The organism is Vibrio sp. TRT 17S01 (assembly GCF_050113695.1).
GTDB lineage: Bacteria > Pseudomonadota > Gammaproteobacteria > Enterobacterales > Vibrionaceae > Vibrio.
In genome coordinates, this window is record NZ_JBNJOG010000015.1 from 1 (window position 1) to 87,762 (window position 87,762).

The 87,762-nt window shown below is 44.0% G+C and carries 83 protein-coding genes and 1 tRNA gene; 40 read left to right on the forward strand and 44 right to left on the reverse strand.

What is annotated here, in order from left to right:
* The first annotated feature begins 327 nt into the window (after window positions 1–327).
* Window positions 328–1,404, forward strand: coding sequence for an efflux RND transporter periplasmic adaptor subunit (locus ACQEXS_RS18345; RefSeq protein WP_427014784.1), 1,077 nt, complete (start codon window positions 328–330; stop codon window positions 1,402–1,404).
* Complete coding sequence (gene vexH, locus ACQEXS_RS18350) at window positions 1,404–4,514, forward strand: vibriobactin export RND transporter permease subunit VexH (RefSeq protein WP_427014785.1); 3,111 nt, start codon at window positions 1,404–1,406, stop codon at window positions 4,512–4,514. Before ACQEXS_RS18345 ends, vexH begins: the two co-directional genes overlap by 1 nt.
* Before the next feature lie 56 nt (window positions 4,515–4,570).
* Here the strand turns inward: vexH and ACQEXS_RS18355 are convergent, their stop codons facing one another.
* Window positions 4,571–5,170 (reverse strand): YitT family protein, encoded by a 600-nt coding sequence (locus ACQEXS_RS18355; protein ID WP_367988387.1) that lies wholly within the window; start codon window positions 5,168–5,170, stop codon window positions 4,571–4,573.
* Between the two features lie 368 nt (window positions 5,171–5,538).
* Here ACQEXS_RS18355 and glyA point away from each other — a divergent pair, with 368 nt between their 5' ends.
* A complete protein-coding gene (gene glyA, locus ACQEXS_RS18360; RefSeq protein ID WP_367988388.1) occupies window positions 5,539–6,789 on the forward strand; it encodes a serine hydroxymethyltransferase in 1,251 nt (416 codons plus the stop codon).
* A 209-nt stretch (window positions 6,790–6,998) separates the two neighbouring features.
* Here the strand turns inward: glyA and ACQEXS_RS18365 are convergent, their stop codons facing one another.
* From ACQEXS_RS18365 to leuS, 13 genes are all read right to left on the reverse strand, one after another.
* Window positions 6,999–7,325, reverse strand: a complete 327-nt coding sequence (locus tag ACQEXS_RS18365) for a hypothetical protein (protein WP_367988389.1) — start codon at window positions 7,323–7,325, stop codon at window positions 6,999–7,001.
* A gap of 150 nt (window positions 7,326–7,475) precedes the next feature.
* The gene (lipA, locus tag ACQEXS_RS18370) at window positions 7,476–8,441 is read right to left on the reverse strand and encodes a lipoyl synthase (RefSeq protein WP_367988390.1); all 966 of its coding nucleotides are present in this window, start codon (window positions 8,439–8,441) and stop codon (window positions 7,476–7,478) included.
* Window positions 8,438–9,100 carry a lipoyl(octanoyl) transferase LipB gene (gene lipB, locus ACQEXS_RS18375; RefSeq protein ID WP_427011708.1) on the reverse strand — a complete coding sequence of 221 codons (663 nt, stop codon included), beginning with the start codon at window positions 9,098–9,100 and terminating at the stop codon, window positions 8,438–8,440. Before lipB ends, lipA begins: the two co-directional genes overlap by 4 nt.
* A gap of 176 nt (window positions 9,101–9,276) precedes the next feature.
* Window positions 9,277–9,555, reverse strand: a complete 279-nt coding sequence (gene ybeD, locus ACQEXS_RS18380; RefSeq protein WP_367988392.1) for a DUF493 family protein YbeD — start codon at window positions 9,553–9,555, stop codon at window positions 9,277–9,279.
* A gap of 141 nt (window positions 9,556–9,696) precedes the next feature.
* A complete protein-coding gene (locus tag ACQEXS_RS18385; protein ID WP_367988393.1) occupies window positions 9,697–10,875 on the reverse strand; it encodes a serine hydrolase in 1,179 nt (392 codons plus the stop codon).
* 90 nt (window positions 10,876–10,965) lie between these two features.
* On the reverse strand, window positions 10,966–11,796 hold the full coding sequence (locus ACQEXS_RS18390) for a septal ring lytic transglycosylase RlpA family protein (RefSeq protein ID WP_427014786.1): 831 nt from the start codon (window positions 11,794–11,796) through the stop codon (window positions 10,966–10,968).
* A gap of 3 nt (window positions 11,797–11,799) precedes the next feature.
* Window positions 11,800–12,921 (reverse strand): rod shape-determining protein RodA, encoded by a 1,122-nt coding sequence (rodA, locus tag ACQEXS_RS18395; protein WP_367988395.1) that lies wholly within the window; start codon window positions 12,919–12,921, stop codon window positions 11,800–11,802.
* On the reverse strand, window positions 12,921–14,816 hold the full coding sequence (gene mrdA, locus ACQEXS_RS18400) for a penicillin-binding protein 2 (RefSeq protein WP_367988396.1): 1,896 nt from the start codon (window positions 14,814–14,816) through the stop codon (window positions 12,921–12,923). Before mrdA ends, rodA begins: the two co-directional genes overlap by 1 nt.
* A gap of 6 nt (window positions 14,817–14,822) precedes the next feature.
* On the reverse strand, window positions 14,823–15,293 hold the full coding sequence (rlmH, locus tag ACQEXS_RS18405; RefSeq protein ID WP_427014787.1) for a 23S rRNA (pseudouridine(1915)-N(3))-methyltransferase RlmH: 471 nt from the start codon (window positions 15,291–15,293) through the stop codon (window positions 14,823–14,825).
* Window positions 15,294–15,296: 3 nt separating this feature from the next.
* Window positions 15,297–15,614, reverse strand: a complete 318-nt coding sequence (gene rsfS, locus ACQEXS_RS18410) for a ribosome silencing factor (RefSeq protein ID WP_367988398.1) — start codon at window positions 15,612–15,614, stop codon at window positions 15,297–15,299.
* 49 nt (window positions 15,615–15,663) lie between these two features.
* Complete coding sequence (gene holA / locus ACQEXS_RS18415) at window positions 15,664–16,680, reverse strand: DNA polymerase III subunit delta (protein ID WP_427014788.1); 1,017 nt, start codon at window positions 16,678–16,680, stop codon at window positions 15,664–15,666.
* Window positions 16,681–16,692: 12 nt separating this feature from the next.
* Window positions 16,693–17,343 (reverse strand): LPS assembly lipoprotein LptE, encoded by a 651-nt coding sequence (lptE, locus tag ACQEXS_RS18420; protein WP_367988400.1) that lies wholly within the window; start codon window positions 17,341–17,343, stop codon window positions 16,693–16,695.
* 114 nt (window positions 17,344–17,457) lie between these two features.
* Window positions 17,458–20,031: a leucine--tRNA ligase gene (leuS, locus tag ACQEXS_RS18425; RefSeq protein ID WP_427014789.1), complete on the reverse strand. Its 2,574-nt coding sequence runs from the start codon at window positions 20,029–20,031 to the stop codon at window positions 17,458–17,460.
* Window positions 20,032–20,175: 144 nt separating this feature from the next.
* On the opposite strand from leuS, the gene ACQEXS_RS18430 reads away from it, so the two are divergent.
* The gene (locus ACQEXS_RS18430) at window positions 20,176–20,646 is read left to right on the forward strand and encodes a zinc ribbon-containing protein (RefSeq protein ID WP_427011714.1); all 471 of its coding nucleotides are present in this window, start codon (window positions 20,176–20,178) and stop codon (window positions 20,644–20,646) included.
* 88 nt (window positions 20,647–20,734) lie between these two features.
* On the opposite strand, the gene lnt is transcribed toward ACQEXS_RS18430, so the two are convergent.
* The 5 genes from lnt to miaB all read right to left on the reverse strand — a co-directional run bounded on the left by lnt (window position 20,735) and on the right by miaB (window position 26,304).
* The gene (gene lnt / locus ACQEXS_RS18435) at window positions 20,735–22,249 is read right to left on the reverse strand and encodes an apolipoprotein N-acyltransferase (protein ID WP_367989142.1); all 1,515 of its coding nucleotides are present in this window, start codon (window positions 22,247–22,249) and stop codon (window positions 20,735–20,737) included.
* Window positions 22,250–22,279: 30 nt separating this feature from the next.
* Window positions 22,280–23,155: a CNNM family magnesium/cobalt transport protein CorC gene (corC, locus tag ACQEXS_RS18440; protein ID WP_367988403.1), complete on the reverse strand. Its 876-nt coding sequence runs from the start codon at window positions 23,153–23,155 to the stop codon at window positions 22,280–22,282.
* Window positions 23,156–23,234: 79 nt separating this feature from the next.
* Window positions 23,235–23,699 (reverse strand): rRNA maturation RNase YbeY, encoded by a 465-nt coding sequence (ybeY, locus tag ACQEXS_RS18445; protein ID WP_427014790.1) that lies wholly within the window; start codon window positions 23,697–23,699, stop codon window positions 23,235–23,237.
* Window positions 23,700–23,701: 2 nt separating this feature from the next.
* Entirely contained in the window at window positions 23,702–24,781 is a 1,080-nt protein-coding gene (locus tag ACQEXS_RS18450) for a PhoH family protein (RefSeq protein ID WP_427014791.1), read from the reverse strand.
* Window positions 24,782–24,879: 98 nt separating this feature from the next.
* Window positions 24,880–26,304: a tRNA (N6-isopentenyl adenosine(37)-C2)-methylthiotransferase MiaB gene (gene miaB, locus ACQEXS_RS18455; protein ID WP_367988406.1), complete on the reverse strand. Its 1,425-nt coding sequence runs from the start codon at window positions 26,302–26,304 to the stop codon at window positions 24,880–24,882.
* Between the two features lie 290 nt (window positions 26,305–26,594).
* On the opposite strand from miaB, the gene ACQEXS_RS18460 reads away from it, so the two are divergent.
* On the forward strand, window positions 26,595–27,749 hold the full coding sequence (locus tag ACQEXS_RS18460; protein ID WP_427014792.1) for a 2-octaprenyl-3-methyl-6-methoxy-1,4-benzoquinol hydroxylase: 1,155 nt from the start codon (window positions 26,595–26,597) through the stop codon (window positions 27,747–27,749).
* A gap of 71 nt (window positions 27,750–27,820) precedes the next feature.
* On the opposite strand, the gene crr is transcribed toward ACQEXS_RS18460, so the two are convergent.
* The 5 genes from crr to cysZ all read right to left on the reverse strand — a co-directional run bounded on the left by crr (window position 27,821) and on the right by cysZ (window position 32,723).
* Window positions 27,821–28,330, reverse strand: a complete 510-nt coding sequence (crr, locus tag ACQEXS_RS18465) for a PTS glucose transporter subunit IIA (protein WP_334555155.1) — start codon at window positions 28,328–28,330, stop codon at window positions 27,821–27,823.
* A 106-nt stretch (window positions 28,331–28,436) separates the two neighbouring features.
* Complete coding sequence (ptsI, locus tag ACQEXS_RS18470; protein ID WP_427014793.1) at window positions 28,437–30,161, reverse strand: phosphoenolpyruvate-protein phosphotransferase PtsI; 1,725 nt, start codon at window positions 30,159–30,161, stop codon at window positions 28,437–28,439.
* A gap of 137 nt (window positions 30,162–30,298) precedes the next feature.
* Window positions 30,299–30,556, reverse strand: a complete 258-nt coding sequence (locus ACQEXS_RS18475) for an HPr family phosphocarrier protein (protein WP_005436894.1) — start codon at window positions 30,554–30,556, stop codon at window positions 30,299–30,301.
* A gap of 301 nt (window positions 30,557–30,857) precedes the next feature.
* On the reverse strand, window positions 30,858–31,826 hold the full coding sequence (gene cysK / locus ACQEXS_RS18480) for a cysteine synthase A (protein ID WP_427014794.1): 969 nt from the start codon (window positions 31,824–31,826) through the stop codon (window positions 30,858–30,860).
* A gap of 150 nt (window positions 31,827–31,976) precedes the next feature.
* Window positions 31,977–32,723 (reverse strand): sulfate transporter CysZ, encoded by a 747-nt coding sequence (cysZ, locus tag ACQEXS_RS18485; RefSeq protein WP_427011717.1) that lies wholly within the window; start codon window positions 32,721–32,723, stop codon window positions 31,977–31,979.
* 213 nt (window positions 32,724–32,936) lie between these two features.
* Here cysZ and zipA point away from each other — a divergent pair, with 213 nt between their 5' ends.
* The 3 genes from zipA (at window position 32,937) to ACQEXS_RS18500 (ending at window position 37,866) form a co-directional block, all read left to right on the forward strand.
* Entirely contained in the window at window positions 32,937–33,815 is an 879-nt protein-coding gene (zipA, locus tag ACQEXS_RS18490) for a cell division protein ZipA (protein WP_427014795.1), read from the forward strand.
* 131 nt (window positions 33,816–33,946) lie between these two features.
* Window positions 33,947–35,956, forward strand: a complete 2,010-nt coding sequence (ligA, locus tag ACQEXS_RS18495) for an NAD-dependent DNA ligase LigA (RefSeq protein ID WP_427014796.1) — start codon at window positions 33,947–33,949, stop codon at window positions 35,954–35,956.
* Window positions 35,957–36,477: 521 nt separating this feature from the next.
* Window positions 36,478–37,866, forward strand: a complete 1,389-nt coding sequence (locus ACQEXS_RS18500; RefSeq protein ID WP_367988414.1) for a porin — start codon at window positions 36,478–36,480, stop codon at window positions 37,864–37,866.
* A gap of 40 nt (window positions 37,867–37,906) precedes the next feature.
* On the opposite strand, the gene ACQEXS_RS18505 is transcribed toward ACQEXS_RS18500, so the two are convergent.
* From ACQEXS_RS18505 to ACQEXS_RS18530, 6 genes are all read right to left on the reverse strand, one after another.
* Window positions 37,907–38,080, reverse strand: a complete 174-nt coding sequence (locus tag ACQEXS_RS18505) for a hypothetical protein (protein ID WP_367988415.1) — start codon at window positions 38,078–38,080, stop codon at window positions 37,907–37,909.
* Between the two features lie 354 nt (window positions 38,081–38,434).
* Window positions 38,435–38,890 (reverse strand): NfeD family protein, encoded by a 456-nt coding sequence (locus ACQEXS_RS18510; protein ID WP_367988416.1) that lies wholly within the window; start codon window positions 38,888–38,890, stop codon window positions 38,435–38,437.
* A 9-nt stretch (window positions 38,891–38,899) separates the two neighbouring features.
* The gene (locus ACQEXS_RS18515; RefSeq protein ID WP_427014797.1) at window positions 38,900–39,757 is read right to left on the reverse strand and encodes an SPFH domain-containing protein; all 858 of its coding nucleotides are present in this window, start codon (window positions 39,755–39,757) and stop codon (window positions 38,900–38,902) included.
* 138 nt (window positions 39,758–39,895) lie between these two features.
* Window positions 39,896–40,750 (reverse strand): co-chaperone YbbN, encoded by an 855-nt coding sequence (locus ACQEXS_RS18520; protein ID WP_427014798.1) that lies wholly within the window; start codon window positions 40,748–40,750, stop codon window positions 39,896–39,898.
* 308 nt (window positions 40,751–41,058) lie between these two features.
* Window positions 41,059–41,886 (reverse strand): SDR family oxidoreductase, encoded by an 828-nt coding sequence (locus ACQEXS_RS18525; protein ID WP_427014799.1) that lies wholly within the window; start codon window positions 41,884–41,886, stop codon window positions 41,059–41,061.
* Window positions 41,887–42,078: 192 nt separating this feature from the next.
* Window positions 42,079–42,993 carry a TIGR01777 family oxidoreductase gene (locus tag ACQEXS_RS18530; protein ID WP_427014800.1) on the reverse strand — a complete coding sequence of 305 codons (915 nt, stop codon included), beginning with the start codon at window positions 42,991–42,993 and terminating at the stop codon, window positions 42,079–42,081.
* 239 nt (window positions 42,994–43,232) lie between these two features.
* Here ACQEXS_RS18530 and ACQEXS_RS18535 point away from each other — a divergent pair, with 239 nt between their 5' ends.
* The 5 genes from ACQEXS_RS18535 to yfcE are packed head-to-tail and all read left to right on the forward strand — an operon-like array spanning window position 43,233 to window position 46,105.
* The gene (locus ACQEXS_RS18535) at window positions 43,233–43,967 is read left to right on the forward strand and encodes a DUF1538 family protein (RefSeq protein ID WP_367988421.1); all 735 of its coding nucleotides are present in this window, start codon (window positions 43,233–43,235) and stop codon (window positions 43,965–43,967) included.
* On the forward strand, window positions 43,964–44,761 hold the full coding sequence (locus ACQEXS_RS18540; protein WP_427014801.1) for a DUF1538 domain-containing protein: 798 nt from the start codon (window positions 43,964–43,966) through the stop codon (window positions 44,759–44,761). Before ACQEXS_RS18535 ends, ACQEXS_RS18540 begins: the two co-directional genes overlap by 4 nt.
* On the forward strand, window positions 44,751–45,101 hold the full coding sequence (locus tag ACQEXS_RS18545) for a P-II family nitrogen regulator (RefSeq protein ID WP_367988423.1): 351 nt from the start codon (window positions 44,751–44,753) through the stop codon (window positions 45,099–45,101). Before ACQEXS_RS18540 ends, ACQEXS_RS18545 begins: the two co-directional genes overlap by 11 nt.
* Window positions 45,098–45,505, forward strand: coding sequence for a CBS domain-containing protein (locus ACQEXS_RS18550; protein WP_427014802.1), 408 nt, complete (start codon window positions 45,098–45,100; stop codon window positions 45,503–45,505). The genes ACQEXS_RS18545 and ACQEXS_RS18550 overlap by 4 nt, the downstream gene beginning before the upstream one ends.
* Before the next feature lie 48 nt (window positions 45,506–45,553).
* Window positions 45,554–46,105: a phosphodiesterase gene (gene yfcE / locus ACQEXS_RS18555; protein WP_427014803.1), complete on the forward strand. Its 552-nt coding sequence runs from the start codon at window positions 45,554–45,556 to the stop codon at window positions 46,103–46,105.
* Window positions 46,106–46,153: 48 nt separating this feature from the next.
* Here yfcE and ACQEXS_RS18560 read toward each other — a convergent pair whose 3' ends face one another.
* The 4 genes from ACQEXS_RS18560 to ACQEXS_RS18575 are packed head-to-tail and all read right to left on the reverse strand — an operon-like array spanning window position 46,154 to window position 48,670.
* Window positions 46,154–46,438, reverse strand: a complete 285-nt coding sequence (locus tag ACQEXS_RS18560) for a SelT/SelW/SelH family protein (RefSeq protein WP_427014804.1) — start codon at window positions 46,436–46,438, stop codon at window positions 46,154–46,156.
* Window positions 46,439–46,446: 8 nt separating this feature from the next.
* Complete coding sequence (locus tag ACQEXS_RS18565; RefSeq protein WP_427014805.1) at window positions 46,447–47,202, reverse strand: sulfite exporter TauE/SafE family protein; 756 nt, start codon at window positions 47,200–47,202, stop codon at window positions 46,447–46,449.
* A 44-nt stretch (window positions 47,203–47,246) separates the two neighbouring features.
* Entirely contained in the window at window positions 47,247–47,762 is a 516-nt protein-coding gene (locus tag ACQEXS_RS18570) for a regulatory protein ToxS (protein WP_367988428.1), read from the reverse strand.
* A gap of 17 nt (window positions 47,763–47,779) precedes the next feature.
* Window positions 47,780–48,670, reverse strand: a complete 891-nt coding sequence (locus tag ACQEXS_RS18575) for a winged helix-turn-helix domain-containing protein (protein ID WP_367988429.1) — start codon at window positions 48,668–48,670, stop codon at window positions 47,780–47,782.
* 262 nt (window positions 48,671–48,932) lie between these two features.
* On the opposite strand from ACQEXS_RS18575, the gene htpG reads away from it, so the two are divergent.
* From htpG to ACQEXS_RS18595, 4 genes are all read left to right on the forward strand, one after another.
* Window positions 48,933–50,837 carry a molecular chaperone HtpG gene (gene htpG / locus ACQEXS_RS18580; protein WP_427014806.1) on the forward strand — a complete coding sequence of 635 codons (1,905 nt, stop codon included), beginning with the start codon at window positions 48,933–48,935 and terminating at the stop codon, window positions 50,835–50,837.
* Window positions 50,838–51,135: 298 nt separating this feature from the next.
* A complete protein-coding gene (gene adk, locus ACQEXS_RS18585; protein WP_252029835.1) occupies window positions 51,136–51,780 on the forward strand; it encodes an adenylate kinase in 645 nt (214 codons plus the stop codon).
* 133 nt (window positions 51,781–51,913) lie between these two features.
* Window positions 51,914–52,879 carry a ferrochelatase gene (gene hemH, locus ACQEXS_RS18590; protein ID WP_427014807.1) on the forward strand — a complete coding sequence of 322 codons (966 nt, stop codon included), beginning with the start codon at window positions 51,914–51,916 and terminating at the stop codon, window positions 52,877–52,879.
* A 463-nt stretch (window positions 52,880–53,342) separates the two neighbouring features.
* Window positions 53,343–54,023, forward strand: a complete 681-nt coding sequence (locus tag ACQEXS_RS18595) for an oligogalacturonate-specific porin KdgM family protein (protein WP_367988432.1) — start codon at window positions 53,343–53,345, stop codon at window positions 54,021–54,023.
* Window positions 54,024–54,082: 59 nt separating this feature from the next.
* Here ACQEXS_RS18595 and ACQEXS_RS18600 read toward each other — a convergent pair whose 3' ends face one another.
* Window positions 54,083–54,532, reverse strand: coding sequence for a DUF411 domain-containing protein (locus ACQEXS_RS18600; RefSeq protein ID WP_427014808.1), 450 nt, complete (start codon window positions 54,530–54,532; stop codon window positions 54,083–54,085).
* A gap of 8 nt (window positions 54,533–54,540) precedes the next feature.
* Window positions 54,541–57,240 carry a copper-translocating P-type ATPase gene (locus ACQEXS_RS18605; protein WP_427014809.1) on the reverse strand — a complete coding sequence of 900 codons (2,700 nt, stop codon included), beginning with the start codon at window positions 57,238–57,240 and terminating at the stop codon, window positions 54,541–54,543.
* Window positions 57,241–57,724: 484 nt separating this feature from the next.
* Between ACQEXS_RS18605 and ACQEXS_RS18610 the strand changes: the two genes are divergently transcribed.
* From ACQEXS_RS18610 to ACQEXS_RS18625, 4 genes are all read left to right on the forward strand, one after another.
* Complete coding sequence (locus ACQEXS_RS18610) at window positions 57,725–59,122, forward strand: multidrug transporter (protein WP_374144799.1); 1,398 nt, start codon at window positions 57,725–57,727, stop codon at window positions 59,120–59,122.
* A 59-nt stretch (window positions 59,123–59,181) separates the two neighbouring features.
* Window positions 59,182–59,553, forward strand: a complete 372-nt coding sequence (locus tag ACQEXS_RS18615; RefSeq protein ID WP_427014810.1) for a DUF2799 domain-containing protein — start codon at window positions 59,182–59,184, stop codon at window positions 59,551–59,553.
* 99 nt (window positions 59,554–59,652) lie between these two features.
* Window positions 59,653–61,077 (forward strand): glutamate--tRNA ligase, encoded by a 1,425-nt coding sequence (gltX, locus tag ACQEXS_RS18620; protein ID WP_367988436.1) that lies wholly within the window; start codon window positions 59,653–59,655, stop codon window positions 61,075–61,077.
* A 475-nt stretch (window positions 61,078–61,552) separates the two neighbouring features.
* Window positions 61,553–62,515, forward strand: coding sequence for an OmpA family protein (locus ACQEXS_RS18625; RefSeq protein WP_367988437.1), 963 nt, complete (start codon window positions 61,553–61,555; stop codon window positions 62,513–62,515).
* A gap of 177 nt (window positions 62,516–62,692) precedes the next feature.
* Here the strand turns inward: ACQEXS_RS18625 and ACQEXS_RS18630 are convergent, their stop codons facing one another.
* A complete protein-coding gene (locus ACQEXS_RS18630; RefSeq protein ID WP_367988438.1) occupies window positions 62,693–63,199 on the reverse strand; it encodes a Fe3+-citrate ABC transporter substrate-binding protein in 507 nt (168 codons plus the stop codon).
* A gap of 384 nt (window positions 63,200–63,583) precedes the next feature.
* On the opposite strand from ACQEXS_RS18630, the gene nagE reads away from it, so the two are divergent.
* Window positions 63,584–65,062 (forward strand): N-acetylglucosamine-specific PTS transporter subunit IIBC, encoded by a 1,479-nt coding sequence (gene nagE / locus ACQEXS_RS18635; RefSeq protein WP_427014811.1) that lies wholly within the window; start codon window positions 63,584–63,586, stop codon window positions 65,060–65,062.
* A gap of 41 nt (window positions 65,063–65,103) precedes the next feature.
* Here nagE and ACQEXS_RS18640 read toward each other — a convergent pair whose 3' ends face one another.
* From ACQEXS_RS18640 to ACQEXS_RS18655, 4 genes are all read right to left on the reverse strand, one after another.
* Window positions 65,104–66,387 carry an ATP-binding protein gene (locus ACQEXS_RS18640; protein WP_427014812.1) on the reverse strand — a complete coding sequence of 428 codons (1,284 nt, stop codon included), beginning with the start codon at window positions 66,385–66,387 and terminating at the stop codon, window positions 65,104–65,106.
* On the reverse strand, window positions 66,371–67,045 hold the full coding sequence (locus tag ACQEXS_RS18645; RefSeq protein WP_367988441.1) for a response regulator transcription factor: 675 nt from the start codon (window positions 67,043–67,045) through the stop codon (window positions 66,371–66,373). The genes ACQEXS_RS18640 and ACQEXS_RS18645 overlap by 17 nt, the downstream gene beginning before the upstream one ends.
* A 271-nt stretch (window positions 67,046–67,316) precedes the next feature.
* Window positions 67,317–67,393: transfer RNA gene (locus ACQEXS_RS18650), tRNA-Arg, on the reverse strand.
* Window positions 67,394–67,446: 53 nt separating this feature from the next.
* The gene (locus ACQEXS_RS18655; protein ID WP_427014813.1) at window positions 67,447–68,574 is read right to left on the reverse strand and encodes a flagellar assembly protein FlgT; all 1,128 of its coding nucleotides are present in this window, start codon (window positions 68,572–68,574) and stop codon (window positions 67,447–67,449) included.
* A 167-nt stretch (window positions 68,575–68,741) separates the two neighbouring features.
* On the opposite strand from ACQEXS_RS18655, the gene ACQEXS_RS18660 reads away from it, so the two are divergent.
* A complete protein-coding gene (locus tag ACQEXS_RS18660; RefSeq protein ID WP_367988443.1) occupies window positions 68,742–69,377 on the forward strand; it encodes a FlgO family outer membrane protein in 636 nt (211 codons plus the stop codon).
* 8 nt (window positions 69,378–69,385) lie between these two features.
* A complete protein-coding gene (gene flgP, locus ACQEXS_RS18665; RefSeq protein WP_367988444.1) occupies window positions 69,386–69,817 on the forward strand; it encodes a flagellar assembly lipoprotein FlgP in 432 nt (143 codons plus the stop codon).
* Window positions 69,818–69,882: 65 nt separating this feature from the next.
* Here flgP and ACQEXS_RS18670 read toward each other — a convergent pair whose 3' ends face one another.
* From ACQEXS_RS18670 to flgA, 3 genes are all read right to left on the reverse strand, one after another.
* Window positions 69,883–70,308, reverse strand: a complete 426-nt coding sequence (locus ACQEXS_RS18670; protein ID WP_367988445.1) for a flagella synthesis protein FlgN — start codon at window positions 70,306–70,308, stop codon at window positions 69,883–69,885.
* Window positions 70,309–70,341: 33 nt separating this feature from the next.
* The gene (flgM, locus tag ACQEXS_RS18675; RefSeq protein WP_427011743.1) at window positions 70,342–70,656 is read right to left on the reverse strand and encodes a flagellar biosynthesis anti-sigma factor FlgM; all 315 of its coding nucleotides are present in this window, start codon (window positions 70,654–70,656) and stop codon (window positions 70,342–70,344) included.
* Between the two features lie 105 nt (window positions 70,657–70,761).
* The gene (gene flgA / locus ACQEXS_RS18680) at window positions 70,762–71,508 is read right to left on the reverse strand and encodes a flagellar basal body P-ring formation chaperone FlgA (protein ID WP_427014814.1); all 747 of its coding nucleotides are present in this window, start codon (window positions 71,506–71,508) and stop codon (window positions 70,762–70,764) included.
* 77 nt (window positions 71,509–71,585) lie between these two features.
* On the opposite strand from flgA, the gene ACQEXS_RS18685 reads away from it, so the two are divergent.
* The 16 genes from ACQEXS_RS18685 to ACQEXS_RS18760 all read left to right on the forward strand — a co-directional run bounded on the left by ACQEXS_RS18685 (window position 71,586) and on the right by ACQEXS_RS18760 (window position 87,488).
* Window positions 71,586–72,512: a chemotaxis protein gene (locus ACQEXS_RS18685; protein WP_367988448.1), complete on the forward strand. Its 927-nt coding sequence runs from the start codon at window positions 71,586–71,588 to the stop codon at window positions 72,510–72,512.
* A 10-nt stretch (window positions 72,513–72,522) separates the two neighbouring features.
* Window positions 72,523–73,350: a protein-glutamate O-methyltransferase gene (locus ACQEXS_RS18690; protein WP_367988449.1), complete on the forward strand. Its 828-nt coding sequence runs from the start codon at window positions 72,523–72,525 to the stop codon at window positions 73,348–73,350.
* Window positions 73,351–73,599: 249 nt separating this feature from the next.
* A complete protein-coding gene (gene flgB / locus ACQEXS_RS18695; protein WP_367988450.1) occupies window positions 73,600–73,995 on the forward strand; it encodes a flagellar basal body rod protein FlgB in 396 nt (131 codons plus the stop codon).
* A 4-nt stretch (window positions 73,996–73,999) separates the two neighbouring features.
* On the forward strand, window positions 74,000–74,416 hold the full coding sequence (gene flgC, locus ACQEXS_RS18700) for a flagellar basal body rod protein FlgC (protein WP_367988451.1): 417 nt from the start codon (window positions 74,000–74,002) through the stop codon (window positions 74,414–74,416).
* Window positions 74,417–74,433: 17 nt separating this feature from the next.
* Complete coding sequence (gene flgD, locus ACQEXS_RS18705) at window positions 74,434–75,144, forward strand: flagellar hook assembly protein FlgD (RefSeq protein ID WP_367988452.1); 711 nt, start codon at window positions 74,434–74,436, stop codon at window positions 75,142–75,144.
* A 29-nt stretch (window positions 75,145–75,173) separates the two neighbouring features.
* Window positions 75,174–76,478 carry a flagellar hook protein FlgE gene (gene flgE, locus ACQEXS_RS18710; protein ID WP_367988453.1) on the forward strand — a complete coding sequence of 435 codons (1,305 nt, stop codon included), beginning with the start codon at window positions 75,174–75,176 and terminating at the stop codon, window positions 76,476–76,478.
* A gap of 194 nt (window positions 76,479–76,672) precedes the next feature.
* Window positions 76,673–77,422: a flagellar basal body rod protein FlgF gene (locus tag ACQEXS_RS18715; RefSeq protein WP_367988454.1), complete on the forward strand. Its 750-nt coding sequence runs from the start codon at window positions 76,673–76,675 to the stop codon at window positions 77,420–77,422.
* 20 nt (window positions 77,423–77,442) lie between these two features.
* Window positions 77,443–78,231: a flagellar basal-body rod protein FlgG gene (flgG, locus tag ACQEXS_RS18720; RefSeq protein WP_367988455.1), complete on the forward strand. Its 789-nt coding sequence runs from the start codon at window positions 77,443–77,445 to the stop codon at window positions 78,229–78,231.
* A gap of 23 nt (window positions 78,232–78,254) precedes the next feature.
* Entirely contained in the window at window positions 78,255–79,034 is a 780-nt protein-coding gene (flgH, locus tag ACQEXS_RS18725; RefSeq protein WP_367988456.1) for a flagellar basal body L-ring protein FlgH, read from the forward strand.
* Window positions 79,035–79,086: 52 nt separating this feature from the next.
* Window positions 79,087–80,178: a flagellar basal body P-ring protein FlgI gene (locus tag ACQEXS_RS18730; protein ID WP_367988457.1), complete on the forward strand. Its 1,092-nt coding sequence runs from the start codon at window positions 79,087–79,089 to the stop codon at window positions 80,176–80,178.
* Between the two features lie 10 nt (window positions 80,179–80,188).
* Window positions 80,189–81,100 (forward strand): flagellar assembly peptidoglycan hydrolase FlgJ, encoded by a 912-nt coding sequence (flgJ, locus tag ACQEXS_RS18735; RefSeq protein ID WP_427014815.1) that lies wholly within the window; start codon window positions 80,189–80,191, stop codon window positions 81,098–81,100.
* Between the two features lie 141 nt (window positions 81,101–81,241).
* A complete protein-coding gene (gene flgK, locus ACQEXS_RS18740) occupies window positions 81,242–83,116 on the forward strand; it encodes a flagellar hook-associated protein FlgK (RefSeq protein ID WP_427014816.1) in 1,875 nt (624 codons plus the stop codon).
* Window positions 83,117–83,128: 12 nt separating this feature from the next.
* On the forward strand, window positions 83,129–84,322 hold the full coding sequence (flgL, locus tag ACQEXS_RS18745; RefSeq protein ID WP_367988462.1) for a flagellar hook-associated protein FlgL: 1,194 nt from the start codon (window positions 83,129–83,131) through the stop codon (window positions 84,320–84,322).
* Window positions 84,323–84,327: 5 nt separating this feature from the next.
* Window positions 84,328–84,453 (forward strand): hypothetical protein, encoded by a 126-nt coding sequence (locus tag ACQEXS_RS18750; RefSeq protein ID WP_367988463.1) that lies wholly within the window; start codon window positions 84,328–84,330, stop codon window positions 84,451–84,453.
* Window positions 84,454–84,702: 249 nt separating this feature from the next.
* The gene (locus tag ACQEXS_RS18755) at window positions 84,703–85,842 is read left to right on the forward strand and encodes a flagellin (protein ID WP_427014817.1); all 1,140 of its coding nucleotides are present in this window, start codon (window positions 84,703–84,705) and stop codon (window positions 85,840–85,842) included.
* Window positions 85,843–86,354: 512 nt separating this feature from the next.
* Window positions 86,355–87,488, forward strand: coding sequence for a flagellin (locus ACQEXS_RS18760; protein ID WP_367988465.1), 1,134 nt, complete (start codon window positions 86,355–86,357; stop codon window positions 87,486–87,488).
* Window positions 87,489–87,762: the final 274 nt, after the last annotated feature.

The following is an 87,762-nucleotide window of genomic DNA, read 5'->3' on the forward strand; positions in this document are numbered from 1 at the left end:
CGAAGGCAGTGCCGGCAGATTTACAGTCTGCTCCCTTTGGCCACTCGGGAACCCCTCCAGGGTGTTTTTATACTTAACGAATGTTTTCCCAACACATCAATCAAGTGCGGAGCGCATCATAGCAAACTCGTCTCCGCTGTAAAGCGTTTTCTTGGCATTTTGAATCAAATGCTGCCTTTTTGGACAAAGATGTCAGGAAGTAACCATTTTATATTGTCGAATTGCTAATTACACTTACAGTTTATTGCTCGGTCTTTACATTCCTTGACGTTATTTAGACCAATTAGCGAATACAATACGAATAGTATTTCATGCCAGATAATCATTATGAAACAGACTTTTACATTAGGTGTACTGCTTTTCTCTCTTTTTTCCGTGGCACCAAGTGCTTATGCGGCAAGACCGGGTGGAAATACCGCTATTACTGTCGTCACTGAACAAGTACAAACTCATCAGGTTTCTCAATCTTTAACTTTGGTTGGGAAGCTGGAAGCAGAGCAATCCGTCATGATTGCTCCGGAAGTTGCAGGTAAAGTGGAAAAAATTGCAGTCAAAGCAAACCAAGACGTGCAAAAAGGGCAGCTTTTAATTCAATTAGATGATGATAAAGCAAAGGCAGCAGTGGCTGAAGCGAAAGCCTATCTCAGTGATGAGCAGCGTAAGCTGAAAGAGTTTCAGCGCTTAGTGAAACGCAACGCAATTACGCAAACGGAAATCGATGCGCAAAAAGCGAGTGTTGCGATTGCACAAGCGCGATTGGATGCGGCAAACGCAAATTTGAACGATCTCCATATCAGAGCACCGTTTTCGGGCACAGTCGGTTTCATTGATTTCAGTCGCGGCACTTTAGTCAGCGTTGGTTCGGATTTGCTCACACTGGATGATCTTTCGGTGATGCAGCTTGACCTACAAGTACCTGAGCGTTATTTGTCGATGCTTTCAAAAGGCATGGCCGTTGTCGCTACCAGCAGCGCTTGGGGTGAGCAGATTTTTATGGGAAAAGTTGTGGGTGTCGATTCACGCATCAATCGTGAGACGCTTAACCTGCGTGTACGAATCCATTTCCCTAATGATGAGGGGCTGTTAAAACCGGGAATGTTAGTCTCATCAACCTTAGCTTTTCCTCCTATTGAAGCGCCAATTATTCCGGTTCAAGCTCTCGAGTACTCCGGGACTAAGCGTTATGTCTATGTCGTTAATGCCGAAGGGGTTGCCAAGCGCAGCGAAGTACTCCTTGGGGCCCGTATCGATAACCAAGTGGTGATCAACCAAGGTTTGGAAATTGGTGACAAAATTGTCGTGCAGGGAATCGTTAATATGCGTGATGGCGCGAAAGTCACTGAGTTAGGCAAAGACGGTCGCCCTGTGCAGTCCAAAGCTTCTGAACAAGAAGGGGTGAACTGATGTGGTTATCTGACGTATCCGTCAAACGACCTGTTGCCGCAGTCGTATTGAGCTTGCTGCTGTGCGTGTTTGGTTTTGTCTCGTTCACCAAACTGGCTGTACGTGAAATGCCAGATATTGAAAATCCCGTCGTTTCGATCAGTACGCGTTATCAAGGGGCGTCGGCGACCATTATTGAAAGTCAGATCACCTCGGTTCTGGAAGAACAGCTTTCTGGCATCAGTGGCATTGATGAGATCACCTCCACGACGCGTAATAGCATGTCGCGAATTATGATCACTTTCGAACTTGGGTATGATTTAAACACCGGAGTTAGTGATGTACGTGATGCAGTTGCACGTGCTCAGCGCTCCTTGCCTGATGAAGCGGACGATCCCATCGTCTATAAAAATAATGGTTCAGGTGAGGCCTCGCTCTATATCAACCTTAGTTCGTCTGAGATGGACCGAACGCAGCTAACCGACTACGCTGAGCGTGTATTGATGGACAGGTTCAGTTTATTAACTGGGGTGAGCTCGGTTGATATTTCTGGTGGCCTATACAAAGTTATGTACGTTAAGTTGAAGCCAGAGTTAATGGCAGGGCGGGGCGTGACGGCATCTGATATTACTTCAGCACTACGCAACGAAAATATTGAAAGCCCAGGCGGTGAAGTGCGTAACGACCAAATCGTGATGTCTGTTCGTACTGCTCGTAGCTACAATCAACCAGAAGATTTTGATTATTTAGTGGTGAAACGTGCCAGTGATGGTTCGCCAATCTATTTAAAGGATGTCGCTGATGTCTACATCGGTGCAAAAAACGAAAACTCGACCTTTAAGAGTGATGGTGTCGTGAACGTAAGCTTGGGCGTTGTACCGCAATCAGATGCAAATCCACTTGAGGTTGCGTCTCTGGTTCATGCTGAAGTGGATAAAATTCAGAAGTTCTTACCTGAGGGAACGCGTCTCGCCATCGATTATGACTCAACTGTGTTTATTGAGCGGTCGATTGCAGAAGTCTACAGCACCTTATTTATTACTGGTGGTTTGGTGATTCTGGTTCTGTATATTTTCATTGGCCAAGCACGAGCAACGTTGATCCCGGCAGTAACGGTGCCTGTTTCTTTGATTTCTTCATTCATTGCCGCTTACTACTTTGGTTTTTCTATCAACCTGATCACCTTGATGGCGCTGATTCTATCGATTGGCTTAGTGGTTGATGATGCTATTGTTGTGGTCGAGAACATTTTCCACCACATCGAACAAGGCGAAAAGCCATTATTAGCCGCTTATAAAGGCGCTCGTGAGGTTGGTTTTGCGGTTATCGCAACCACACTTGTTTTGGTGATGGTGTTTCTACCTATCTCGTTTATGGATGGCATGGTTGGGCTGCTATTTACGGAGTTTTCTGTTTTGTTGGCGATGTCAGTGATTTTCTCATCGCTGATCGCGCTGACATTGACCCCTGTACTGGGCAGTAAAATTCTAAAAGCGAATGTAAAGCCAAACCGCTTTAATCAGTTTGTCGATAAACTCTTTTCTAAGCTTGAAACGGGTTATCGTCAGGTTTTGAAGTTGGCGCTACGTGCCAAGTGGTTAGCTCCGTTGATCATTTTGGCTTGTATTGGTGGTAGTTATGGGCTGATGCAACAGGTTCCGGCTCAGTTAACCCCTTCAGAAGACCGCGGTGTGATTTTTGCCTTTGTTCGTGGGGCCGACGCCACCAGTTACAATCGAATGTCAGCAAACATGGATATTGTTGAAGATCGCTTAATGCCGCTATTAGGGCAAGGTTTCCTTAAGTCATTCAGTATTCAGTCACCTGCTTTTGGTGGTAATGCGGGAGACCAGACCGGATTTGTCATCATGATCCTAGATGACTGGAATGAACGCGATGTAACAGCACAGCAAGCTTTAGGTGAGGTGCGTAAGGCGCTAGCTGGCATACCTGATGTTCGTGTCTTCCCATTTATGCCCGGATTCCGTGGTGGTTCAAGCGAGCCAGTTCAGTTTGTTCTCGGTGGCTCAGATTACGATGAACTGAAAACTTGGGCGGAGAAACTCGAAACTCTGGCTGAAGCTTCTCCTTATATGGAAGGTGCAGACATCAACTATTCTGAGAAAACACCTGAATTGGTTGTTTCTGTCGACAAACAGCGCGCTGCAGAGCTTGGTATTAGTGTTGCTGATATTTCGGATACGCTAGAGATCATGCTCGGCGGTAAGAGTGAAACCACGTATGTGGAACGTGGTGAAGAATACGATGTCTATCTGCGTGGGGATGAAAACCATTTCAATAATGCGGCGGATTTGAGCCAGATCTACATGCGCACCACTTCGGGAGAATTGGTCACGCTGGATGCGGTGACCAAAATTGAGGAAGTCGCCTCATCGATTCGTCTCTCGCACTACAATAAACAGAAGTCGATTACCGTAACCGCAAACTTGTCGGATGGTTACACCCTTGGTGAGGCTTTAGACTACTTAGATGAACAAGCGATCGAGTTGCTGCCGGGGGATATTTCGGTGAGTTACTCTGGTGAATCGAAAGATTTTAAAGAAAATCAATCAAGTGTTGCGGTTGTGTTTGCTTTAGCTTTGCTGGTGGCATACTTAGTGCTCGCGGCGCAATTTGAGAGTTTTGTGAACCCATTAGTGGTGATGTTCACTGTTCCGATGGGAGTCTTTGGTGGCTTCTTAGGGTTATTTGTGATGAGCCAAGGCCTCAACATCTATAGCCAAATCGGTATGATCATGCTGATTGGTATGGTAACTAAAAATGGCATCCTTATTGTCGAGTTTGCCAACCAGCTGCGTGACCGAGGATTTGAGTTTGAAACTGCTATTGTAAATGCTTCTGCACGTCGCTTGCGTCCAATTCTGATGACGGCGTTTACAACGCTTGCAGGTTCGATTCCGCTAATCCTCTCAACTGGGGCAGGCTACGAGAGTCGCGTCGCGGTAGGTACTGTGATTTTCTTTGGGATGGGCTTTGCTACTTTGGTGACTTTGTTTGTGATACCAGCGATGTACCGTTTGATTTCATCAGGTACTCGTTCACCAGGCCATGTTGAAGCTGAGTTGAATGAAGAGCTAAGTCATGATGTGAAAGCGCGAATTTCACACTAAACCACAAATAATAAAGCCCGCTTTCAAGCGGGCTTTTTACATCGAGTTATTCGGTATTAGCCGTAGTTGACCGTGTAGCGGGTTGGCTTGTGGTTCATGGCTAATACGAGGTTGAGCAAGATGGCACCCAATACCGATAATCCAATAATCATAGGGGAAACAAAGAAGAACGAAGCGGCTAAGATACAGCAATCAATAACAAGCTGAGATTTTCCGACAGAAATCCCCGTTTTGTCTTGTATGAATAGACAGAGTACATTGAATCCACCAAGGCTTGAGCGGTGGCGAAATAAGATCAACATTCCCAGCCCCATAAGTAGGCCACCGGCGAGTGCGCAGTAGATCTCGTTGACAGTTTCCAGTTTGATCACTAAATAAAGGTGATCGGCAAAAATGGAAACTAATGCACCAGAAATCGCGCTATTGAAGGCAAAACGTGCACCAAAGCGTTTCCACGCGAGTAAATAGAATGGGCTGTTAATGAGAAAATAGAGTAAACCAAACGATAAAACGCCGGATTGACTGACCAAAAGTGCCAATCCTGCGGTGCCTCCAGTCAACAGCTCTGCGGATTGCAGGAAAAAAACACCTTGTGCGACCAAAAATGTCCCTGTCAGTATTGCGATCCAATCTTCTTTTCTTGAGTGCTTTTCCATCAAATAAAAATAAACTAATCAATAATTGCCTGCATAGTAGGGAAAAGATGACATTTTCGGTAGCTTGAGAGGTCAAATTAAGGTAAACCTATGTAATTATCGATTTACAGGGTGTAAAGGATGAAGTTGACACTTGTGGTGCCTGCTTTCCACAAACAAAAGTGTCATCATGAAAGCCCTTGTTGTTTAATATGAAGAAACTGCATAGAGAAATGTGCAATTTTCTCTTTATGACCTAGATCAAATTATGTAGAATGCGCGTCATTAGCTTGATGCAAACGTTTGCGTGGATGGTTTTGCGTAGATTAATGGGTCATAAGCCAGTTTTTTTTGCAACTTTCAGTACAAATCTGAGTCAGGAGATACAGATGCTTAAGCGTGATATGAACATCGCAGATTACGATGCGGAACTGTTCGCAGCAATCCAAGAAGAAACTCTTCGCCAGGAAGAACACATCGAACTTATCGCTTCTGAAAACTACACAAGCCCACGTGTAATGGAAGCGCAAGGTTCTCAGCTAACCAACAAATACGCTGAAGGTTACCCAGGCAAGCGTTACTACGGTGGTTGTGAGTACGTTGATAAAGCAGAAGCTCTTGCAATTGACCGCGCATGTAAACTGTTTGGCTGTGAATACGCTAACGTACAGCCACACTCAGGTTCTCAAGCAAATAGCGCAGTTTACATGGCGTTGCTAAATCCTGGCGATACCGTGTTAGGTATGAGCCTAGCGCACGGTGGTCACTTGACACATGGTTCTCCAGTGAACTTCTCAGGTAAGCACTACAACGTTATTCCTTACGGCATCGATGAAGCTGGCCAAATCAACTACGACGAGATGGAAGCATTAGCGCTTGAGCACAAGCCTAAAATGATCATCGGTGGTTTCTCTGCTTACTCTCAAATCGTCGATTGGGCTCGCATGCGCGAAATCGCAGACAAAGCGGGCGCTTACCTGTTTGTCGATATGGCACACGTAGCGGGTTTGATTGCGGCAGGTGAATACCCAACACCAGTTCCACATGCTCACATTGTGACAACCACAACGCACAAAACGCTAGCGGGACCACGTGGTGGCCTGATCCTGTCTAATGCTGGCGAAGAGATGTACAAAAAATTGAACTCAGCGGTATTCCCTGGCGGCCAAGGTGGCCCGCTAATGCACGTTATCGCAGGTAAAGCTGTGGCGTTCAAAGAAGCAATGGAGCCTGAATTCAAAGCGTACCAAGCACGCGTAGTGAAAAATGCGAAAGCAATGGTTGGTCAATTCCAAGAGCGTGGTTATAAAATCGTTTCTAACGGTACTGAGAACCACTTGTTCCTTGTTGACCTAATCGACAAAGATATTACAGGTAAAGATGCTGACGCAGCACTAGGTGCAGCAAACATCACAGTAAACAAAAACTCTGTACCAAATGATCCACGTAGCCCGTTTGTTACTTCTGGTATCCGTGTTGGCACACCAGCAATCACGCGCCGCGGTTTCACTGAAGAAGATGCGAAAGCGTTAGCAAACTGGATGTGTGATGTGCTAGATAACATCGGCAACGAGGAAGTTATCGAAGCAACGAAAGCAAAAGTGCTTGAGATCTGTAAACGTCTACCAGTTTACGCATAATTTATCTTGGTAGAGTGAAGCGAACTTCGGCGTCGAATATACTCATTTGCTCACGCAAACTTCGTGTATTCTTCTTGAAATTCACTCATCTACTTTGAAAATTGTTAAAAGCTCCATCATTTGATGGAGCTTTATTTTTATTCGAATCTAGCCTAGTAAAACAAAAAGGTTGATGTTTTCACATCAACCTTTTTATTGTGGTATTCAGCTTACTTTGAAATGCTGAGGAGCGTGCCTGACTTACACTGGAATTGGTAGTATTTGCGGCTTTCGTTGAACTTGCCTAGGCCCTCACCATCGCAGTAATCAATGTTGATATCACGCATGATCTCTAGCGTCTTTTCTGTAGTCAGAGCAAATTTAGAGCCGTCGGCACATACGATGCGCACACGACCATCATCGCTAACAGAGTAGATATTCACTTCCGTATTACACAGTTCAAAAGAGGCTTCGCGATAGTTGTCTTGCTGTGTATTTGAAGAACACCCTGCCATTAACGCTGCAGTGGCAATAGCCAGAAAAGCGAGTTTTTTCATATTATTATTCCTTAATTGTCAGCATTCATCCTGAACGGATACCTGCATATAACCGTTAGCCTATAAAATCCGGCTCATCCAAGCAAGTGTTTCACTTAAAACAAAAGGGCTAATCAAAGATCAGCCCTTTTAGTTACGATATTAAGCAGATTACTTCACTTCGATACCTTGTGCTTGCATATCAGCATGGTAAGAAGAACGGACAAATGGTCCACATGCTGCGTGGGTGAAACCAAGTTCTAATGCAATGTCTTTCAGCTCATCGAATTCAGAAGGTGGAACGTAGCGTTCTACTGGTAAATGGTGACGGCTTGGTGCGAGGTATTGGCCTAGGGTCAGCATGGTTACGCCATGTGCACGAAGATCTTTCAGTACTTCGACGATTTCTTCTTTTGTTTCACCAAGACCCATCATCAGACCTGACTTAGTCGGTACATTTGGATGCTGTTCTTTGAATTTTTGCAGCAATTGTAGTGACCACTTGTAGTTCGCACCAGGGCGAGCTTTCCGGTACAGACGAGGTGCTGTTTCTAGGTTGTGGTTGAAAACATCTGGCGGATTGTCTTTCATCAGATCAAGTGCCACATCCATACGACCACGGAAGTCAGGAACCAAAGTTTCAATCTTGATGTGAGGATTGAGTTCGCGGATTTCGCGGTTACAGTTAGCGAAGTGCTCTGCACCGCCATCACGTAAGTCATCACGGTCAACGGAAGTGATGACTACATACTTAAGTTTCATGTCTGCGATGGTTTTCGCTAGCTTTTTCGGTTCTTCAGCTTCAACAGGAAGCGGACGACCATGAGCAACGTCACAGAACGGGCAACGGCGAGTACAGATCGCGCCAAGGATCATGAAAGTAGCCGTACCGTGGTTAAAACACTCAGCAAGGTTAGGGCAAGATGCTTCCTCACAAACCGAATGCAGTTGGTTCTTGCGCATGGCGGATTTGATGTCTTGAATACGCTGGCTATCTGCTGGCAACTTAATTTTCATCCAGTCAGGCTTGCGCAGGACTTCTTTTTGCTCTGTTGGCATATTCTTTACGGGAATTAGTGCCATTTTATCAGCGTCACGATATTTAACGCCTTTTTCCATTTGGATTGGTTTGCTCATGCTTCTTTACCTACAACAGGTGCTTCAGTGCTGTATTCAATATGCTCGTAACTAAGTAGTGCAACGAGTTCTTTGATTAATTGTTGTTCTACGATATCTACGCTATCAGGGCCGCCAAGTTGGCTGACTTGAACCATTTCCATTCCTGCGTAGCCGCAAGGGTTTATACGCAGAAAAGGGGAGAGATCCATATTTACATTCAAGGCCAGTCCGTGGAAAGAACAGCCTTTACGGATCCTTAACCCAAGAGAACAGATTTTTTTACCATCGACATAGACACCGGGTGCATCAGGGCGTGCTGCTGAGTCGATGTTGTACGTTTTCAGAGTATTGATCACTAGGTTTTCAATATGAGTAACCAGATCCCTTACTCCAAGTTTTTTCCGACGGAGATTAATCAAAAAGTAGGCAACTAACTGGCCAGGGCCATGGTATGTGACTTGGCCACCACGATCACTCTGAACCACCGGGATATCTCCGGTATTTAATAGGTGCTCAGCTTTACCGGCCTGGCCTTGAGTGAAAACTGGGTTGTGTTCTACAAGCCAGACTTCATCGCTGGTTTCTTCTGTACGATGGTCAGTAAAGTCGTGCATCGCTTGCCAAACAGGTAGGTAATCTTGTCTTCCTAACCTTTTGACAACAAGCTGGTTTGGCATTCTTTATCTCTACGTCGCTTAATAAAGTTTTCAGATTATAAACTGCTTCGTGATAATGAACTATATACGGGTAACACATTTTTAACCCTTCAGTTCACAAGTGTTTTTTATCTGTTTGATAAATAAAAAGAAAGCAGCTTTCGCTGCTTTCAAAAAAATTTTAATAATTAAATTTTTTATAGAACCATACGAACGATATCGATCTCACCCAGTTCTTTGTAAAGGGTTTCTACTTGCTCGATTGACGTTGCGGTAATGTTAATTGATACCGAGTGGTAATTCCCTTTTGCACTTGGTTTCACTGTAGGGCTGTAATCACCAGGTGCATGGCGTTGAATTACTTCAAGCACTTTCTCTGGTAGCTCAGGTTTTGCATAACCCATTACCTTGTAGGTAAACGAACAAGGGAACTCAAGCAGGTCTTTAAGCTTTGCATCTGAGTTAATAGTCAGCATATTGAAAACTCCAAGTTGGAAAATCTGTTTAGCAGCGCGGAATAGTACTGCCTATCGAGTTGGATCTCAAGAGCAGGCTCTTTGCGCTAGAAGTAAAAAAAGCCGCATAATACGCGGCTTTTTGAAAGAGAGGGTTCAGAATTAAAAGAAGCTTTTGAATAGAAGCTTGATGTAATCCCATAGGCGGCTAAATAGGCTGCCTTCTTCAACATCTTCCAGTGCAAGTAGTGGGTATTCTGCTACGTCTTCACCGTCTAATTGATAGTATAGCTTACCAACTACATCGCCTTTCTTCAGCGGAGCTTCTAGTTCTTTCTCAAGTACGAAGCTGGCTTTCAATTTCTTCGCTTGACCACGAGGCAAGGTAACGTAAGTGTCCTGATCTAAACCTAGCGCAACAGTGTCTTTGTCACCCATCCAGATTTTTTCATCCACAAAGGTTTGACCTGCTTTGTGTGGTGCAACGGTTTCGAAGAAGCGGAAACCGTAGCTCAGAAGCTTTTTACTTTCCGATTTACGAGCGTTTGCACTCTTCGTTCCCATCACGACAGCAACAAGACGCATTTGGCCTTCAGTTGCTGAGCTAACTAAGCTGTAACCAGCGTTGCTAGTGTGACCGGTTTTGATACCATCAACGTTCATGCTCTTATCCCAAAGCAAGCCGTTACGGTTGTATTGAGTAATGCCGTTGTAGGTAAACTTCTTCTCGGAATAGATACGGTACTCTTCAGGAACATCGCGGATGAGTGCTGCACCCAGCTTCGCCATATCATATGGTGTTGAGTATAGATTTGGGTTATCTAAACCATGTACGTTGGCAAAATGCGTGTTTGTCATACCAATGGTATCAGCCCACGCATTCATGAGATCAACAAACGCATCTTCAGAACCAGCGATGTGTTCAGCCATCGCTACACAAGCATCGTTACCTGATTGGATGATGATGCCGCGGTTAAGATCTTTGACTTTAACTGTTGTTCCCACTTCCACAAACATTTTTGAAGAGTCAGGGAAGTTCTTCGCCCAAGCGTTACGGCTGATAGTAACATCATCTTCAGAAGTAATGTTGCCGCGAGCAAGCTCTTGGCCAATGACGTAACTGGTCATCATTTTGGTTAAACTTGCAGGAGAAAGCTTAGTATTAGCTTCCTTTTCAGCAAGAATTTTCCCTGAATGGTAGTCGATTAGCACATAGCCTTTCGCTGCGATCTGTGGAGGATCTGGCACAACGGTCGGGGAAGCGAATGCGGATGAAGCGAACGTCGCAGAAATAGCGATAGAGGACGCGAAAATATTTTTAAGAAGCGTTGTTTTTTTCATGTTGAATACAAGTTTTTCGTTAACTGCCCATATCTTAACAGAAACAATCGCTCAAACCAGTAGGGGAGTACTCCCACACTGGATTGAGGACTACTGCGTTTTAATAAATGCGCTGGAGTAACCCAGAACTTTAACCTGTTCTAACGTCTTTTGCGTCAGCATATAGTCATCAAATGGCCCTAAGAACACTCGATGAGCTTTTTTATTGCTGTTGACGTAGCTTTGCACAGATAGCTTCTGACCAAGATTTTGCGCTAAAGTTCGCACACGGTCTTCATATTGTGAAGAAACTACCTGAATAACATATTTAGGAATGGCTTTCTTTTTGTGTGCCGCGGTGGGCTTATTGACGGTAATCACCTCAATTTCAACGTTGGCAGTTCCCGTCTTTAGTACATCAAGCTTGGTTGCGGCAGCATAGCTCAAGTCTATAATACGACCAGGGTGGAATGGGCCACGGTCGTTAACACGAACCACTGTGCTTTTGCCGTTATCTAAATTTGTCACCTTTACAAAGCTTGGTAACGGCAGCGTTTTATGCGCAGCAGTCATCGAGTACATGTCGTAAACTTCGCCGTTTGACGTCAGGTGGCCATGAAACTTTTTACCATACCAAGACGCTTTACCACGCTCTTTGTAGCCTTTTGCATCAGAGACTATTTTGTAATGTGAGCCTCGCAAGGTGTAGTTTTTGTTTCCGCCACGACTATAAGGTTCAAACTGTGGTGATACCTCTTCAATGTGTTCGACGGAAATCGGTTTTTCAGGGGCAACGTCTTGAGCCAGTTTATAGCGGCTTTTAGGCTCAGAAGGCTGAGTTACAGTGGTGCTTTTTTCAGTCTCTTTTTCCTCCGGTGTGGAGGAACATCCAGCCAAAATACCAGTAATAAAAGAAGCTAGGATGAAGTGTTTTACGTTCATGAATTAAGTTGCCTTTGAAAACGCTTTTCGGTGAGTGTGAATCGACATCAAGATGCCAAAGCCAGCCATCAAGGTGACCATTGAAGTGCCACCATAACTGATTAATGGTAGCGGTACGCCAACAACAGGTAAAATCCCACTCACCATGCCGATATTTACAAATACGTAGACGAAAAAGCTTAATACGATACTGCCAGCCATCATTCGGCCAAATGCAGTTTGGGCTTTACTCGCCAAATAGAGACCGCGACCAATAATAAACAGGTACAGACTAAGTAGCAGCAAGATACCAATGAGTCCCCATTCTTCTGCGATGACCGCAAAAATAAAGTCAGTATGGCGCTCTGGAAGAAATTCGAGCTGTGACTGAGTGCCTTGCATCCAGCCTTTACCTGAAATCCCCCCAGATCCAATAGCGATTTTACTTTGAATGATATGGTATCCAGCTCCGAGAGGATCGGACTCAGGGTTAAACAGGGTTCGAACACGAACTTTCTGATATTCGCGCATGAGGAAGAACCATAGGATTGGCAAAAATGCTCCGAGAGCACACGCGGCACTGAAGATGATTTTCCAGCTGATACCTGCAAGAAAAATAACAAAGATACCAGACGCTGCAATCAGGATTGAGGTACCTAAGTCAGGTTGTTTTGCGATCAAAATAGTGGGTACAAAGACCAATACTAGCGAGATCACTAAAGTTTGAAATGTGGGAGGAAGTGAACGCTTACCAATAAAACGAGCGACCATTAAAGGCACGGCAAGTTTGAGTAACTCTGAGGGTTGGAATCGTACAAAACCAAGATTGAGCCAGCGTTGAGCACCTTTTGAGGCTTCACCAAAAAAGAGCACGCCCAGTAATAAGAGTACCCCTGCGAAGAACATGAGCGGTGCAAGCGTTTCATACGTTCTTGGGGGAACTTGCGCCAGAATGACCATGACGCCAAGCGCCATTCCCATGCGTAATGCTTGTCTATCCATCATTGCGAAGTTTTGACCACTGGCACTATACATGACCATTAAGCCAAACCCCATTAACACCAAAATGCCAAGTAGCATCGGTAAATCAATATGAAAGCGCTCAAACAGAGCGCGATTCTGGCCAGTTGCTGGATCGAAGTCCATTATTTGCTCGCCTCTTGTTGTTCTGTCGATTCATCTAATAAATAGTGATCGAACACTTTTCTTACCACTGGGGCACCATGACTAGAACCACCACCAGCGTTTTCAAGTACGATGGTTACTACTAACTTCGGATCTTTTAGTGGGGCAAAGCCAGTAAACAACGCATGATCGCGTAGGTGTTCTGCGAGTTCGTCGGCATTGTATTCCTCATCTTCACCGAGGCCAAAGACCTGTGCCGTTCCCGATTTGCCGCCACTGACGTACTTCGTATCTTTAAACGAGCGCCGTGCAGTGCCTTTTTTACCGTGGTTAACTAAGCGCATCCCATCGATGGCAATATCCCAGTAGCGTTCAGGTACGCCAGTAATAGGTGGATAGGTTTCAACGTCAGACAGTTGCTGCTTTTCAAATAACTCGCCATTTTTGATCGTTGCACGCAACAAGTGAGGAGCAACCACTTCACCTCGGTTGACTAAAACTGAGGTCGCTTTTGCAATTTGCATTGGCGTAGCTGTCCAATAACCTTGACCGATACCAACCGGAATCGTATCACCTTGATACCAAGGAACGCGGTGGCGCGCCATTTTCCACTCTCGAGTTGGCATATTGGCTTTGCTTTCTTCAAAGATATCAATGCCGGTGTAGTCACCAAAACCAAACATCATCATCCAGCGAGAGATGCGGTCAATCCCCATGTCATAAGCGACTTGATAGAAGAAGGTATCAACAGACTCTTCAATGGATTTTGTGATATTCACTTTACCGTGTCCCCAGCGGAGCCAGTCTCGGAATGGTTTGGTTTTCGAATTTGGTATCTTCCAGTAACCGGGATCATTTCGAGTGGTGTACGGTGTGATCACGCCTTCTTGCAATGCAGCAACAGCCATAAAAGGTTTAATCGTGGATGCTGGTGGATAGATTCCTAATGTGGCGCGGTTGACGAGGGGACGGTCTTTGTTATTAAGAAGAGCGCTGTATGCCTTGCCAGAAATTCCATGAACGAAGGCGTTTGGATCATAGCTTGGGCTCGATACCATCGCCAATACACCATTGTCTTTTGGATCGAGAACAACGGCGCTGCCTCTGCGGTTATCAAGCAATTTATGGACATAAAGCTGCAACTCGATGTCTAAATTAAGCACAATATCTTTGCCCGGGATCGGTGGGACATATTTTAGTGTGCGGATAATGCGCCCACGGCTGTTGACTTCGACTTCTTGATAGCCTGCAGTGCCGTGTAGTAGATCTTCGTAATAACGTTCAATACCAAGTTTGCCGATATCACGAGTCGCTTGGTAGTTCGCGTCTTTTTCTTCACGGATCAGTCGCTGCATGTCACGATCATTAATTCTTGATACGTAACCAATCACGTGAGTCAGCACTTCACCATATGGGTAGTAGCGCTTTAAGGCTGCGCCAACAGACACACCGGTAAAGCGGTGTTGATTAACGGAAAACTTAGCAACTTGCTCTTGTGTAAGCTGAGTTAAAATCGGGACAGATTTGAATCGACGAGTTTGACGACGCTCTTTTTGAAAGCGTTCAACTTGCTCCGGAGTGATTTCTAAGATTTTTTGTAGCTCGGCAATGGTTTCATCCATGTTTTTGATTTTTTCTGGGATGATTTCCAAGCTAAATACTGGGCGGTTTTCCGCAAGCAACACGCCGTTTCGGTCATAGATCAGACCGCGGTTAGGGGCCAATGGTACGACTTTAATTCGGTTGTCGTTAGAGCGAGTTTTATAATCTTGATACTGATTGATTTGAATGTTGTACAGGTTAGCAATCAGTACGCCCATCATGGCAATAATACCGAGGAAAGCGACAACAGCACGACTGCGAAACAGTCGTGCTTCTTCTTGGTAGTCCCTTATTTGGCTACGCTTTCTTAACATCTACGTTTATTCTCGATGGTACGGGTGGTTAGCAGTGATGCTCCACGCACGGTACAAGCTTTCTGCCATCACAATACGAACCAGTGGGTGAGGCAATGTTAATGGGGAAAGCGACCAACTTTGATCAGCAGCAGCTTTACATGCGGGGGCCAAGCCTTCCGGTCCGCCAATTAAAATCGAAACATCTCGGCCATCTAATTTCCATGACTCCAGTTGTTGCGCTAATTGAGGGGTATCCCATTTGCGACCTGGGATATCGAGAGTAACAATTCGGTTGCCTTTTGGCACCGCTGCCAACATCGCTTCGCCTTCTTTTTGCAGTATTCTTGCAATATCAGCGTTTTTTCCGCGTTTCCCCGCGGTGATTTCAATCAGCTCAAGGGGCATGTCGTGAGGAAAACGGCGGCGATACTCTTGGAATCCTTCTTCGACCCATTTCGGCATTTTCGTGCCAACCGCGATAAGCTGGATTTTCATCACTTAGCTCCACAGTTTCTCGAGCTGGTACATTTCACGATGTTCTTCTTGCATCACATGTACTATGGTTGTCCCCATATCAACAACAACCCATTCACCTTCCGTTTCACCATCGATCGCAAGTGGTGCCATACCCGCGCCCTTCGCTTCTCTGGCTACATGATCCGCAATGGAGGCAACGTGGCGTTTAGATGTTCCTGTACAGACAATCATGTAATCAGTGATGCTGGATTTTCCCTGAACATCGAGAGTGACAATATCTTGGGCTTTCATATCGTCTACTTTGTCTGCCAAAAAGTCATTTAATTCTTCACGTAGCAAGGTGAGTTCCTCTATTCGGTTTATTTAGGGCGGCGCAGTATAGCATGCATTAATGTAATTGCACTTCAGGCATACAGAGTTCAAGGCTGAGTTGGTGTAATTGTGGCCAACTGCTTTGCTCATATTGTGTTTTCGCTTGTAGCTCGATCTGTGTAAGCAAGCGAATAAGCGTTTGTAATTTCTTCAAGTTTAAGCGATTTAATGCAGCAGAATATAAAGGCCGTTTGGATTGCCAGATCCGGTGACTTTCAAAGATCTGAGCAAGAGAGCTTTGCTGACTCTGTTGCTTCATCTGGATAAGAAGGAGCAGCTCTTTTTGTATGGTACGAATGAGTATGACATCTTCCGTACCTTCCGCTTCCAGTTGTCGCAGTATTCGTTGAGAACGCTTTGCTTTGCCAGCCAATAATGCATCACTCCAATGAAAAGGTGTGTAGTGGTTATGGCGGCTTAACGATTCTTCAAGACGAACTAGTGTTAATTGACCATCGGGGTACAGTAAGGCGAGCTTTTCTAAGCTTTGGGATAAGGCAAATAGGTTACCCTCATGCCATTGCGCTAACATTTGTACGGCTTCGTTATCTGGTTGCAGGTTTAGGGCTCGGCAACGTGCCTGTACAAATTGGGGCAGGCGGTGTAATTCCGGGGTTAAACAGCTTACCCAAGTCCCTTTAGCACTCAGCGCTTTAAACCATTTGCTGTTTTCTTGTGCTTTGGTCAATTTAGTACCAATTAACACAAAGAGGATATCGTCATGCAACACATCTGCCAGATTAACAAGTTCTTTAGCGATGGCAGCATTAACACCAGACTCTGGCAACTCCAGTTCGATTAACTGCCGAGAAGAGAATAAGCTTAACGCTTGGCAGCAATCGTAAACCTCATTCCAATCAAAGCTAGCATCAATACCAAATCGGTGTCTTTCTTCGAAACCTTGGCTTAAAGCTTGTTGTTGAATAGCCTGACGAGACTCTTGTATCAGCAATGGTTCATTGCCAAACAGCAGGTAAACACCGTGTAACTGTTTGGCAAGTTGTTCATTCAGACGGTCAGCGTAAACTCGCATTGATACCTCTTATTACTGGCCGTTTGCCGTCTCTGAGCTTACTGCTTGAGGATTCGAGACTTGCGGAAGCTCTCCCTCAACGGTTTTGATGCGGTATTGTTCTTCTGCGCCTTGAATTTGTTGCTGTTCCAGTTCTGCTTGCTGCATTTCGTTTGCCGTAATATCTGCTTTTAAGCGCGCCATTTGACGAATGATCTGCGTTGCAGCCAGCTTACGCATCTCGTCTTCGATCATGTCACGTTCTACCGATTTCGCTAATGCAGTTAATGGGTTATCTAGATAGCTACGGGTAACGCTGGTTGAGAAGGTTTTTGTTCCTAGTTCTGGAATAGTGACTCGATAAGATGCTCGGAATGTCAGCTCTTTCTCCGCTGCTCGTGTATTTTGATAAAGAGATAGTGTGCGTTCACCCACGCCTTCACCTAATAGGTGTAAGCTCGGCGTATTCGAAGATGGTGGCACAATGTTGATATCGTTAATGCGCAGTTGAGCTTTGACCATACGTGTAAAATCACTGTATTGGTCATAACTGGTGACAGACAAATTATCGAGCTCTTCCGGAATAGAGTAGTCCCCGCGTAAATGGAAACCACATGCCGTTAGCATACTTGCTGCAAGTACTACGCTAGCAAGTTTAAGGGAAGAAATAGAAAATAAACGCATTGTCTGAGGACTCTCTGTTTTCGAAATACTTATCTTATGGCTCTATCGCAGGCATAAAATCATAAGATAAGTAAAGCAGGGCATAGGCCCTGCTTAAGACCAAGTATGTAACGATTAGTTCGCTACGATATTCAGAAGTTTGCCCGGTACGTAAATCACTTTACGGATGGTTTTATCTTCTGTGAATTTGGTGACGTTTTCATCGTTTAGACCGAGTGCTTCGATATCTTCTTTAGAAATATCAGCTGGTACTGTTAGCTTCGCACGTAGCTTACCGTTAACTTGAACTACGATAGTTTTCTCGTCTTCAACAAGCGCTTTCTCGTCGAATGTTGGCCATGTTGCATTATCAATGTCTGATTCACCAAGCACAGTCCACAGTTCGTAAGAGATATGCGGAGTGATTGGGTAAAGCATTGCAACGACCGCTTTTAGTGCTTCATCAAGGATTGCACGATCTTGCGCAGAGTCTTGAGGCGCTTTCGCTAGCTTGTTCATCAGTTCCATGATTGCAGCAATTGCAGTGTTGAACGTTTGACGGCGAGCGATATCGTCAGTCACTTTGGCGATAGTCTTGTGAACGTCACGGCGAAGAGCTTTTTGGTCGCTAGACAGTGCTGAAGTGTCTACAGCTTCTGCTGCGCCCTTTGATGCGTGCTCGTTCACTAGCTTCCACACACGTTTCAGGAAGCGGTTTGCACCTTCAACGCCAGACTCTTGCCACTCAAGTGTCATGTCTGCAGGAGATGCAAACATCATGAATAGACGTACTGTATCAGCACCGTATTTGTCTACCATTTCTTGCGGGTCGATACCGTTGTTCTTCGACTTAGACATCTTGATCATGCCTGAGTGTGTTACGTCACGGCCTTCGTTGTCTTTCGCAGAAGTGATGCGGCCTTTACCGTCACGTTCTACAGCAACGTCAGTCGGAGCAACCCACTCTTTACCGCCTTTGTCGTTCTCGAAGTAGAACGCATCCGCCAGAACCATGCCTTGACATAGAAGCTGCTTGAACGGCTCGTCAGACGTTACGTAACCTGCGTCACGTAGTAATTTGTGGAAGAAACGAGAGTACAGTAGGTGCATACAAGCGTGCTCGATACCACCAATGTACTGGTCTACTGGTAGCCAGTAGTTTGCTTTTTCTGGATCTAGAATGTCGTCAGCTTGTGGTGAACAGTAACGAGCGTAGTACCAAGAAGACTCCATGAACGTATCGAATGTATCTGTTTCACGTAGAGCAGGTTCGCCGTTGAATGTTGTCTTCGCCCATTCTTTATCTGCTTTGATTGGGCTAGTAACGCCATCCATTACCACGTCTTCTGGAAGGATTACTGGTAGTTGGTCAGCTGGTACTGGGTGAACTTCACCGTCTTCAGTCGTTACCATAGGGATTGGCGCACCCCAGTAACGCTGACGAGATACACCCCAGTCACGTAGACGGAAGTTAACTGTCTTAGTACCTTTGCCTTCAGCTTCTAGTTTCGCCGCGATTGCATCGAACGCTGCTTGGAATTCAAGACCATCGAACTCACCTGAATCGAACAGTACACCTTTCTCGGTGTATGCTTCTTCAGCAACGTTTAGCTCGCTGCCGTCAGCTGGCTTGATCACAGGGATGATGTCTAGGCCGTACTTAGTTGCAAACTCAAAGTCACGTTGATCGTGTGCAGGTACTGCCATTACAGCGCCTGTTCCGTAGTCCATCAGTACGAAGTTAGCGACAAATACTGGTACTTCACGACCATTCAATGGGTGAATAGCAGTAAGGCCAGTCGCCATACCTTTCTTCTCCATTGTCGCAAGCTCAGCTTCCGCTACTTTGTTGTTCTTACACTCGTCGATGAACGCTGCAAGCTCTGGGTTGTTCTTTGCTGCTACTGCTGCTAGAGGGTGACCTGCTGCGATACCTACGTAAGTCACACCCATTAGCGTGTCTGGACGTGTTGTGTAAACTTCTAGGTCTTGTTGACCTTTAACTTCGAACTTAAGCTCAACACCTTCAGAGCGACCGATCCAGTTGCGCTGCATGGTCTTAACCATTTCAGGCCAACCGTCTAGGTTATCTAGATCGTCTAGTAGCTCTTGAGCGTATTCAGTGATCTTAATGAACCACTGTGGAATTTCTTTTTGCTCTACAGGTGTGTCACAGCGCCAGCAGCAGCCGTCTTCAACCTGTTCGTTTGCCAGAACAGTTTGGTCATTTGGACACCAGTTAACTGAAGAGGTCTTCTTGTACACTAGGCCTTTGTTGTAAAGCTTAGTGAAGAATTCTTGTTCCCAACGGTAATATTCAGGTGTACAAGTTGCGAACTCACGGTTCCAGTCGTAACCAAAACCTAGCAATTTCAGCTGGTTTTTCATGTACTCGATGTTTTCGTATGTCCAAGGTGCAGGTGCTGTGTTGTTTTTCACCGCTGCGTTTTCTGCAGGTAGGCCAAATGCATCCCAACCAATTGGTTGCATTACATTTTTACCTTGTAGACGTTGGAAACGAGAGACTACATCACCGATGGTGTAGTTGCGCACGTGACCCATGTGCAGTCGACCACTTGGGTATGGGAACATGGATAGACAGTAGAATTTTTCTTTATTTGGGTCTTCACTTACAGCAAAGGTCTTGCTGTTGTCCCAGTGCTGTTGAACTTTCTGTTCAATATCTTGCGGGTTGTATTGCTCTTGCATCGATGATATCCGGTTATCTTGGAAATTGTGAGTTCAGTTAGAACAGACATTAATAGATCGTCATAGAATACCTAAAGGAGAGGAGCACAACAATAGGCTCAGCCAGATAATCAAATCCTAATACATCAGGTTATGGAGGTGGGTATGCCAAAACGCAAAGCAGGTTATGAGGAAGTTTTTGACGATGTTGTTGAAGCACTAAAACACAGCCCGGATGAAGTAAACCATGTTTTGGAAACATCAGGTAAGGTTGTGGAAGCGGCCAATGATATGACGAAAGACGAACTGTCTTTAATTTCCGCCTATGTTAAATCAGACTTGAAAGAGTTTGCGGATAGTTATGAAGAGTCCAAAAGTGGGCCTTTCTATTTGATGGTTGCGGATTCTATCTGGCAAGGATTATTGGAGATCACCGACAGAACCAAAGTGGAGTGGGTTGAATTGTTTTCAGATTTGGAACATCAAGGTTTGTATGAAGCGGGAGAAGTGATTGGTTTAGGGACGTTGGTGTGTGATGAGTGTGGCCACAAGACACAATATAATCATCCAACCGTGATCATTCCATGCACCAAGTGTGGTCATAAAGGCTTTAGCCGCGTTGCTCTTAAACCTTAAATCAGATGTGCCGATAGATTATCAGAGACGAATATGCCTTTGTTGCATTAAGAAAAGGGTTGGTTTAATCACCAACCCTTTTGGTTTTTTAGCTTATCTTCCTTAAACGCCAACCTATCAGTAGGCTCAGAACTACCCAGATATATAGTGGCCAAGTGCCATATCTGTAATATGGTGTTTGACCATCCGTTGAGACAACGTTCACTCTAAGCACTTCCGTTTCAAACTGTGGAACCTGTTTAATTACGTGGCCTTGATAGTCGGTTACTGCGGTGACGCCATTATTTGTAGAACGGATCACTGGCTTTCCTAACTCAAGCGCACGCATTCTGGCAATTTCCATATGTTGTAATGGTCCAATTGAACGGCCAAACCATGCGTCGTTAGATAACGTCAGAATAAAATCGGTATCTTCTGTGAGATTTCTTCTCAGTTGCTCATTAAAAATAATTTCATAACAAAGTGCAGGAGCCATATGGCGTCCGCTTGCAACGATGTTTGGTTGCACAAAGTCACCGCTACTGAATGAAGACATAGGCAAATTAAAGAACGGAGCAATTGGACGCAGAATTGATTCAAACGGTACAAATTCACCAAAAGGGAGAAGGTGATGTTTGTGGTAGCGTTGATTCATATCATACTGGTAATCCCCATAAGGCGTCTGACCAAGCGTTAGAATGCTATTGTAGAACTTGCGATCTTCGCCTTGGTTGACGACTCCAGTAATAACAGTACTACCATTCATTTTGGCGGCTGAATCGAGGTTCTTTAAGTATGCTGACAACTCATATTCAAAAGCAGGTATGGCGGCTTCTGGCCAAATGATGACATCGGCATCCCAGTTTTCCCGGGTGAGATCAGTGTATTTCATGATGGTTGGCCAGCGTTCGCTCGGTAACCATTTCTTCGCTTGGTCAATATTGCCTTGGATTAAGGCAATGGAGGTGGTGCTTTCAGGGTTTGGTTGAACCCAACTGACGGCTCTTAAGCCAAAGCCCGTAGCAAGGATCACTGCGGGAATGAGTAAGTTAATCCACTGCTTGTTTAGTATGGTGTAAGCCAGAGCAGCATTAATGATGATGACAAAGAGTGTTAGAAGTTCAACACCGCCAATAGGGGCAAAATTAGCAAGAGGGCTATCTATTTGGCTATAACCGAGCCAAAGCCAAGGGAAGCCTGTCATTACCCAACCGCGCAACCAGTCTGCGATTAACCAAAGTGCTGGTGCCGCTAAGAAAAAGCGAGTTTTGTGGTTGGATGGAAAAAATCGATTGAGTGTCCAGCTAAATAAGGCGCTATAAATGGCTAGGTAGCCAATCAACAGAGCCATTAAAAAAACGCTGGCAATTTTTGGCATACCACCGAAATTATCGATACTAACGTGTACCCAACTGACTCCGGTAGCAAATTGGCCAATACCCCAAGCATAACCAATCCATAGTGCTTGTTTAGCAGATTGCTTATGCAGTAACAGAAGCAGCAAAGCGGGAGAAAAAAGTGCAATTGGCCAGAGTTGAAAAGGGGCAAATGCTAAAGTGGTTAAAGCGCCAACAAAAGCGGCCGCTAAGGGCCGCTTGAGGCGATGAACTAAGTTATTTTTCATCATTATTTTTATTATGTCCCTAGATAGGGGTTACTCTTCAGCTGTTTGTGGAAGAGGCTCCTCATCGGGGATAGTCACTTGCAATTGAAGTACGCGTCGGTTATCAGCTGAGGCAACCTTGAAGCTGTAGTTTTCTATTTCTACCACTTCACCACGAGAAGGCAGATGCCCAAACGCGGTCATTACCATGCCGCCAACTGTGTCGACTTCTTCATTGCTGAATGAAGTACTAAAGGTTTCGTTAAACTCTTCAATGGTTGTTAGTGCTTTCACGGCATACGTATGCTTACTTAGCTTACGAATATCAGCATCTTCATCTTCATCAAATTCATCTTCGATTTCACCAACGATTTCCTCGAGAATGTCTTCGATGGTGACTAAGCCTGAAACACCACCAAACTCATCAACCACAATCGCCATATGGTAGCGTTCTTCTCGGAACTCTTTGAGCAAACGGTCAACCCTTTTACTCTCAGGAACCACTACAGCTGGGCGGATGACTTGTTCGATATCAAATGGAGCACTGCCTGAACCTAGGTATTTAAGTAAGTCCTTCGCTAGTAGAATGCCTTCCACATGGTCTTTATCTTCACTTATTACCGGGTAGCGAGAGTGCTGAGCATCGGTGATAAGTGCAACAAGTGCATCGAGATCATCTGTTCTTTCTGCGGTGACCATTTGCGAGCGTGGGATCATGATATCGCGAACTCGCATTTCGGAGATTTCCATAACCCCTTCCAACATATCGCGGGTGTCATGGTCAATTAGGTCGTTTACTTCAGAGTCTCGGATCACATCCACAAGCTCTTGGCGATCTTTAGGTTCGCCTTGAAATAGTTGACCTAGGCGTTCAAAGAAGGACTTTCTACTCGGACCTTCAGAGTTTTGCGAATTTTCTTCGTTCATTGCTTCTCAATTATGTAACGCTATCAGAAGTGTGATAGCACACGTAGTAGCTCTCGATATAATGCAAAACGGAGGAGAGCTACTGTTTCTCAGCGAAATATGGGTCTTTAAACCCCATACCTTGCATGATTTCAGTTTCGAGGGACTCCATTTCTTCAGCTTCATCGTCCTCGATATGATCATAACCTAGCAGATGCAGACTGCCATGTACAACCATATGCGCCCAGTGGGCTAATACTGGCTTATCTTGTTCTTTGGCTTCTCTTTCAACCACTTGACGACAGATTATTAAATCGCCTAGTAAATCTAACTCCATACCCGGAGGGGCTTCAAACGGAAAAGAAAGTACATTGGTTGGTTTGTCTTTGCCACGGTAATCTAGATTAAGTTGATGACTCTCTTGTTCATCCACTATACGCACAGTTACTTCAGCTTGTGGCTGAAATTGTGTAATCGTTTGTGTCAACCAATGCTGGACGTCTTGCTCTGTAGGAAGCCCTTGTTCCTGTTCGACTGCGAGTTGAAGATCAAGTTCAATCGACATGATTATTCCTTATTCGCTTCTACTTTCTCTGCTTCGAGCAATTTAGCTTCACGTTCTTCGCGTCGGCGTTTCTCATATTCTTTGCGCTCTTTTTGATCTTGTGCTTCCCACTTTTCATAAGCGTTTACGATGCGTGCAACGACAGGGTGGCGCACCACATCATCAGCTTGGAAGAAGTTAAAGCTGATCTCATCAACTTCACTGAGAACTTCTATCGCATGACGAAGACCAGATTTCGCACCACGTGGTAAATCGATTTGTGTAACGTCACCAGTGATCACGGCACGTGAATTAAAGCCAATACGTGTTAAGAACATTTTCATTTGCTCAACCGTCGTATTCTGACTTTCATCGAGAATGATAAAAGCATCGTTCAGCGTACGGCCACGCATATAAGCCAGAGGGGCTACCTCGATGACGTTACGCTCAATGAGTTTTTCAACTCGTTCAAAACCGAGCATCTCAAATAACGCGTCGTATAGTGGGCGCAGATATGGGTCGACTTTCTGGCTTAGATCACCAGGTAGGAAGCCTAATTTTTCACCCGCTTCAACTGCAGGGCGCGTTAGAAGAATACGGCGGATTTCTTGGCGTTCTAGTGCATCGACGGCAGCGGCAACAGCAAGGTAGGTTTTACCTGTACCAGCAGGCCCAATACCAAAAGAAATGTCGTGGGTGACCATATTAACCAAGTACTGAGCCTGATTAGGTGTACGCGGTTTGATCACGCCTTTCTTCGTTTTAACGAATACTTCTTTACCGTGTTCAATATTTGATTCTGTACTTTGCTCTAATACACCTGTTTCTTTGATGGCGAGATGGATCTCTTCAGGCTCTATATCTGGAATATTGCCACGAACAGGGGCGGTATTGACGTAAAGTGTCTTGATGATCTCAAGTGCTGCAGCAGACGTATGCGGTTTACCAACAATAGTAAAGAAGTTACTGCGATAGTTGATTTCAACGCCGAGTCGACGTTCTAAGTGTTTGATATTGTCATCGAATGGGCCGCAAAGGCTGGCCAAGCGGCGGTTGTCTGAAGGTTCTAGATTGATTTCTAGAGTAACAATTTTATTGCTCAAAGTTGCCTCTCATTTGTGGAAGCCCGATTCAGACCGGGCTTCCAATGATATATATACCCTTTATTCTAAGATGGTTGCTTAGACAGGTATTTTCAAGCTTATGGTGTAAAAGTCGCCACACCCAGCTCATCTTCTCGTTTTGTCTTCGCCATCATCTGCATTGGAGAAATGATTGAGCGAAGATCCATGTCTTTTTCTGTACGAACTAATTCACCGCGAAGAGAGTTAGCAAAGACATCGGTGATTTTAACATCGACAAACTGGCCAATAAGGTCTGCACTGCCTTCAAAGTTAACCACGCGGTTGTTTTCTGTACGAGCTCGAAGCTCCATTAAGTTCTTCTTCGATGGCCCTTCAACTAAAACGCGTTGCTCTGTGTCAAGCATGAGGCGTGAGTAACGCATTGCTTGAGTATTCACGGTTTGTTGCAGTTCGTATAGGCGTTCTTTTTTCTCTTGCTCTGGCACATCACATGGGTAATCCGCAGCTGGTGTGCCTGGGCGAGGTGAGAAGATAAAGCTGAAACTCATATCAAAGTCTACGTCTTTGATAAGCTTCATTGTGTCTTGGAAGTCTTTATCTGTTTCACCTGGGAAACCAACAATAAAGTCTGAGCTTATCTGAATGTCAGGACGCGCTTTACGTAGTTTACGAATAATAGACTTGTATTCGATAGCCGTATGCGGGCGCTTCATCATCGTTAAAATACGGTCACTACCGCTCTGCACGGGTAAGTGAAGGAAACTAACAAGCTCAGGAGTATCTTCGTAAACCGCGATAATATCGTCGGTAAACTCGAGCGGGTGGCTAGTTGTAAAGCGAATGCGATCAATACCATCGATAGACGCGACTAAACGAAGCAGTTCGGCAAAACTACAGATTTCACCGTCATGAGTCGGGCCGCGGTAAGCATTCACGTTTTGACCTAGTAGGTTTACTTCACGTACACCTTGCTCTGCAAGCTGAGCAATTTCAAATAGCACGTCATCCATAGGGCGACTTACTTCTTCACCACGAGTGTATGGTACCACGCAGTAAGTACAGTACTTTGAACAGCCTTCCATAATTGAAACGAATGCGGTTGCACCTTCAGCTCGTGGCTCAGGAAGACGGTCAAACTTCTCAATCTCTGGGAAAGAGATGTCCATCACTGGCGCTTCATTTGTTTGAGATTGCTTGATCATCTCTGGAAGACGATGCAGCGTTTGTGGGCCAAAAATAACGTCAACAAAAGGTGCACGTTCACGGATGTGATCACCTTCTTGTGTTGCTACACAACCACCAACGCCAATCACGACGCCTGGTTTCTTGTCTTTTAATGTTTTCCAACGACCTAGCTGGTGGAATACTTTTTCCTGTGCTTTTTCGCGAATAGAACAGGTATTAAGAAGTAATACATCTGCTTCATCTGGTTCTTCTGTTAGCTCGTAGCCATTAGCTGCATTCAGTAGATCCGCCATTTTTGATGAATCATATTCGTTCATCTGGCAGCCCCAGGTTTTAATTAGCAGTTTTTTACTCATGTTGTTCGCTCGATCGTTAGTTTAAATTAAGGGAGCAAATCGCCCAGTGTGTTCTTAATTGTTTCGCACAAATAATATTGGCGATGACTATATTTTAGCCGCCCTCTCGGCGGTAAGCGGCGTATTGTACTGCTTTAAAAACCAACTGACCAGTGATCTCATAAAATCTGTTCTAGCCTTTACAGTACAAGGGCTTTGACCTCGTTCATGTTAAGGTTTTTGGTTACATTTTGGTTATGAAATCGTACAATCAAAAGCAAGTTAAAATTCAATTGAATGAAGAACATATTATGACCAGATTTGATATTGCGGTTATCGGTGGTGGCATGGTTGGGGCGGCAGTTGCTTTGGGGTTTGCGAAACAAGGGCGCAGTGTCGTTCTTGTTGAAGGAAATACGCCAGAACCTTTTTCAGCCGAGCAGGCTATGGATATTCGCGTATCGGCGATCTCGCATAATTCGGTTGCTTTGTTACAGGAACTAGGGGCATGGAATGCGATTGAAGCGATGCGTACTTGCCCATATCGTCGATTGGAAACTTGGGAGCATCCGGAATGTCGGACCCGGTTCGATTCAGAAGCTTTAGGGCTGGATCAGTTAGGTTATATTGTCGAAAACCGTATTATTCAACTTGGCTTGTGGCAACAGTTTGAACGCTATAGTAATTTGAAAGTGTATTGTTCAGACTCTTTGGCAACAATACACTTTGATGACATTGCCAAAGTAACCTTGAGTTCTGGTGAACAGTTTGAAGCACTTTGGATCGTTGGGGCTGATGGAGCAAACTCGAAAGTACGTCAAGTCGCTGGTATTGGCGTGACCGCGTGGGATTATCGTCAGCATTGCATGTTAATCAATGTGAAAACAGCGCTACCTCAGCAAGATATCACGTGGCAGCAGTTCACACCTTCAGGGCCTCGCTCATTTTTACCTTTGTGTGGTAATCAAGCATCATTAGTTTGGTATGACTCGCCAAAACGCATCAAACAATTGTGTGGGATGAGCTCAGAACAGTTAAGAAGTGAAGTTTTACATCATTTTCCAGCGGAACTTGGTGATATTGAGGTTCTGCAATTCGGATCTTTTCCATTAACTCGACGACATGCCCAGACTTACCAGAAGAACAATTGCATTCTTGTTGGAGATTCTGCTCATACCATTAATCCATTGGCAGGGCAGGGAGTTAATTTAGGTTTTAAAGATGTATCTGCACTGCTTTCTGTTGCTGAAGGACAAGACGCATTGAGCCAATCACTGGCTAAACGTTATGAAATGATGAGAAAACCAGATAACTTACTCATGCAGACAGGAATGGATTTGTTTTATAAAGGCTTTAGCAATGATATTGCTCCGTTGAAAGTTTTGCGCAATGCCGCACTAAAAATTGCGGAAAACTCAGGACCTATGAAAGAGCAGGTATTAAAATATGCGCTTGGTCTAAAATAACAATCACTAACAAATAGACAATAAAAAACGCAGCCAATGGCTGCGTTTTTTTACGTTTAACTGAGTAAAGATTACTTAGTTACACGTAGAACTGGAGTTTCGCCAACAGTTACAGAACCAGAAAGCTTGTTCAGCTCTTTGATTTCGTCCATGTTAGAGATAACAACTGGAGTCAGTGTTGATTTCGCTTTCTCTTCTAGAAGAGCTAGATCGAATTCAATGATTGTGTCGCCAGCTTTAACAGTTTGGCCTTCTTCAGCGATACGCTTGAAGCCTTCGCCTTTCAGTTCAACAGTATCGATACCGAAGTGAACGAATAGCTCAACACCATCGTCAGACTCGATAGAGAAAGCGTGGTTAGTTTCGAAGATCTTACCGATAGTACCGTTTACAGGAGCAACCATTTTGTCGCCCGCTGGTTTAATTGCAATACCGTCGCCAACGATTTTCTCTGCGAAAACTACATCTGGCACATCTTCAATGTTTACGATTTCACCAGATAGAGGTGCGATAATCTCGATTGCACCTGCATCAGCGCTATCGTCAGATACTAGCTTCTTAAGTTTGTCAAACAGACCCATTGTGTCATGCTCCTAACGTTTAGTTTTATTCTTTCGAAATATAGTATACCAATCCAAAGCAATAGACGACTACTTTTAGCCGTCTATATGGACTGGTCTTCGCAGATTATTGTGTTTTTGCTGCAATGAACTTTTCAACAACTGCTTCAATTTCAGCGGCTGTTGGTAGTGATAGTGCTTCTTCAGCCATCGCTTTTACTTCAGCGAAGTTAGAGTTACGAATCACTTTCTTCACTTTAGGAATAGAGATGCCGCTCATTGAGAACTCATCTAGACCCATACCCAGAAGTAGAAGTGTTGCGCGCTCATCGCCCGCTAGCTCACCACACATACCAGTCCACTTACCTTCAGCGTGAGAAGCATCGATAACTTGCTTGATCACTGTTAGTACCGCTGGTGATAGTGGGTTGTATAGGTGAGAAATCATTTCGTTACCACGGTCAACTGCTAGTGTGTACTGAGTTAAATCGTTAGTACCGATAGAGAAGAAAGCAACTTCTTTCGCTAGGTGATGTGCGATAGCTGCAGCTGCTGGTGTTTCAACCATAACACCGATTTCGATGTTTTCGTCGAATGCTAGGCCTTCTGCACGTAGCTCTGCTTTGTACTCTTCGATTGCTTTCTTAAGCTCACGGATTTCTTCAACAGAGATGATCATTGGGAACATGATGCGAAGCTTACCGTGTGCCGATGCACGTAGGATGCCGCGTAGCTGATCACGAAGGATTTCACGACGGTCTAAGCTGATACGTACTGCGCGCCAGCCTAGGAATGGGTTCATCTCTTGTGGAAGATCCATGTAAGGAAGATCTTTATCACCACCGATGTCCATAGTACGGATGATTACTGACTCGCCATTCATTGCTTCAGCAACTTCTTTGTACGCTTGGTACTGTTCTTCTTCAGTAGGAAGTGCATCACGGTCCATGAATAGGAATTCAGTACGGTACAGACCAACGCCTTCACCACCGTTACGGATGATGCCGTCGCAATCTTTAACAGTACCGATGTTACCGCAAACTTCAACGCGGTGACCGTCTAAAGTTTCTGCGTGTAGGTCTTTAAGCTTAGCCAGTTCTTCTTTCTCAGCAACGAATGCCGCTTTTACTGCTTGCGCTTCTTCTAGCTCTGCTTCAGATGGGTTGATAACGATCTTGTTGTTCATCGCATCAAGAATCAGCATGTCGCCGTTCTTCACTTGCTTAGTGATGTCGTTAGTACCAACGATAGCAGGAAGTTCAAGTGAACGAGCCATGATTGAAGTGTGAGATGTACGACCGCCGATGTCACAAGCAAAACCAAGAACGTAGTCTAGGTTGATTTGTGCAGTTTCAGATGGCGTTAGGTCGTAAGCCACTAGGATTACTTCTTCGTCGATATCGCTTAGAGAAACGATATTGATGCCTAGTGCATTTTTAACAAAACGTGTACCGATATCGCGGATATCTGTTGCACGTTCCTTTAGGTATTCGTCGTCTAGAGACTCTAGAGCAGATGCTTGTTCTTCGATAACAGTGTAAATCGCGTTATCAGCGTGCATCTTGTCTTTTTTGATCAGTGCTAGGATTTCTTCCTCTAGCTCTTCATCTTCAAGAAGCATGATGTGACCTTCGAAGATGGCTTCTTTTTCTTCGCCAAAGGTCTCTAGTGCTTTCTGCTTGACAGTTTCCAATTGAGCTGAAGATTTGTCACGAGCTTCAAAGAAACGCGCAACTTCAGCTTCAACTTGATCGTCTGAGATAGTGTTTGTGTTTAGGACAATTTCATCTTCTTGAAGTAGTAGTGCTTTACCAATAGCAATACCAGGAGATGCTAGGATGCCTGAAATCATAGCCTTACCTTAAATTGGTCAACTTTAAAACGGGAGATTAAATGGATGCGCTAACGATAATTTTTAGCTTAAATTTGGACCTATTTCCAACAAAGCCATTTTGTTTTCACAAAATGGCTTTGAAATAGGAGACCGGATTAGTGTAGTTGATCCATTAGAGCAACTAGGTGGTCTACAGCTTGTTGAGCTTGTGGGCCCTCAGCTGAGATAGTAACTAGTGTACCTTTTACTAGGCCAAGAGTTTGTAGTTTGAACAGGCTCTTCGCGCTAGCGCTTTTGCCATTAGAAGTCACAGTGATGTCCGCGTCGAATGCTTTAGCTTCTTTTACGAACTGTGCAGCTGGACGAGTGTGAAGACCGTTTTCTGCAGTGATTTCTACTTGCTTCTCGTACATGTTATATACCCCAATTGATTTATATTTTGACAGATTCTTAACCAGAACTAGCTTAACCGCTAATACGTGTTTCTGCTAGCAGAGTAACGTTGATCGCGTGTCATAACTGATACAGGTTATTAATTTACAACTGCGATTTCAATCTATGTTGTCTTTCGCCGCTGCGTAAAATCCTGATTCTCACTTCTTTATTTTGAAGCGAAAAATAAAACTGTGTTGATATTACCAAAGGTGGGGCAGGGATCAACAAAAAAGCCCCTAAATGGGGCTTTTTTGGACGAAAAATTGATTTGACCACATATTACTGTTGGTTCTCTTTTTCAGTAAAGATACCTGCAAATAGTGCGGTGCTGAGGTAACGTTCACCAGAGCTTGGAAGTACAGTGACAATGGTTTTTCCTTCAAATTCAGGTAGTTCAGCAATTCGGTTTGCAGCCACCACAGCAGCACCTGATGAAATACCAGCTAGAATGCCTTCTTCTTCCATTAGGCGGCGAGCCATCTCGATAGCCTCTTCAGAAGTAACGGCTTCAACACGGTCAAGTAGCTCTAAATCGAGGTTGCCAGGGATGAAACCAGCGCCAATACCTTGGATCTTGTGTGGTGCAGGTTGGATTTCATCGCCAGCAAGCGCTTGTGCAATCACTGGTGATTCTGCTGGTTCTACCGCTACTGAAATAATATTTTTGCCTTTTTCGCCCTTAATATAACGGCTTGTACCTGTGATAGTGCCGCCAGTACCAACACCTGCGACGAATACATCGATTTCGCCATCAGTGGCATCCCAAATTTCTGGACCAGTGGTCTTTTCGTGAATTTCTGGGTTAGCAGGGTTGTTGAACTGTTGTAGAAGAAGGTATTTCTCAGGGTTGCTAGCTACAATTTCTTCTGCTTTTGCAATTGCACCTTTCATACCTTTCGCCGCTTCTGTTAACTCTAGATTTGCACCTAGTGCTTTAAGAAGCTTACGACGCTCAAGGCTCATAGATTCTGGCATAGTCAGTGTGAGCTTATAACCACGAGCGGCTGCTACGAATGCAAGTGCGATACCTGTATTACCACTGGTTGGCTCAACTAGTTCAACACCAGCTTTTAGTGTGCCTGCTTTTTCTGCTTCCCAAATCATGTTGGCGCCGATACGGCATTTAACACTGAAGCTTGGGTTACGCGCTTCTATTTTGGCTAAAACTTTGCCCTTGCTTACTTTATTTAGGCGAACTAGAGGTGTATTACCGATGGTAAGTGAGTTGTCTTCGTAGATCTTGCTCATAGTGATGTTCCTTCATTACACGTTTTGTGAATACGAATAGAAGAATATTAGCTGATAAAAAAAGGGAAAAGGATTAAAAAGTTATATCTTATTAGAGGAAAGTGCTAAATGCGGTTAGCCTCTCTTATTGTGAGCTAACCGCATCCGATGTTAGCGCTGGTGTTGCTTAAATTCTGCTACCCACATTGCAGTTGCCCCACATACGGCAACTGGCATCACAAATAGGTTGAGAATTGGGATTGTGGTGAAAATAGAAACCAAGGCACCGAAAGAATAAGCTTTCCCTTGTTTTTGTTTCAAATTGTTTCTCATTTCGTTAAAGCCGATCTTATGGTTATCGAAAGGATAGTCACAGTATTGAATCGCAAGTATCCATGCGGTAAAGGCAAACCATAAGAATGGTCCAAGTGTCTGACCTAGTGCAGGGATCAACAACAAGATAAAGAGCCCTATGGCTTTAGGAAGAACATAAACCAGTTTGCGCCATTCTCTACCTAAGATGCGAGGTGTATCTTTTAGGATATCCAGCAAACCATCATCATTAATTGAACGGCCTGTTAGTTTTATTTCTACCTTTTCAGCGAGTAGCCCATTAAAAGGAGCGGCAATAAAATTAGCCAATGTGCTAAAGAAGTATGAAAATGTCGCAAGAATAGTCAATACCAATAAAGGCCACAGTACATAACTGAGCCAAGACAGAAACTCAGGGATTTGACCAATGAGTTGCTCAATCCATCCGTTTAGGTGTGAAAAAAGGTAAAAGAGCGCCCCACCAACCAATACGATATTAGTTAACAGCGGCATCATAACAAATCGGCGAATGCCCGGTGAAAGAGCGAGTTCGATGCCTTGGAAGAAATAACCAAACCCCGAACGTCGGTAAACGGATGTATTCATATTGCTAAATCTATGTGTGAATTTGGGTTGATTTCTATCTTACAAGAAAAAAAGCGTGTTCAAAATCACAACATACTAGGAACTTCTAACATTAAGTTGTTCTAATTACGTACTTAGTTTTGGTAAAGTAACTTAATCGTCGGCTAAACAAGTTCACTTATTAACAGCTGAAGTTTTGCCATTACATCATATTTGAGCAACTGAGAGCATAAAATGCAGGAATTGCGATTCGTACTCATCATCGTTGGTGCATTAGCTATTGCAGCACTGCTATTCCATGGACTATGGACAAGCAAAAAAGAAGGAAAAGCCAAGTTTGGTGATAAACCACTCGGAAAGCTAAATTCCGAAAGTGAAGGTGAGCAAGACAGTGCGCCCGAACGTAGTTTCGCACCAGAAGATGATTTCGAAATCATTCGTAAAGAGCGAAAAGAGCCGGAATTTGTCGCAAACCATGATCCTCTGGATCCATTGGCTGACAATTATCAAGAAGAAGCCGAGTCATCAGAGAAAGAACTGTCGGTTTCAGTCAGTGATGAAAAAGAAGAAATCCCTTCGATTGAAGCGAGTCGTGATGAAGATGTCTTTGCTGAGCCAATAGAAACACCTGCGGTGAGCAAGACTGCTTCAGCAGAGCCTGAAGAAGTGAGTGAGCCGGAACCAGAACCTCAAATGGACGTTATCGTACTAAATGTACATTGCTCTGGTGAAGATGCATTTGTCGGTACTAAGCTATTTGATAGTATGCAACAAAATGGTTTGCTCTATGGTGAAATGGACATCTTCCACCGTCATGCAGATATGTCTGGAACGGGTAAAATCTTATTCAGCGTGGCCAATATGATGCAGCCGGGGACACTCAAACATGATGATCCTGCTGATTTTACAACCAAAGGCATTTCCTTCTTCATGACGTTGCCTTGTTTCGGTGACCCAGAACAAAACTTTAAGTTAATGCTAAAAACCGCCCAGCAAATTGCAGATGATATGGGGGCGAATGTTTTGGATGATGCCCGTAACCTGATGACTCCAAACCGTCTTGATGCATACCGAACTCAAATTCAAAAATTTAAGGCGGCGCAGAAAGCCTAAATCACAAACTCGAAAAATAGGCTCCTTTTAAAGGAGCCTATTTGTTATTTGAGGCTGGCTATTGCGGATAAGCGCCCAGCTGTTCATACTCCTCCAAATAAGCTAGATAGATCAATTTTTCAGAGCTACTCATGTCGATAGAAATTCAAAACAAACTACACCAACTTCGTGAAACGTTGCACTACCACGCAGTGCGTTACTATGTTGAAGACAGCCCAGAAATTCCCGATAGCGAATATGACCGTTTAATGCGCGATCTATTGGATATTGAAGCTGAGTATCCTGAGCTAGTGACGATTGATTCGCCAAGTCAGCGCGTGGGTGGAAATCCTCTCGATGGGTTTGACTCTGTGACCCACGAAATCCCAATGTTGTCACTGGATAATGCGTTTAATGACGAAGAGTTAGATAGTTTTCAAAAGCGGATGGTAGATCGTCTCGCAGGGATCTCTGTAGGGCAGTTTTGCTGTGAGCCAAAGTTAGATGGTTTAGCCGTCAGTCTGTTATATGAAAACGGCGTATTAGTTCAGGCTGCTACGCGTGGTGACGGTGCAACTGGGGAAAATATTACTGAAAACGTAAGAACTATTAGTGCAATACCATTGAAACTCCAAGGTAAGGGCTGGCCTGAAAGGCTTGAAGTCCGTGGTGAAGTCTTTATGCCACTCGCGGGTTTTGAGCGCTTAAATGAACAAGCCCTTAAAAAAGGTGAGAAAGTCTTTGTGAACCCACGTAATGCAGCCGCCGGTAGCCTACGTCAGCTAGACTCGCGTATTACAGCGACACGCCCTCTGAGTTTCTACGCGTACAGTGTTGGTGTTGTAGAAGGTGCAACCTTGTCTTCAAGCCATTATGAGCGATTCCTTCAGTTGAAAAACTGGGGACTGCCTATGTGCCCAGAAACAAAGCGTGTCGAATCGCTTGATGACGTTAAAGCGTATTATCAAAATATCTTAGAACGTCGAAGTGAATTAGCTTATGAAATCGATGGTGTCGTTATTAAGGTTGATGATATCGCTAATCAGGAGCTATTAGGCTTTGTGGCACGAGCACCTCGTTGGGCTATTGCTTATAAATTCCCGGCTCAAGAAGAGCTAACCATATTAAACGATGTAGAGTTTCAAGTTGGTCGTACAGGGGCAATTACTCCTGTGGCAAAACTAGAACCAGTGTTTGTTGGTGGTGTCACAGTCAGCAACGCGACACTTCACAATGCCGATGAGATAGAGCGGCTTGGTGTCATGGTCGGTGATTGTGTGGTGATCCGTCGTGCTGGTGATGTGATCCCGCAGATTGTTTCTGTCGTGAAGGAGCGTCGTCCAGAGACTGCAAAATCAATCGTTTTTCCGACTCAATGTCCGGTTTGTTCATCACTGATTGAGCGTGTTGAAGGGGAAGCCGTTGCTCGCTGCTCAGGTGGTTTGGTTTGCCAAGCTCAACGTAAAGAAGCTCTGAAGCATTTTGTATCACGTAAAGCGTTGGATGTAGATGGATTAGGGGAGAAGGTTGTTGAGCAGTTAGTTGACCGAGAAATGGTTGAGACCCCTGCTGATTTATTCAAACTCTCTGCTGGTGTTATTACGGTACTAGACCGTATGGGACCAAAGTCTGCTCAGAATGTCGTGAATGCGTTAAATAAAGCCAAAGAAACCACATTGCCACGTTTTTTATACTCGCTTGGAATCCGTGAAGTTGGAGAGGCAACAGCAGCAAACTTAGCGCATCACTTCAAAACGCTTGATGCCGTTAAGTCAGCGACTCATGAGCAGCTAATTACTGTTCAAGATATTGGTGAAATAGTTGCAAGTCATATTACTGCATTTTTTGCTCAAGAGAGTAATCAATGTGTGATTGATGATTTGCTTGAGCAGGGTATCCATTGGCCTTGTATTGAAGATCAATCTGATGATGCACCGCAGCCGTTAGCTGGAAAAACAGTGGTTTTAACTGGGTCATTATCGAAACTATCTCGAACTGATGCCAAAGCTGCCCTACAAAATTTAGGGGCGAAAGTAACAGGTAGCGTTTCTAAGAAAACGGATATCTTATTTGCTGGTGAAAATGCCGGCTCAAAGTTAGCAAAAGCTCAAGAATTAGGTATTGAAATCCGTACTGAAGATGATTTAGTCGCTTTGCTATAAAAAAACTTCTAAATATCGTTCATAAAAAATAATAAAACCCCGATATCGTAAGGTATTGGGGTTTTATTTTTGAGAAAAATAAAGTGTCACAAATTTAACTATTAAAGAGAATTACTAGTTTCAGTGACTCTGATCTCTAATTTAAATAATCGATTGCATTGAAAGGTTAAATGCGACCCGGTTCAATATTATCGTGGATATTAATTTTTTAAGTTATTGTTTTTAATGTTATTTAGCTTAACTCTGCCAAGTTCAGTAGATAAATAAGATCTTGATCACTAACTTGATAAAAATTTGTAGCAGCTCATATTTTTTTATTTAGAAATTAAGTTCTCATTGATGTTTTTTGATGCAAAGTTAGTCTAATACCCATGGATACACGGTGTGTATGCAGGAAATAGAAAGTCGAAAATTAAATGACTAATTGAGATTTTCAACATAGGAAATGCGTTCTCCCTTCGGCGGCCAACTAAAGGCGAGAAACAAATAAAACAGCTATATCCATTTTTAGGAGTTTTTCCATGGACAAATTTTTTAAAGTATCTGCTCTGACTGCAGCGATGGTAGGTGCTCTAGCGGCAATGCCAGCAACTGCTTCTACTGAGTCAGCAGCAGGTGATCAATATGTTGAGAAAGTTAATGAGTTTATGCAAGGTTCATCTCTGAACGCGATGGCTGTTGTTGATACTCGTTCTCGTACTCGTAACCGTGGTAAAGACGGTGACGAAGTATGGAGCCGCTTAAACTATTCAAGCTACAACCTAATTGTTGATTTCACGTCTGGTTATCACGATGATTGGTTAGGTGCAGATCTTGCGGGTTACTACTCAGGTGACCTATACAATGACAGCCAACAAGATGGTGACGGTCGTTACTTATGTAATGAAATTTCTACTTGTGTTGAGCAAGATTGGGGTGCTGGTGATGCTCAACAGCTAAAAATGTACAAGGCAGCTCTTAAGTTTAAGTTAGGTGAAAAAGTTGATGCTCGTTTGGGTATGCTTCAGTCTAACGGTAATGGCGCATTGGGTAACGTATGGAGCTTTGTACCTGGAACATACCGTGGTTTAGAAGTTAATGCTGACCTATCTGGCCACAAATTTACGTACTTTGCAGCTGACCAATTTACAGCACCATGGTTATTGCATGAAGATGATTATGCACCTTCACTATGGTCTGATACATCTTGGAGCTCAATTCATTCTATTGGCTTGAATGGTGGTTTCGGACAACTAAATTACCAAGTAGGCCTGTCTACCGCATTGGATGTAAGCTACGCATCTGATATTGACTGGGGCGCTGGTCAAGTAAATGCATACACTGACAAAGATGACAACACTTCGTACAAGGTTTATGCGAAGTATGCGTTTAATGACACAACTTCTTTAGCATTTGATTTCTATGGTACGGATGATGATGCGAAATACGATGGCCTTGGTTACCTAACTGGTCTAGCTTTTGCTAAATCTTTTGGTAAGGTGTCTTGGAACTCTGAATTACGTTATGCTGACTCAGACAATGGAACTGAAGTTGTTCCTCGTACTATTTACACTTACGGCATGACGAATGGTAACTGGTCTCAGTGGTGGGATGCCCTATCTGATTGGAACCAAGCAGGCGAGCTTTCTTGGTACAACCGAGTGTCTTTCAATCAAGGCAATGGTTGGAATTACTACGTAGGTGTCGGTTACGGTACTGGTGCTGATGAAGATAACTCAGCATACGAGAGTGAATTTGCTGTAAATGGTACCGTCTCTTACTCTCTACAATCTGGCTCTCTAAAAGGCGCAACAGTTCGACTACACGGTACTTACCTAGTTCGTGATGAATTTGTAGACCAATCTACAGCTGGTGGATTTGATGAGACAGACCTACGTCTACAAGTGATTATTCCTTATAGCTTTCACTAAGTAGTTATTAAAAAGCCCATGCATTGTGCATGGGCTTTTTTTATTTTTCTTTACCGCTTAAAATCATACAGTAGTCCTTTGGTATCATCTGCACATTACCATTCGGTAATTCACATTTAACCTCCGGTCCCATGCTTCTACCACCTTGAGCGCTAGCAAAAACCGCACTTGCAGTAGTCAACCCCAGTATTAATATGAAAAATAGTTTTTTCATAAAGCTCTCCTTAGAAGCCTTTCTATTTATAAATGATTATTAAAATCCAGACTGGTATACAACTTTAAGTATGTTTACAGCTAGAGAAAGATCAAAAAAAAAATAGTACTTTTAAAATTTTTGTATAAAAATAAGTAGGTAAATATACAAAGCTTGATCAGTAAGGCATTGAATTTATCTATAGACTTGTTCGATATTTATAATCGAGATGATGGTCTGAAGAGGATCTCGGTTACTTAATTCTAGAACCTAAGTATTTATCTATTTGAAAAAGATTAAGTTGTACAGTATGACGTGTAGAATCAGGATGTGAAGGAGGGATATAAGCACTTTCCCTCCTTATTATTTTTATATTTATTTTTTATATTGCTCTATTTTTAATACGATCCCTTCCACATCTACAACCTTTATTGTGCTGTGCGCAGCGATCTCTTCCTCAGAAACAGCTGACCAAGTCGTATCTCCCACCTTTATGCGATTTGTACCGATAGTAATATCGTGCTCGACAGTGATGATCTTTCCTATTAGCTGCTTGTGTTTTTGATTTAGCGTTCGATTATCATCACTTTGTTTGTCTGATTGACTTTGCTTTCGCCACCATAACCAAGTGGTAATAAGGGAAAATGTAGCAAAACTTACCCATTGCAACTGCCAGCTAATGGGTAAGACGGTTAGGAGTAAACCGACAAGTATTGCTGAGATCCCTAACCATAATAAATAGCCAGCGGTCCCTAATAACTCACTGGCTAACAATATTAAACCGAATGCTAGCCAATGCCAGTGGTTGAGTGAATTGAGTAGCTCTATCAAAGTGGATCCTTACGATTTATCAGAAGGTTGATGTTTAAACATTTCAGCAATACCTGCCACAGAACCCATGAGACCAGACGCCTCTAAAGGTAGCATGATGATTTTCCCATTTTCAGCTTGTCCAATAGTCTTGAGCGCTTCAGTATACCCTTGGGCGATAAAGTAGTTTACTGCCTGCATGTCGCCTTTCGCGATGGCTTCCGATACCATGGTGGTGGCTTTCGCTTCTGCTTCCGCTGCTCGTTCACGAGCTTCGGCTTGGAGAATTTCCGCTTGGCGTATCCCCTCTGCTTCTAGCACTTCAGCACGTTTATTACGTTCTGCTTTCATTTGAGCATTCATCGCTGCAGTTAAGTCTGAAGGTGGTTGAACATCCTTAATTTCGATACGTGTGACTTTAACACCCCAAGGGTTGGTTGCTTCATCGACAATGGACAGCAATTTAGTGTTGATCATATCTCGCTGGCTGAGCATTTCATCAAGTTCCATTGAGCCCAAAACTGTTCGAATATTGGTCAGTGTTAGATTACGAATCGCATGCTCAAGATCATTTACTTCATACGCGGCTTGAGCGGCATCAATGACTTGTACAAAACAAACAGCATCAATGGTGACATTCGCATTATCTTTTGAAATGACTTCTTGAGCGGGAATATCAAGGACTCGCTCCATCATATTGATTTTAAGGCCAATACGATCGATGAAAGGAATGATTAGGTTGAGGCCCGGTTTTAAAGTATGGGTGTAACGACCAAAGCGTTCTACAGTCCAATTGTTGCCTTGGGGAACGGTTTTGATTCCTGCAATTACCACTGCAATTGCCACAAAAACTAAGACACCTATGGTGATCAGCGAGTCAATAGCCATGACGATATGTCCTTATTTAATTTATTTATATCAATTGGTTAATTAAGACACATCTTAGGTAACAAAACTGGGAGCAGACAGAAAATTTGGACAAAATATAAGCCGGTTAACCGGCTTATATTTGTATACATAGAGATGTTAGTACAACAAGGAGTAAAGCTGTCGGCGATAGCTTGCCGCTATTGAGTTACCTTGTCCGAGTGCAGAAAGGATATCCATAAAGGCTTTTTTTACATCCCCTTCTTGTGCATTAAGATCGGTTTTCAAAAAGCGCCACAGCAGCTCTAGAGCGTCTTCATCACGTTTTACACTATGGTAATTTAATGCCAGTTCAAGGGCTATTTGAACGTCATTTGGGGTTGCAGTAAGAGCTTGTTCGAGCGATTGGATCTCTGGGCTATCGGCAGCTTGCTTATGAAGTTCTAGCTTGGCAATGAGACCTTTATAATAATTATCTTGATACTCAAGAGGAATATGTTCTAAAAGCGTTTCTGCATTATCGAATTGCATTGTTTCCAAATAACAATCAGCAAGGGCCAGTTTTACTTCTGCTTTGTCTTTAAGCGTTTGAGGCAAACCTTCAAGTTGTGTTAGTGCTTGTTGATGGTTGCCTTGCTGTATTTGTGATAATGCTTCGTTCAGGGTTAACTCATCTTGGCTCGGCAAATGCTTAGCAAGCATTTCCTTGATTGCATCAAGTGACTGCGGTCCACCTAAACCATCAACGGGTTGACCATTTACAAATAACGCAATCGTCGGCAAGGCTTGTACGCCAAATTGTGCCGCTATCATCTGTTCTTGTTCGCAATTCAGAAGCGCTAAGGTAAAAGCCCCATTAAATTGTTGAGCGAGCATTTGTAGCTCTGGAATGATTTGCGTGCTTTCTTGACTCATTGATGCCCAAAAATGAATGAGCACAGGGGTCTGCATTGATCCTTCCAATACTTGACGGAAGTTTTGTTCGTTTAACTCGACAATAAATGGTGACTGCATTGAGTTATTCCTTGAAATTAGAAGCCGTTAGTATGAGAGGTATGGGCAGAGAGAGCAAAATTCAAGGCAGAAAAGAATAAAGCCACTGCATCGCAGTGGCTTTTGGTGGTGCAAGCAAAGGTGTGTCTAAATCATAAATAGTATTGTCAGCGCAACACCTACACTAAGCCAGTTCAACTGATTTAACGTCATGTGTGTTTCCAATGTAACGCTTAAAACAGGGATAATTAGCAATCTAACTATCGGAAGTTTCTAGAGTTGATTAATTTATCATCGATATGTTACGGAAAAATGACAGTTGCGCCTCTTTATGCCGCTTTGTAGAGAATTTTGTCCAATAGACGCGTTGGTAATAAGCGTTTAAGTACGGCAAATACTTTTGTTGGCGTTGTTACACGATAGCGAATCTTTGGACGTTTTGCTTCTAGCGCATGAATAACAGGCATTACACATGATGAGGCTGGCAGTACAAAGGCGTTGTTTGACTCTTCTTTTGCCAATCGTTGTATCTGAAGTTGGTACTCATGACGATGTACGCTGTTTTCCATATTTATCCAGTGTTTAAAGGCGGATAACGCGTTGGCACGAAATTGAGTTTCGATGGGGCCGGGTTCGAGTAAGCTAATGTGAATATTGCTGCCTTGAAGCTCCAATCTGAGTGTGTCAGTCCAGCCTTCTAATGCAAACTTAGAAGCATTGTATGCGCCGCGATATTTCATTGCTGCAAAGCCTAACACAGAGCTGTTTTGGATAATTCGTCCTTCCCCTTGCTTACGCATGACAGGGAGAAGTTCGCACACTAGCTGATGCCAGCCAAAAAAATTTGTTTCAAACTGGTTTCTTAATGCGATGGTAGGAAGGTCTTCGATCGCTCCTGGTTGTCCATAGGCCCCGTTATTAAATAGTCCATAGAGCTTGCCTTGCGTTATTGATAGTGTTTCTTGAACCGCTTGTGAGATGCTTGTTGCATCGTTTAGGTCGAGCTGGATGCAAGTTAAACCTTCTTCGCGCAGGCGCTGCACATCTTCTGGCTTACGGCATGAGGCAATGACTTGATATCCTCGCTGTTGTAGATCATGCGCGCAGCGATAACCAATACCGCTCGAACAGCCTGTGATAAGAATGGCTTTTTCCATATATTCCTAAATAACCTCAGATGCTTGAATTACCTAAAAGACGTTGAGACTAAGATGGCAGACATTCCCATTACGCGTCAAATAACCTTTGGTAACACCTTATCTTTCTAATCTTTTATTCAGATTAAGTGGGTGTTTTGCGCTATTTGTTGGCAGTTAACAAAATTAAAGAGTGATGCGCTGGGTAGTGAATCATTGATGATGTTGCAATAGGTTTTTCAGTGCAGGCTCAAGTCGAGAGTAACTAAAGTGAAAACCTAGCTCTGTCAGCTTCTTTGGTTTGGCTCGTATACTATTGAATAATAGCTGTGAGCTTTCGCCCATGGCGAGTTTTAGCAACCACTTTGGTGTCATCAACATATGCGGGCGCTTTAATGTTTTTGCCAATGTTTTACTGAACTCTTTATTGGTGACAGGGTGGGGGGCGCAAAGATTAAATTCACCGTGTGCGTGTTCAGTTTTGAGTAGATAGACGATACTCCTAACCATATCGAGCATATGGATCCACGGCATATATTGCTTACCTTTACCAATGGTACCGCCGACCCCAAACTTATACGGCGGAAGCATTTTTTTTAGTGCCCCACCTCTTGGGTCAAGCACAATCCCAGTTCGAAGGATGCAGACTCGGGTTTGCTCTGAACGAGCACGATTAGCAATGCTTTCCCATTCCTTGCAAACATGATGAGGGAATCCTGAATGATGAACATGTAAGCTTTCATCGAATGGGTGATCTTGTTGATCGCCATAGTAACCGACGGCTGAACCACTGATAAATACTGCAGGAGGGGTTGTGCTCGCATGGATAAGTTCTACGAGTTTTTCTGTGATTTTCCATCGGCTTTGGCAAATTTCGTCCTTTTGCTCCTTGTGCCAACGCTTATCTGCGATAGGTTCGCCCGCCAAGTTGATCACAGCGTCAAAATCGTTGAGATCGTGTAGATGTTCAAGTGAGGAAATATAAGAGACATTACCTAAATCGGCGTGGCTGAGCGTATTTTTGGCCTTGCCGGGTTCTCGTGTCAGTAGTACCACGTCGTCCATAGTGAACTGTTTTAACAATTCACGTCCGATGAAGCCTGTACCACCCGTCAGTAATATTTTCATATCTCCTCCTCATATCTTATTAATTATATACCGAATTTTTGGAAATTATTCTCACGATGACTTTCATGAGTGTATATACGAAGTTCAAGGTATTGAGAGCTATTATTATTGATATTTAGTCATTCATAATGTCACATTTTTTACAATTTGTTACGTATTGTTAGCGAGACAGAACGAGTATCACACTAAATAACACCATGATTTGCCATAGTAAAAATGAAACCTAATGGGGAGAATGAATGGACGCGATCACGGCTCTCTTTAAAGCGCTGGGTAATAGTTTGAGAGATTTATTACCTATCATTTTAGTTATTGCTTTTTTCCAGCTCGTCGTACTTCAAGAGCCGCTACCCAACTTACTCTCTATTTTATTTGGGTTGTTTTTGGTTGTGCTTGGACTGACCTTCTTTATTTTTGGCTTGGAGATGGGGTTATTTCCTATCGGCGAAACTATGGCGCAGGCTTTTGCTCGTAAAGGGAGTGTTTTTTGGTTGCTCTTGTTCGCCTTTTGCCTTGGTTTTGGCACCACGGTTGCTGAGCCCGCTCTAACAGCCGTTGCCGCAGAAGCCGCAGAAGTTGCTGCAGAAGGTGGAATGATCCCCCACCATGAACAGAGTATGGATGATTATGCAAATGGGCTTCGCTACACCGTTGCTTTGTCTGTTGGTGTGGCGATTCTTCTCGGGGTATTAAGAATACTAAAAGGCTGGCCAATCCAATACATGATTATTGGCGGCTACATTGGTGTTGTCGTGCTGACCACATTTGCGCCCGAAAGTATCATTGGCATTGCATACGATTCTGGTGGTGTGACAACGTCGACGATAACGGTTCCATTAGTCACTGCTTTAGGTGTCGGCTTGGCATCGGCGATCAAAGGCCGTAACCCTATGATTGATGGCTTTGGTTTGATTGCGTTTGCTTCGTTACTGCCGATGATGTTCGTGATGGTATACGGCATGGTGGTGGCATGATTGGAATTTCTGATTTTACTGACACACTGCTCGGCACCATTGGTGATGTAATGCCAATAGCCAGTATTATCTTTGGCTTTCAATTTGTTGTTCTACGGCGCCCTGTTGCAAACCTGCCCAAGGTTTTACTCGGCTTTGTTTATGTCATTGTTGGCTTATCCCTTTTCTTATTAGGTTTAGAATTGGCATTATTTCCTTTAGGGGAAACCATGGCTAAGCAGTTAACCGCTCCCGACTTCCTCATCAAACATCGTTTTGACTCCCACCAAACGCTGAATTGGGCAGACTACTACTGGGTCTATTTGTTTGCATTTTGTATCGGTTTTAGTACCACTATTGCTGAGCCCTCATTGATAGCCGTTGCAATAAAAGCGAACCAAGTTTCAGGGGGAAGTATCAGTGTTAATGGGCTCAGAGTCGCTGTTGCGCTCGGCGTTGCTGTCGGAATTGCTCTAGGGAGCTATCGGATTGTTGTGGGCGATCCTATCCATTATTACATCATCGCTGGGTATATCATTGTGGTGATACAAACCTTCTATGCTCCTTCGTTGATTGTGCCACTGGCTTATGATTCAGGTGGTGTGACAACATCCACGGTGACGGTTCCACTCGTTGCTGCCTTGGGGTTAGGGCTTGCATCCACGGTTCCGGGGCGTAACCCCATGATCGATGGTTTCGGTTTGATTGCATTTGCAAGTCTATTCCCAATGATTTCCGTGATGGGGTATGCCCAGATTACTCAATGGTTAAATAAGCATTCACAGCCTGAAAAGGAGGATGAAAATGCGCTTTAAACTGATATTGGCATTCGTTGAAGATACGAAAACGGATGTCGTGCTTGATGCAGCGAGAAATGCAGGCGCAACGGGCGCAACGGTAATTAATAATGCGCGTGGGGAAGGGTTAAACAAAAAGCGAACGTTTTTTGGGTTAACGTTGGATGTTCAAAAAGATGTGTTGTTGTTTGTCGTAGAAGAGCATCTCTCACGCCATATTCTGGAGACGATCAGTGATGTTGGTGAGTTTGACCAAGAATCCGGTCAAGGCATCGCGATTCAGATTGATATTGAAGATGCTGTCGGAGTGGCACATCAGGTAGAGAAATTGACCAAAGTGGTTGAGGACGAGTTATGAGTAATCATGAAATAATTCAAGTCAGGGACGTGATGGCCAATACTTACGTTGTGATTGATGGCCTGACCACAGTTCATGAAGGCATTGAGTTAGCAAGGGAACACGATGTAAAAGCGTTGGTGGTTAATAAGCGTCACGATGGTGATGAATACGGCTTGGTATTGATGAATGACATTGCTAAAAAAGTCCTAGCACAAAACCGTTCTCCTAAGCGCACCAATATCTATGAAATCATGACCAAGCCAGCACTCGCTGTTAACCCTGACATGAACGTTAAGTATTGCGCGCGACTATTTGAGCGATTTGGGATTAGTCGAGCTCCCGTGATTGAGAATGGAAAAATCATTGGTATGGTCAGTTATAATAATATCGTTATTAATGGTATGGCTCGGGATGACGATTAACGTGTAAAGCCGTAAAATACGCTCAAATATGTTGAGGAGAAGATTACGGTGAAATGCTTTTTTGCGTCCGACTTACACGGTTCATTACCTGCAACAGAACAAATGTTGGTGGAATACAAACGTTCCGGTGCTAAAACGTTGATTTTGCTTGGTGATATTCTTAACCACGGCCCTAGAAACCCCGTACCAGAAGGGTATAACCCACCAGAAGTAGCTGCTGCCTTAAATGAGTTTGCATCTGAGATTATTGCAGTTCGTGGTAACTGCGACAGTGAAGTGGATCAGATGCTACTGTCGTTTCCAATGATGATGGATTATGCCTGGTTGCTACTGGAAACGGGTCAGCGTTTATTTCTGACTCATGGTCATTTATACAACAGTGCAAAGCGTCCGGCATTACGAGAAGGGGACGTGATAGTTCATGGTCATAGCCATATCCCAGTGGCAGAACTAGATGGTGAGCAGTTTATCTTTAACCCCGGCTCAGTTACCTTTCCGCGTGATGGATTTAAAGCCAGCTTTGGATTTTATGATGATGGCCAATTGAGTGTGATGAGTTTTGATGGCGATGTCATTGCACAAACTAGGCTCAAGAATTAAAAAAACCGGCGAAAGCCGGTTTTTTTATTTGCTTGATGAGGGCTGATACTAAGCGCTTGTTTTATCAATGTGCCCAAGATCTCGGTCAGGAGCGATAACGTCGCGAATTTTCTGTTTGAGAACTTTAGCTTCAGGGAAGCCTCCATCGCGTTTTCTTTCCCAAATCAAAGTGCCATTACATACGATTTCAAATCTTCCACCGGTATCAGGGTGTAATGAAAGGCTGTCAATTTCTTCACTGAATGTGTGGAGTAATTCCTGGCTCATCCAAGTTGCTCTAAGCATCCAGTTACACTGGCGACAGTAATATATATCGATGTTTGCTTTATTCATTATCTTTCCTAAATCAATAACTTGATGCCGACAGCAAAGGTCAATATTTCAAAACAGAGCTTGATGGTCTGATTGCTGTAACGGATTGCAAGATAAGCGCCAATGCTGCCACCGGCAAATGAGCCTAATAGGAGGATGGGCAGCCAAGGCCAATAGATAGGGGCGCCAGCTTGAGCAATTGCGATGCCTCCCATACTATTCCAAAATAGGCCAACGCATATCATGGTTAATGCGACTGCTTGTTTATAGCTATAGCCAAACCAGCGGACTAAGAATAATGTGACCAGCAGCCCTGAGCCAGCCGTGAGTGAGCCATTTATGACCCCGATTAACGCGAGCCCAAGACCGCCAATGGCCCAACCTTTAAAATCTCGATTTATCGCTTGCTCTTGCTGCCCTAGCTGTTTTTTGAGTCTCGAATAGATACCAAGGGCAAGGATCATCACTCCCAGCAAACGCTGAGCAATAACCTCTGGGATCTGCAATACAACGTTTGCACCAATAATCACACCGATGCAGCCAACTAGGATCAAATAAACAGCAACGCGACCATCAATGGTTTTCTGTTTGATATGAGTAAAAGCGGCTCCAAGACCTAAAGCAACGCTTGCAACTTTATGGGTCGCAAGTGCTGAAGCGAAAGGTAAACCAAGGAAAATAAGCAGCGGAAATTGCAATAAGCCAGCGCCACCACCAGAGAGTGAGGCAAGGGTATTGGCAATGAAAGAGCCGGTAAATAAGCCGAGTGTGTTTATCCAGTCCATAAGAAATGTAAAAGGGGGCTTCTTGCCCCCTTAAATAGAGTCAGTTAGTTGCTAAAAAGTACAGTAGAACCGTGGCTTAAGCTCGTCAATAACAAAGTCTTTTCGTTGACGATATCAATACGACGACTTTGCTGAGCATCCATCTTAAAGATTTGTGTGATCAACTGCAGCTGATCCTGAGTGAAATCTTTTGATTGTGGTGAGGATACGTCTTTAAACTCGGTTGGAGAAACCAGCAGGTAATTATCACTGATATCCCAGTCACCGGTTTCAGAAATGTTGATCATGCTTTCATTATCAGCATTTTCAGCGTACAAACGAACTGTAGCGACTCGAATGTAAGTGCCATTTGGCAAGTATTTTACATTAGATTGAACGTCAACACGGCGAAGTGGGCCAACGGACGCTTCTTGTAGATCTTCAGTGATCAGCGTGACCATCTTAGATTGCCATTCTTTCGAGGTCAGAACCTGTTCAATTTTTAGATCACTTCCCCAGTACAACCAGCTACTAACCAGAGCTGAAACCACAAAAATAGCGGCGGCGATTTTTTGATTCATTGACTGCATTCTCCTCGTTAGTTGCACACTTTATCTAGATCATCTTGCTCTGCCACAATACGTAGTGTGACGTTTTCACCAGAGTGATTGAGAGAGTGAATATAGTTTAAAATCAGTTGGTTGTTCTGTCCGCCAGTGGCAATGATTTCAATTGGCTTCATTTCACCGCTATGGCTTTCGTTGTATTTCTTCACGCATCGTTCAATTGATGGCATCCAACCTTGTAAATCCGGATGGTTAATTGGTGTTCTAATTGGTACTTCGTCATAGACTGCGAGCTCTCGAAAGTTTGATTCACTCGGGCCCGAAATCAACACTACGATGAGTGGGATAAGTAGCGCAAGTGTGAGTAAAATTCTCACAACCCAAGGGTTAGAAGCTGGTGGTGTTGATGGTGCTGGCGTGATCACATCAGTAGTTTTGTCTGATTTAACGGCATCGTCTTCAGCGATTGATTCGTCAGTAGCATGCCCATCAAATGGCTCTACCACATCGGTTGTTGTAATGGTGATGTCATCGATAGAAGGTTCTTCTTTTCCCTCAGCTTCCCCAGCAAGCAAAGGTGTTGAGCGCTCAACACTACAGATAAGTTGATAGCCTCGTTTGGGTACGGTTTTGACAAACTGAGGCGATTTGGTGGAGTCTTTCAGCATTTTGCGTAAGGTGGAAATGGCTTGAGTGAGACTGGAGTCGTCAACTTCAAAACCTTGCTCACGCCAAACAAAATCATGTAGATCGTTTCGAGAGATGATCTCACTAGGTTTTTCACACAAAAGTAGCAGGATTCGACTCTCATTGCTGCCTAGGCGAATGATTTCGTTATCGTTTGCTTTATCGACTAAAGAATTCGTATTGGGGTCAAAGGTAAAGCGATTAGCGAGGTTAAACTTAGTGCCTATGTTGCTCATTTGAATTGGCCATCGTTATATTGTTAACGGAATTATTAAAGCGTGCTTATTCACAAAGTAGCTGTGCACGTAATAGGCTACTTTATGTTTTTTGATTTTTTGAGAGCCAAGGATAGTCAAATTTCATACAAAAAAACACTGTTTTTATGATTTTTGACCTTGAATTTACAATTATGACCCTCATGTTTTACTCACAAATCATCGTAACTCATGCTACGCGATTGGTTGCGTAGTCAAAGAACGTTGAAGATATGGAGTAAACATGAGCGAAACCGCAACAACTAATAAAGAAACTCGTGGCTTTCAGTCTGAAGTAAAACAACTACTTCACCTAATGATCCACTCTTTGTACTCAAACAAAGAGATCTTTTTACGCGAGTTGATTTCTAACGCATCGGATGCAGCAGATAAGCTGCGTTTTCAGGCACTATCTAATTCTGAATTGTATCAGGGTGATGCGGAACTGGGTGTAAAACTGTCGTTTGACGAAAAAGCGAACACGTTGACTATTTCAGATAACGGCATTGGTATGAGCCGTAATGATGTGATTGAGCACCTTGGTACGATTGCGAAATCTGGCACGGCTGAATTTTTCTCAAAACTATCGGAAGACCAATCCAAAGACTCTCAATTGATTGGTCAATTTGGTGTGGGTTTCTATTCTGCGTTTATTGTCGCTGATGCTGTGACGGTAAGAACACGTGGAGCTGGCCTTGCGGTTGATGAGGCTGTTCAATGGCACTCTCAAGGTGAGGGTGAATACACCATCGAAAGTATTAGTAAGGAAACTCGCGGTACCGACATCGTGCTCCATATGCGTGATGACGGCAAAGAGTTTTTGAATGAATGGCGTCTTCGTGATGTGATCAGTAAATACTCAGATCACATTGGTATTCCTGTTTCAATTTTAAGTAAAGTTCGTGATGAAGAAGGCAACGAAACTGACGAAACGAAATGGGAGCAGATCAACAAAGCGCAAGCACTATGGACGCGCAATAAGTCTGACGTTAGCGACGAAGAGTACCAAGAGTTTTATAAGCATGTTTCGCATGATTTTGCCGATCCTTTAGTTTGGAGCCACAACCGAGTTGAAGGTAAAAACGATTACACCAGCTTGTTGTATATTCCGGCAAAAGCTCCGTGGGATATGATGAACCGTGACCACAAATCAGGTTTGAAACTGTATGTGCAACGTGTGTTCATCATGGATGACGCTGAGCAATTTATGCCGTCATATCTACGCTTTGTTCGTGGTTTGATTGATTCGAACGATTTACCATTGAACGTTTCTCGCGAAATCCTTCAAGACAACAAGGTGACTCAGTCGCTGCGTAACGCATGTACCAAACGTGTTTTGACTATGCTTGAACGCATGGCGAAGAATGACGAAGAGAAATATCAGTCATTCTGGAAAGAGTTTGGCCTTGTTATGAAAGAAGGCCCAGCAGAAGACATGAGCAATAAAGAAAAAGTGGCGGGTCTACTGCGCTTTGCCTCGACAGAAGTTGACTCTGCCGATCAAACGGTTGCGTTGGCTTCTTACGTTGAGCGTATGAAAGAAGGTCAGGATAAGATCTACTACCTAACCGCAGATAGCTACAGTGCGGCGAAGAACAGCCCTCACTTAGAGCAGTTCAAAGCAAAAGGCATTGAAGTTATTCTGATGTACGACCGCATTGATGAGTGGTTGATGAACTACTTGACTGAGTTTGATGGCAAGCAGTTCCAATCGATCACGAAGGCAGGTCTGGATCTTAGCAAGTTTGAAGACGAGCAAGAGAAAGAGAAGCAAAAAGAGACAGAAGAAGAGTTCAAGTCTGTTGTTGAGCGTACCAAAACGTATTTGGGCGAGCGCGTGAAAGAGGTCCGTACCACATTTAAGCTTGCCAATACGCCTGCGGTTGTTGTAACTGACGACTTTGAAATGGGGACGCAAATGGCCAAATTGCTAGAGGCAGCAGGTCAAGCGGTTCCTGAAGTTAAGTACATCTTCGAGATTAACCCAAACCACGCGCTGGTTAAACGTATGGCGGATGAAGCAGATGAAGAAGCCTTCGGACGCTGGGTTGAAGTGCTGCTTGGACAAGCAATGCTAGCAGAACGTGGTTCGATGGAAGACCCATCTCATTTCTTAGGGGCAATCAATACACTTTTGACTAAGGTGTAATAGCTAAAAAGACTCAAAAAGCTCGCAAACTGCGAGCTTTTTATTTGAACTTCTGCGAAATTGTCGGAACTTTACAATTGAATGTGTAGTGCGCTTAAGTTTTGAGCGTCGAAGCATTCTTTAGTCTTAATTCAGCACTTGAACATGGAAAGTGTGGTAGAATTTCGGACTTGAATGTGATTCTGAAGGCGTGTATTTTGACCCGCCAATTTTTAGTAAACGTTATACCGAAACTTATCGTCGTTAACATTCTACTGTGAGCTTCGGTATAAATCATCATTTTTAAAGAGGATAAATCATGCGCATCATTCTTCTAGGTGCTCCAGGTGCAGGTAAAGGCACACAAGCTAATTTCATCATGGAAAAATACGGTGTTCCGCAAATCTCTACTGGTGACATGCTACGTGCTGCTATCAAAGCAGGTACAGAGCTTGGCAAACAAGCTAAAGCTGTTATCGATGCTGGTCAGCTAGTTTCTGATGAAATCATCCTTGGCCTAATCAAAGAGCGTATTGCTCAAGATGACTGTGAGAAAGGCTTCCTACTTGATGGTTTCCCTCGCACTATTCCTCAGGCTGATGGCCTAAAAGAAATGGGTGTTAACGTAGATTACGTGATTGAATTCGACGTGGCTGATGATGTGATTGTTGAGCGTATGGCTGGTCGCCGTGCTCACCTTGCCTCAGGCCGTACTTACCACGTTGTTTACAACCCGCCAAAAGTGGAAGGTAAAGATGACGTAACAGGTGAAGACCTTGTTGTTCGTGACGACGACAAAGAAGAAACTGTTCGTGCTCGCCTAGGTGTTTACCATGATCAAACAGCACCGCTAATCTCTTACTATGGTAAAGAAGCTGAAGCGGGTAACACTAAGTACCTTAAGTTTGATGGTACTAAGCAAGTTGCTGAAGTTAGTGCAGATATTGAGAAAGCACTGGCATAATTAACTGTCGAGAGAATCTGATAGTTTGCTATAGTGAAAGCGACCCAAATAGGGTCGCTTTTTTGATCTGTAGAAGTAAACTATTTTAAGCGATGTTACGTACATATGCTTTTGTCAGACAATTTAGGAAGTTATGCAAAATAATAAAAATAGAACCGGTGTGTTATTGGTGAACCTTGGAACACCAGATCAACCCACTTCGTCTGCCGTAAAACGTTTTTTGAGCCAATTTCTTCATGACAAGCGTGTTGTTGACATGTCTCGATGGTTATGGTGTCCGATCTTGCATGGCATCATCTTACCGATTCGTTCGCCTAAAGTGGCAAAGTTGTATCAAACGGTATGGATGGAGGAAGGCTCTCCACTTTTACATTATTCCCGATTACAGCAACGCAAGTTGCAGGAGTTATTGCAACTCCCTGTTGAACTAGGGATGACCTATGGCAACCCAAGTTTGGAGCATGGTGTGGCTGAGCTTCAGAAGCAAGGTGTGGAAGACGTTATCGTACTGCCTCTATATCCTCAATACTCCGGGACGACCACGGCCGCAGCATCTGACGGATTAACCAAAGCATTTAAACAATTACCTGTCATGCCGGGCTTTCGTTTTATCCGTGATTATCATGATCATCCACTTTATATAAAAGCACTGGCTGAAAGTGTACGAAAATCATGGCAAGAACATGGGCAAGGGGATTATTTACTCTGCTCTTATCATGGTATTCCTAAACGCTATGCAGATAACGGCGATGTTTATCCGAAGCATTGTGAACAAACAACTCGACTCTTGGCACAAGAGTTAGGGTTAAATGATGATCAAATCGGTTTAACGTATCAATCTCGATTTGGGCGTGAAGAGTGGCTTCAACCTTATACCGACAAAACACTGGAGCAATTGCCAAATCGAGGCATTAAAAAGCTCGATATCATGGCGCCAGCATTTTCAGTTGATTGCTTAGAAACGTTAGAAGAGTTGGCAGAGCAGTGTCGTGATATTTTCACCGAAGCGGGTGGGGAGCGTTTTACGTATATCCCATGCCTTAACGACTCTGAGACGCACCTTGCAATGATGCAAGCTATTATTCAACTAAGCTCATAGATTTGGTCGCCGTCCTCGTGGCGGCCAAGCCTCTCTCTTATATTCTTAACTGACATACCATTTCCAGAATAACTTCTACTTTAACTCATTTATCTGATCTATTGTTTGTGATCCAGATCGCCTTATGCACAGCCAAAAGTATTAACCGTAAAAAAGAACCTAAATCTGCTGTGATCTTCGTATTGTTCATGATGCGATCTTGCTTGGTTATTTGTGATCTCAAGCAACTGCTTATGGTTTTATTTATTTTTATAACTTTATAACTTGTTGTTTTTAAAGTTTAAAATAACTTTCTCTTTATTGTGGGTGCGCAAGATCTCACTCTATGGGAATTTATTTTTCTCAGTGAATTAATTTGTCCAAGATGAAAGTCAAGCCATGGAGGCAAACCTCACTTTGCGGTCAGGGTGAAGAAACACCAGACAAGAAACCGCGGCTAACTTTTAAATTAAGGCAGATTATTATGAAAAACGTATTAACTCTAAGTGCACTTTCTCTTGTTTTCGCTTCAAGCGCTTTTGCGGGCTCTTCTTATGTGACAGGTAATGTTCAGTTCCATGATGATGGACGTATCCATGGCTCAAAAGCAACGTCTACTTTGGAAGCGGGCCATACGTTTGACAACCAGTTTGGTGGCTTAACGGTATACACAGAGTTTGATGGTATTCAACTGGGGGATTTAACTGGCGCTGAGGCTTCTGGCCCGTATGTGACGCTAGGGGGTGAACAATCTTTCAATATCACAGAAAACTTCTGGGTTGCGGCGGGTTACCATCATTTGATTAACGAAGGTGACAGTATTCAATATCGTCCGCTAGTGAAGATTGGTTACAACTTCGATAACGGCATTGCACTAAGCAACCGTACACGTGCTCATATTGACGCGACTGACGCTGATGCAAAAACAGATTACCGCATGGATAACCGAATTGGTTACACACTCAATGATGATGTGTTGCTGAGCTACAACAACGTATACATGATTGAAGCGGAAACAATGGACCATGAGCTTCGTGCGACATGGACACGTCAAGGTGTTCAGCCATATTTCGAGTTCCGTTCACAAGCACACGGTGCAAAAGATGAGATGGGTGATAGCCTGGTGAATAATGCATTTGTCTTTGGTGCGTCATACGGTTTTTAACGCTTTGTTGTCCTAAGTCCTAAATGAAAAAGCCCGGTAAATACCGGGCTTTTTAACTTTTATTTGTCCGTATTGCCTTCGTGTCGGCGGTACTCAAAAACCTGTCCTTTTTCATTGAATGCATAAACCGAATAGGTGTCTTTTTTATCGCCATACTCCATACCCGGTGAGCCCATTGGCATCCCCGGAACCGCTAAACCTTTTGCATTTTTAGGTGGGTTTTCTAGAAACGCTTTAATATCTTCAGAAGGGATATGGCCTTCGAAGACGTAACCGTCAATTACCGCGGTATGACATGAAGCCAGTTTTGGCGTAATGCCAAACTTTTCTTTGATTGGATTCATGTTCTCATGTAGCTCTTCCTTGATATCAAAGCCAGCTTCTGTCATGTGTTTTGTCCATTCACCGCAACAGCCACAGTAAGGTGATTTGTAGTTAATGGCGTCAGCCGCCAATGCGTTGGCAGATGCCATCGCGAATAGAGCAAGAGTTAAGGTTTTAAGTTTCATAGACGCCTCTAAGAATCAATAGTGGTTTTAAATAATCGTAATCGGTTTGCATTGCTGACAACGGTAATTGAGGACAATGCCATTGCAGCTCCCGCAACAACTGGACTCAGTAAAATGCCAAGTATTGGGTATAAAGCCCCTGCCGCAATCGGAATGCCAAGTGAGTTATAAACAAAGGCCCCGAACAAGTTTTGTTTCATGTTTTTCACGGTTGCACGCGAGAGTTCAATGGATTTTGCCACGGCAACTGGAGATGAGTTCAATAGGGTCATTTGAGCGCTTTCAATTGCGACATCACTGCCGCTACCCATTGCAATGCCGATATCGGCAAGAGCGAGCGCTGGAGCATCGTTGATACCATCTCCGACCATGGCTACTCGTCGGTTTTCATCTTTTAGCTTTTGGATGTGTTTTGCTTTTTGATCAGGCAGAACTTGAGCAATGACCATATCAATACCAAGTTGGTGAGCAATCGCATCAGCAACTGCTTGGTTGTCCCCGGTAAGCATCACGGTTTGAATATGATTGGTTTTGAGTAGTTCGATGGCTTGTTTTGCATCACTTTTGATAGCGTCAGCCAATGCAATGGTGCCAAGTAGCTGGTTATTTAGGCAGATCCCGATCGTGGTCCATGCATTTTCTTTAGCACGTTCAAGCATGGTGTTAGCAGAGCTCATATCAATGCCTGAAGCCGCCAAGTAATTTGTCGAAGCAACCTGAAGTGGTTGATCATCTACTATGGCAGCGACGCCTTTCCCTTGAAGGTTTTGAAATTGCGTGACTTTGAGTGCTTTTCCGTGGTGCTGCTCGGTATAGTGGCAGATAGCTTTGGCTAATGGATGCTCTGAATGACGTTCGATACTGAACAGAAGGTCAATCAGGTGCTCTGTGCTGGTGGTATAAGCTTCGAGCGCTTGTACCACCGGTTTTCCTTGCGTCAACGTGCCAGTTTTATCAAAGACGACGGTGTTTATTTTACTTGCTGATTGCAGCACGTCCGCGTCTTTAATCAATATGCCCATTTCTGCGGCTTTACCGATACCAACTGTGACAGAAAGTGGTGTGGCAAGCCCAAGCGCACAAGGGCAAGCAATGATTAATACCGTAGTCGCAACCACAAGCATGTAACTGGCTTTTGGATCCGGCCCAATAAAGAACCAAACCAATGCAGAAAAAATAGCGATCATGACGACCACAGGCACAAAAACCGCTGAGATTTGATCCGCCAATTTGGCAATGGCGGGTTTGCTGCTCTGAGCCTGACGAACCATCTGAATAATTCGGGCCAGCATGGTGTCATTGCCAATACTGGTTGCTTCAATAACCAGTGAACCATCTTGGTTTAATGTTCCTGTAGAGACTTTTGTTCCAATGGATTTAAACAGTGGAATAGGCTCTCCGGTTAACATGGATTCATCAATGAATGATTCTCCGTCTAGCACTTTTCCATCTACCGGGATTTGTTCTCCGGGCTTGATACGCAGCTTCATACCCAGTTGAATCGCTTCTACCGGAATGGTGATGTCGCCATTCTCCGTTAACTGAGTTGCGAATTTTGGTTGTAAATCAAGCAATGCTTTTAATGCATGGGTGGTTTTGGCTTTGGCTTTGGATTCAATGTAGTGGCCAAGGGATATAAGCCCAACAATCATTGCGCTGGCTTCAAAATAAACGTGGCGAGATGGTAATGGGAACAACTCTGGGTAAACGACCACTAACATTGAAAATAACCAAGCGGCACCAGTGCCAAGTGCAACCAATGTATCCATGGTAGCGCGCCGGTGAGTAAAGGCTTGCCATGCATTTACAAAGAAACTTCTCCCAGCAGTGGCTAACAGCGCGAAACAGACGATACCAACGATGCCCCAAGCAATCTGATCGCTTGAGTTTCGGATCATCATATTACCACCTAATATGCCCCATAGCATGAGTGGTGCACCAATCGCCATGCCAGCGATGGCACTTTTTTGAAAGTGCTTCTGTTCTCTTTGTTGCTGCAAAGCCTGCTTTTCATGCTGAGTCGCTAAGTCATCAATGAACTCTGCCTGATACCCGGCCTGTTTAATGGCATCTAACAGCGCACTTTCAAAGGATTCTTGAATTGAAGAGTGATAGATGGTGGCACTTTGTTCAGCGAGATTCACTTGTGCCGCCATTACGCCTGGTACTGAAAGCAATGCTTTCTCTACAGAAGAAACGCAGCTGGCACACGTCATCCCTTGGATTAACAGAGAAAGTGGTGGGTGAGTACTAACTTGTTCAGGTTGAATCGAAACGGTAGCGGCCTCAATCTCTGGTGTTTCATGCTTGATAGCAGGTTCTATTGTTTGACTGAAGGCTTGATAGCCTGCTTCTGATACCAAATCCAAGATTTGCTGTTCACAGAGCAGTGACGTTAGAGTGAGCGACTCCTTACTTACTTCGGCTTCAGCAATCAGCGGATGCGCTAATAAAGCATCGTGCAGTTTGTTAACGCAACGTCCACAGTTCAATCCTGCCAAATGATAATGTTGCGTTGTACCTGCATCATAACCTAGCAATTTGATACTGCGGTGGATGGTGGAAAAGCGTTCTTCTGTTTCCAAAACAATGTGTGTGGGAGATAGGTCTAGAATTGTGACTTGGTTGTTTTCAGTCAGTGCTTTCTCTACCTTGCGAGCGCATCCCATACAATTTAACCCAGACAACGGGATCTCAAAATGCTGCATGGTAATACCTCATTATTACTGTAGTTGTTGCTGAGCTTAAACCTTACCTCAAGGGAAAGGTCAAGACGTATTTCAACAAAGAAAAAACGTCAAAATTGACTATGTCTGGTACTGAGCAAGCTATAAATAATGCGAGAGAATTCAAAAAATAAGCTCCAATAAAGTCAAGCTGGCTAAAAGTTCCTGAAACTGTCGTGACACAAGTCATCAATATCGACCTATTTATGTGAAAAAAGCTATCGCTGGAATGTTTTTGACGTTTTTGTATCTTTAGTGTTTCTAGTTAAGTTCTTGTTTTTAATGTATTTATGTTTATTTTTCTTTCTTTACTTTGAGGGGGGTCAGATAAAAAATGCCATTCAATTCTCGCTCCAAAAAAAGTTTGCCACCATGCCCCTGTCCATAAATAGCCCACCGATTCATTGGTCTTTAAGTTGAGCTGGTGGCTAAACAAATAATTCTCCTAAGGAAAAGGGTTAATAATATGAAAAGCGTATTCAAACGTTCATTAGTAGGTGCAGCGGTGTCTTCTATGCTATTTGGTACGGCAGCATTTGCTGCAGATCCAGTAGGACCAGAATACTCATCTGCAGCTTCTGCATTTTTCGAAGAATCCACTGTAACGGGTGCGATTAACTTCTGGATGCGTGATCGTACACGTGCGGATTTTGATGTGGCGACAGGTGAGCAAACAGGCAAAACACCAAACTTAGATCACGGCTCGGTATATGTATCATTAGGCTTCCATTCTGGTTATGTTGCAGACACGGTTGGTCTGGATCTAAACGTCTACTCAACGTTTGATATGTGGAATAACGCTTCTCCTGACCATGAAATGAACTTCTGGGGTGTCGATAATCCATATGACATGAATCCAACTCAATCTAGTGGTTGTACTGGTGAATGGGATTCAGGTTGTACTGACAACGGCGCAGCAATCCAAACGGCGGCAGTTAAGTTTAAATTCGGTGATTCAATCACAGCTAAAGCAGGTTACTTCCAACCAAGCGTACCAACAGCGATGGGTGTGAACTGGTCTTATGCAGCAGGTACTTACACTGGTGGTGAAATTGGCGGTACATTCGGTGATTTGGCTGTTGGTCTAGTATATGCAGACGAATACCGCGCACCATGGTTCCAAGACAGCTATGGCTTCCGTGACGGTCAGAATGAAGATGCTGGTGATGCGTACTCTATTGGTGCACGTTACAACTTCTCTGATGCAACATCGCTTGATTTCGCTTATGCGGGCCTAACAAAAGGCGACCGTCAAAATGCGCACATCAAACTCAAACACAACACAGATAATGGTTGGTACCTATCGCCACAACTTTACGTAATTGATGATAACGACCAATACGATAGCACTGCATTCCAGCTTGCATTCCTATCATCTAAATCTGTTGGTCAGTACAACTTCCGCCTAGAAAGTACTTATACCTCTGCTGACTCTTCAGACACACGTGGTAACACAGGTAACTTCGCTTACCGTTTGACTGAGAAATACGGCGGTTCTAACGGTGCATACGATATTTGGTGGAACAACCGTTCAGATTTCAACCACGATGGTGAAATTGGCTTCTTTGGTCAAATGAGCCGTGACTTCTCTGACCTAGGTGCTCCTGGCTTTAGCGCAGGTATCAACGGCGTTTACGCTTTTGGTGCTGAAGCAGAAGGCTTTGATGAGCTGGTTGAATACTCTGGTAGTGTGTTTGCCAACTACGCTATCCAAGGTGGTGCGTTGAAAGGTGCGCATGTGGGCATGTACTACACGCGTTACGTGAACGATGCGAATACACCAAACTGGACTGGTTATTCAAACGCATTCCAAGACGAGAACGACTTGAAAGTGACATTAGTGATTCCATTCACAATCAAGTAATGACTTAAATACGAAGGCCCCACATGTTGGGGCCTTTTTCTATTTATAAGGAGAGGTTAATGCAACGCAGTTGGATATTGGTACCTTTTATATTAGTCAGTGGTTGTATGGCAACCTCAATGCATCTTGATCCTGAGCAATGGGGAGAGCGCAGTGCCACAAGAGGGGAGTTGATGGTGCAGCATCCAGAAGCTCTGAAAGATGCACTTAAAGCGGATGATATTAGTGCTGAGGATTTTGCGCGTTATCAACAAGGCTTTTTGAGAGGAAAAAAAGTCTTTTGTGATGTCAACAAAGCGTTTACTTGGGGGGCTAACGGCAACAAATACCAAGGGCAATGCGATGGTTTTTCCACAGAACCGCAATTTCGTTATGAAGCCGAACGTGGATTTGAGCGTTTTGTTTACCCTGAGAATAAAAGTTTTCCTTAGCTTGAATTGTCGTATGAGTGAGTGCAGTGCTAGAATACCGCCCAAAATTTAGCTCATGCTGATTAAATTGGCTGATCTTTCATATAAGGTAAATGACACATGACGGTTAAAACTCGTTTTGCTCCTAGCCCTACTGGCTATCTTCACGTTGGTGGTGCACGTACAGCACTGTACTCTTGGCTTTTCGCAAAAAGCCAAGGCGGCGAATTTGTACTTCGTATTGAAGATACTGACCTAGAACGTAACTCTCAGGAAGCGGTGGATGCCATCCTTGAAGGGATGCAGTGGATGGGATTGGAATGGGATGAAGGCCCATACTTCCAGTCAAAGCGTTTTGATCGTTATAACGAGATGATTGATAAGCTGCTTGCTGAAGATAAAGCTTACAAATGCTATGCGTCAAAAGAGCTGTTAGACGAAATTCGTGCTGAGCAAGAAGCAAATAAAGAGATGCCTCGTTACGATGCGAACCATCCTAAAGTTGTTGCGGCGAATGAAGCTGCAAAAGAGGGGGATGCATTTGTTGTTCGTTTCCGTAACCCAAAATCAGGTAGCGTTGTATTTGAAGATCAAATTCGTGGCCGTATTGAAATTGGTAATGATCAGCTAGATGACCTAATTATCCGCCGTACTGACGGTGCACCAACTTACAACTTCGTTGTGGTTGTGGATGACTGGGATATGGGTATTACACACGTTGTACGTGGCGAAGATCATATCAATAACACTCCTCGTCAAATTAACATCTACGAAGCGCTAGGTGCGCCAGTACCGACCTTTGCACACTGTGCAATGATTCTGGGTGATGACGGAGCAAAACTGTCGAAACGTCATGGTGCAGTTTCTGTGATGCAATATCGTGATGAAGGTTACCTGCCAAATGCATTGAACAACTATCTTGTGCGTTTAGGTTGGTCTCACGGTGACCAAGAAATCTTCTCTCGCGAAGAAATGATTAATCTATTTACGTTAGATGCCATCTCTAAATCCGCATCGGCATTCAACACAGATAAGTTGCTTTGGTTGAATAACCACTATATTAAGACGTCTGAGCCAGAATACGTTGCTGAGCACCTGCAATGGCATCTAGATAACCAAAAACTTGATATTACAAATGGCCCAGCGATTACAGAAGTGATCAAGCTCGTTGGTGAGCGTTGCAATACATTGATTGAGCTTGCAGAGCAAATTCGCTACTTCTACGAAGACTTTGCTGAGTTTGAAGCTGGCGCTGCGAAGAAGCATTTGCGTGGCGTAGCGAAGCAACCATTAGAGCTAGCACTTGCGAAAGTTGAAGCACTAACGGATTGGTCGACTGAAAATCTTCACAATGTCATTAAAGAAGTGTGTGAAGAACTTGAAATTGGTATGGGCAAAATTGGTATGCCATTGCGTGTTGCTGTGACAGGTGGTGGTCAATCTCCTTCTGTAGACGCGGTTATGCAATTAATTGGCAAAGAACGTGTCGTGAGTCGTATCAAAATGGCTTTGGCGTTTATTGCTGAGCGCGAAGCTAACGCATAAGTCAGTTTTTATCGAAAAACCGCGGTTTTATCCGCGGTTTTTTTGTATCTCAAACCGTGAAAATCATGATCTTTCAGGAAAAATGGCCGTATTTATGTCTCATTTTTAAGAAATGACAACGCCATTGTATAAAAGTTCACCGATTGAATTGAAGGGTGTGATCTATGTCCAACCTTTACCGGATAAGGGTTTGCGAGCCATGCCTCAACTTTTTGATGAAATTTGATGACAAAATATTGACATTTGACCCCTTCAATCTTGTCAAAAATTCATTATAGTTCTCCCCGTCAGTTACTCTTTGTTACCAATAGTAACGGCTAGGACAGGAAGCAAAAACAAACGGAACTGCAATAAAAACAAAGGTGTTCTTTCACCAGTCGACCAGGTTGTTGAGTGTCGGGGTAGAGTTGAGCACCAAAGCTATAGATAACTTAAAACTGCACCAAGCAGTAAACCGATTTCAGAGGAATCAATAATGAAAAAATTAGCAGCGGTAATCTCAGCATCACTTCTTCTTGCATCAGCATCAGCAAGCGCTGAACTATACGTAGGTGCTAAAGCTGGTAAAGCTTGGCTAGACGATGCATGTGAAGCAACAGCAAACTGCGACAAAGATGACTCAACACTGGGTGCGTTTGTTGGTTACGAAATGTGGGACTTCCTATCTATCGAAGCTGGTTACGATTACCTAGGTAAATTCACTGCTGACGGTCTAAACGACGAGAAAGTAGAAGCTTACACTCTTGCTCCTAAAGTAAACCTACCACTTACTGACGATATCTCTCTATACGGTAAGTTCGGTGGTGCGTTCGTAAACTACGGCAACGCTGACGATTGGTCATACCTAGGTGCTGCAGGTGTTGAATTCGATTCACACGAGAACGTAACTGTACGTGTTGAATACCAAACAATCACTGACGCGAACAACGACATCGTTCGTGCAATGGGTAACTCTGCTACTCTAGGTGTTGTATACAAATTCGGTGGCAGCGAAGAAGTTGCTCCAGTAGTAGTTGAAGAAGAGCCAGTAGTTGAAGTTGTTGAAGAGCCACAACCAACTGTAGTAACTAAGACTTTCGAAACACAACGTCTTGGCGCTGGTAACTTCGAACTAAACAGCACTGAACTAAAAGCGGAAAGCGCTTCTAAACTAGACGAGCTAGTTGAGTTCCTAAACACTTACCCACAAGCTAACGTAGAAATCGTAGGTTACACTGACACTTCAGGTGCAGCTTCTTACAACCAAATGATTTCTGAGAAGCGTGCTCAGTCTGTATCTGACGCTCTAGTTGCTAAAGGTGTTGACGCTTCACGTATCACTGCACGTGGCGAAGGCGAGAACAACCCAATCGCTTCTAACGACAACCGTGAAGGTCGTAAACAAAACCGTCGCGTAGAAGTTATCGTTCCAGAATTTGAATACCAAGTTCAGCAATAATTATTGCTTCGATAACAACGACTGTTGAAATTCAAAGCCCCGGCATTGCCGGGGCTTTTTCTATGTGCGTTCAATAATATTGTTGTCATTCTATGAAACATAAAAAGCCAGTACATTTGTACTGGCTTTTCATTATCTTGCAGCAAAGCAACATGGCTTAGTGAGTGTAGGTAGAACCTATTTCAGGTCAATACTCGCTAACCGACCCATGAATTCAAGAATTTCTAAGTTATCTTTATTGGCTTCAAGTAGCGCTTTTTTAGTTTTAGTGTAAGCCCCTAAGCGACCATGCTTACTGATGGAGCAAACCACACTTCGATAAATTAGCTTTCCGTTTTCATCGTAGTTACGCCAAGAAGCAATATAACATTCATCTTTAGCATCAGGGTTCGCTTTGGTTGGGCGTGGTTTGAAGATGATCTTGGGTTCCAGTGAGTGAGGAAGGCGTGTCATCAGATAGGGATCTTTCAACAAGCGGCGCCAAAATTTCCCCCACATTTCGAGTCCTAATTCGTTACGAAGCTTAATCGCTTTTTTCAGTCCTTTTTTTTCTCCAATACGTATGTATCCCACCGACCGGTGCAACACTGTGTCGTCGGGTGTATGAATATGTATCTTATAGGCTGTTTTCGCTTTTGAGATAAAGCGATGGCCTGTATTTGTTGTCAGGTTGCTCTTAGCCATTATTCCAAGTAATAGTTCTATTAATAAGCAAGCGCACAGGGTAAGCAATTATTAGTAATAATTAAAGTAGTAAAACCTGACATTTCCAATAGAATTATTAATAAGAGTTGTAACTGTCTGATTTGTTGTAAATGAAAATTTCAATACAGCTTTTTATCGATCAATATCACGGCACTTTCTCATCTTCTCCACTTTGTTTTGTGAAAGGTTAATTATCCTTAATCCAACCACAAAGCGGTCTTAATCCTTCTCTATTTACACTGGCGGTTATGTGGATTGAGTTTTCTCAGTCCTCAGAGTTTGTGCTCTGTGGGTGACCTCTTTATACGATGGTTTGTTCATTGAGCATAAATCACAAGCTTGATTTTTATAGAGGGAACAACAGTGAATATACTCGGATATTTTCAGAAAGTTGGGAAGGCTTTGATGGTCCCCATCGCTGTGCTGCCTGCTGGTGGCTTAATGTTGGGGCTTGGTTATGCCATTGACCCAGCTGGCTGGGGCGCTAATAGTACTCTGGCGACCATCCTTGTCTATGGTGGTAAGGGGATCATGGACAACCAGGCGTGGTTATTTGCTGCCGGTGTGGCTTATGGCTTAGCAAAAGATAATAACGGTGCCGCAGCCCTAGCTGGGTTATTGGGGCTTTTGATTGTTGAGATGATCGTAGGGAACACTGCGGTGGTGTCTCAAATTACAGGTGTCCCTGTCGAGCAGATGTCGTCATCAGAAGTCATTGCTTCGAAAGCGGCGGTTAGTGCGTTTACTGGGATCATGATGGGAATTGTGGCGGCAACACTTTACAATCGATTCCATGACATAAAATTACCTGCCGCACTGGGCTTTTTTGGTGGACGCAGATTCGTACCGATTATTACCTCTTTTGCTGCCATTACCATTAGCTTAGTGATGGTTTACATTTGGCCAGTGGTATACGGTTCTCTAGTTGACTTTGGCATTGCGATTTCAGAGCTTGGTGCCACAGGTGCAGGTTTGTATGGCTTCTTCAACCGCTTACTGATCCCGATTGGTTTGCATCACGCACTTAATCAGGTCTTTATTTTTGATTTGGTTGGGATTAATGATATTTCTAAGTTCTGGTCTGGGACCGGAGAGCTAGGGGTAACAGGCATTTACCAAGGTGGCTTTTTCCCTGTTATGGGTTATGGCTTACCCGCCGCGTGTTTAGCTATGTACCACTGCGCAAAGCCTGAGAATAAAAAGAAAGTTGGCGGTATTCTTGGTGCTTCAGCGTTAACCGCCATCTTTACTGGGGTAACAGAACCGATTGAGTTTGCGTTCATGTTTGTTGCACCAGTGCTTTATTTTATTCATGCAATATTAGCTGCATTGTCTTTGTATATTGCCGCAAGCATGCAGTGGATCGCTGGCTTCACCTTTAGTGGTGGTTTGATTGATTTTGTACTGTCATTTAACCTACCTTTGGCGAACAAACCCTACATGCTGATCCTGCAAGGTCTCTGTTTTGGTGCTATTTACTACTTCGTGTTCCGCTTTGCAATTTTGAAATTTGATCTCAAAACCCCCGGCCGCGAAGAGGAAGAGACCAGTACCGCAACCGCAGTCAATACCGATGAGAAAGCGGCGCAATACCTTAAAGCGCTCGGTGGGCATCGTAATCTGAGCTCTATCGATTCTTGTATTACTCGACTGCGTTTAACACTCAACGATATATCTGTGGTTGATGAAGGAGTCTTGAAGTCGATCGGTGCCATGGGGGTGGTGAAAATTGGTGCCAATAACCTTCAAGTGATTGTTGGTACAGAAGCCGAGTCTATTGCGATGGCGATGAAGGCTATCCCAACGAGTGAGGACTTGAGTCACATTGTTTTACCTGGATAACGGGTACTCATACAGCCGAAGTGTCAGCTTCGGCTGTTTAATTAAGTCAGGCAGATCCTTGCTCTTAACCCCGGATGGTTGTCGCGAAACAAGAGTTGTGCGTGATGACGCTGAACAACGGCTTGAACAAGCGACAGCCCTAATCCATTTCCTTGCTCTGTGCGACTTTTATCTGCACGATACATCGGTTTGCACACATGCTGCTTCTCTTCATCGGACAAACCTATTCCTTTGTCAGCGACCACCACGCCAAAACGATCGGCAATCACTTCAATACGACCATGTTCCGGTGTGTACTTCACGGCATTTTCTATCAAGTTAAATACGGCTCTGAAAAGCAAAGAGCGATCGCCAGAAAGAAAACAAGGTTGATCTTGGCGAAAAGAGACGTGTTGATTTTTTTGCTCGGCTAAGGGTTGAATGAATTCGAGCGCATCTTGCGCGACAGCTGCTAGGTTAACCGTTTCATTTTCAATGGTGTGTTGACCGCTATTCAACTTTGCAATCTCGAGCATGCTATTGAACAGCGATAAAATCAGCTCTAGCTCATCATGACAAGAAGAAAACTGTTGATACTGTTTATCGGATAACTTGGAATCACTGAGAAGCTCTTCCAGCCGCAGTTTTAACCTTGCCATTGGGGTGCGCATGTCATGAGCTAATCCGACCGTCAGCGACTTTAGTGTTTGTTCATTCTTAGCCATTTGCTCAATCATAAAGTTCAGATGAATGGCCAGAATATCGAATTCATCATCTTGCTTTGATACCGCGATTTTCACGTCTCGTTCACCACATAAGAACCGGTTCATCGCCTGATTAACACGTTCAAGCTTTTGTAAGATCAATACACTGAAAAAGAAGGCAACGACCAACATGACTCCGATCGGCAATACGATTCCGGTTAACACCATTGGGATGACTGATTGACGATACGCCTGTAATAGATCCTCTTTCAATTCGATCTCGAGCCGGTATTTTTCGCCAACGTTAATACTATTGCGTTCATTCAGTAATGGCGTTGCTGGATAAAGAGGAGTAGAGAGTGGGGTACTTGTTGGTATAAGTTGATAAGAAAACAGTGAATGATTGGTTTGTTTGGTTTTTAAAAGTTGCTCTATGCTCCTTGGGTTATATGCCGCCGCGTTTTTAAATTCTTGAATTTCATCAATGAGTTGTTTGGATAAATGCTCTCGATGAAAAGCTTCTGAGTTAATAAACAGTTGGCGAATAAAGACAATGTTCACTACGGCGATGAGGACAAATAGCGTTAATAACGTTTTGAATACGGAGGAGCGTGAAAGGGTATAGTCATCGACGAAGGACATAACCAGCCCCCCTGACGGTATGCAGAAGTTGATTACAGCCAGCGTCTTCTAACTTCCTGCGTAGGTTGGCAACGTGAACATCAATGACATTGGTTTTTGGATCGAAATGGTAACTCCAAATTGCTTCAAACAGGCGCATTCTTGAAACGACCTGTTCATGATGCTCGACAAAATACTGCAGTAACTGAAACTCTTTAGGTTGAAGTTGAAGCTCTTTTTGATTGCAGATGGCTTTATGAGCACGCAAATCCACTTGAATACAGTCGTAATTGAGTGTGGTTTGGAGGGGGGATTTATGTTGTGAACGATTGATAATGATGTTGACGCGGGCAATTAACTCTGCAAGTGCAAAAGGCTTGATTAAGTAATCATCGCTGCCAGCTTGCAAACCATTCACCCGATCTTCAACGCTGTCCATGGCACTAAGGATTAAGATGGGTGTTGGTGATTCAGTTGCTTTTATGGCGGCCAATACTTTCATACCATCAAGGTAGGGCAGCATTCTGTCAAGAATGATCAGTCGGTATTCACAGCTTAATGCCATCATCAAGCCTTTTTGGCCATCTTCTGCCTGATCCACTTGGTAGCCATGTTCTTGCAATCCCTTTGCGACAAAGTCACGTGTGGTTGCATCATCTTCAATGATCAATATTTTCACGTATCATCCTCCATGAATGTGGCCAAATCATAACCTAAGTGAATGGCTAACTTCTTGTCTAAAAACAAGAAAGGCTCGGCGAAAATCGGCGAGCCTGATAACGGTTATAGGGGGTAAACCGTTACAATTACAGTAAGGTGCGAGTGGCAATCACTGTACAATGAGAATCATTTTACTGGAAGCGAGTAAATTTCTGGTAATGAGAAGATTAAGTTTTCTTAAAGTTTGGTAAGAAAATAAAAAAGTCGGCGTAAAGCCGACTTTATCAATATGGCGCTCCCGACAGGATTCGAACCTGTGACCTGCCCCTTAGGAGGGGGCCGCGCTATCCAGCTGTGCCACGGGAGCGTAGACGGTCATGATACTCAATTATTTGAGTATGTTAAGTACAAATTCGCTACTTAAAGTAGTTTGTGCATAACATCGCCAATTTGGATACTACCTGCCAGATCAGCTTGATCGACGGTCAGTTCAGCCTCGTTTTCATAAACACGCTTAACCGTCAATGTAATGTCTGTTTGAGTCACTTTATTTCGTGGCAGCCCACGTTGGTCGATAAATGAGCCGGTGTGCCATAGCTGCAGTTTGTCACCTTCTTTTACGCCATGTACACGACCGAGATCAATCGTAAGCGTATTGCCCCACTTGGCGATTACTTCAGGCAGAGTGATTTTACACGATACCTCGGACTCAAGATCCAACATGATATTGCGGCTCACGCGTAACATCATCTCACCGTAGGTCGATGCCCAAAAGCGCGCACTTTTGGTATCGACTTGGCTGGTTTTAGCAAAGGGCCATTTAGCAACTTCACGATAATTACGGTGATACACTTCATTGCCTGTTTTTCCGTCATAAATGGTCATTTCGAGTGCAAATTGACGGTTTATGATGTCTTCTGCCAGCATTTTTTTGTCAATGGTTGCCGTTAAGTCAGTAATGGTTCCCCCCAGAATGTATTGCGCTCCTGTGTCTTGGGCGATCATCTTTAAGCGCTCTGGATAGCGTTTATTGATCTCATAGTCGGTGGTGCCGACAGAAACAAAGCTTGCCGATTCTTCATCTAATTGACGGTTGATGATGCGGGCAAAATCATCACCGACACTATAGATTTGGCCCATGACCGCTTGTTGTGGGGACTCTATGTCGATGTTGCCAATGAGAAAGGTCTTTTTGTATTGGCTGACGTGGCAACCTGTTGCCGACGGGTAAATATCTATCCTAGCTTTGACCGACATGATGTTGCGACGAATTTTTTGCTCCTCGACCACGACATAGCGAACCTCATGATTACTAAACTGGTACTCTTTTCGATCACTTTCGAGCAGTGGTCGAAGATTACTGATGCTACCAATATCCGCGCCAGAAAAACTGACGGCTTTGTATAACGCATCCTCTAGCGCGTGAATTCTCGCTTGCTCTTCTGATGAAACGACCGTTGCCGTTCCAGTGACTTCATACCAGCCTGCGAATGCAGTAGAAGGTAGTAAGTAAAGCATTGAAAATATGGTAAAAAGCAATTTTTTCATAAGGTGGTTACCATTTGGGTATATATTTTGCTTGATAAATCGTAGCTGATTTAGGCATCGCATTTCTAAATTGTAAGCACAGTTAGAAAAGCAAGGAATGTTCCACTTTGGCGAGAGAGATGAAAGTGGGGCAGGAACAGTGCCTTAAAGTATCGGAGATTAGAGAAATGAAGAAATGGTTATCGCTAGTACCCGCAGTATTTCTGACTGCTTGTGCTTATGCTCCTATCTATAACGGTAAAGAACCCTATTCAGGTTCTCAGTTTATGTTGATGGAGAGCCCGCGTCATACTCTTGACTTTTTTGTTGAGAGCATGACTGAAGATTTAATGATATCGAACACCAGTGTGTCGGCTCGTACCCCTATTGCCGTCACTTCGTTTGTCGACCTACAAAATATGGATGCGACAAACTGGTTAGGAAATTCGGTATCTGAAGGTTTTATTCATCAATTCCAGCGCCGTGGGTTCAAAGTCGTGGACTTCAAAACCACTGGTTCAATCCAAGTGACGCAACAAGGTGATTTTGCTTTTAGCCGAGATTGGAAAGATTTAGCGCAAGAGCAAGAAATTCAATATGTGCTGACAGGAACAATGCTTCGTCAAGAGGGCGGGGTATTGGTAAACGCACGTGTTGTGGGTATGCAATCACGGGTGGTAGTTGCGACAGCTCAGGGCTTTTTACCAGCGGATCGCATTGGTCGTGACTTGGATACGCTCAATAGCATTCGCACGCAAGATGGTGTGCTGATTCGCTCCGACCCGACAATGACACAGCCTTACACCGTGATTCTGCGTCCATAGGAGGAGCAATGAAAAAACTAATATTACTACTCGTTGCTTTTGTTATGGTGGGTTGTCAGCCATTGAATAACATGCGTCCGGATGATTGGCTAACGGCTGTTGGCTATGCGAGCATTAGTGAACAAAAGGGACGAAACGAAGAAGAAAAGCAGGTTCGAGCAATGCGAGCGTCTAAGATTGATGCGTATCGTGAATTGGCAGAGCAGGTTTATGGTATGCGCGTTAGTGGCCGTGCCGATTTAAAAGATCAGCGTTTAGGAACTGAGCTTACATCAGGTGCCGTGGATGGTGTTATTCGTGGTGCGGAAGTTGTGCGTAGCTACAAAGTTGGCGACAGTTATGTCACTGAACTTCGCTTAGATATTCAGAAAATGAACAAGCTACGTGATTATGGTGAAATTCAGCAAGTTCCGGAAAAGCGTCAGCAAACCTTGTTTTAATTCTCTCAAACTCCGATACAAAAAAAGCGGCAATCATTGCCGCTTTTTTATGTGTTGCTTTCGTATCAGGCTTTAATGTTGGTGCCAAGGGTGGACAAATTTGAAGTTTGTCCTTCGGCATTGTATGTCATGCCAAACTTTCCTTGGGTTTGCTGCATTAAATTGTTCAGTTTATTGAAACTCAGTTGCGCACGCTGAAGCGCTTCTCCATTAACAAGGTTTGCTTGTTGGCAGTCATGGACGATAGATCGAATTTGGTCAACTAACGGGCTCAGCTCAGGGTCGGTTTTCAGGCTTTCTACTTCAGGGTGCTGAGCAATTCGTTGGTCGGTTGTCTGCAATTGATCAATTAAGGTGACTTTCTCTTTTGCAATGGCTTCAATATCTTTGGAGAGTCGATTAGCAATGGCCAGCTTCTCTTTCTCTAAAAGCTCAGAAAGATCTTTTGCATTTTTCAACTGGAATTCAACCAGACTATTGAGTGCTGCCATCGTTACTACTCTTTATCAGCGACGCTTAATAAACTACAGCCCGCCTAACTCTTTCTCAAATTTAATCATATTATCAGCCAATTTTTCAGGATCGACGGTGTAAGAACCATTCGCGATCGCTTCTTTAATTGCCGCAACTTTTGCTTTATCAAAACTTGGCTGGCTTACCATTTGGTTATGCATTTCACCTACCGCCTTGCCTTGTTTACTTAGTGATACCGCGTCTTGGGCAACTCCCGACTTCTTTGCAGAGTCAGTGTTACTCGTCGCGTTGGTATCACTACGTGCAGAACTTCGAGTCGATGTTGATATCGTCTGTCCCGAACGTATGTTATCAATACCTGCCATAATTGAGCCTTTTACCTGAATGAAAAACCTGTACAGTCCATATCGACTGAACGAAAAATAACTTTAGTGTTTTTTTCGTCCACCGTTATTTTTACAACTTAATGACTAAAAGTGTACAGTGACTTCTGAAATTCCCGTTACTCGTCCTTCAATTATACGGTTGGATTTACTATTTTTCACTCTTATCTGTTCACCATGTGAGCCATCCGTTAGCGCAATACCTTTTGTTGTTATCGTCATGCCAGACTTAATCGCTTTGATAACAACGTTTTCATTACGACATACTACGCAAATATCATTGCTTTCAAGAACTTCACCTGAACGTAAGTTTTTTTTAGCTTTAGCACCAATTACTGAACTAATTGTTGAAAAGCCTTGCCGTCTGAAGCGCTGCAAGTCTACCATACTAATAGTAACGTCCTGAGGCGAAATAATTTGTCCTCGACTTAGTGATGTGGTCAAGGTGACTTGTGGCCCTGAACGATAAATACGAACAGGAACATAAACCTTCCAATTATCATCGGGACATTCAACTAGTACGGTAATATTACTGGCATTTGGATTTGTCGATGATGAAGAGGTTGCTAAGTCACTGGGACAATCAGTTGCAAAAATCCTTGAATCGATATTCGCGGCTTTTGCTTTAAGAATGCCATCTTGAGGCCAGTCTAGCGTTGCAAGAATATACTCTTCCGCGCTTTGCTGAATATGCTGTATTTGTGGTTGAGTAGCTGATGTTACTGAAAAACTAAAGAAAAAGAATAAAAAGCCGATACACTTAGAAAAAAGTATACAGATGGCTCTACAATTACTTATGGAAAACGATCTTACGGTTGATTTAGGATGTGTCATTCTGTTTCTCTGGTTTTTCATTGCACACAGTAGACTATCATCTTTTTAGAATGAAAGTTTAAGATGGAGATGAGCTTATGACGGGGATCCTCGATTCGGTGAACCAGCGAACCCAACTCGTTGGTCAAAACCGATTGGAGTTATTAACGTTTCGTCTAATGGGACGTCAACGTTACGGTATTAACGTATTTAAAGTAAAAGAAGTACTTCAATGTCCTAAGCTTACTTTAATGCCTAACCTTCACCATTTAGTCAAAGGGGTGGCTCATATCCGTGGCCATACGGTTTCTGTTATTGATTTAAGTTTAGCAATTGGTGGCAGACCGACAGAAGATGTTGATAAGTGTTTTGTGGTGATCGCGGAATTTAACCGGACTATTCAAGCCTTTTTGGTGACGTCAGTTGAACGCATCATCAACATGAACTGGGAAGCGATTTTGCCTCCGCCAGATGGTTCTGGTAAAGCCAACTATCTGACAGCGGTAACGAACATTGATAATGAATTAGTTGAAATTCTCGATGTTGAAAAAATTCTTGCTGAAATCGCTCCGATCGATGAAACCATGGATTCCACAATTGCGGAAGAAATCGCTCAAGCCGAAGAAGAAAAAGAAATCGTTAGGCGTATTCTTATCGCTGATGACTCAACTGTTGCAAGAAAGCAGGTTGAACGAGCGATTAACTCAATTGGTTTTGAAGCGATCGCGGTGAAAGATGGTAAAGAAGCTTATGAAAAGCTGGTAGAAATGGCAGCGGAAGGGAATATTTACGATCAGATCTCATTAGTGATTTCAGATATCGAAATGCCAGAGATGGATGGCTATACTTTAACGGCAGAGATTCGTCGTCATGCCGATCTCAAAGATCTATATGTCATTCTGCATTCATCTCTCAGCGGTGTATTTAACCAGGCAATGGTAGAACGAGTTGGTGCAAACTCTTTTATCGCGAAATTCGATCCTGATGAACTGGGTAATGCAGTGAAGAAAGCACTAACGGAATAAAGAGAAGTTAATGACAGCGATAACTATAAGCGATCAAGAATATCGTGATTTTAGCCGTTTCTTAGAATCTCAGTGCGGTATCGTACTAGGAGACAGCAAGCAGTATTTAGTGAGGAGTCGTTTGAGCCCACTCGTCACGAAATTCAAACTCGGGTCACTTTCTGACCTTCTTCGTGATGTAGTCACCGGACGTAACCGAGATCTACGTGTTGCCGCTGTTGATGCTATGACAACGAACGAAACATTATGGTTTCGTGATACTTACCCGTTTGCAGTGCTTGCCGATAAGCTTTTGCCTGAGGTGGCTGCAAGTAAAAGACCCATTAAAATTTGGTCTGCGGCAAGTTCTTCAGGTCAAGAGCCGTATTCAATGGCAATGACTATCCTAGAAACACAACAACGCAAACCTGGCATGCTGCCAAGTGTGTCGATCACGGCAACTGATATCTCAGCGAGTATGTTAGATATGTGCCGAACCGGGGTTTATGACAACTTGGCTCTGGGGCGTGGTCTCTCTCCTGAGCGTCGTCGTAACTTCTTTGAAGATGCGGGGGATGGTCGGATGAAGATCAAAGACAATGTGAAGCGTTTGGTTAATTTCAGACCACAAAACTTAATGGACAGTTATGCGCTGCTTGGTAAGTTCGACATTATCTTTTGTCGCAATGTACTGATTTACTTTTCTCCGGATATGAAATCTCAAGTTTTGAATCAAATGGCGAATAGTTTAAACCCTGGAGGTTATCTGCTTTTAGGAGCATCAGAGTCTCTAACTGGGTTGACCGATCGTTTTGAGATGGTTCGTTGTAATCCAGGAATCATATACAAACTGAAATAATGTTCGATGTATGGATAAAAGCCCGGCAATTGCCGGGCTTTTTTGTAGTTATCGAACTGCGCCGCTTCGTTATATACTTGTCTTGAGACATTCCATCTCTCCATCGTTAATCTAGGTTTTAAATAAATTGGCTTATTTATTGCTGGATTAGCAAAAGATATTGGCATGAATTGAGTCTGATTCTAAAGTTGGTACACAACTTGCTTTTATCTTAAGTAATAACGGTCAGTTCTTTGAATAGAGGCAATTATGGCTATTTCTTTCGACAATGCTTTAGGTATCCACCAATACACGGTTGGCGTGCGTGAGCGCAATGCTGAGGTCATCTCTAGCAATATTGCACAAGCGAATACACCGGGCTTTAAGGCGAAAGGAATGGACTTTAAGAGAGCATTGCAGGCGGCAACATCAGAGGCAAGCATTGGTCTTAGCCGAACAGATGGTCGGCATATTTCTGCCTCTACTCAGGTAACCGGGGAAGTGCTTTACCGCACGCCAACTCAACCTGATACCGGTGATGGCAACACAGTAGATGTCGATTTGGAGCGTAACCTATTTATGCAAAACCAAATTAGACACCAAGCATCACTCGACTTCTTAGGAAGTAAATTCAAGAACTTAACGAAAGCACTGAAAGGGGAATAATTAGATGAGCTTATTTAACGTATTCAATGTGACTGGTTCTGCCATGAGTGCTGAATCTGTTCGTCTAAATACTACCTCAAGTAACTTGGCGAATGCAGACAGTATCTCTAGTTCAGCAAAAGATACCTACAAAGCGCGTCATGCTGTCTTTGGAGCTGAGTTAAGCAAAGCGCGTTATAACCGTGACCATAACGTGCCAGTGAAAGTATTAGGTATTGTAGAGAGCGACAAACCGCTCAATGCAGAGTACAACCCGGATCACCCACTTGCGAATGACGAAGGTTATATCTACAAGCCAAACGTCAACGTAATGGAAGAAATGGCAAACATGATTTCTGCTTCCCGTTCATACCAGACAAATGTTCAGGTCGCAGATGCAAGTAAACAAATGCTGCTGCGTACGCTGCAGATGGGTCAATAAGGATAGGGGGGTAACGTATGGCCGGTGGTATTAACAACGTTGGTCAAAGCGGCTTGTCCTATATTGATCAGCTTAAGCAGATTCAGGACGCTAAAAAGCCAGATGAGACCACAGGTAAGCAAGACTTAAAGCAAGAAGACTTCTTATCGCTACTCACTAAGCAATTAGCGCAACAGGACCCGTTTAAGCCGGTCAGTAATGACCAGATGATTGCACAAATGGCATCATTCGCAACGGTGGATGGTATTGGGAAAATGAACAATCAGTTTGAAACACTGAATGCGTCCATGACCTCAAACCAAGCACTTCAAGCTTCTTCATTAGTCGGTCGTGATGTTCTCGTACCGGGTGCTGCAGGGGTTAAGAAAGACACCGGTGGTATGGCTGCCATGGTTAAGCTTCCTCAGTCGGTTGACAATTTGATGGTTCGAATTGAAGACCAAATGGGACAGCTTGTCAGAACGTTCGATGTCGGTGCGAAACCTGCAGGTGACAGCCGTGTTGAATGGGATGGCAAAGATCAAAACGGTAATCCATTGCCGGCGGGCAAATACAATGTGAAAGCCGCAGGTTTGCTTGATGGGAAGAGCAATGAATTTGCAGTTTCAACTTATGCAAATGTGAACAGTGTTCTTCTTGGAAAAGGCGATGGGAACGTACTGCTCAATCTGGCTGGCTTTGAGTCGCCAGTTCGACTTGCTGAAGTACTAGAAGTTGGCAAAGCGTAATTTACGCTAGCTAGATAGGAGATTTTGGAATGTCATACGTAGCTTTAAGTGGTTTGTCTGCCGCTCAATTAGACTTAAACACAACCAGTAACAACATTGCCAACGCCAACACGTACGGCTTTAAAGAGTCTCGCGCTGAGTTTGGAGATGTTTATTCTAACTCATTATTTACTCATGCGAAGACCACTCCGGGTCAAGGTGTTCAGGCTGCGAAAGTTGCTCAACAATTCCACGAAGGTTCAAGTATTTATACGAACAACCCAATGGATTTACGTATTTCGGGGACGGGTTTCTTTTCGGTAGCGAAAGACCGCTTAACACCTCAGCAAAATGAGCTGACGCGTAATGGTGCTTTCCACCTCAACAAAGATAACTACATGGTAACTGCAAACGATGAGTTCTTATTAGGTTACCAGGTAAATAAAGATACGGGGGATGTGCTGTCTTATGAGCCTTCTCCAATTAACATTCCAAAAGAGTTTGGTAAGCCTAAACAGACAGCAAATATTGAAGTCGGTGTGAACTTGCCAGCGGGTGGTGAGCTAAAAGATCCAGCATTGTTTGATTACTCGGATCCTGAAACTTATAACCGCTCAACCTCTTCCACGATTTACGACTCTATGGGCCAGTCTTACAAGCTGACAACGTATTACTTGAAAGATCTAAACCAAGCGAATACATGGCAGACGTACTATACCGTGACTGACAGTGCAGGTGAAAAGCCGATCAACATCGTTGGTGGTGATGCAACTAGCCCAACCGGTCATGTTGGCCACACCATGAAGTTCAATAACGATGGTACCTTAGCAAGTTTGAACAATGGTCAGAATATTGTTTCAGAGGCGCTTGGCGCAGGTGCGAACCCTGTTGAATTGAATGGTGCCGATGCATCACAAGTACTTGCGTTTGGACTCAATGATGCCACTCAGTTTGCAGCTCCTTTTGAACTCACCAAGTTCGATGAAGATGGTGCGACAACTGGCTTTTTGACCAAAGTCGACTTTGATGAAAATGGTAGTGTGTTGGCCACTTACTCTAATGGTGAGAACACCTCATTAGGTCGTGTAGCGCTGGTTCGTGTTGCTAACGAGCAAGGGCTGGACAAGAAGGGCGGCACTCAGTGGGATTCTACTCAGTTCTCTGGTGACAAAGTTTGGGGTGAATCTAACAAAGGCTCATTCGGTACGATCAGCAGCGGTACGCTTGAACAATCAAATATCGATATGACACAAGAGCTGGTCGATTTGATCTCTGCTCAACGTAACTTCCAAGCGAACTCTCGTTCACTAGAAGTTCATAACCAAACACAGCAAAACATTTTGCAAATTCGCTAATCAGATTCGCAATCATCTGTGTGGCAAGCTGGTGGCAATCACCTGCTTGCCGCTGTTGCCTCTTGCCTATTGTGGCAAATCAAAATCTTCATTTTATCGTCACTTCTCTATATATCTCGTTGAAGAACAACTAAATATAAAACTGGCACGTCAATTGCTTTATTAGCTCTGAATAGTGATTTTTGGAGTGAATTATGGATCGTGCATTGTTTCTAGCAATGAGCGGCGCAAAGCAAAATATGCAAGCGATGCAGCTCAGAGCAAACAACTTAGCCAATGTCAGTACGACAGGCTTTCGAGCCGACTTAGAGCAAGCGCGCTCTATGCAGGCTTATGGCGAAGGTTTGCCTAGCCGCGTATTTAGCATGACAGAGCGTCCGGGACATAATTTCTCTCAAGGCAGTGTGATCACCACTGGACGAAACCTTGATGTCACCATCCAAGGTGATGGTTGGATTTCTGTCATGGATAAAATGGGTAAAGAAGGCTTAACCCGCAACGGTAATCTAAAAATTGATGTCAATGGCATGCTTACCAGTGGTAACGGCAATTTGGTGCTTGGCGAAACAGGCGCCCCTATCACAGTGCCGCTTCCGGTGAGTAAAGTAGAAATCGGTACCGATGGCACGATTTCGGTTGTTCCTCAAGGAGCACCGGCGGATGCGATGGAAATAGTTGACCGCATTAAGCTGACCAGCACAAACAACCAATCACTATTCAAAGATGTTAACGGAATTTTCCGAGCAAAAGATCCTAACACGGCATACGAAGCGGATGCCGGAGTCAAACTGCTCACAGGTGCACTCGAAGGCAGTAACGTGAATGCCATTGGGGAAATGACCAGCCTGATTGACTTGCAAAGACAGTTCGAGATGCAAGTGAAAATGATGAGCACTGCAGAAGAGATGGACAAGACGTCTGATTCTCTGCTTCGTACAAGCTAATAAGGTTTTAGGAGAGAGTTATGCATCCGGCATTATGGGTAAGTAAGACTGGCTTAGACGCGCAGCAAACCAATATTTCAACCATTTCAAATAACTTAGCGAACGCCTCAACCGTAGGTTACAAAAAAAGTCGCGCAGTATTTGAAGATTTGTTTTATCAGAACATTAACCAGCCTGGTGGTCAGTCATCGCAAAACACTGAGCTACCGAGTGGTTTAATGTTAGGGGCAGGTTCCAAAGTTGTTGCCACTCAAAAAGTGCACACCCAAGGTAACACCCAAACCACAACCAACAGTTTGGATATGATGATCGAAGGAGATGGCTTCTTCCAGATCCTGATGCCAGACGGCAATATTGGTTATACCCGTAACGGTCAGTTCACCGTGAATGATGAAGGGGTCATTGTTACTTCAGGGGCGGGGTATTCCCTAGAGCCAGAAATTGCGATTCCAGAAGATGCGATCAGCATTACCATCGGCACAGATGGTGAAGTTTCAGTGCGAGTTCGTGGTCAGCAAGACAACCAAGTACTTGGTCAAATTACCACGGTAGATTTCGTTAACCCAGGTGGCCTAGAGCCGATTGGTCAAAACTTGTATCTACCAACTGGTGCGAGTGGTGACCCACAAGAAGGGGTTCCGGGGCTGGATGGTTTTGGTGAGGTTCGTCAGTCAATGCTGGAAACCTCAAACGTCAACGTAACGGAAGAACTGGTGAACATGATCGAAGCGCAGCGTGTCTACGAAATGAACTCTAAAGTGATTTCAGCCGTCGACAAAATGATGAGCTTTGTGAATCAGCAGTTATAAGCGCGATTGAGAGGGTGAGAGCAATGAATCGTTTATTTGTCGTACTAGTGGTTGCCGCGATGTCCGGTTGTACTATGTTGGAACCAGAAGTAGAAACGCCAGATGTGGTTCAAGGAACCACAACGGTGGATGCAGTTGAAGGGGATAAAGCGAAAGAGGAAGATGCTGGTATCGTCGATACGCTTCGTCGCCGTAATGATCCCGTCGCAGGAGACCCAGCTTGGGCACCTATCCATCCTAAATATCAACCTGAACACTATGCAGCGGAAACGGGTTCATTGTTTAATTCTGCTCGAGCGAGCAGTTTATATGATGACTCAAAACCACGTGGTATTGGTGACATCATCACCGTAAATTTAAATGAGAGTACCAAGGCAGCGAAAAGCTCTGACGCGGATTTGTCTAAAAACAACGATGCGTCGATGGACCCACTTGAAGTCGGTGGTCAGGCGCTTGCTATCGGTGATTATGATTTCTCTTATGCATTGAGCAACGACAATAAATTCAGCGGTAGTGCTGCGGCCAATCAAAGCAACAGCATTTCAGGCTCAATTACCGTCGAAGTGATTGAAGTGTTGGCAAACGGCAATCTCGTGATCCGTGGGGAGAAATGGCTCACTTTGAACACAGGGGATGAGTATATTCGCTTAAGTGGCACTATTCGTCCGGATGACATTGATTACGACAACACCATCGCATCCAACCGCATTTCCAATGCCCGAATTCAATATTCTGGAACCGGAACCAATCAAGATATGCAAGAACCGGGATTCTTGGCACGATTCTTTAATGTTGCTCTCTAAGCCAACGTGAAGTCGAAGTTTTGGCACCCGTGAGAGAGTAAAGGTAGAAGCGATGAAGAAGTTATTTCTGTTAATCACCAGTTTGATGATGATCACCACCAGTGTACAGGCTGCCCGCATCAAAGATGTCGCACAAGTCGCTGGTGTGAGAAGTAACCAATTAGTGGGTTATGGTTTGGTCACTGGCCTACCGGGTACTGGAGAATCAACGCCATTCACAGATCAGAGCTTCAATGCCATGTTGCAAAACTTTGGCATTCAATTGCCACCGGGTACCAAGCCGAAGGCCAAAAACGTTGCCGCAGTTATCGTAACTGCTGAGTTGCCTGCGTTTTCAAAGCAAGGCCAAACCATTGATGTAACAGTTTCTTCAATCGGTGCCGCAAAAAGTTTACGTGGCGGCACCTTAATGCAGACCATGTTGAAAGGTCTCGATGGGCAAATCTATGCCGTTGCACAAGGTAACTTAGTGGTCAGTGGATTCAGTGCAACAGGGGCGGATGGCTCCAAAGTGGTCGGGAATAACCCAGCCGCAGGCATGATCTCAAATGGTGCTATTGTGGAGCGTGAGATCCCAACACCATTTAGCCGTGGTAACCACATTACTTTTAACTTACTAGAATCCGATTTTACCACTGCACAGCGAATGGCTGATGCAGTGAATAACTTCCTAGGTCCTCAAATGGCACAGGCGGTGGACGCGACTTCAGTCAAAGTGCGTGCCCCGCGTGATGCGAGTCAGCGTGTTGCTTTCCTATCTGCTATCGAAAATTTGGAATTTGACCCAGCAGATGGTTCAGCAAAAATTATCGTCAATTCGCGCACAGGCACCATTGTGGTTGGTAAACATGTTCGCCTAAAACCAGCCGCCGTGACTCATGGTGGCATGACTGTGGCAATTAAAGAGAATTTAAACGTGAGCCAACCAAATGCTTTGGCGGGTGGGCAAACGGTTGTGGTACCGGATACGGATATCGAAGTGAAAGAAGAACAAGGCAAAATGTTTAAGTTTGAGCCGGGTCTGACGTTGGATGATTTAGTACGTGCAGTCAATGAAGTAGGCGCGGCACCTTCTGACCTTATGGCTATTCTTCAGGCATTGAAACAAGCTGGGGCCATTGAAGGCCAGCTGATCATCATTTAAGGAGTGAGCCATGATCAATAACGGAAATGACATCGGCTTTATCCATGACATTGCAGGGTTAGATAAACTGCGTCAGAAAGCAGTAAATGGTGAAGAAGGTGGTGAGCAAGCGGCATTAAAAGCGGCAGCGAGACAGTTTGAAGCGATTTTCACCTCTATGTTGTTTAAATCGATGCGTGATGCGAATGCATCGTTTGAATCAGGCTTAATGGATAGCCAAAATCAGCAGTTCTACCGTCAAATGATGGATGAGCAGATGGCCAGTGAGTTGAGTGCGAATGGTTCACTGGGCTTAGCAGACATGATTGTTGCTCAATTAAGCACGGGGAAAGTAGAAAACCAGAATGCCGCAGCGAACAATGAAAGCTTTGAGCAGCTGATGGATAAGGTAAACCGCACTCGTCAATACCGTGCTGAGCAGGTAGAACAAGCAACAAACACTACCAAAACGGAACCAAGTTCATTTGATTCGCCAGAGTCCTTTGTTGCGTCATTGAAGCCGTACGCTGAAAAAGCAGCACGAGCTCTAGGTGTTGATTCATCACTGCTTCTTGCTCAAGCTGCCCTTGAAACCGGATGGGGCCAGAAAATGGTGGGCAATGCTCGCCAAAGCAGTAACAACCTGTTTAATATTAAAGCGGATCGTAGCTGGGGAGGAGAGCGTGTGGCAACACAAACTCTTGAATACCATCAGGGTGTTCCTGTTCAGGAAAAAGCCGCATTTCGTTCTTACCAAAGTTACCAAGATAGCTTTAACGATTACGTTCGTTTTCTACAAGAAAACCCTCGTTATACATTGGCGCTGCGTCATGGCGGTGATTCTGAAAAATTCATTAATGGTATCCATCAAGCAGGTTATGCAACTGACCCGAAATATGCAGATAAGGTATTGAGGGTAAAAGATAAAATTGACCAAATGTAGTCTTAATTACATCATTTCTAAGCCAGCGTCCTGCTGGCTTTTTATTATCAAATAATTCCTACATTGTTCTGGCACGCATGTTGCTTTGTATATGGGTAGCAGTTCAGTAATTACTGATTTTATTGGGTTTTCGGGGGCAATATGGCGTCGGATCTTCTGAATCTTGGTTCACAAAGTGTACTTACGGCTCAGAGACAACTAAATACCACAGGTCATAACATTTCCAATGTTAATACAGAGGGTTATAGTCGTCAGTCTGTAATACAAGGCACGAATATGCCACGTCAATATGGTGGGGAAACCTACGGTATGGGCGTACATGTGGAAAAAGTTCGCCGCTCATGGGATCAGTTTGCCGTTAACGAGCTTAATTTATCGACGACCAACTATGCGCACAAACGTGATGTTGAAGAAAACCTTGAGATGCTCTCAAGTATGTTGTCTTCAGTGGCGTCGAAAAAAATTCCAGAAAACATGAATGAATGGTTTGATGCAGTAAAGTCTTTGGCTGACAGTCCAAACGATGTGGGTGCACGTAAAGTTGTGCTCGAAAAAGCAGGATTAATCACGCAAAACCTAAATGACTTTCATGAAACCATTCGTTTGCAGTCTGATGTCACCAATAAAAAGCTTGATTTAGGTATCGAGCGCGTCAATCAGCTTGCGTTAGAAATCCGCGATTTGCATCGTTTAATGATGCGAACCCCCGGCCCTCACAATGACTTGATGGACCAACATGAAAAGCTAATAGCAGAGCTATCGGAGTACACCAAAGTAACGGTAACACCGCGCAAAAATGCGGAAGGCTTTAACGTTCATATTGGTAACGGGCATACCTTGGTTTCAGGCACTGAAGCCAGCCAGCTTAAAATGATTGATGGTTATCCTGATGTGCATCAACGCCGTCTGGCAATGATCGAAGGAAAGGGCATCAAAGCCATTACCACCAAAGACATTGACGGCAAAATTGGCGCAATGCTAGATATGCGCGACAAACGCATTCCACAATTGATGGACCAGCTCGGCCGAATGGCGACCGCTTTCTCTCATGAAGTGAATACGTTGCAATCTCAAGGTATGGATTTGAGAGGGAACATTGGTGGTTTGATCTTTACCGATGTGAACTCAGAACCTGTCGCTAAAGCGCGTGTGATCACCAGTTCAAATTCGACGGCCGACCTTGCGGTCTTTATCGAAGACACCAGCCAGTTAAAAGGTGGTGAATATTCGCTGCAAAATAACGGCAGCGACTACATTATCACCAAACCAGATGGTGAGCAGTCAGCCGTTCCTGTAGTGGGTGACTCGATTTATTTAGATGGCATCCGAATCGAAATTCGTAATGATTTAAGCCAAGGTGAGCGTGTCTTACTTAGACCGACCCGATATGGCGGCGCGCAAATTAAGATGGAAACCAACGACCCCTCACACATTGCAGCGCAAAGTTATGAAGCTTCAACCACATTTGCGCAGGGCAATGCAAAGTTCACGATTGCTGCCGCTGGTGATCTGCGTGAGTTTGAAGTTGTGGTATCGCCGGACGGCAACCAATTTGCAGTTACTGATACCAAAGGGAAAATGTTGCTTGCACCGCAATCCTATCCACCAACAGGTCCGGTAACGGTAATGGGCACCAGTTTTGAACTGACTGGCGGCGCGCTGCCGAACGACAAGTTCACGGCAAATCTTGTCCCATCTGAAGGTGACAACGGCAACTTGCTAAAAATGCAAAATATTCAGACCAACAAAAAGCTCAATGATGGTGAGTCCACGGTATTGGACATCTACCATAACTTGAATACCGATGTGGGCTTGCAAATGTCGACCGCCTCGCGTTTGACCGATGTCTCTCGGTTAGAAAAAGAAGCGGCGCAAGAGCGTGTAGCTTCCATCTCGGGGGTAAACCTAGATGAAGAAGCTGCCAATATGATGAAGTTCCAACAGGCATATATGGCATCGTCACGCATTATGCAGGCTGCGAATGATACCTTTAACACCATTCTGGCACTGAGATAGGAGGCGATATAAATGTTAAACCGTATTTCTAGCTTCCATAATTATCAGTCGGTGCAAAATGATTTACGTCGTCAAGAGACCAAGGTGCATCACAATCAGGCCCAGCTTGCATCGGGTAAGCGGCTCATGAAAGCCAGCGATGACCCATTGGCGACCCATTATATTCAAAATATTGGTCAGCAAAGTGAACAGTTGCGCCAGTATATGGACGGTATCGTGTTAAGTCGAAACCGTTTAGAGCACCATGAAGTGATTATTTCGAACGCAGAAAGTTATGCGGATGAAGCTAAACGTACCGTAATGGAAATGATTAACGGCTCGCTTTCTCCGGAAGACCGCTTTGCTAAGCGTCGGGAAATCGAAGAAATTGCCAACAACTTTCTCAACTTGGTGAATGTTCAGGATGAATCGGGTAACTACATCTTTGCCGGAACCAAACCTAAAAACCAGCCTTTCTTTCGAGATGGTAATGGTGATGTGGTCTATGCCGGAGATGATTATCAACGCAAGATGAAGATTTCCAACGCCTTGGAAATGCCTATTAATGATCCTGGCAGCAAGCTGTTTATGGAAATTGATAACCCATTTGGTGATTTTGAACCACAGTACGCATTAGGCGAGGCTTCAGAACTGTTGTTGGAAAGAGCGATTAACCTTAACCCGGATGATCAGTCTACCTATAAAGTCACTTTCGTTGATATGCCAAGCGGCAAATATGGTTATCAATTAGAGCGTGACGGTTCGGTGGTTGCCGCTGATGAATTTGACCCATCGACGGGAATTAAGTTTGAAGATGTTTCGATTCAGGTAAAAGGCCAGATTAACAAGGGGGATGAAATCACCCTTGAGCCAAGAAGAACGTATTCGATCTTTGAAACATTTCGTGATGCGATGGCGCTATCTGAAGGCTCGGTTTCAGACAGCTCGAATACCGCTAAGTTACATCAAATTACACAAGAATTTCATGCTGCTTTTATCCATTTAAACAAAGCGCGCACCGATGTGGGTGCAAGGCTGAGTACGCTCGATATTCAAGAGCAGCAACATGAAGACTTTAAGATGACGCTCGCGAAGTCAAAAAGTACGTTTGAAGATTTGGATTATGCCGAAGCGGTGATTGAGTTTAATGAAAACTCACGTGCGCTTCAGGCATCGCAACAGGCTTTTGGCAAAACCAAAGACCTGACGCTTTTTAACTACATCTAACCATCATGCCTTACGTGCTATGCCGTAAGTGCTGGTTAGGTGATGCTGCCCTTGGTGATGAACATAAGTTGCATAAGCAGCTATGGCAATTAAGCGGCAATCAGATGGCAATGCATTTTGCCGTTGAATAAGAAAGATAGGTTTTTAGCCATTATAAAAACCGATTCCTTGTTATAAATGATTGAATAAATTGAGTAATAAATCTTTTGTGAGATTTTTCTTAAACTTGGCATAGTACTTGAAAGAGTAATATCAAGAGTTAATCAAAAGGTTTATAAACCGGTGATTGCCGGTTTAGCAAGTCATCACGGTCAGTGCTTCCAAATGAGATTAAGCTGGCCGCTTCGCAAGCACTTGCGAACTCACTAGGAGAGCAAACTATGACCATTACAGTAAATACTAACGTGTCGGCGATGACCGCTCAGCGTTACTTGAATAAGGCGACAGGTGAATTAAACACCTCGATGGAACGCCTATCTTCAGGTAATAAAATTAACAGTGCAAAAGATGATGCGGCAGGTCTGCAAATCTCGAACCGATTGACAGCGCAGTCTCGTGGTCTTGATGTTGCAATGCGTAACGCGAACGATGGTATCTCGATTGCACAGACAGCTGAAGGGGCGATGAACGAATCGACCAGTATCTTACAACGTATTCGTGACTTGTCATTGCAGTCTGCTAACGGCACCAACTCAGCATCTGAGCGTCAAGCTCTTCACGAAGAAGTTGCAGCACTGCAAGATGAGCTAAACCGTATCGCCGAGACGACGTCATTCGGTGGCCGTAAGTTGCTTAATGGTTCATTTGGTGAAGCGTCATTCCAGATCGGTGCGAGTTCTGGTGAGGCAATCATCATGGGATTGACTAGTGTTCGTGCGGATGATTTTCGTATGGGCGGCCAGTCATTCATTGCTGAGCAAGGTAAAGACAAAGACTGGGGCGTTCCCGCAACGGCTAAAGATCTTAAATTTGAATTTACCACCAAAGATGGTGAAGCCATTACGCTAGATGTTTTAGCAAAAGAAGGCGACGACATTGAAGAACTGGCAACGTACATTAACGGTCAAACCGATAAGTTCAAAGCATCTGTTAACGAAGAAGGTAAGCTGCAGATCTTTGCCGCAGAGCCAAACCTACAAGGCAACCTCAATATCTCTGGTGGCCTAGCAGGTGAGCTTGGACTCAACGGTGGCCCTGGTGTTGCGACAACCGTTCAGAACATTGACGTACGTTCGGTGGGTGGTGCACAAAATGCAGTAGGTATTGTGGATGCAGCGCTTAAGTATGTAGACTCTCAACGAGCTGACTTAGGTGCGAAGCAAAACCGTCTGAGTCACAGTATTAATAACTTGGCTAACATTCAAGAAAACGTTGAAGCGTCAAACAGCCGTATTAAAGATACCGATTTTGCGAAGGAAACAACGCAAATGACCAAAGCACAAATTTTGCAACAAGCTGGTACATCGATTCTGGCTCAAGCAAAACAGTTGCCAAACTCTGCAATGTCATTATTGCAGTAGTAATAAGACCCTTCATTAACGCACTCCCAGACGTGGGGTTAATGAAGGAGCTTAGGCAAGCATGATTGATATTGAGTGTAAAGTTCTCTCTCTCACCTGCTTTATACTTTGCCATTAATCATGCACTCGGCAGCCAAAATGTGTCATTTCTCTCGATCTCCACATTGGCATGGCTACCACATAGCCCCGGTTCTCTCAAAGGAAAGGGGCTTTTTCTTTTTCTGTAACTTTTAAACCTTCCATATTTCAGCATGATGTAGCGCGTTATTGATGTGCTAATGCTATCACTCGACCGATTCTGATCATTCTTTAATTAAAACTTCTCAAACTGTTTCCTTGGTCACCTAATCATCTAAAGTTTATTTTTTCGGCATACAATTTCATTTTTCTTCTAAAGGAAACTCAATGCGGGTCGCTAATAAGGGTACTTTGAGAGAACTAATTGGTTTGCCGAGACGTCGGAAACCGTTCGGAACTTCCGACTCGTCGGATAATCAATAGGAGAGACCACTATGGCGGTTAATGTAAACACTAACGTATCGGCGATGACTGCGCAGCGTTATTTAAATAGCGCAACATCAGCACAACAGACATCAATGGAACGTTTATCTTCTGGTTTTAAAATCAACAGTGCAAAAGACGATGCTGCTGGCTTGCAGATCTCTAACCGTTTGAATGTGCAAAGCCGTGGCTTAGATGTTGCTGTACGTAACGCAAATGATGGTATTTCAATGGCGCAAACCGCAGAGGGTGCCATGAATGAAACCACCAACATCCTGCAACGTATGCGTGATCTATCACTACAATCGGCGAACGGTTCAAACTCTAAGTCTGAGCGCGTGGCGATTCAAGAAGAAATCACTGCATTGAATGACGAACTGAACCGTATTGCGGAAACGACCTCATTTGGTGGCAATAAGCTACTTAACGGTACATTCGCAACCAAATCATTCCAGATCGGTGCAGATAATGGTGAAGCGGTGATGTTAACGCTGAACAATATGCGTAGTGACAACACCATGATGGGCGGTAGCAGCTATGTTGCAGCAAATGGTCAAGATAAAGACTGGGCCGTTCAAGCAGGTGCTAACGATCTAACCATCGCACTGACGGATAAGTTTGGTCAGGCACAAAACATCACTATCAATGCAAAAGAAGGTGATGATATCGAAGAACTTGCAACTTACATCAATGGTCAGACTGATATGGTGAAAGCATCGGTTGATGAAGAGGGTAAGTTACAAATTTTCACAGATAACAATAAGGTAGAAGGTGCAACAACCTTTGGTGGTAGCCTTGCTGGTGAATTGAGCATGGGTGCAGCTCAAGCTGTGACGGTAGATACCATTGACGTAACTACAGTAGGTGGCGCACAAGAGTCTGTCGCTATTGTGGATGCGGCTCTGAAGTTTGTAGATAGTCACCGTGCGGAGCTGGGTGCATTCCAAAACCGCTTTAACCATGCGATCAACAACTTAGATAACATTAACGAAAACGTGAATGCTTCTAAGAGCCGTATTAAAGACACTGACTTTGCTAAAGAGACGACAGCGCTTACTAAATCGCAAATCTTGTCTCAAGCATCAAGCTCTGTCTTGGCACAGGCAAAACAAGCACCAAACTCTGCTCTTGGTTTGCTTGGTTAATCCAATTAGTTGCAATGCAAAAATCCAGCTTCGGCTGGATTTTTTTATGCCTAAGCTAACTGCAAGTAAGCGCGCTCTACGTAAAGTGAACTCGTTGTCCATCGCTCGTAAAAGTGTGTTAACTCGGAAAGAAGGGGATGAAGTAAAGTTAGACGGATAGATAAAACAAAACCCAGCAAAAGCTGGGTTTGTAATAAATGGTGCGGAAGGAGAGACTTGAACTCTCACACCTTGCGGCGCCAGAACCTAAATCTGGTGCGTCTACCAATTCCGC

Coding starts and splice junctions, on each gene's coding strand:
- ACQEXS_RS18355 (WP_367988387.1), bottom strand. CDS start 5,170: ATGGAAAAGCACTCAAGAAAAGAAGATTGGATCGCAATACTGACAGGG.
- ACQEXS_RS18715 (WP_367988454.1), top strand. CDS start 76,673: ATGGATCGTGCATTGTTTCTAGCAATGAGCGGCGCAAAGCAAAATATG.
- ACQEXS_RS18390 (WP_427014786.1), bottom strand. CDS start 11,796: ATGAACGTAAAACACTTCATCCTAGCTTCTTTTATTACTGGTATTTTG.
- flgL (WP_367988462.1), top strand. CDS start 83,129: ATGTTAAACCGTATTTCTAGCTTCCATAATTATCAGTCGGTGCAAAAT.
- ACQEXS_RS18545 (WP_367988423.1), top strand. CDS start 44,751: ATGCGCTTTAAACTGATATTGGCATTCGTTGAAGATACGAAAACGGAT.
- lptE (WP_367988400.1), bottom strand. CDS start 17,343: ATGCGTTTATTTTCTATTTCTTCCCTTAAACTTGCTAGCGTAGTACTT.
- lipB (WP_427011708.1), bottom strand. CDS start 9,100: ATGCCAAACCAGCTTGTTGTCAAAAGGTTAGGAAGACAAGATTACCTA.
- ACQEXS_RS18385 (WP_367988393.1), bottom strand. CDS start 10,875: ATGAAAAAAACAACGCTTCTTAAAAATATTTTCGCGTCCTCTATCGCT.
- flgJ (WP_427014815.1), top strand. CDS start 80,189: ATGATCAATAACGGAAATGACATCGGCTTTATCCATGACATTGCAGGG.
- flgE (WP_367988453.1), top strand. CDS start 75,174: ATGTCATACGTAGCTTTAAGTGGTTTGTCTGCCGCTCAATTAGACTTA.
- ACQEXS_RS18575 (WP_367988429.1), bottom strand. CDS start 48,670: ATGAGCAACATAGGCACTAAGTTTAACCTCGCTAATCGCTTTACCTTT.
- ACQEXS_RS18615 (WP_427014810.1), top strand. CDS start 59,182: ATGCAACGCAGTTGGATATTGGTACCTTTTATATTAGTCAGTGGTTGT.
- ACQEXS_RS18610 (WP_374144799.1), top strand. CDS start 57,725: ATGAAAAGCGTATTCAAACGTTCATTAGTAGGTGCAGCGGTGTCTTCT.
- adk (WP_252029835.1), top strand. CDS start 51,136: ATGCGCATCATTCTTCTAGGTGCTCCAGGTGCAGGTAAAGGCACACAA.
- flgH (WP_367988456.1), top strand. CDS start 78,255: ATGAATCGTTTATTTGTCGTACTAGTGGTTGCCGCGATGTCCGGTTGT.
- flgC (WP_367988451.1), top strand. CDS start 74,000: ATGAGCTTATTTAACGTATTCAATGTGACTGGTTCTGCCATGAGTGCT.
- zipA (WP_427014795.1), top strand. CDS start 32,937: ATGCAGGAATTGCGATTCGTACTCATCATCGTTGGTGCATTAGCTATT.
- ACQEXS_RS18600 (WP_427014808.1), bottom strand. CDS start 54,532: ATGAAACTTAAAACCTTAACTCTTGCTCTATTCGCGATGGCATCTGCC.
- lnt (WP_367989142.1), bottom strand. CDS start 22,249: ATGAAAAATAACTTAGTTCATCGCCTCAAGCGGCCCTTAGCGGCCGCT.
- flgK (WP_427014816.1), top strand. CDS start 81,242: ATGGCGTCGGATCTTCTGAATCTTGGTTCACAAAGTGTACTTACGGCT.
- rlmH (WP_427014787.1), bottom strand. CDS start 15,293: ATGAAAATCCAGCTTATCGCGGTTGGCACGAAAATGCCGAAATGGGTC.
- ACQEXS_RS18345 (WP_427014784.1), top strand. CDS start 328: ATGAAACAGACTTTTACATTAGGTGTACTGCTTTTCTCTCTTTTTTCC.
- crr (WP_334555155.1), bottom strand. CDS start 28,330: ATGGGTCTGTTTGACAAACTTAAGAAGCTAGTATCTGACGATAGCGCT.
- ACQEXS_RS18760 (WP_367988465.1), top strand. CDS start 86,355: ATGGCGGTTAATGTAAACACTAACGTATCGGCGATGACTGCGCAGCGT.
- gltX (WP_367988436.1), top strand. CDS start 59,653: ATGACGGTTAAAACTCGTTTTGCTCCTAGCCCTACTGGCTATCTTCAC.
- ACQEXS_RS18730 (WP_367988457.1), top strand. CDS start 79,087: ATGAAGAAGTTATTTCTGTTAATCACCAGTTTGATGATGATCACCACC.
- rodA (WP_367988395.1), bottom strand. CDS start 12,921: ATGGACTTCGATCCAGCAACTGGCCAGAATCGCGCTCTGTTTGAGCGC.
- holA (WP_427014788.1), bottom strand. CDS start 16,680: ATGCGAGTTTACGCTGACCGTCTGAATGAACAACTTGCCAAACAGTTA.
- ACQEXS_RS18530 (WP_427014800.1), bottom strand. CDS start 42,993: ATGAAAATATTACTGACGGGTGGTACAGGCTTCATCGGACGTGAATTG.
- miaB (WP_367988406.1), bottom strand. CDS start 26,304: ATGAGTAAAAAACTGCTAATTAAAACCTGGGGCTGCCAGATGAACGAA.
- ACQEXS_RS18535 (WP_367988421.1), top strand. CDS start 43,233: ATGGACGCGATCACGGCTCTCTTTAAAGCGCTGGGTAATAGTTTGAGA.
- ptsI (WP_427014793.1), bottom strand. CDS start 30,161: ATGATTTCAGGCATCCTAGCATCTCCTGGTATTGCTATTGGTAAAGCA.
- htpG (WP_427014806.1), top strand. CDS start 48,933: ATGAGCGAAACCGCAACAACTAATAAAGAAACTCGTGGCTTTCAGTCT.
- ACQEXS_RS18500 (WP_367988414.1), top strand. CDS start 36,478: ATGGACAAATTTTTTAAAGTATCTGCTCTGACTGCAGCGATGGTAGGT.
- cysK (WP_427014794.1), bottom strand. CDS start 31,826: ATGAGCAAGATCTACGAAGACAACTCACTTACCATCGGTAATACACCT.
- ACQEXS_RS18505 (WP_367988415.1), bottom strand. CDS start 38,080: ATGAAAAAACTATTTTTCATATTAATACTGGGGTTGACTACTGCAAGT.
- ACQEXS_RS18520 (WP_427014798.1), bottom strand. CDS start 40,750: ATGCAGTCACCATTTATTGTCGAGTTAAACGAACAAAACTTCCGTCAA.
- ACQEXS_RS18605 (WP_427014809.1), bottom strand. CDS start 57,240: ATGCAGCATTTTGAGATCCCGTTGTCTGGGTTAAATTGTATGGGATGC.
- ACQEXS_RS18515 (WP_427014797.1), bottom strand. CDS start 39,757: ATGGCTATTGACTCGCTGATCACCATAGGTGTCTTAGTTTTTGTGGCA.
- ligA (WP_427014796.1), top strand. CDS start 33,947: ATGTCGATAGAAATTCAAAACAAACTACACCAACTTCGTGAAACGTTG.
- cysZ (WP_427011717.1), bottom strand. CDS start 32,723: ATGAATACATCCGTTTACCGACGTTCGGGGTTTGGTTATTTCTTCCAA.
- ACQEXS_RS18525 (WP_427014799.1), bottom strand. CDS start 41,886: ATGGAAAAAGCCATTCTTATCACAGGCTGTTCGAGCGGTATTGGTTAT.
- ACQEXS_RS18430 (WP_427011714.1), top strand. CDS start 20,176: ATGCCAAAACGCAAAGCAGGTTATGAGGAAGTTTTTGACGATGTTGTT.
- ACQEXS_RS18560 (WP_427014804.1), bottom strand. CDS start 46,438: ATGAATAAAGCAAACATCGATATATATTACTGTCGCCAGTGTAACTGG.
- flgB (WP_367988450.1), top strand. CDS start 73,600: ATGGCTATTTCTTTCGACAATGCTTTAGGTATCCACCAATACACGGTT.
- flgP (WP_367988444.1), top strand. CDS start 69,386: ATGAAAAAACTAATATTACTACTCGTTGCTTTTGTTATGGTGGGTTGT.
- flgD (WP_367988452.1), top strand. CDS start 74,434: ATGGCCGGTGGTATTAACAACGTTGGTCAAAGCGGCTTGTCCTATATT.
- flgA (WP_427014814.1), bottom strand. CDS start 71,508: ATGACACATCCTAAATCAACCGTAAGATCGTTTTCCATAAGTAATTGT.
- ACQEXS_RS18365 (WP_367988389.1), bottom strand. CDS start 7,325: ATGAAAAAACTCGCTTTTCTGGCTATTGCCACTGCAGCGTTAATGGCA.
- ACQEXS_RS18755 (WP_427014817.1), top strand. CDS start 84,703: ATGACCATTACAGTAAATACTAACGTGTCGGCGATGACCGCTCAGCGT.
- corC (WP_367988403.1), bottom strand. CDS start 23,155: ATGAACGAAGAAAATTCGCAAAACTCTGAAGGTCCGAGTAGAAAGTCC.
- ACQEXS_RS18685 (WP_367988448.1), top strand. CDS start 71,586: ATGACGGGGATCCTCGATTCGGTGAACCAGCGAACCCAACTCGTTGGT.
- flgG (WP_367988455.1), top strand. CDS start 77,443: ATGCATCCGGCATTATGGGTAAGTAAGACTGGCTTAGACGCGCAGCAA.
- ACQEXS_RS18565 (WP_427014805.1), bottom strand. CDS start 47,202: ATGGACTGGATAAACACACTCGGCTTATTTACCGGCTCTTTCATTGCC.
- flgM (WP_427011743.1), bottom strand. CDS start 70,656: ATGGCAGGTATTGATAACATACGTTCGGGACAGACGATATCAACATCG.
- ACQEXS_RS18460 (WP_427014792.1), top strand. CDS start 26,595: ATGACCAGATTTGATATTGCGGTTATCGGTGGTGGCATGGTTGGGGCG.
- ACQEXS_RS18475 (WP_005436894.1), bottom strand. CDS start 30,556: ATGTACGAGAAGCAAGTAGAAATCACTGCAGAAAACGGTCTTCACACT.
- hemH (WP_427014807.1), top strand. CDS start 51,914: ATGCAAAATAATAAAAATAGAACCGGTGTGTTATTGGTGAACCTTGGA.
- ACQEXS_RS18670 (WP_367988445.1), bottom strand. CDS start 70,308: ATGGCAGCACTCAATAGTCTGGTTGAATTCCAGTTGAAAAATGCAAAA.
- glyA (WP_367988388.1), top strand. CDS start 5,539: ATGCTTAAGCGTGATATGAACATCGCAGATTACGATGCGGAACTGTTC.
- mrdA (WP_367988396.1), bottom strand. CDS start 14,816: ATGTTAAGAAAGCGTAGCCAAATAAGGGACTACCAAGAAGAAGCACGA.
- ACQEXS_RS18550 (WP_427014802.1), top strand. CDS start 45,098: ATGAGTAATCATGAAATAATTCAAGTCAGGGACGTGATGGCCAATACT.
- ACQEXS_RS18570 (WP_367988428.1), bottom strand. CDS start 47,762: ATGAATCAAAAAATCGCCGCCGCTATTTTTGTGGTTTCAGCTCTGGTT.
- ybeD (WP_367988392.1), bottom strand. CDS start 9,555: ATGCTGACTATTAACTCAGATGCAAAGCTTAAAGACCTGCTTGAGTTC.
- ACQEXS_RS18540 (WP_427014801.1), top strand. CDS start 43,964: ATGATTGGAATTTCTGATTTTACTGACACACTGCTCGGCACCATTGGT.
- ACQEXS_RS18595 (WP_367988432.1), top strand. CDS start 53,343: ATGAAAAACGTATTAACTCTAAGTGCACTTTCTCTTGTTTTCGCTTCA.
- ACQEXS_RS18625 (WP_367988437.1), top strand. CDS start 61,553: ATGAAAAAATTAGCAGCGGTAATCTCAGCATCACTTCTTCTTGCATCA.
- ACQEXS_RS18660 (WP_367988443.1), top strand. CDS start 68,742: ATGAAGAAATGGTTATCGCTAGTACCCGCAGTATTTCTGACTGCTTGT.
- vexH (WP_427014785.1), top strand. CDS start 1,404: ATGTGGTTATCTGACGTATCCGTCAAACGACCTGTTGCCGCAGTCGTA.
- ACQEXS_RS18640 (WP_427014812.1), bottom strand. CDS start 66,387: ATGTCCTTCGTCGATGACTATACCCTTTCACGCTCCTCCGTATTCAAA.
- ACQEXS_RS18750 (WP_367988463.1), top strand. CDS start 84,328: ATGCCTTACGTGCTATGCCGTAAGTGCTGGTTAGGTGATGCTGCCCTT.
- ACQEXS_RS18655 (WP_427014813.1), bottom strand. CDS start 68,574: ATGAAAAAATTGCTTTTTACCATATTTTCAATGCTTTACTTACTACCT.
- lipA (WP_367988390.1), bottom strand. CDS start 8,441: ATGAGCAAACCAATCCAAATGGAAAAAGGCGTTAAATATCGTGACGCT.
- ybeY (WP_427014790.1), bottom strand. CDS start 23,699: ATGTCGATTGAACTTGATCTTCAACTCGCAGTCGAACAGGAACAAGGG.
- leuS (WP_427014789.1), bottom strand. CDS start 20,031: ATGCAAGAGCAATACAACCCGCAAGATATTGAACAGAAAGTTCAACAG.
- ACQEXS_RS18690 (WP_367988449.1), top strand. CDS start 72,523: ATGACAGCGATAACTATAAGCGATCAAGAATATCGTGATTTTAGCCGT.
- ACQEXS_RS18630 (WP_367988438.1), bottom strand. CDS start 63,199: ATGGCTAAGAGCAACCTGACAACAAATACAGGCCATCGCTTTATCTCA.